Here is a 110058-nt window from a genome sequence, read left to right on the forward strand (position 1 = left end):
AAAGCTGCGCTCCGCCTTTACCATATCCGTCCTGTTCGCCTGGGGGATTGCGCTGCTCGCTTTGGCAAGTGCCTGGCCCATCGCGGCGTTCTATGGTGATCCGCAGCTTCTGCCCCTGACGCTGGTCATTGCCGGGTCCTATCTGCTGGTGCCGTTGGCGATCGTCCCTCAGGCAACATGCCAGCGTCGCATGGACTACCGCTCCAACACGCTGATTGAGGTCGGCTCGGCGACAGCGAATGCGCTGACCGCGATAACTTTGGCCATTCTCGGCCATGGCGCCCTCGCGCTGGCCTGGGGTGCCTTTGCGCAGCAGGCGGCACGACTGTTGATCAGCCAGTGGCGCTCTGGCGGAATGCTGCCTTGGCCGCCCAAGGTTTCGCGCGCCGCCGACATAATGGCGCTCGGCGGGACCAATACCGTGCAGGTCGTGTGCAACTCGCTCTCCGCCCGCGCGCCCGAGCTGGTCATCGGGCGCATGATCGACAGCGCGGCGGTGGGCCTGTTCGCGCGGGCATCCGGTCTTGCCCTGCAATTGCGGCTGCTGATCGCCGGTGCGGTGACAGGCGTGTTCTATCCGGCCTTCCGCCGCATTCGCGATAGCGGAGCCCCATTGGGGCCACCGTACTTGCGCGTGCTCGCCGCCTACACCGGCGTGACCTGGCCGGCGATGGCAGGCATTGCCGTGCTGGGAGAGCCACTGATACGCCTGCTCTATGGAGAGCGCTGGATTGCGGCCGCGCCTCTGCTGACTTGGGTTGCCCTGTCGCAGATCGGTTACGTCGCCTTGCCCCTCTATGCCGACTTGCCGGTTCTGATGGGACGGCTGAAGCCGCTGATCCGCTGCATGGTGGCCGAGACGGTTCTGTCAGTCGGACTGATCGCGGTCACCGCACCGATGGGACTGGAGTGGGTGGCCGCCTCTCGCGTTGCGCACGCCTTGCTCTGGGTGGTGATCTATCTGCCGTTGATGCGGTCGACGCTTGACCTGCGCTATCGTGACGTCGCGCTGGCCTGGTTGCGCAGTGGCGCAGTCTCGCTGGCGGCGGTCCTGCCGGTGCTGATCGGCTTTGCGATCGGTGAGGGTCCGGGTGAGCTTGGTCTGCCGCAGGCTGCAGCCACCGTGTTCCTCGGCATCGTTCTGTGGTTCGGTGCGCTGCGCCTTCTGGGGCATCCGCTGTTTGGCGAGATCGTCGAGATTGTCGGTGGCCTTGCGCCCCTGATCCGCCGCGTCCCTCGCCTCGCGGGACGCTAGGGACTGGCCAAGCCGCTGGCCGGAGCGTAAATTGCGCATGGGAGACCACACCATGCTGCCGGTCCAAGCCTCGTCCGTATGCCTGAGAATGCTGCCACTGCTTGCGCTGGCAAATTCCGCCTTACCCGCAGGCGCTGCTGAGCCAGTTCCGTTAACGCCCGCGCCCGCCGACGAGCTGGTCCAGATCCAGCGCGACCAACATGACCGCATGACAGTGCCGGTGCTGATCGGCGCCAAGGGCCCATACGATTTCCTGATCGACACCGGCTCCGAACGCACCGTTCTTTCGCGCCAGCTAGCCCAGAGCATAGGGCTTGCCGCAAGCGGAAACGGCGTGGTCGTCGGCGTGGCCGGATCGCAGACGGTCGAACTGGTCGACGTCGATGAGATCAGCTTGGGCAAGCGCACGTACTACACCCTCACCGCGCCGCTTCTCGAGGCCAACCACATCGGCGCAGACGGCATCGTCGGGCTGGATAGTCTGCAGGACCAACGCGTGCTGATAGACTTCCACGCCAACCGCATCGCCATAGGCGACGCGACCTCGCTAGGCGGCACCAAAGGCTTCGAGATCGTGGTCAAGGCACGGCGGCGCTCCGGCCAGCTGATCATGACCAACGCGATCATCGACGGGGTCCACACCGATGTCGTGCTCGATACCGGGTCCGACAGTTCGATCGGCAACCTCGCCCTGCGCAAGGCCATGACCCGCCGCGCGAAGGCCGAGCAGACCACCCTGTACTCGGTCACCGGCCAGGCACTCAACGCCGACATCATCATCGCTTCGACCATCGAGGTCGAAGGCATGCAGATCCACAACACGCCGCTCGCCTTTGCCGATTCCCCGGCATTCCACCGGCTCGATCTGGTCAAGCGTCCGGCCATCCTGCTCGGCATGGCGCAGATGCGCATGTTCCGGCGCGTTGCCATCGACTTTGCCACCCGGCGGGTGCTGTTCGACCTGCCACCGGGGACGGCGATGCAGGATGCTGCCCGCAGCGTCCGGTTCTGAACCAAAGCAGGCCTTTGCCGCCCTAAATCATCAAGGCTCTGGCATAGCGCCGATCGTTCCCTATGTGGGAACCCATGCCACCTGACACCCCCGCGAGTCCCAAGGATGCCCGCCACGATGGCTGGGCAACGCTCAAGCGCTTCCTTCCCTATCTCTGGCCCGCAGACAACGCCGTCCTGCGCCGCCGGGTCATGGGCGCGGTGGTCATGGTCCTGCTCGGCAAGGCAACGACGCTCGCCCTGCCCTTCGCCTACAAAAAGGCCGTCGATGCAATGACGCTTCCAGCAGGCGCTGAGCCTGCGCTGACGGTGGCGATGGCTTTCGTGCTGGCCTACGCGCTCGGCCGCTTTGCGGGGGTCCTGTTCGATAACCTGCGCAACATCGTGTTCGAGCGGGTCGGGCAGGATGCGACGCGGCACCTGGCGGAGAACGTCTTCGCCCGGCTGCACAAGCTTTCCCTGCGCTTCCACCTCGCCCGCCGCACCGGCGAGGTGACCAAGGTGATCGAGCGCGGGACCAAGAGCATCGATACGATGCTCTATTTCCTGCTGTTCAACATCGCGCCGACGGTGATCGAACTGACTGCGGTCATCGTGATCTTCTGGCTCAACTTCGGCCTCGGTCTGGTCACTGCCACCATCCTGGCCGTGATCGCCTACGTCTATGCCACGCGCACGATTACCGAATGGCGCACGCACCTGCGCGAGAAGATGAACCGGCTCGACGGGCAAGCGCTCGCCCGCGCAGTGGATTCGCTGCTGAACTACGAGACGGTGAAGTACTTCGGCGCCGAAGCGCGCGAGGAAGCGCGCTATGCTTCAGCCGCACGCGCCTATGCCGATGCGGCGGTGAAGAGCGAGAACAGCCTGGGCCTGCTCAACATTGCGCAGGCGCTGATCGTCAACCTGCTGATGGCGGGCGCCATGGCGTGGACGGTCTATGGCTGGTCGCAGGGCAAGCTGACGGTGGGCGACCTCGTCTTCGTCAACACCTACCTGACGCAGCTTTTCCGCCCGCTCGACATGCTGGGCATGGTCTATCGCACGATCCGCCAGGGCCTGATCGACATGGCCGAGATGTTCCGCCTGATCGACACGCACATCGAAGTGGCGGATGTGCCCAAGGCCCCGGCGCTGATCGTCAATCGTCCGTCGGTGACGTTCGACAATGTCGTGTTCGGCTATGACCGCGATCGCGAAATCCTGCACGGCCTGTCCTTCGAAGTGCCCGCCGGCAGCCGCGTCGCCATCGTCGGCCCATCGGGCGCGGGCAAGTCGACCATCGCCCGCCTGCTGTTCCGCTTCTACGATCCCTGGTCGGGACGCATCCTGATCGACGGGCAGGACATCAGGGGCGTTACGCAAGCTTCCCTGCGCGCCGCGCTGGGCATCGTCCCGCAGGACTCGGTCCTGTTCAACGACACCATCGGCTACAACATTGCCTATGGCCGGGACGGCGCGAGCCAGGCCGTAGTCGATGCCGCCGCCAGGGGCGCGGCCATTGCCGACTTCATCGCCCGCCTGCCCCAAGGCTACGACACCGAAGTCGGCGAACGCGGCCTCAAGCTGTCGGGCGGCGAAAAGCAGCGCGTCGCCATCGCCCGCACCTTGGTGAAGAACCCGCCGATCCTGCTGTTCGACGAAGCCACCAGCGCCCTCGACACCCGCACCGAACAGGACATCCTCTCGACCATGCGCGCCGTCGCCAGCCACCGCACCACGATCTCGATCGCGCACCGCCTTTCGACGATTGCGGACTCGGACACGATCCTCGTGCTCGATCAGGGGCGGCTTGCCGAACAGGGCAGCCACCTCGAACTGCTGCGCCGCGAAGGGCTCTACGCCGAGATGTGGGCACGGCAGGCTGCCGAGAGCGCGGAAGTCAGCGAGGCAGCGGAGTAGCGCTGTGCAACTCTGGATTGCTTCGCTTCGCTCGCAATGACGAACTCTCTTTTCGTCATTGCGAGGAGCGCAGCGACGAAGCAATCCAGAGTCAGTCAGGCCGGCCCGGCAATGTCAGAAAACAGGTCGCGCCACTGCGGGTTCACCGCTTCGATCAACGCCAACTTGCGTTTGCGAGACCCGCCTTTCAGCTGTTTCTCGCGCGCAATCGCGTGTTCCATAGTTGCGTGAAGCTCAAACCACACAAGCACCTTGCAACCGTGCTTGGCTGTGAACCCATCGACCACAGCCTCGCGATGCTGCCATGTCCGCTGGACAAGGTTGCTAGTAACGCCAACATATATCGTGCCATTGCGCGCTGAAGCCATGATGTAGACAGCTGGCTGGAATTCGCGGTTCACCGCTCTGGATTGCTTCGTCGCTGCGCTCCTCGCAATGACGAGTGGTTCGGGAATGGCGAAAACCTACTTCACCACATCCGCCTCTTGCCAGACCACGGCCTGCGCGACCTTGATGCAGTCCATGCCGCCGTCATAGGTCATCGAAGGCGAGCCATAGAGCCGCCAGCCCTGCGCCAGTGCCTCGGACACGCGCTCGCAGAAGGCGCGGTCGTCCTTGCCGGTCAGCAGGCGGTAAACGGGGCGGTCTTCGGGTGTCTGGTAGCTGCTCATTGCACCTTGTCCTGTGTGTGCTCATCGTGGCTTAGGCGATAGTATAAGCGTCTGTCACGAAGGAACGACCTATGCGCGCGCTTGCCGGAGTTGCTCTAATTGCCACGGCACTCGCCGTCAGTCCCTCTGCCTTGGCCGCAGGAAAACTCGACAAGAGCATCGCTGCGCTGAAGGAAAAAGGCTTCACAGGAGAAGTGCTGACCGATGGCGGCGAGCGCCACGTTATCGGGATCGAGCCGCCCCAACGCTGGGTCATGGGTTCGGTCACCAAGCAGATCGTGGCGATCACGGCTGCCAAGCTGGTCGAAGAAGGCAAGGCGCGGTGGGACGATACCATTGCATCCCGTCTGCCAGCTTTTGCAGGCCATCCGTCTGGCGCTGTAACCCTGAAGGAGCTTTTCCAGCACACCTCCGGCCTTGCCTCCCCTGAAGAAGGCGTGCCTGAGGGCGTGATACCGCCGTACCGGGCGCGCGGTCGCGGCGGGGACGTCCTGACACCCTGCATCGTGCCGCCCACGGGCGAGCGTGGCCGCTATCGCTACAACAACTGCGATACCATCGTCGCAGGTGCGATGCTCGAGGCGGCGAGTGGCGAGCCGCTGGCCAGGCTGGTGGCACGCGCCGTCCTGCGTCCTGCCGGCATGACGCACACGCGGTTTGCGCGCAGGGGTGAAAAGACCGCCTTTTCGGCGTCGAACGGCAGGGTCGAAGTTGCAGGCTACGGCGCCTCTGCAGGACTGCTCGGGACGGCAGACGATCTGGTGCGTCTGGACAAGGCCCTGATGAGCGGAAAGCTGGTCGGCGAGGCGCAGCGACGGATTCTCTGGCAGGGCGAACCCTCGCTCGGTTACGTCGCGCTCGGCACCTGGAGCTTCTCCGCCAATCTTGCCGGCTGCAAGGACGAGGTCGCGCTGGTGGAACGGAGAGGGGACGTTGACGGCACGCAGACCCGCAACCTGATCGCCCCCGCCCTGAACCGCGCGCTGGTGATCTTCACGCCGCAACCGGACTTCGATTTCGGCGAAATCTGGCAGGGCAGCGGGGCTACATATGACCTTGCCTCCGCTGCCTTCTGCCAGTGATTGTCAGAGGATGTACTTCGAAAGATCGGCATTCCCGGCGAGGTTCGCCAGCTTTTCGCTGACATAAGCCTCGTCGACCGTCACCGTCTCGCCGGTGCGGTCCTCGGCATCGAAGCTCACTTCCTCAAGCAGCTTCTCCATCACCGTCTGCAGGCGGCGGGCGCCGATGTTCTCGACGCTTTCGTTCACCTGCGCCGCCGTGCGGGCAATGGCGCGGATGGATTCGGGGGTGAAATCGAGCGTCACGTTCTCGGTCGCGATCAGCGCGCGGTACTGTTCGACCAGATTGGCGCGCGTTTCCGAAAGAATGCGCACAAAATCGTCCTCGCTCAGCGCCTTCAGTTCCACCCGGATCGGCAGGCGGCCCTGCAGTTCAGGCAGCATGTCGCTGGGCTTGGCGACGTGGAACGCGCCCGAGGCGATGAACAGGACGTGGTCGGTCTTCATCGGGCCGTACTTGGTGGCCACCGTCGTGCCCTCGATCAGCGGGAGCAGGTCGCGCTGCACGCCTTCACGGCTGACCGAACCGCCGCGCACGTCGGACACGGCGATCTTGTCGATCTCGTCGAGGAATACGATGCCGTTGGTCTCGGCATTGCGGATCGCTTCGCGCGCGACATCGTCCTGGTCCATGCGCTTTTCGGCTTCTTCGTCGACCAGCTTGTCCCAGGCATCGGCGACGCGCATCTTGCGGCGCTTGAGCGCCTGCTTGCCGAACGCCTTGCCCATCATGTCCGACAGATTGATCATGCCGATGCCGCCGGGCATGCCGGGGATCTCCATCGGAGCTGACGGCGCGTCCTCCACCTCGATCTCGACTTCGACGTCGTTCATCGAACCGTCTGCAAGCCGTGCCTTGAAGCTCTCGCGCGTGGCTTCGCTCGCGCCATCGCCCACCAGCGCCTTGAGCAGCCGGTCCATCGCCGCCTTGCTGGCCGCATCGCGCACCGCCTCGCGGCGGCGCTCCTTCTCGAGCCGGATCGCCTCTTCGACCAGATCGCGCGCAATCTGCTCGACGTCGCGGCCGACATAGCCAACCTCGGTGAACTTGGTCGCCTCGACCTTCACGAACGGCGCATCGGCGAGCTTGGCCAGGCGGCGGCTGATCTCGGTCTTGCCGCAGCCCGTCGGCCCGATCATCAGAATGTTCTTCGGTGAAACTTCATCGCGCAGGTCAGCGGACAGACGCTGGCGCCGCCAGCGATTGCGCAGTGCGACCGCGACGGCCTTCTTGGCCTCGGTTTGGCCGACGATGTGCTCGTCCAGAGCGCGGACGATGGCTTTGGGGGTAAGGGAATCGAGCATCAGATTTCCTCGACCGTCACGCGGTCGTTGGTGAAGACGCAGACTTCGGCGGCCACCTGCATGGCGCGGCGGGCGATCTTTTCGGCGTCGTCTTCGTAGTCGGTCAGGGCGCGGGCGGCGGCGAGAGCGTAATTTCCGCCCGAGCCGATGGCGGCAATCCCGCCTTCCGGCTCGAGCACGTCGCCATTGCCGGTGAGGATCAGCATCGTCTCGGCATCGGCCACGATCATCAGCGCTTCGAGATTGCGCAGGTACTTGTCGGTGCGCCAGTCCTTGGCGAGTTCGACAGCGGCGCGCATCAACTGGCCGCGGTGCTGCTCCAGCTTGCGCTCAAGGCGTTCGAACAAGGTAAAGGCGTCGGCCGTCGCACCTGCGAATCCGGCAATCACCTTGCCATCTCCGATGCGGCGGACCTTGCGGGCGTTCGGCTTCATCACCGTGTTGCCCATGGAAACCTGCCCGTCACCGGCGATGACGGTGCGGCCGTTCTTCTTCACCCCGATGATGGTGGTGCCGTGCCACTGGATAAGGCCGTGGCTCGCCCTGCTGTCGTCCATCGCCGCGATATGAGGAGCGCGGCGACGAATTCAAGCTTACGCGCTTCAGCTGCCGTTGGGACCGGTGCCGGTCGGCGCGCCGCCGCCCTGCCCGCCCGGAATCGCACCGACGGCGCCGATGTTGCCGAAAAGGTCCTGGAAGAAGCTGCGATCGCGGCCCAGGGTCGGCGTCTTGTCGCTCTCGGGCGAAAGACGGACAACCTTCTCCATCCCCTCGCGCGACAACGTGGCAACATTGCCCCGCGCGTCGAAATCGACGACCAGAATGTTCTGGTCAGCCGTGCGTGGGCGGGTGAACGGGCGCTGCTTGGTGTTCTGCGCCACGTAGTACCAGGTCTGGCGGCCGAACTGGCTGGTAAAGGTTGGACGGCCGAGCGTGCGCTCCACCGACAGCTTGTTGTCCACCCCCGGCTGCACCGAGGCGACCAGCGCTTCGTCGATGATGTAGCCGCGGTGGTCCTTGATGCTGGCGCAGCCGGACGCGGCCAAGCCGAGGGCGAGCATCGCCGCACCCTGCACCATCAGCCGACTGTTCCGCATTCGCAAACTCCGCTCTTCACTTGTCACTGTCTTGCCCGTTTGCATCGGGCTTGGACAGCCTATATCGCCGAGACCAATTGGGCGACCCTTAGGGTCCAATCGGAATAACCGCAATGCCGCCCTGACGGACCGCGTGCAAAGGTCTGCTGGACGGCCCAGATTTAATCGCCCCTGAACGGGCGGAATGCCAAGGATTGCCGCGATGTCCATTCTTACCAAGCTGTTCGGACGCAAGCAGGATGATCGCGCCGTGGCGCGCCCGCTGTGGCACCGCACCGTGGAGATCGCGCGCGAGAAGGAGTGGTATCGCGACTGTGGCGTGGCCGACACCGTGGCCGGGCGATTCGACATGATCACGCTGATCCTGTCGGTCGTTCTGATCCGCATGGAACGCGATGCCGAGCTGATAGAACCCTCTGTAAGACTTACCGAATTGTTCGTCGAGGACATGGACGGCCAGCTGCGCGAGAGTGGTGTTGGCGACGTTATCGTGGGCAAGCGCGTCGGCCAGCTGATGAGCGTGCTGGGCGGGCGACTTGGTGCCTATCGCGATGCGCTGGCCGCGCGCGATGAGGCGATGATGGCCGAGGCGATCGGTCGCAACGTCACAATGCACGATGGCACCGATCCGCTCCTGCTTACCCGCCGCGTGCGCGCTTTCGCCGCGGGACTGGACCTTGTCCCGGCCTTCCGCGTTCTCGACGCGGAGATCGGAAAATGACCATCAATTCAGAGTTTTCGCGCATCATCGACCTGCGACAGATTGGCGACGAACCTGTCGTCCTGGAGCCGACCGAGGCCGAGCGCAAACGCCTCGCGGCACGTTTCCAACTCTCCGAGGTGAAAGCCATGCAGGCGACCATCTCTCTGAGGCAGGAGGGGGACTCTGTGGAGGCAAAGGGCCATCTCGACGCGTCGATCGTGCAGGCCTGCGCCATCTCGGGCGAGGACTTCCCGGTGACGATTAGCGAACCTGTCGCGCTGCGCTTCGTCCCCCCCGGCAAGGTCCACGATCCCGACGAGGAGATCGAGATCACCGCGGACGATTGCGACGAGATCGAATTCGAAGGCACCAGCTTCGATCTGGGCGAGGCCGTGGCGCAGAGCCTCGCGCTGGCCATCGATCCCTTTGCCGAAGGTCCTGACGCCGACCGGGCGCGGGCCGAGCATAATCTCGGCGGCGACGTCGCCTCCGGCCCGTTTGCGGCGCTCGCAGCGCTGAAGAAGAAGGACTGATCGGTTGGCTGGACCTCCGGGGCGCGGTCGGGACCTGACGAGCGGGCCGATCCTCAAGACACTGGTGCTGTTCTCCGCGCCGACGCTGGCATCGAATATCCTGCAGTCGCTGAACGGGTCGATAAACTCGATCTGGGTGGGGCGGATGCTGGGCGAGGGAGCATTGGCGGCTACCGCCAATGCCAACGTGGTGATGTTCCTCGTCTTTGCCGCCGCATTCGGCTTCGGCATGGCGGCGACCGTCAAGATCGGACAGGCGTTCGGCGCGCGTGACGTGCTGGCGGCGCGGCGGACGTTCGGGTCGGCAGTGGGCTTCTGCGTGTTGCTCTCGCTGGTGGTGGGAACGCTGGGCTGGGTCTTTGCGCCCGAACTGCTGACGGCGATGGCCGCGCCGGGCGAGACTTACACTTATGCCCTCACCTACCTGCGGGTGATCTTCGTGGCGATGCCGGCCTCGATGATCACCGTCATGCTGGGCATGGGGCTGCGCGGTGGCGGCGATGCGGCGACGCCGTTGAAATTCATGATCCTGTCGTCGGTGCTCGACGTGATCCTCAACCCGCTGCTGATCGGCGGCATTGGCCCCGTTCCGGCGATGGGCATTGCTGGAGCTGCGCTGGCCACGGCCATCGCTTCGTTCGTCTCGATGGCGGGCATCGTCGCCTATGTCTATGCCAAGGACCTGCCGTTGCGGCTCAAGGGTGCCGAACTGAAGTGGCTCTGGCCCCGCCGCGACGAGCTTGGCTACATCCTGACCAAGGGCCTGCCGATGGGCGCGCAGATGCTGGTGATTTCGGCCGCCGGGATCATCGTGATCGGCCTGGTCAACCGCGAGGGCCTGCTGGTCAGCGCGGCCTACGGCGCGGCGCTGCAGCTGTGGACCTACCTGCAGATGCCGGCGATGGCGATTTCCGCTGCGGTCAGCGCCATGGCCGCACAGGCCATTGGCGCCGGGCTGGACGAGCGGCTCGGCAAGATCTCGCGCTCGGGCGTGTTGCTCAACTTCTCGGTCACCGGCGCGCTGTGCGCCCTGATCCTGCTGTTCGACCGCCCCGCGCTCGAACTGTTCCTCGGCTCGGCCAGCCCGGCGGTGGACGAGGCACGGCACATCCAGTTCCTCGCCAGCTGGAGCTATATCCTGTTCGGGATCACCATGGTCCTGTTCGGCACGATGCGCGCGGGCGGCGTGGTGTGGACGCCGCTGATCATCCTGTCGATCGCGATGTATCCGGTGCGACTGGGCTTCTACTATGCGTTCTATCCGCGGCTTGGCGCCGATGCGCTGTGGCTGGCCTTCCCGGTCAGCTCAGCCGTCGCCGTGGCGCTGGCGGTCTACGCCTATCGCCAACCGCAGTGGCGCCAGCGGGCCAGGGCTGTGCCCGACGAGGAATGCGAGGAGGAAACCCACGTCGACGCCGATACCGCTGGCCGGATGGCTCCCAGCCTCTGACAGGGAACCGCAATCAGCGGCTTTGGGCGCGCCAGCGCTGGACCGTGCGTTCGACCGCGCGTTCCTCGCCGCCGCTCTTGCTCCACAGCTCGTAGAACGAGGGATCGTTCGAGGCCGGGCGTTTGATCGCCTCCAGTTCGTCGAACGATACGCGCATCGGGATCGAGACGCCCTCGCCCGAGATGATGCATTCGCGGTTGCGCAGCGCCGGGATCGTGTCGACGAAACCGCGCGCCCCTTCGGGCATGGCCGCCTTGACGAAGGCCTGGTCGCGTTCGTTGTTGAGGCGCATGGCGATGATCGTGCCGCACTGCGACAGCACGCCTTCGGCAAGGTCCGACGGGCGCTGGGTGATCAGGCCGAGCGAGACGCCGTACTTGCGGCCTTCCTTGGCGATGCGCGAAAGGATGCGGCCCACCGAGGAGCCGTCGGAGTTCTTCTCGTTCGGCACATAGCGGTGCGCTTCTTCGCAGACCAGCAGCACCGGGCGCGTCTCTTCGTCGCGTGCCCAGATGGCATAGTCGAAGACGAGGCGACTGAGCACCGCCACCACCGTGGAAGTGATTTCCGAAGGAACGCCCGAGACGTCGATGATCGAGATCGGCTTGCCGTTGGCCGGCATGCGGAAGATCTTCGAGATGAACTCGGCCATCGTATCGCCAACCAGCATCCCTGAGAACATGAACTGGTAGCGCGGGTCGCTGCGGATTTCCTCGATCTTGGTCTTGAGCCGCATGTAGGGGATCGAGTTGGTCCCCTTGTCGAGGCGGCCCATCTCGTTCTGCAGGATGATCATCAGATCGGACAGCAGATAGGGGATCGGCGAATCGACCGTGATCTTGCCGATCTGCTCGGCCAGGCGGTTCTTCATCCGCGCGGCCAGCAGGCACTTGGCAAGGATGTCCTCGTCGATCTGGCGATCGGTGCCGGCCGAGGTGATGAGGATTTCGCAGTGCTCCTCGAAATTCATCAGCCAATAGGGCATCTGCAGGTTCGAGACGTCGAGCAACTGCCCGGTGACGCGGAACGCGCTGGAGTATTCCCCATGCGGATCGATCATCACGATGTGGCCCGCCGGTGCCATTTCGCAGATGCGATGGAGCATGAGCGCCGCAGCCGTGGACTTGCCGGTGCCGGTGGAGCCGAGCAGCGCAAAGTGCTTGCCCAGCAGCGCATCGACATAGAGTCCGGCGCGGATGTCACGCGTGGGAAACACCGTGCCGATCGAGATATTGGTGCGGCCATCGCTGGCATAGATCTGGCGCAGGTCGTTGCTGGTGGCGGGATAGACCAGAGCGCCGGGAACCGGATAGCGGGTGACACCGCGCCGGAAGCCATAGATCTTGCCGGTCAGGCGCTCTTCCTCGCCTTCGCCGAGGAAGTCGATCTGCGCGACAACGCCGCCATCGATCGAGGTGTCCTGACGCTGCGTGCGCACGCTGGCGAGCAGCCATGAATTGCCGACGCGGATCTTGATCTGGCTGCCAACCTTGCCCGACAGGGCGACGGAAGGATCGAGATCGGCCGAGCACTGCTCGAGACGGCCAAGATCGAGCGCAATGGCGGAGCTGGACCCGGCGACATCGCGCACGAAGCCGATCGGATGACGGGCGTTTTCCGAGCCGAGTGCGTTCTGAGTGGCGGCAAGGACTTCTGCAGCCGATCCTTCGTCCAGATCGGTCGGGACCGACACGAAACCTTGCATCCCCATATCGGACATTGCGAAAAACCTCTCGGCCATGACGGCGATTGGCCACGGGGTATCGGTTTCAGGTTAAAATCGGCTAAACCTAACTAAAGACATGCCGAAAATGCCGCGCACTCAGCCGCGGGCAAACAGGCGTCCGGCGATCCAGCCCATGCCGACCGACACGACCACGGCAAACAGGCCATAGAGCCAGCCATTGCGCTCTGCCGCGACGGCCACGAAGCGCTCAAAGCCTTCCTTCTTCACATCGACCCGGGTGATTGCCGAGGCGACGACCTTCCCGCCGCGGATGGCGAAAGTCTCGGCGGTGTAGGTTCCGGTCTGGACGCTGGAAGGCAGGCTGATTCGAGCCTGATAGAGCACCTGTCCGCTGATCCTGACGCTGCCCTCGTCCTCGCGGTACAGGCCTTGCCGCCGCATCAGATCGACAAGCCCTTCCGAAAACCGCTTCTGTTCGCGAGGTTCGATCACTCCGATCGGCGAAAGCTGCAGCCACTTGAGGCCCAGTTCGTAGATCGCGGCGGTCTTGTCGTCGACGATCTTCCCGATCGGACGCGAGGATGCCACGGCGAAATAGCTCGGTGCAGAGCGGAACTCGAGGGAATCGGCGTTGATCCACATTCCCGCAACCTTCTGCTTTTCACGCAGGACGATGGACTGGACCGGTCCTTCGAGAACGACGACGATATCGTAGTCCTGCGCGGCGCGAGAACCCTCCGGGCTGAGCACCGCGCCGAACAGCAGCAGATCGGCCCCGGTGAAGCCCTGCCGCACCTGAATTTCGTGCTGCGAGATTTCCGGCACGAGAATCGGATCGCGCGCACCAAGCAGGAGCAGACACGCGGCAAGGGAAGCGAGGCGCAGCGGCTTGCGCCCGGTCACAGCGGCACCACGGTGTAGATCTCGTCCGGGCGGTAGCCGAGGCCGAGCGCCATGCGCAGGGCGACGGCGAGCACGATCACGGCGAGGACCAGGCGCAACTGTTCGGGCTTGGCCTTTTGCGCAAAGAAGGTGCCGAGCTGGGCGCCGGTGACCGAGCCGACCAGCAGCAGCCCCGCCAGCACGATATCGACGGCGCGCGTGGTCAGCGCGTGCATCATCGTGGTGACCATGGTGACGAAGAGGATCTGGAACAGCGATGTCCCGACCACCACGTTCACGCCCATGCCGAGGATGTAGAGCATGGCGGGCACGAGGATGAAGCCGCCGCCGATGCCCATGAGCATGGTGAGGATACCCGTCGCCATGCCCAGCAGCAGCGGCGCCAGTGGCGAGATGTAGAGACCCGAGCGATAGAACCGCCAGCGCAGCGGCAGGCTCGCCACCAGCGGATGGTGGCGGCGCTTGCGGGCCGGGAGCGGCTGGCCGGATTTCTGGGCGCGCAGGGCAGCGATGCTTTCCTGCGCCATCAGCCCGCCGATGCCGCCGAGCAGCAGGACGTAGAGGATGTTGATCACGGTATCGATCTGGCCGAGCGACTGCAGCAGCCGGAACAGCAGCGAGCCAAGCCCCGTACCGATCACCCCCCCTGCCACCAGCACGGCACCGATGTGATAGTCTATGCCGCCGCGCCGCGCCTGCGCGAACGCGCCGGAAACGCTGGCGCCGGTTACCTGGCTTGCGGCTGATGCTGCCGCGACGGTCGGCGGAACACCGTAGAAGATCAGCAGCGGAGTCGTCAGGAAGCCCCCGCCGACGCCGAACATGCCCGAGAGCAGCCCGGTCAACGCACCAAGACCGATGATCACCAGCCCGTTGACCGACAGGTTCGCGATGGGGAGATAGACGTCCATTGCCTTCGCGACGCTAGGCCTGCAGGTCCGTGCCAGCAACCCCGAGGGAGCCATTTGCCGCCAAAAAATGTGGCTCAGAAGGCCGAGCTGACGGTTATCGTCGGGCCGCTGCCCGGTCGTGCGTTGCCGGTCACCCGGAAGCGCCAGTCGAGCGCGACGCGGGTGGGACCGATCAGCTTGCCTCCCTCCAGCCGGAACGCGACGCGAGGGCCGAGATCAAGCCGCACAGCCCCTTTCTGGCCGCCCGACCACATACCTACGCCGGCGCGCAGATCGCCATTGCGCGAGACGATCCCGCGCACGGGGTGATCCAGCAGGGCCTGTGCATCGAAGAACGGGGTCGCGCCTCGCCCGCCGGCGTAGCCTGCCTGCCCATAGGTCTCCAGACGGAAACCTCGCGGCAGTCGCTTCCACGGAATTTCGGTGACGATCGTGGCCACGGGACGGACCTGCATGGACGAGCGGCTGGTATCCTGCAGACGCGCCTCCACCAACGCGCGCACCGGCAGGCGACGGATCGGGCGCAGGCCCAGGCCCAGCGCGACTTCTTTGTCCTTGCCCGGCGCGTTGATCGCGAGCGAGGTGCGCAAGTAGGCGTATGAGTCCGGCGCCTCGCCCTTGCCGAAGCGATAGCGGACGATCGCTCCGGCCTGGCTCGCGCCATAGGAGGCGGCGCCCGGCGCTTGCGCGGCAGAGCCGCTGCCTGCCCGCATCAGCAGCCAGTTCTCCCCGCTCCACCGCGGATCGTCCTTCTCGACAAGAGGTTCGTAGAATTCCTGAGGTTCGGGTGGCCTCGCCTTTGCCGGTGGAGGCCTTGCGGGCGACCCTGACAGCGAAAATGCTGCCGATCCCGGCGATCCACCGGTTAGCAGTAACGGAATGGTCGGTGGAGACGCGTAAGGCGATAGCTCCGGAGGGCTTCGTGGCCCTTGCGCCAAGATGGCAAAGGCAGGTCGATGGGCGCTGCGGCCGCGGCGGCTCGCGGGCGAGCTTGCCAGTGGAGCAGCCGCATCGTGCGCCATCGGTGCAGGCAGTGGGAAAGTGGTCGGCGCTGCCCGCAGCAAGGAGGCCGGGATGCGATAGGCCTGCCCCTCCCACGTCCAGGATCGAACGCCGATCCAGGCAACGAGCATGAGTGCCAGCGCCATGAGCGGCTGCCCCCGCCGGGTTGCGACATTCCCTGGCATCACGCTGCAGCCGGAAGGGGCTGGTGACGCTCGTTGGCGGCCTCGCTCCGGGCCGGGCTGGCGGCCTGGCAGACGTGGACGTGATGGACAGTGTGCTCCCAGCGCAACCGCCCGCCTGCCAGGACGCGGATGTAGGCAGCAATCGCTCGCCGCGCCGCAAGCACGGCAATGACGTTGCCAACAGGAAAGCGCAGGATCGCGCGCACGGCCTCGATCGCACCGTATTCGCGGCCGGTGAACCACGCGCGCATGATCAGCCGCCAGACAAGGCTTGCCAGATTGAACGCGAGGACCGCCCTCAGCAGCGGCCCATCGTCCACCGGCTGTGCAAAACCAGTTGCCTTTGCCAGCAGGACCAGCGGCCAGAGCAAGACAAGCAGGTAGGCAGCGGCAAGGACCAGCGCCACCAGCGGCCCGCGGCGATCGCGCAGGCGCATCCACACATCGCCGGGCGCGCACTTCCAGCCGAGCCGGTCCCAGCCCTGAAAGGCGATACCGTGGACCCAGCGCGTCTTCTGGCGGACCGAGGCGACCAGGTTGGACGGGAAGAATTCACGAGTGGCAACCAGAGCGCCGGCGCTGTCCCGCACCCGCAGGAAGACCGAGCGACCGCCGGTCTGATGAACCAGCAGACCGCACTCGTAATCCTCGGTGAGGCATTCTGCCGCGAAAGGTTCGGCGCTGGATCGGGCGGCGAGGATGCGATCGATCGCGCCGCGCGAGAACGCGCAGCCGACGCCGGCCGAGGGCAAAGCCGCGCCGATGTGATGGCGCACGACCATGTCGCGCGCATGCGCCTCGGCAAACTCGTCGCAGTAATGGCCGGCGATCCAGCGCGACGACGCCTGCGGTTCCGGGCGGACCGGCAGTTGCACGAAGTCCGCCGTGTCGAGCGCGCGATCCATCAGGGTCAACGCGGCGGGGTGGACCATGTCCTCGGCATCGTGAAGGATGAGCGCACGCACCCGGACCGCGCTGCGCCGTTCGTCCTCGCAGATCGCGCGGTAGATGCGGTTGAGGCAATCGGCCTTGGTCGTCGGCCCGTCACGGTCGTGGACGACCACGCGCAGGCGAGGGTCGGGCGCCAGAGAAGACAGGACTGCAATGGTCGCCAGATCGTTGCGATAGCAGCCGACATAGATGCGCAAGTTCCGCTGCGGCCAGCTTTGCAGAGCGTGGCGCACCATGGGGCCGATAACCCGCGATTCCAGCCAGGCCGGCACGAGCACCACCGCGAGCCCTTCGAGTTCCGCGGTGCAGGGATGCGAAAGGCGCGGCGTCCAGGCCCGACCTGACAGGCGAAGGCGCAACCAGGCAAGGTCCACCGCCAGCTCATCGAGCGCAAAGATTGCGAACCAGATCGCGGCGAACAGCAGCAATTCGTGTTCGGCGACCGCCAGCCACTGCAGCGCGGGATAGGTCGGCCATGACGACAAGGCAGTGCCCCTGTTTGACGTGCCAGACCCCCGTCGGCACAAGGGGATGCTATGCCCAAGGGCCAAGCTTCGTGAACAATGGATGATTCGAGAATGGCAGGAAATTCAGGCTTCAAGCGGATCCTGCATCACTTGACGCGCAACGAGGCGGCACCGGGAATCGTCCTGATGATCTGCGCGGCGATTGCGCTGGTCCTCGCAAACTCCCCCCTCGCCGAGACGTGGCATGGGCTGATTCACGATCCGCTGACGTGGACTCCAATCGCCAAGCTCAACAGCCTGCACATGTGGATCAACGACGCGCTGATGGCGGTCTTTTTCTTCGTCGTCGGACTCGAGATCAAGCGCGAGGTCCTGGATGGCGCTCTCTCCAGCCCGAGCCGCCGACGCCTGCCGGTGATCGCGGCTTTTGCCGGGATGGCCGTGCCAGCACTGATTTACATCGCGGTTGCTGGCGGAGAACCTGCACTGCATCGCGGCTGGGCCATCCCCTCGGCTACCGACATTGCCTTTGCCATCGGCGTGCTGGCGCTGGCTGGGAAGGGCCTGCCATCGTCGCTGCGCCTGTTCCTGCTGACCGTGGCGATCGTCGACGATCTCGGCGCGGTGCTGGTCATCGCGTTTTTCTACACCAGTGGCCTCGACCTTGCGTGGCTGGGGATTGCAGCGGCGATACTGGTCGCGTTGGTCGTGCTCAATCGCGCGAAGGTGAGCGCACTGCTGCCCTACATTGTCGGAGCGGTGGCACTATGGTTCGCGGTGCTGCATTCGGGCATTCATGCCACCATCGCCGGCGTTCTGGCAGCGCTGACCGTGCCGCTGGCGCTCAACAAGCAGCATGACAGCCCGCTGCTACGGCTTGAGCACGCGCTGGTCGCGCCCAACGGTTTCCTGATCGTGCCACTGTTCGGCCTTGCCAATGCCGGCGTGCATCTCGGCTTGCCGGAGGGCGGATCGATCACCCTGCCGCTGGCGATCGGCCTTGGCCTCGTGCTGGGCAAGCAGGTCGGCATCCTCGGCAGCATTCTCGGGGCCGAGAAGCTCGGAATTGCCCGCCGTCCCGAAGGTGCCAGCCTGCGCCAGCTCTGGGGCTTGGCACTGCTTTGCGGGATCGGCTTCACGATGAGCCTGTTCATTGCAGGACTGGCGTTCCCGCAGAGCCCGCTGCTCGTCGAGGAAGCGAAGCTGGGTATTCTCGGAGGGTCACTGGTATCCGCGCTGGCCGGGCTGCTGCTCTTGCGGGGCCGCAGAACGCCAGCATTATGATCGTATAAATCGATCAAACTCGCCGCATTATTGCATGAAACCTTTCAAACGATCTGGCGTATAAGGGCCTCAACAACCCGGACACGAAAGGGAATGTCATGCCCGGCGACAATGCGAAGAAGGCCCTGATCGACAGCCTGAACGGCCTGCTGGCCGACTATTTCACGCTCTACCTCAAGACCAAGAACTATCACTGGCACGTGGCCGGGCCGCAGTTCCGCGACCTGCACCTGATGTTCGACGAGCAGGCCGCCGAGCTGTTCGCCCTGACTGACATCATCGCCGAACGCGTGCGCAAGAACGGCGGCGACACTCTGACCGGGATCGGCGCGATCGCCGGCAAGGCTTCGATCAAGGATGACGACCGTGCGAAGGTCGACGCCATGGAAATGGTCAAGGCGCTGCGCGACGACAACGTGGCGCTGGTCAAGGCGATCCGTGCGGTCAAGGCAGCCGCCACCGAAGCAGGCGACAACGCCACCGAAGGCATGGCGGACGACTGGACCGACCAGGCGGAACAGCGCGCATGGTTCCTCACCCAGACGCTTGCCTGAACCTCAGAAGGTTCCGCCCGTCCCGATGCCGACGCCGCCGGGACGGGCGTCGAACCCTGACGACTTCAGCGCATCTGCCGTTTCCTGTGGCAGCCCGGTCAAGGTCAGGTCCGCCTGCCAGCGACCGTCGCCACCAAGCTTGAGGATGAGCCGCTCCATGCCTTGCGGCCCGCGCATCGGCACGACCAGCGCGCCCTTCTCGCAACGTGCCTGTCCGGACAAGGTGATCGCATCGGGCAGTAGCGGACCGAGCGAGGCGAGCGTCAGGTTGAGCGTCCCTTGCGCCTTGATGCACTGACCGCCATCCATCACGACGGAAAGGTCGCCGAAGCCGATCGAGGTGACGGGCAAGCCCCCAAGACCATCAGGAAGGACCACCGAGCCGTTGGCCTCGGCAATGCGCGATGGCGCGACCTTTGCCGAAAAGCCCTCTCGCGAAAGGGCGAATTGCGGGCGTCCGATCAGCAGGGGCAAGGGTTCCAGTCCGGCCTCGACCGTCCCGAGTGGCAAAGGTCCAGCGTTGAGATCGGCGATGCGCCCGCTCCAGACGCTGCCTTCGACACTGCGCGCAGTGACCGTCCCGGGCATCGCCAGCGCGAGAACGAGCCGCAGCGGCAGCAACGCGATCAGTCCCAGCGCAAACAGCGCGGCGAGCGCGAGCCAGCCACGGCGGCCCATCGCAGCCCCGCGAACGAAGATCCAGCGGCCGATCACGCTCCGCCCCTGCGCAGGGTGACGTTGACCGAAACGGTGCCGTCGGGCGCAGGCGTCAGCGTCACCTGTTCCACCGCAAGGCCTTGTTCGCCAAGGCCATCGAGCCAGGCAAGCACAGCTGAGGGCCGCGCCGTGGGGATGACCAGCACCGCCATGTCGGACCCGCGCCGCTGGTTGGACTGGACGACGAAACCGGCTTCCTGCGCACTGGCTCCGGCCACTTGCTCGACGGGTCCGGCGAGGCTGGCGGAGCGTGGCGCAGGCGCGCGCTTGAGCGCTTCCAATCCGGCGACGATGCGCCCCGCCCGTTCGGTTGCTTCGCGATGGCGCGTGGCCGCGGCGTCGAGCGCCTGGCCCAGCGGCAGCACCACGCCATAGACCAGGAGCACAACTGCGCCGAGCGCGCCGGCGATGCTCACCAGCACGCGCTCGCGTTGCGTCAGGCCGTTGTACCATGTGCTGAGCCGCTGCATCATGGAGTCCTCACGGTGATGGCGGCGACCGTGGCGCCGGTAGGGTCAGGCGCCAGCGCAGGGGGGACGGTGACCTTCCAGCCATTGTCCTGTAGCGCGATCAACACGGCATTGATGTCCTCGGCGCGGGGCGCGGCGGCGGTGAAGCGCAAGGTGCCATCAGCGCCATAGCCCAGATCGCGCAGCTTGACTGCGGGGACCGGGCGCATGGCATCGAGCAGTGCGGCGGTGGGTGCGGCAAAGCTCGCCCCGCCTTCGCCGCGCCTGGCGAGTTCAGCGGTGAGGAGGCGTTCGGCGGTGTCGAGATCGGTTGCAGCGGGGAAGCGCTTCTGTGCCAGTTCGAGCACGCGGGCCTCCTGCGCGTTGCTGTCGAGGTCAAGCTTCACGATCCACACCAGCATCAGCAGCAGGCCGAGCAGTGCGGCGACAGCAGCCATGCGGGCAAGGCCGAGCCAGTTGGCGGTGCGGAACACCGAAACGCGGCGCGGTGCGTAGATGCCCTGGCGCAGGTTGAGCGGCGGCGCGGCGTGGACCTGCGCCAGCCGTTCGGCAAGGGCATCGTCATCAAGCGCGGTCTGGTCCAATCCTTCGCCCAAGGCATCGACCAGTGCTTCCTCTGCGGCGAAGGCAGCGTCCGGGGTGCGGGCGAGCAACTGTCCGCCAAGCGCACCCAGAACCAGCGCGCTCTCCTGCCGGGGCAGGACGAGGGCAGCCGGAACCATCGCCTGAGGATCGGCTCCCGCTTGTGCCAGCGCGGCCAGCCAGCGGTCCATGTCTGCGGCGGCAACCCGGCTGGACAGCAGCCGCCCATTGGCGGCGCCGACGGCGATGTGGCGCTCTGCCGCAAGACCGCCCTGCGCGAGGGCGAGCCGTTCCGCCGCCAGCGCCTGCGCAACGGGCATCGCGGGCAGGGGCTTGTCGGCAACAGGAGCGTGCGCTGCGGGCACGAGGACTGTGAGCGAGCCGTGCTCGGGCAGTTCTGCTGCAAACTCCTCTGCCCCCACGCCCTGATCGCCGACGCGGCGGAAACGCCAGGGATCGCCCGGCGCAGGCGGCAGGATCACGATCAGTCCGTCAGCAGGGGCAGGCGCGCTTGCCATTGCGTCGTTTCAGTTCTTTCCGGCGTAGATGTCGGCGTTGAGATCGCTGCCGCCGGGTTGCCCATCGGCGCCCAGCGAGAATATCTCGAACGGGCGGCCATCGCGGCCCGGCACCTGATACTGGTAGGGGTGACCCCAGGGATCGGTGGGAATGTCCTTCACATAGCCGCCGGAACGGTAGTTCTGGGGTTGGCCGAGATTGGCGGGCGGGTTCTTCAGCACACCCAGCCCTTCGGCGAGGCCGGGGTAGCTTGCCATGTCGAGGCGGTACATCTCCATGCCCTGTTCGAGAGTGGCAATATCGCTGCGCGCCTTGACCACCATCGCCTTGTCCTGGCTCGGCAGCACGTTGATCAGCACCACGGTGGCGAGCAGGCCGATGATGAAGATCACGACCATCAGTTCGACAAGGCTGAAGCCGTTGCGGCGGCGTTCCTCTTCGGTTTCGGAGGTCTGGTTCGGCATGGCTTCGGTCATGGTCATCACAGTCCGGTGAGGTTCTGGAGCTGCAGGATCGGCAGCAGGATGGCGAGGATGATCAGCGCGACCATGGTACCCATCACCACGATGATCGCGGGTTCGAGCAGGGCCATGGCAGCGGCGGTGAAGGCCTCGAACTCGCGCTCGAGATAGTCGGCGGCGCGTTCGAGCATGGTCCCGAGCTGGCCCGCCGCCTCGCCGCTGGCGGCAAGATAGACCAGCAATGGCGGGAAAGTGCCCGCTTCACGCAAGGCCGTGGAGAGCGAACCGCCGGCGCGGACCTTCTCGCTGATCTGCGCGAGCGATTGCGCTTGGACAGCGTTCGAGACCGTGCGGGTGGCCAGGCGCAGGCCGTCGACCAGCGGCAGCCTCGCCTCGATCATCGTGGAGAGCGTGCGGGCAAGGCTGGCGGCATGGACATCGCGGATAAGCTTGCCGACGAAGGGCAGCCGCAGCAGCGCGGCATCGAAGCGCAGCTTGAAGGCGGGATTGCGCAAGGAGCGGACGAAGCCGACCACTGCCAGCGCGAACAGCGCCAGCAGCGCCCACCACCATGTGCTGAGAAACTGCGAGATGCCGATGACCACGCGCGTCAGCATAGGCAACTGGCGGCTGGCATTGTCGAACTGTTCGACCACGCGCGGGACGACCGAGATCATCAGGCCGGTCACCACCGCAATCGCGACGACCGACAGCACGATCGGATAGGCCAGCGCGGCGACGATCTTGCCCCGCACTTGCGCCTGCCGCTCGAGCATGTCGGCAAGGCGGTCGGCAATGGCGGGGAGGCTGCCAGAGTTCTCGCCCGCAGCGATCATCGCGCGGTAGATCGGCGGGAAGCTCGGCTCCTCGCGGCGCATCGCCTCGGCCAGGGGCAGGCCCTCGACGATGCCGGCGTGGACGTTCGAGAGAATGGCCTGCGCCTTGGGCTTCTCGGTCTGCCGCGCGATAGTGCGCAGCGTTTCCTCGAGCGGGCTGACGACCATCAGCGAAGAAAGCTGGCGGGTGAACAGGGCGAGTTGCTTGGCGGACAGCTTGGTGGCGAAGAGCGCAAGGCCGGTTGTGCCACTTGCCGCGCGCCGCGCCGAAGCGGCGGCATCGGCATTGAGCGCGACCACGAACCATTCACGCGCCGCGAGCTTGTCGCGCGCCGCCGCCTCCGTGGCAGCCTCGATCGCGCCGCGGCGCTCGGCCCCCTTCGGGTCGATCACGTGATAGGCAAAGCGCGCCATCAGCCGTCCCGCCGCATGATGCGCGCCGCTTCCTCAGGGCTGGTGATGCCGTCCTTGACCATGCGGCGGACGGCCTTGGCCAGCGTCGGCGAGTCCGCGAAGGCGTGGCGGGTGATCGCCGCTTCATCCGCGTTGTCGTGGATCATCTGGCGGATGGCATCGTCCACCCGCAATGCCTCGAACACGCCGACGCGGCCCTGATAGCCGGTCTGCCCGCATTCGCCGCAGCCCTTCGCGGAATGGACCGTGCGCCCGGCCTTCATACCCAGCACGTCGGCCATGCCCGGATCAAGCGCGCGCTCCTCGCGGCAATGCGGGCAGAGCCGGCGGACGAGGCGCTGGGCGATGACCGCGCGCAAGGTGGAGGCGAGCAGGAACGGCTCCACGCCCATGTCGCGCATGCGGGTGACGGCGCCCGCAGCATCGTTGGTGTGGACCGTGGAGAGCACGAGGTGGCCGGTGAGCGAGGCTTGCACGGCAATGTCGGCGGTCTCGCGGTCGCGGATTTCGCCGACCATCACGACATCGGGGTCCTGCCGGAGGATCGCGCGCAGGCCCGCGGCAAAGGTCAGGCCGACCTTGGAATTGACCTGAGTCTGGCCAACGCCATCCACAGCATATTCCACAGGGTCTTCCACAGTCAGGATGTTGCGCTGGCCATCGTTCAGCCCACGCAGGGCGGCGTAGAGCGTGGTGGTCTTGCCCGAACCGGTCGGGCCGGTGACGAGCACGATGCCGTTCGGTTCGGCCAGCGCACGGCGCAGCGTGTCCTCGGCCTTGGCATCGAGGCCGAGGTGGGCGAGATCAAGCCCCGCGTTGTTCTTGTCGAGCAGGCGCATCACCACGCGTTCCCCTGCGCGGTTGGGCAAGGTGGAGACGCGCACGTCGACCAGCTTGCCGCCAAGGCTCAGGGAAATACGCCCGTCCTGCGGTACGCGGCGTTCGGCGATGTCGAGCCGCGCCATGACCTTGATGCGGCTGACCAGCACCGGGGCGACATGCGGCGGCATGCGCAACTTCTCGGTCAGCACGCCATCGACGCGCATGCGCACGACCAGCGCGGTCTCGTACGGTTCGATGTGGATGTCCGAGACGCCCTGCCGCAGGCTTTCGGCGATCAGGCCATTGATCAGGCGGATGGCAGGCGCATCGTCGGCACTGTCGAGCAGGTCCTCGGCGGTGGGCAGGCCGAGCGCGAGAGGATCGAGACTGTCGCCCGCGATGCCCATGTCGCCCGCCACGGCGGCAGCGGCCCCGTCCATCGCATAGGCATCAGCGAGCAGCTTCTCGAAGTCTGCCGAGGACACCCGGCGCAGGCTGAGCGGCAGGCCGAATGTGCTGCGGATCTCCAGCAGCGACAGCGCATTGCCCCCTTCGCGCAGGGCAACCGCGACGTGATCATCACGCAAACCCTCGACCAGCGCGCCATTGTCGCGGGCAAAGGAATAGGGCACCGATGGCACGAGCCCAGGCGCCACGACCGTCACCGCATCGACCAGCGGCTCTTCGATCCCGTCGATGGCCTCCACGCCGTCCATGCCTCAGTTCTGCACGCTGCTCGGCGGCAGTTCGGTCTGCTCGATCGGCGCGGGAGCAGCACGCGGGCGGATCAGCGTATCGCCCGGAGCCACGACTGCCACTTGCGCAGAGGGCGCGGCCGGGAGCGTCGCGCCCATGTAGTCGACGATCAGTTCGTCGATGGTCGGCTCCTGCTTGGCATTGAACTGCACCTGCGCTTCGCGAATCACGCCATAGCGGCGCGCGGCCAGCGCCTGCCGGTCCGCCGCATTGCGCATGATCGTCGGGCGGATGAAGACCATCAGATTGGTCTTGACCCGGCTGCGCGCGCGCGACCTGAACGCCTCTCCCAGCAGCGGGATGTCCCCAAGGATCGGAACCTTTTGCAGCGTGCGCTGCTCGTTGTCGTCAAGCAGCCCGCCCAGCGCGACGATCTCGCGGTCCCCCACGGTCACCGTCGTCCTGATCTCGCGCTTGTTGATGATCAGTTCAGGCGAGCTGCGCGACACCGTCCCTGCAACAGAACTGACCTCCTGCCGCAGGTCCAGCCGCACCGTGTTCCCGGCATTGATCTGCGGCGTAACGTCCAGCTCGATGCCGACGTTCTGGCGCTGGATCGTGCGGAAGCGGTCGTTGAAATTGCCCTGCGACAGCGCCTCGCCGGTCGAGACAGGCACTTCCTGACCGAACAGGATCGAGGCGGGCACGTTGTTGTTGGTGGTGATATGCGGAGTCGAAAGGATGTTCGAGTTCTTGTCGGTCTGCACCGCGTTGATCAGCGCGCCGAGGTAGGTATCCTTCGACAGTTCGGTGAGGAACCCGGTGTAGGCGCCGCTGGCCGAGAGCACCTTGTTCGCCGCGTTCTCGCGCAGCAGGTCGCCTGCCGTGCTGTTGGTCGTGGTGGTGACCGTCGCGCCGTTCACCACGGTCGTCGTCTGATTCAGGTTGTCGGCCAGCAGACCGCCCGCAATGTCGATGATATTGGGCGAGGAATTGGAGAAGTTGGTCACGGCAAAGGGCTTGTCCTTGCCGCCGAACAGCAGCTGGACGCCCAGCTCCTTGGCCACGTTGTTCGAAATCTCGACGATGATCGCCTCAACCAGCACCTGCTCCTGCGGCACGTCGAGCTGGCGGATCACCTCGCCGATGCGGCGCTGGTCGTCGGCTGGTGCGGCAATGATGATCGCGTTGGCGCCGGGATAGCGGGTGATCGTGGCCGTCCCGCGCCCGTTGGCGAGCTTGATCGGCCCGGTGCCTAGCCCGCCCGAGGTAGCGCCGATCGGGCTAGTCGCGGTGCCGCCGGTTGCAGCGGCAGGCCCGGTCGACCCTTGCGTTCCTGCAGTCGAGGTCTGGTTGGCACCCACGCCGCCCAGCGAAACCGGCGCGGCACTGGCCGAAGCCACCTCGCCCCCGCCTTGCCCGCCAAGCAGCCGTTCGAGCACCGGTACGAGCGCCGCCGAATCCGCATAGTCCAGCCACACGACCTTGATCTCGCCCCCGGTCGCCGCCTTGGCATCGAGTTGCCGCGCCATCGCCGCAAGCTTGGCCAGCGTCGCCGGTTCGCCGCGCATCAGCACGGCGTTGGAGCTGTCCACCGCCACCACCGTCGCCAGCGAACGTGCGCCCTCGCCGCCTGCCGGAACCAACTGGCTCAGCGCCGTTGCAATCTCGCGCGCACCGGCATGCTCGAGGATCACCGTCTGCGTCGCGGCATTGTCGCGGTCGATGTCCGACAGCAGCGCACGGATGCGGCGCATGTTGTCGGCATAGTCGACCACCACCAGCGAATTGCCGGCCTTGTTGGCAGTAATCGCGCCTTCCTTGCTGATCAGCGGGCGTAGAGTCTCGACAGCTTGAGCGGCATCGATCGCGCGCAGGCGGATGACCTCGGTGACCATCTGGCTCTGCGCCGCGCCCCGGCTGCCGATGCGCGACGGGTTAGACGCGGCGCCATCGGCGGGCTGGATGCGGAACGCGCCGTTGCCGGTCGGCACCGCGACAAGCCCGTTCGCGCGCAGGGTGGAGAGGAATACCTCGAAGTATTCCGAACGGCTGAGGGGGCGGTCGGAGACGACGCTGATCTTCGCCTGCACGCGGCTGTCGACGATGAAAGTCCGCCCTGTCACCTCGGCGGCATCGGCCACGAAGGCGCGGATGTCGGCCTCGCGCACGTTGAGCGTGTATTGCGCCAGCGCGGCCTGCGGCACGGCGAGAGCCAGCGCTGCCGCGCCGAGGAGCATCTTGGGAGACAGGAGCTTGCGCAGGGTCATGGAGCCATTGTTATTGCAAGAGGAAGCTGGCGGTCGCCGCGACGGACGGTAACCGCTACTGAAGTGCCGGCACGGATCGTGCCGGAAAGCGCCGCGGCATCCGCAGCGCTGGTGATCGGCTTGCCGTCAACAGCGGTGATCACGTCCCCCGGCTGGAAGCCCGCTGCACGGAAGGCCGAGCCATCGCCCGAGGACAGGACTTCGACGCCGACAATCTTGCCTCCCTCGGCGCGCGGGCCGAAGTTCACTCCGCTGCGCATCGCCGCAATGCTGACGCCACTGCCGGGCGCGGCAGGGACGGCAACGGGATTTGCCGCCACGACGCCCTGCGCACTGGGCGCGGCACCCGACTGGTCGAGATAGAGCAATTCCTTCGCGCCGTTGCGGGACAGGGCGACATGGTCGAACGCAACCTCGGCCAGGGTAATCCCCGGCTGCACTTCGGCACCTACGCGATAGACCTGCTGCAGGCCGTCGGCCCCGGCGATGATGGCCGTGCCCCCGCCCCCGGCTGTCGCGCGCGTGGCAAAGAGCGTGAGGGCAAGCGAGGTCACCGCGCCGGAATCGGTGGCCTGAACCGATGCAGGCGGCGTGCGGCTGAAGGGATCCACCGACGCAAACAGCGCGGCCCGTGCCGTGGGTGACATCATGCGCACCCCGCGTGGCGTCCAGTTGCCGAGCGGCGAAACCGGGGTGACAAGCGCCCAGAGAAGCGCAGCGCCAAGCCCGGCAATCAGCGCGGCCAGCATCCACCAAAGAACATCATGCAACGAGGGGCTGCCCGGACGAAATCCGGCAATCACCAGCCTCCTCTGCCCGAATCCCACCGATCGTTCCCCTTCCGCATCAGCAGGAATAACGGCAAGCTCGCGATTCACAAACGCTTCCCGTCACTTGGGCGTTCGCGCGGCATTGCTGGCTCGGGGCAATCGGCTATTCGGAGTCGCGCTCGCGCGCGTTGAGCTTGTTCCACAAGCTTTCCGTCCCCGCCTCGATCGCGCCGTTCACATATTGCGAGGCGACCAGCCAGCCCTTGAACGGGCGCAGCGTGGCAAGGCAGCCGATGCCCAGGATCGGCACCGAGGTCAGCACGTGAACCCACCAGGGCGGCGCATAGGCGACTTCGAGCCAGACCGCGAAGAAGGTCAGCGGAAAAGCGGTAATGCACAGCGCGAAGAAGGCGGGGCCATCATCGGCATTGGCGAACTGGTAATCGAGGCCGCACTCCGGACAGGTCTTCTGCAGCTTGAGCCACCCCCGGAACATCGGCCCTTTGCCGCATTTGGGACACAGCCCCTTCCAGCCGCAGCGCAGGATCCAGTCGAACTTGGGGTTCTTTGTGAATATGGCCATGATTGCCCTCTAGGCTTTGGGGGCTGGAACGCAAGCGTCTGACAGGCGTATGGTGCTCTCGTGGCAGATCCTTACACCCGCTTCCGTGCGCGCTTCCTCGATGTGCTGGGGTCGATCTACCTCTACAACGAGCATCGCGGCTACACCTCGCTCGACCGCGTGCTCGATGCGGTGCGGGTGCGGTGTCCGGACAATCCCGGCTTCATCGCCGCGATCGAGAAGCACCGGGCCGACGAGCGCAAGCATTACGTGATGTTCAAGCGCTGGTTCGAACTGCGCGGGACGATGCCGCTCGCGGTTGATTCCACCTGTGGCCACATCGACCGCTTCATTCAGAAGGTGTTCGGCTGCACGATCGACGATCTCGATACGCAAGGCGTGATCGCCAGCCCGGAAGCATTCGAGAAACTGTGCCGGGTAATCATGCTGACCGAGCAGCGCGGGATGCGGCAGGTGGAAATCCTGCTCGAAAACAGCCACGTCCGCTCCGACAAGGCAATGAAGCGCATCTTCGAGGTGGTCGAGAAGGACGAGCCGGACCACTGGATGCCCTATGCCGCATGGCTCGATGCGCAGGGTCGCGAGAAGGCCAGGTGGCGCGAGCGCTGGGCCGATTACTGGATTCACAAGTCGCTGATGCTGGTGAAGTTGCCCAGTCTGTTCCTGCGCCGCTCGACCCCGCGCATGGCCGCGTGGCCCGATGCAGGCGAGCGTTAGACAGCTTCCGGTTCCCACGCTAATCTCCTGAGGGGGAGAAGAGGATGGACGGGGCAATCGAGGATCGCAGGCCCAGCCTGCTATCGCGGATCGTGCGCAAGGCGCTGGTGTGGTTTTACCGCAGCCGGGGGTGGAAAGCCGTGGGCACGCCGCCGGAGAACGGTCGCTGCGTGATCATTGCCGCGCCGCACACTTCGAACTGGGACTTCCTCTACTTCATCGGGCTGACCGAGGACCTTGGCCTCAAGCCGCACTTCATGGCCAAGGACAGCCTGTTCCGCTGGCCGCTGGGCGGCTTCATGCGCGACATGGGCGGCGTGTCGATCGACCGCTCGGCGCGCAAGAACGTGGTCGATGCCATGGTTGCCGAATTCGCCCGGCGCGACCGTTTCATGCTGACCATCGCGCCCGAAGGCACGCGCAGCGCGGTCGGCCAGTGGCGCAGCGGGTTCTATCACATCGCGCTGAAAGCCAAGGTGCCGATGATTGTCGGCATGATGGACTATGGCACCAAGACCGGCGGTCTCGGCCCGGCCATCTGGCCATCTGGCGATTATGAAGCCGACATGCGCAAGATCTTCGAAGTCTACCGCAAGGTCACGCCGAAGCACCCCGGCCGCGGGCTGACCGAACCGCCGGAGAATCTCGATGCCTGAAACACTGCCGCTGGCCCTGCTGATCAACGTAGCGATCCTCGTGGTCGGCATGGGCCTGCTGTGGCGCGCGGCAGTGAAGATCGGGGATGTCAGCTTCATCGACGCGGTGTGGGGCGGCGGCATGGGCGTGCTGGCGCTGGCCTCGTGGCTGCATGTGCAGGGAGGCCCCGGCGCGCGGGCGAGCCTGATCGCAGGCATGGCGGTGATCTGGGCGACGCGGCTGGCGTGGCACCTCTACACCCGCTGGCAGGGCCACGGCGAAGACCCGCGTTATGCGAAGATGCTGGGCAAGGCCAAGGCGCAGGGCAAGTTTGCGTCGGCCGCGCTGAAGTTCGTGTTCGCTCCACAGGCGCTGCTGCTGTTCATCACCTGCCTGCCCGCGCAACTCGGCGTGCTCGCCAGCGGAGCGCCGGCGCCGATCGGCCCGCTGGCCATGGCCGGAGCCGCGCTGTGGCTGCTCGGCATCACGTTCGAGGCGGTGGGCGATGCCCAACTGAAGGCCTTCCGCGCCGATCCCGCGAACAAGGGCAAGGTCCTGCAGACCGGCCTGTGGCGCTACACCCGCCACCCCAACTACTTCGGCGACGCTTGCGTCTGGTGGGGCATCTGGCTCGCCGCCGCCGAAGCGGGTCTGTGGGTGGCGTTGGCGAGTCTGATCGGGCCGGTGTTTCTGACGTTCACGCTGACCAAGTGGTCGGGCAAGCCGCTGCTCGAGAAGGGAATTGCAGATCGCCGCCCAGGCTATAAGCAATACGTCGAGCGGACGTCGGGCTTCATCCCGTGGCCGCCGAAGCGGGGGTAAATCTTGGCGACAGCATCGATTGCCGGTCCGGACCGGTTTGAAAGATTCCTCGGCGCAGGAGCGCTGGTCATGCTTGCGGCTATGAGTGCTGCGATTTTGCGCGGCATGCCTGACTGGGGGCGCATCCCGCTGGTGGTCTGGGTGCATCTTGCCACGATCGCCACCGCGCTCGGTCTCACACCCGTCATCCTCTGGCAGCGGCGCGGCACACCGGGTCATCGCAAGCTCGGCTATGTCTGGGTCGCTGCCATGACGCTTACTGCCGTAGACAGCCTGTTCATCCGCCTGACCAATCGCGGCAGCTTCAGCCTGATTCACATCCTCTCGGTCTGGACCTTGATACAGGTGCCGATCATCGTTCTTGCGGCAAGACGGCACGATGTGAATCGCCACCGCAGCGCTGTGCGCGGCATGGTTTTCGGAGCCCTTCTGATCGCCGGATTCTTCACATTTCCGTTCGATCGGTTGCTTGGGCACTGGCTGTTCGGCTGAGAGCCCTCAGCCGACCACCCCAGCCCGCACCTCCTGCGGCACAGTCCGCACCGGCACTGCCTTGATCCAGCTTTCCAGCGCATCGATGTCAGTCGGGCCCGTCACCGTGTCCGGCTTGCCGACAAAGCCTGAGAACCCATCGCCGCCAAGGCCGAGGAAGCCGTTCACCGTCACGCGGTAGGTCCTCGCCATGTCCAGCGGCTTGCCATCCAGCGTGATCGAAACGATGCGATCCCCCGCAGGCCGCGCCGGGTCATAACGGAACTCGAAGCCGGTTGAAGGAGCCAGCGCCTGCTTCGGCCCGGTATCGTCCAGCCCCTCTTCCAGCACCGCCTTGATCTGCGCGCCGGTCATGCTTTCGGTGACCACGTTGTTGCCGAAGGGCTGGCACAGGTAGATGTCGCCGAAGGTCAGCGTGCCGTCGTCGCCCGGGACCAGCGGGGCGCGGATGCCGAAGGGGTTCATGAAGGCGATCTGCGCGCCCTTGTCCCGCGTCGCGCCAAGCTGCGCATCGGCGATGAGATTGCCGAGAGGCCCACCCGCCCCGCCTTCCGCGCCCTCGTTCTTGGGCGCTGCACGGTCGATCTTGCCGATCGGGCGCTGAGTGTATTCCTTCGATGCCTCGACGTACTTGGCGACATATGCGGCAATGTCTGCGCGAGGCTGGAACACCGGGAAAAGCGGCGTAGTGCCGATATCCCCACGCGTGCCCTTGTACGGCACCGACTGCACGATCACGTTCTCGGCCTTCTTCGAGACCACACGCCCCGCCACCGGATCGATGGTCAGCGTGATGTCGGTAACCAGCTCGCCATAGACGCCCGCGCTGGTCAGCAGGAACGGCTTTGCGGGATTGAGCTTGCTGTAATCGCAGACATAGGACCAGTGCGTGTGGCCCGAAACGACGACGTCCACGCGCGTGTCCAGCCGGTCGAGGATCGGGCGGATGTCACCGGCAAAATCGCTGCACCCTTGCGGATCGGGATCGCCCTTGGTGCGCCCGCCTTCGTGGATCAGCACGACGATGGCGTCCGCCCCCTGCTCTTTCAGCTTCGGCACAGCGGCGTTGATCGTGTCGGCCTCGTCCTCAAAGGTCAGGCCTTGGATGCCGGTGGGATTGACCAGATTGGGCGTGCCTTTCAGCGTCAGCCCGATCACTCCCACCGTCACGGCGCGCCTGCCGCTACCGAAGGTCTTCAGCCCCGCCGCCGGAAACAGCGTCGAGCCGTCGGCGCGCCTGGTGCTGGCGGCGAGGTACTTGAATGTGGCCCCGGTAAACTTCTCCAGCGCGCAAGGCTCCTTCGCCGTGAACTTCTCACAGCCGCCGTTCTGCTTGCGCAGCAGTTCCTGCTGGCCATTGTCGAATTCGTGGTTGCCCACCGCGTTGAAGTCCACGCCGATGCGGTTCATTACGCCGATCGCCGGTTCGTCGAGATAGAGCGAGGACGCCAGCTGCGAGGCCGAGATCATGTCTCCGGCCGAAACCGTCATCGACAGCGGATGCTTCGCCCGGATCGCATCGATTGCCGATGCCAGCCACGCCGCGCCACCGGCCGGAACCGGCGTAATGCCTCCCTTGCCATCGCTGACGTTCACCGCCTGACGCGGCGGTTCGAGGCTGCCGTGGAAATCGTTGATCCCGACGATCCCGATTTCCACCGGACCGCTCCCCTGGCTCCCCGCCATCGGCGCTGCACAAGCACCGAGAACTCCGGACAGGGCGAGAGGCAGGAGAAAGCGAGCGCGCAAAAGCATCGGGAGAGCGACCTTATCGTAACGGGTGCAACCGGTTGCCCGTGCCCTAGCCGATCGGTGTTGCGCTTTGAAGGCCGTTTGGTCGCGACCTCCAAAATGAGTCTTCGTATGCGCGGCCATTGTCTGCCCGCCCTGCCCTCCCTACAATGCGATGGAGAGGCAGGACTCAGGACGCGCGGGAACCATGGCTCAATCCGGAACAGAGCGGGAAGTTATGCGGGCCCGGCTTGTCGAACTTGCGCAAGGCATGGTCGAGGAGCGCGGCGGTGCCGGGCTCAACCTTGCCGAACTCGCCGCCCGCGCCGGGATCAGCCAGCCGCACCTCTCCCGCTATTTCGAAACGCGCGAGGACCTGATGGAGGCGATTGCCGACCACTGGTTCAAGCCGATGGTCGACATCATGGAAGATGTGCTGGCGAGCGACCTGCCGCCGCGCCGCAAGATGTACGAGTTCTTCGCCCGGCGCTTCCTCGTCATGAAGAAGAAGTGGGAAGCCGATCCGGCCAAGCTCGAGACCTATATCGAAGTCGGCAGCGACTATTTCGAGCAGGTGCGCAGCTATATCGACCTTGCCGACCACTACCTTGGCGAGATCATTGGCGAGGGCATGAGCGACGGACATTTCGCCGGGCTCGAAGTCGATGAAACGATCAGTCTCGTCAACCAGATGTGCGCGCCCTACTGCGCGTTGCAGACCATGACGATGTTCATGCCCCGCCTGACCGAGGACAAGCTGGCGCGCATCGTCGATGCCCTGTTCGATGGCCTGTCTGCACAGGATCGCGGCGCAAGGGCCGTAACCGGGCTGCGCGCGGCCTGAGGTTCAGGCGACGTTGCACCAGTTGCCGCGTCGGCCTTTCCAGCGCTCGGCCAGGCCTTCTGCTTCCAGAATGGCGCCAAGGCTCTGCCCCTTGCGCGTGACCACCCGCAACGCACGGCCGTAGCGGTCCGTCTCCCGTCCCTGCACTTCAAGCACAAAGGGCCCCGCATTCAGCAGTTCGACCAGACGCCGGGTCGCACGCCAGCCTAGCGCTTCCTCTGCGGCGCACGAAGGTTTCGAGATTTCCGGCGTATTGATGTCGGCGATGCGGATCTTGGTGCCCTCCAGCCAGAAGGTGTCGCCGTCCACCACGCAGGTAACCCGCGGACCGGTGGCGCAAATCCCGAACTGCGGCACACGGGGCACGGGGTCCGCAACATTGCCGGACGCGGCGGAAGCCGCCAGCGCCACAGAGGCGAAGGCAGCGGCGATAATGATCCTGATGCTGGGCATGATCGCCATCTGGCCCCGCCGCCCGGCTCACGCGCCTCCGTATCTCCCCGCTCCGCAATCGGACTCAGCGTTCGCGCTCAGGATGCAAACGCAGGAGAATCGCTCAGTGGTAACCACTTGAAAACCGTGTCGTGCGATGGTCACCTCATGTTCGGACCACGCCTCACGAGTGTCTTTGCCAGCCGCTGGAAAGCGTTGTGGTGGGCAGGTTCGATCCTGCTGCTGACGTGGTCGCTGGTGCCCGCAGCCGAGGACCGGGACCCGCACCAGCCGGAAAAGCCCGCGCACGTCGATCCTTGGGCCAAGGACGCGAAGTAGCGGCTGCTACTTTCCGGAGAACAGGAACGCCACCGCCGCCATTATGCAGGCAAAGGCGGCGAAGTGCCGCCAGTGCAGCGGCTCCTTCAGGAACACCACCATGAACACGCCGAAAACGATCAGCGCGATTGCTTCCTGCGTGATCTTGAGCTGACCGGCGCTCCATCCGTTGAGCGCGCCGATGCGGTTTGCGGGCACGGCCAGGCAGTATTCGAGCAGGGCAATGCCCCAGCTGATGAATATGACCAGCAGCAGCGGCCGTTGCGCCACGGCAGCAGGCCCGCCCTGAATATGCCAGTACCACGCAATCGTCATGAACAGGTTGGACAGGACAAGCAGGACGATTGTGGTCATCGCAAAGTGATCCGAATGGCAGGCAAACTGGGAAAGTTGGGCGAATCTTAACGCTTCTTACGCAGTAATGCGCAGGCTTTCGCCGGAGATAATCGATGTCCGATGCCAGATCGACCAGTCGCTATGCCGCGCTTCTGCTGGGCGGAAGCGTGCTTGTCGTCGGCACGCTAGTCGCATCGGGCATGCATGCTGCGAAGTCATCCGCAGCTGCTCAGGCGACCGATGCCCCAGCCGCTGCCTCTGCCGATCAGGCAGAATTTCAAGCGTGGGCAAGCGCCAACGACGAAGCCGACGGGAAACTGATCGGCGAAATCCAGCGCAACGGGAAGACCATCGAACTACGCCAGCTTCCCGAAGGCGCGCAGGTCGATCAGGACAACCCCGACCTCGCACCCGACGAGGCCATGACCGACCAGAACGAACCTTCGCGCTGAGATCATTCCGCGCCGCGGGGGGTATCGTCGTCCTCGGGCACGCCGTCGCCATAGATGCCGGCTTCGTCGTCATCGTTGCGTTCGCCGCGATAGGCGCGCATGTCGACCCGGCCCGAGCTGACCATCTGCTTCATGTGATCGACAAGATCCGGCATGTCGGCATCGTCCAGGCCGGAACCACCGACCTTGTCGCCAAGGTCCTGCTCGCCCAGAACGCTGGTCGCGCGCGCCAGGGCTTCGTCCGCAACGGTCTGCGCCTGCGCGTCGCCGTCTTCCTGCTCGGTGTTGACGGCTTCGGGGGCCCCTTGGCTCTCTGGGGTCTTGTCTTCGATCATGGCGTAGCTCCTTTGCCGGAGACTACGCCCTGATCGTGCAGCCGTTCCTCAGCGCGTCGGAACCGGCACGTCGCCCGAGTAGTCGTAGAAGCCGCGCCCGCTCTTGCGACCCAGCCAACCGGCCTCGACGTACTTCTGCAGCAGCGGCGCGGGGCGGTACTTCGGGTCGCCGGTCGAGGCGAGGTAGATCTTCATGATCTCGAGCAGGGTGTCGAGGCCGATGAAGTCCGCCAGTTCCAGCGGCCCCATCGGATGGTTGAGCCCGAGCTTCACACCCTTGTCGATATCGACGATCGAACCCGTACCGCTGCCCAGAACGAACGCGGCTTCGTTGATGAACGGCACGAAGATGCGGTTGACGATGAAGCCCGGCTCGTCCTGCGACAGCACGATTTCCTTGCCGATATTGGCCACGTAATCGCGCACCGCCTCGATCGTCGAGACCGAGGTGGCCAGGCCGGGAATGACCTCGACCAGCTTCATCAGCGGGACGGGGTTGAAGAAGTGGATGCCGATGAAGCGCTCGGGGTCCGGCGAGGACACGGCCATGCGGGTGATCGGGATCGACGACGTGTTTGAGGCCATGATGGCGTGGGGGGCGAGGTGCTTGCCCGCGGATTCGAAGATCTTGTGCTTGATGTCCTCGCGCTCGGTCGCCGCCTCGATCACCAGATCGGCCTCGGCCAGCGCGGCATGATCGGAGAAGGTGTGCAGGTTGGCAACCGTCGATGCGGCAAGCGCGGCATCGACCTTGCCCTTCTCGACCAGCTTGGAAAGACCCTTGGCGATCTTGTCCTTCGCCTTTTCGGCCAGTTCGACCGAGACGTCGCCGAGCAGGACCTTCAGGCCCGCCTGCGCCGATACCTGGGCAATGCCCGAGCCCATCTGGCCCGCGCCGATCACTGCAACCGTCTTGATCATGTGGATGTCCCGCTCCGATTAATGTGCGGGAATGGCGGTTAGCGAGCGGGCGCTCCCAAGTCCACCTGCTCCTAGCGCGAGGCGCCGGGAACCCAGAGCGGATCGCTTCCCGCATTCGTCGCCCGGGCGAGCACGAACAGATAGTCCGAAAGCCGGTTAAGATAGGCCAGCGCCTGCGGGTTCACCGGCTCGGCATCGGCCAGCGCCACCGCGCTGCGCTCGGCCCGGCGCACCGTGGCGCGGGCGACGTGGATGCGCGCTGCAGCTTCCGAGCCGCCCGGCAGGATGAAGCTGGTAAGCGGCGGCAGGTCTTCGTTCAGCGCATCGATCGCCGTTTCGAGCCACTCGACCTGTCTGGCCACAACGCGCAGGACCATCTCGGAAGGCGTGAAGTCCTCGCCCGGCGTGGCAAGATCCGCGCCCAGATCGAACAGGTCGTTCTGGATGCGCTGCAGGTTGCGCGCCGTGGTTTCCGACGCGGCAACGGCGGCAAGCCCGATCAGGCTGTTGGCCTCGTCCACCTCGCCGATTGCCTGCATGCGGGCATCGTGCTTGGCGCGGCGCGAGCCGTCGACAAGGCCGGTCGTGCCGTCATCGCCGGTGCGCGTGTAGATCTTGTTGAGCTTGACCATGCCGGAAGGGGCAGCGCCTCAGCGCGAGAAGGCGAGGAGGATCGCCACGGTCAGCACGGCAAGGCCCTGGAACTTGATGCGGTTGAACATCATCTTGTTCTGCAGCAGCTGGTTCGCGGTCGCCCCCGCAGCCGGATCGCGGTTGAGGTCTTCCTTGGTGCTGTTGAGGAACGCGATGATCCCGCGCACGAGCGAGACGACCGTCAGCGCGGTAAAGATGATGATCAGCGGGATCAGGACGTAGTTCATGACGCCTGATCTATGGCGTCGGACAGCGAAATACCAGTGTCAAATAGGGTAGCACGCACCTCCGCCGCGACCGCGCGTCCGTCCTCCCCCGCCCGCCGCCGGTCCGCCAGCGCGGGAGCGTCACGGCGCTTGGCGAGCTTGCGCCCGTCCGCCTCGACCAGCACCGGATGATGATGCCACACCGGCACCGGCAACCCGAGCAGGTGCTGGAGCAAGCGGTGGATGTGGGTAGCGCGGAACAGGTCCACGCCCCGCGTCACGTGGGTCACGCCATCGGTCGCATCGTCGAGCGTGGCGGCAAGGTGGTAGCTGGCCGGCGCGTCCTTGCGCCACAGGATCACGTCGCCGAACATCTCCGGCTGCGCAATCTGCACGCCATGGCGCTCGTCGGTCCATTCGAGCTCGCCCGCCAGCAAGGTCGCCTGCTCCATATCGAGCCGCCACGCGACTTGCGGCCCCGGCGCCGGGCCACGGCGCAGGCAGGTGCCGGGGTAGAGCGGACCATCTGGACCATGGGCCACGGCAGCAGCCGCAATCTCGGCGCGCGTGCAGGTGCAGGGATAGAGCAGGCCCATCGCCCGCAGCTCGTTGGCAGCGGTGCGGTAATCTCCAACTCTCGAGGACTGCGGGGCAACTTCCCGGTAACTCAACCGCAACCAGTCGAGGTCATCGCGGAACTCTGCGGCAAGTTCGGGGCGCGAGCGGGCACCGTCGATGTCCTCGATGCGCAAAAGGAACTCGCCACCGTCTCGCCCAACGCCATTATGGGCCCGGTCATGGGCGACGATTGCGGAAAACGCATGCCCGAGATGGAGCGGTCCGTTGGGACTGGGGGCAAAGCGGGTGACTATCATGCCATGAGCCTAGCGCGGCAGGGAATGGCCCGGAAGACTGTCAAAAGGTTCGCCAGCGAACAAAGCTGACAAACAAAACGGCTGCCCCGCCGGGGCAGCCGCTTTTGTCGTTTAACGCGATTCCCTGCCTGCTCAGACGAGCGTGGCGGTCCACATCAGGCTGCTGAGGCCAGCAGCGAGGATGATCGGAAGCGCGATAGCCGTGATGGCGCGCATGGTGTTCCTCCTGTTGAGATCACCTTGCAGGACATCCTCCCAGGTTCGTGTTCATCCGGCAGGGTGGGCTGGAAGCATCGGAACCGGGGCCGCAAATACGCCGATATGCGTATGCTGCAAGTGCGAACAGGGCACACGCAGTTGCATGTAACGCAACTGTCACATTTCGCCGCGCATCTGGACAGAAAAGCCCGCTGCCACTATCGGCCAGCCATGAGCATCCAGCCTTCAGAATCGATCCTGATCGTCGACTTCGGCAGCCAGGTCACGCAGCTTATCGCCCGCCGCGTGCGCGAAGCCGGGGTCTATTCCGAGATCGCGCCCTTCACGCAGGCCGAGGCCGCGTTCCATCGGATGAAGCCCAAGGGCATCATCCTGTCGGGATCGCCCGCCAGCGTGCCCGCAGACGGCAGCCCCCGCGCACCGCAAGTGCTGTTCGACAGCGGCTTGCCGATCCTCGGCATCTGCTACGGCCAGCAGGTCATGAGCCACCAGCTCGGCGGCAAGGTGGAACCCGGCGATTCGGGCGAGTTCGGCCGCGCGTTCCTTACCGTGACCGAGCCCTGCGTGCTGTTCGACGGGTTGTGGAAGGAAGGCGAACGCCACCAGGTGTGGATGAGCCATGGCGACAAGGTGACGCAATTCGCCCCCGGCTTCCGCATCGTCGCCGTATCCGACGGCGCCCCCTTCGCCGTCATCGCGAACGACGAGAAGAAGTACTACGGCACCCAGTTCCACCCCGAAGTGGTCCACACGCCCGACGGCGGCAAGCTGATCGCCAACTTCGTGCGCCACGTCTGCGGCTGCACCGGCGAATGGACGATGGCCGAATTCCGCAAGACCAAGATCGCCGAAATCCGCGAGCAGGTCGGCTCCAGCCGCGTGATCTGCGGCCTTTCCGGCGGTGTCGATTCGGCGGTGGCGGCGGTGCTGATCCACGAAGCCATCGGCGACCAGCTGACCTGCGTCTTCGTCGATCACGGCCTGATGCGCATGGGCGAGGCCGAACAGGTCGTGTCGCTGTTCCGCAACCACTACAACATCCCGCTGGTCCACAAGGACGTCTCGGCCCTGTTCCTCGGCGGCCTCGCCGGAGTGACCGACCCGGAAGCCAAGCGCAAGTTCATCGGCAAGACCTTCATCGACGTGTTCGAGGCCGAGGCCAAGCAGGTTGGCGGCGCGGACTTCCTGGCGCAGGGCACGCTCTATCCGGACGTGATCGAATCGGTCAGCTTCACCGGCGGGCCGTCGGTGACGATCAAGAGCCACCACAACGTCGGCGGCCTGCCCGAGCGCATGAACATGAAGCTGGTCGAACCGCTTCGCGAACTGTTCAAGGACGAAGTCCGCGCGCTGGGCCGTGAACTCGGCCTGCCCGAGATTTTCGTCGGCCGTCACCCCTTCCCCGGCCCGGGCCTTGCCATCCGCATCCCCGGCGAGGTCACGCGCGAACGCTGCGACATCCTGCGCAAGGCCGACGCGATCTACCTCGAGGAAATCCGCAACGCCGGTCTCTACGACGCGATCTGGCAGGCCTTCGCCGTGCTGCTCCCGGTCAAGACCGTGGGCGTGATGGGCGATTTCCGCACCTACGACAGCGTCTGCGCCCTGCGCGCCGTGACCAGCACCGACGGCATGACCGCCGACATCTACCCGTTCGATGCCGGTTTCCTGTCCCGCGTGGCCACCCGCATCGTCAACGAGGTCAAGGGCATCAACCGCGTGGTCTACGACTACACATCGAAGCCGCCGGGCACGATCGAGTGGGAGTAAGCATCCGCGCAGCCACTGCGGCCGAACGTGAAGCCACGGTCACGCTGTGGGAGGCTGCCGGACTGACGAGGCCTTGGAACGATCCGCGCAGCGATTTCGACCTCGCACTGGCAACGCCAACATCGACAATCCTGCTGGCCGAAGCCCAAAATCAGCCAATCGGCAGCGTCATGGTCGGCTTCGACGGCCATCGCGGCTGGGTCTATTACCTCGCGACCTCGCCCGACCGTCGTGGGCAAGGCATTGGCCGGGCGTTGATGGCCGCAGCCGAGGACTGGCTCAAGGCTCTTGGCAGTCCCAAGATCCAGTTGATGGTACGCGGTGACAACGCGTCGGCACGCGGGTTCTACAATGCGCTCGGCTATGAATTGCAGGACGTCGTGACCATAGGAAAGCGGTTCTAAGCGACCTTGACCAAGGTGTTTGGCCAAGGCATCCTGAGCCCATGACCATCCACGTCAACATCGGCAAGGCAAAGTCCAACCTCTCCAAGCTCATCGCGGCTTCGTTACGCGGCGAAGAGGTTGTGATCGACCATGACGGCGTGCCGCAGGTCAGGCTGACGCCAGTGGCGAAGCCCGAAGAAATTGACCGGGCAGAGCGCCGCCGCAGGATCGACGAAATATTGGCCAGAATCGACGCGCTGCCGATGAACCGGGATGCGCCTGCCGATCTGGAATGGGACGAGAACGGCCTGCCGGTGTGATCGTCGTAGACACATCCGCGCTTCTCGCCATCGTTCTGCGCGAGCCGGAACGTGTGACGTTCCTGGAATGCATTACTGCGAGCGATGCCGTCATGAGCGCTGGCACCCTGATCGAAGCACTTATGGTCTGCCATGGACGTGGCGGTGCAATCGCTACCAAGGAGGTGCAGACGCTGATCTCGGAACTGGGCATCGAGATCGTTCCGGTAGAGGCCGAGCAGGCAGCCATCGCTCACAAAGCCTTCCTCACATACGGCAAGGGCAACGGCCACCTGGCCCAGCTGAACTTCGGGGACCTGTTCAGCTACGCTCTGGCCAAGGCCCGCAACGTGCCGCTGCTGTTCAAGGGCCGGGATTTCGCCGCAACGGACGTGCTCGTCGCCAGCTGACGAAGCGCGGCGCCCGCCACCCTTCCCCGAAACGCAGCATTACCGGCTTACGCATCCTGCGCACCCGCGATAAGGATGGAGCCATGATGCTTCCCCGGATTGCCAACCAGCGCGCCATCATCGACCGTCGCCAGCTTGCCGATGCCATCGCCGCGGCCTTTGCCGAGAGGGGCGAGAAGTCGCGGCAGGCGGTGGTGGAACTGCTGCGCACGGCGCTGGAGGACGGCCGTGCCGAAATCGCTCGCAGGCTGGAAGCCAAGCCTTCGTCAGGCACCGAGAGCGCGCAGGCGCAGGCTTTCCTCGTCGATCAGCTGGTCCGCATCATCTACGATCACGTCGTCGGGCGCATCTACCGCGCCAGCAACCGCTCGATGGGTGAGCGCATCGCGGTGATCGCAGTGGGCGGCTACGGGCGCGGCGAAATGGCGCCGCATTCCGATGTCGACATCGCCTTCGTCACCCCGATCAAGCCGACATCGTGGTGCGAGCAGGTCATCGAGGCGCTGCTCTATTTCCTGTGGGACCTCGGCCTCAAGGTCGGCCATTCCAGCCGCTCGCTCGACGAGGTCGTGCGCATGGCCAAGAGCGACCTGACCATCCGCACCGCGCTGCTCGAAGGACGCTATGTCTGGGGTGATCGCGACCTGTTCGACAGCGCCTCTGCGCGGTTCTGGGCGGAAGTCGTCAACGGCACCGAGAAGCAGTTCGTCGCCGAGAAGCTGCAGGAGCGCAACGACCGCCACAAGCGGCTGGGCGACAGCCGCTATGTCGTTGAGCCCAATGTGAAAGAGGGCAAGGGCGGCCTGCGCGACCTGCACACGCTCTACTGGATCGGCAAGTACATCCACAAGGTGCGCGATGCCTCGGAACTGGTCGACGTCGGCCTGCTCACGGCAGAGGAGTACCGCGCCTTCCGCCGCGCCGAAAACTTCTTCTGGGCCGTGCGCTGCCACCTCCACACCATAACGAAGCGCGCCGAAGACCGCCTGACCTTCGACCTCCAGCGCGAAGTCGCCATGCGGATGAACTTCGCCGACCGCCCGGGCAAGAGCGCGGTCGAGCGGTTCATGCAGTACTTCTTCCTCCAGGCAAAACAGGTCGGCTCGCTGACCGGCGTGTTCCTCGCGCAACTTGATGGCCAGTTCGCCAAGGAGAAGCGCGGCTTCCTCGCCGCCTTGCGCAGCCGCCGCCGCAAGAAGGTGGGCCCCTTCGTGATTGAGGCGGGCAAGCTGGCCGCGCCATCGGACACCACGTTTCAGGAAGACCCGGTTCGCCTGCTCGAACTGTTCTCCTGCGCCGCGGCTGAACAGGTCGAGATCCATCCCGAAACGATGCGTATTGCCCGGCGCGATTCCGGCCTGATCGACGCGGCCCTGCGCAAGGACCCGCGCGCCAATGCGCTGTTCATGGAGACGCTGACCAGCCGCAACGATCCCGAGACGGTGCTGCGCTGGATGAACGAGGCGGGCGTATTTGGCAGGTTCGTGCCCGATTTCGGTCGCGTCGTCGCGCAGATGCAGTTCGACATGTACCATCATTACACGGTGGACGAGCACACGATCCGCGCGATCGGCCTGCTTGCCCGGATCGAGAAGGGCGAGGTCAAGGACGATCACCCGCTGGCCAGCGAAGTGGTGAGCAAGGTCGCCTCGCGCCGCGCGCTCTATGTCGCGACGCTGCTTCACGATATCGCCAAGGGCCGCAAGGGGGACCATTCGGTGCTCGGCGCGGAAGTGGCGATGAAGCTGTGCCCGCGGCTTGGCCTGTCGGCTGCCGAGACCGAGGCCGTTGCCTGGCTCGTACGCTGGCACCTGCTGATGAGCGCGACCGCCTTCAAGCGCGATCTGGCCGACTACAAGACCATCGCCGATTTCGTGAACACCGTGCAGAGCCAGGAACGCCTGCGCCTGCTGCTGATCCTGACCGTGGTCGACATTCGCGCGGTGGGGCCGGGCGTGTGGAACTCGTGGAAGCGCCAGTTGCTGGGTGACCTGTTCGTCTCGGCCGAGGAAATGCTGCGTCTTGGCCACAAGACCCACGGCCGCGCCGAACGCATTGCCGCCAAGAAGAAGGCCGTCGCCACGATCCTGCGCGAGCGCGATGCCCTTATCGGCACGGTCGGCAAGCAGCTGGGCGATGCCTACTGGATCGCCGAGCCCGAGGACATCATCGCCCTCAACCTCCAGCAGATGGACACCGCGCTGGGCGAGCCGCTCTCGGTCGAAGCGCACTGGTATCCTGCGCGCGGGGCGACGCTGGTCACCGTGCTGGCGGCGGACCATCCCGGCCTGTTCTATCGCATCGCCGGGGGCATCCACCTTGCCGGCGGCAACATCATCGACGCGCGCATCCACACCACGCGCAACGGCACGGCGGTCGACAACTTCCTCGTGCAGGACCCGCTGGGGCGCCCGCTCAACGAAGCGAGCCAGATCGCACGGCTCAAGAACGCGATTGCCGATGCCTTGGCCAACCGCGTCAAGCTGGTGCCGCAGCTGGCCGCACGCCCGCTCGCACGCCCGCGCGCCGATGCCTTCGACGTGCGCCCGATCGTGATCTTCGACAACAAGGCCTCTAATCGCTTCACCGTGATCGAGGTCGGCGCGCGCGATCGCCCTGCGCTGCTCAACCAGCTCGCCCGCGCGCTGTTCGAGGCGCGGCTCGTCGTCCACTCCGCGCACATCGCCACCTATGGCGAGCGCGCTGTCGATACGTTCTACGTCACCGACGTGCTGGGCGAGAAGATCGACAGCGAGAGCCGGATGAACGCGGTGGAGAAGAAGTTGCTCGAAGCGGCGGAGGATCGGAAGGTAAAGGCTGCGGCCTGAGCTGCTGGTGCGGCAAGGTCCCCTCGCAATCCGCCCGCGCCGTGCCTATCTCTGTTGCGATGAGTGAAGCCGAATATCTCTCCGGTCGCCTGCTGCTCGCCATGCCGGGCATGGGTGATGCGCGATTCGATCACGCCGTCGTGGCGATGTGCGTACATGATGAACACGGCGCGCTCGGCATCGGCATCGGCCATGTCCGCGATGGCATCACGCTGCATGGGCTGCTCGAGGACATCGGCATCGATCCCGGCGTCGCCCCGGACGTGCCCATTCTGAACGGCGGCCCGGTGGAAACCGCGCGCGGTTTCGTGCTCCATTCCAACGATTGGGCGGGCGAAGGCAGCGTCACGGTCAACCCGCTGTGCGAACTGTCCGCCTCGATGGACGTGCTGCGCGCCATTGCCGAAGGACGCGGCCCGAGCCGCTATCTCGTCGCCTTGGGCTATGCAGGATGGGGCGCAGGCCAGCTCGAGGGCGAGATGCGCCGCCATGGCTGGTATGCCGCGCAAGGGCGGCCCGAGATCCTGTTCGAGACGCCGACCGGGCGGCGCTGGCAGCAGGCGTGGAAGCGCGAGGGCATCGACCCCTCGCACCTCGTGGCGCAGACAGGCAGCGCCTGAAGCTCATGCACGGCCCCTTGGGCATGCTTGCAAGCTTCAGGTTTTCGCCCTATCTCACGCCTCACATCGAGAGTTGGAGTGACGCTCCAACGCCAACCTGCCGATCCGGGCAAGGTGGTACCTGATCTGCCAAGGCGGAAAGGGGATGTGGCCGATCCGGCAACCAAACGGACACGGACACCGTGAAAGCGTCTTCTCCCTCAGATATTGAGGAAGACACGACCAGTGCCGATCAGGATTGCCGACAATCTCCCCGCCCGCCGCACGCTCGAGGCCGAGGGCGTGATCGTGATGAGCGAGACCGAGGCCGCGCGCCAGGACATCCGGCCAATGCGGATCGCCCTGCTCAACCTGATGCCCGACAAGATCACCACCGAAACCCAGATCGCCCGCCTCCTCGGCGCCACGCCGCTGCAGGTCGAGCTCGAACTGGTGCGCATCTCGGACCACGTCAGCAAGAACACCTCGGCGGGCCACATCTCGTCGTTCTACCGCCCGTGGGAGGAAGTCCGTGCCGAGAAATACGACGGCCTCATCGTCACCGGCGCGCCGGTCGAGACGATCCCATATGAAGAGGTGAGCTACTGGGACGAGCTCGCCCGCATCTTCGACTGGTCGCAGAGCAACGTCCACCGCACGCTGTCGGTATGCTGGGGCGCGATGGCCGCGCTGCATCACTTCCACGGTATCGACAAGCACCCCCTGCCCACCAAGGCCTCGGGTGTGTTCCGCCACGTCAACCACGCGCCCGCCAGCCCGTTCATGCGCGGGCTGCCTGACGTGTTCGACGTGCCGGTATCGCGCTGGAGCGAAGTCCGCCGCGAGGATCTCCCCGAAGGACGCGGCCTTTCCGTGCTGGCCGACAGCGCCGAGACCGGCCTGTGCCTGATCGACGATCCGGCCCACAACACGCTGCACATGTTCAACCATCTCGAATACGACACGCTGACGCTGGCGGGCGAATATGCGCGTGACGAGGGCAAGTACCTGCCCCGCCACTACTTCCCCGGCGACGACCCGCAGGCCATGCCCGCCAACACCTGGCGCGGCCACGGCCACCTGCTGTTCGGCAACTGGGTCAACGAGACGTATCAGACCACGCCGTATGAGCTGGCCGACATCGGCAAGTAGGAGTCTTCGTTGAGTGCGCCCCCGACATCCGTCGGGGGCTTGCGGCACCGGCCCGCTCCCCCGCCCGGCCACCCGAAGCCTACTCGGAGAGGTAGCCGGGCGGGGGAACGGACCGGTGCCGCATCAAACTCCCACCTCTCCACGCTTGCCTTTCCGCGCCGCATCCCCTAACGGCCCCACCTTCAACCGACACGGATTCGATGATCGGCCTGGCCACAAGGGCTGCCAAGGCAGATCGGACGCGTCGAACTCAGGAGACGAAAATGCCCAAGATGAAGACGAAGAGCGGCGTCAAGAAGCGCTTCAAGCTCACCGCCACCGGCAAGGTGAAGCACGGCGTGGCCGGCAAGCGCCACCGCCTGATCAGCCACAACGCCAAGTACATCCGCCAGAACCGCGGCACTGACGTGATCTCCGATGCAGACGCAAAGGTGATCAAGAAGTGGGCGCCCTACGGGCTGAACTGAGGAGCGCTGAACAATGAGCCGTATCAAGCGTGGTGTAACCACCCGTGCCAAGCACAAGCGGATTCTGGATCAGGCGAAGGGCTATCGCGGCCGTCGCAAGAACACCATCCGCGTCGCCCGTCAGGCCGTCGAGAAGGCCGGCCAGTACGCCTATCGTGACCGCAAGGTCAAGAAGCGGTCCTTCCGCGCCCTGTGGATCCAGCGCATCAACGCTGCTGTCCGCGCCGAAGGCCTGACCTACTCGCAGTTCATCCACGGCACCAAGCTTGCCGGGATCGAACTCGACCGCAAGACCATGGCCGATCTGGCGATGAACGAAGGTGCGATCTTCACCGCCGTCATCGCTCAGGCGAAGGCTGCTCTGCCCGCCGCCTGATCGGCAGCGTACGCAGACTGAACAAAAGGGGCGGTTCCTTCGGGAGCCGCCCTTTTTCGTTGCGATTCGCGCAAGTGCGGTGCAGGGTGCGGATTACAAATTCATAACTAAAGTAAACAGGGGCGCACCAAGCTTGACCGGGGACTGCACAGTCCGGGTTCGATTCCATCGGCCACCAGCGCCGATGCAGCGCTATTTCACCACGTTCTACCTGACCGAGATCGACGTGCCCCGCGGCCGCGTCAACGATCACCTCCACCCCGAATGGGCGAACATCCGCATCTACCAGGGGGACTTTCCGGATTCGCAACTGCGCGGCCAGCCGCCGTTCAGGGGCGTGCAGGCCAACGCCACCGGACCGACCAGCACCACGCTGGAATTCACCACCGGCACCACGCGCATCTGGGGTATCGGCCTGCTGCCGCTGGGTTGGGCGCGCTTCGTGCGCCAACCGGCAAGCGCCCATGCCGACCACATCTATGATGTCGCCACCGAACCTTTCCTTGCCCCGTTCCGCCGCCTTGCCAGAGGCGTGTTCGGGCCAATCCCGGACGAGCAGGGAGAATTGCAGCGCGTAACCCGCTTCTTCGAGGAATCGCTGGCGAACGACATCGAGGACGATCCTCGCATCGAGGCCTGCCACGCCGCCCTGATCGACCCTGACATCGGCACTGTCAGCGAAATGGCCGAGGCCACGCACCTGCCGACCCACACCATCGAGCGGCTGTGCCGCCGCCACTTCGGCTTCCCGCCGCGCCTTCTCCTGCGGCGCCAGCGCTTCATGCGCAGCCTCGTGCAGTACATGATGGACCCGTCGCTCAAGTGGATCGGCGCGATCGACAGCCACTATCACGACCAGGCCCAGTTCGTGCGCGACTTCCACCGCTTCATGGGCATGAGTCCGCGCGAATATGCCCACTGCCCCAAGCCGATCCTGCAGGAAGTCATGCGGGCGCGGCAGGAGTTCATCGGCAGTGCGGTTCAGGCCCTCCACGCGCCCACGTCGTCGTAACTCGACACTTTGATTCCGCCGCGTTTGCGGCTAGCGGCTTCGCCCATGGAAAACCTCGATCAACAGCAGGCCGAAACGCTCGCGGCCATTGCGCAAGCTGCCACGCCCGAAGCCGTGGAGGCGATCCGCGTCTCCGCGCTCGGCAAGCAGGGCTGGGTCAGCGCCCTGCTCAAGTCGCTGGGCGGGATGACCCCGGACCAGCGCCAGAGCGAAGGCCCCAAGATCCACGCCGCGCGCGAAGCTGTCACCGCAGCCCTCGCCGACCGCAAGGGCGCGCTGGAAAGCGCCGCACTCGAGGCGCGCCTCGCTGCCGAAACGGTCGACCTGTCGCTGCCCGCGCCGCATGCGCCCAAGGGCTCGGTCCACCCGGTTTCGCAGGTCATGGACGAACTGGCGGAGATCTTCGCCGACATGGGCTTTGCCGTCGCGAGCGGTCCCGAGATCGAGGACGATTGGCACAACTTCACCGCGCTCAACATGCCGGAAACCCACCCGGCCCGCGCGATGCACGATACCTTCTACTTCCCCGACAAGGATGCCGAAGGCCGTGACATGCTGCTGCGCACGCACACTTCGCCGGTGCAGATCCGCTCGATGATTGCGCAGGGCGCGCCGATCCGCATCATCGCACCGGGCCGCGTCTATCGTTCGGACTCGGACGCGACGCACACGCCGATGTTCCACCAGATCGAAGGCCTCGTCATCGACAAGGGCATCCACCTCGGCCACCTCAAGTGGACGCTGGAGACCTTCCTCAAGGCCTTCTTCGAACGAGACGACATCGTCCTGCGCCTGCGCCCGAGCTACTTCCCGTTCACCGAACCCTCGGTCGAGGTCGACGTCGGCTACACGCTGATCAACGGCAAGCGCGTGGTCGGCGGCAGCGGCGATGCCGAGAACGGTGGCTGGATGGAAGTGCTGGGCTCCGGCATGGTCAACCGCAAGGTCATCGAGTTCGGCGGGCTCAATCCCGATGAATGGCAGGGCTTCGCCTTCGGCACCGGGGTCGATCGCCTCGCCATGCTCAAGTACGGCATGGACGACCTGCGCGCCTTCTTCGATGGCGATGTGCGGTGGCTTGGCCACTACGGCTTCGGCGCGCTCGACGTGCCGACCCTTTCCGGCGGTGTTGGAGTACGTTCGTGAAGTTCTCGCTCTCGTGGTTGAAGTCGGTCCTCGATACCAAGGCCGACGCCCGCACCATCGCCGAAAAGCTGACCTCGCTGGGTCTCGAAATCGAAGGCGTCGAGGATGCCTCGGCCGCGCTCAAGAGCTTCCGCGTTGCGCGCGTGCTGACGGCAGAGAAGCACCCGCAGGCTGACAAGCTGCAGGTCCTCTCGGTCGATCTCGGTGACGGCACTCCGCTGCAGGTCGTCTGCGGTGCGCCCAATGCCCGCGCTGGCCTCGTCGGCGTGCTCGGCCTGCCCGGCGCGGTGGTTCCGGCCAATGGCATGGAACTGCGCAAGTCGGCGATCCGTGGCGTCGAATCCAACGGCATGATGTGCTCGACGCGCGAGCTTGGCCTTGGCGAAGAGCATGATGGCATCATCGAACTGCCCGAGGATGCGCCGCTCGGCACGACCTTTGCCGATTACCTTGGCTCCGACCCGGTGTTCGACGTGGCGATAACGCCTAACCGCCCGGACTGCATGGGCGTCCACGGCATCGCCCGCGATCTCGCGGCGGCGGGCCTTGGCGTGCTGCAGCCGATCGAAGCAGCGCACGTTGCGGGCAGCTTCCCTTGCCCCATCGAAGTGCGCACCGACGATCCCGAAGGTTGCCCGGCATTCTTCGGTCGCGTCATTCGCGGGGTGAAGAACGGCCCGAGCCCCAAGTGGCTGCAGGACTGCCTCAAGAGCGCGGGCCAGCGTCCGATCTCGGCGCTGGTGGACATCACCAACTATGTCATGCTCGGCTACGGTCGTCCGGCTCACGCCTACGACATGGCCAAGCTTTCGGGCGCGGTCGTGGCCCGCAAGGCGCGTGAGGGCGAGACCTGCCTGGCGCTCAACGGCAAGGAATACGCGCTGCAGCCGTGGATGACGGTGATCGCCGACGATGCCGGCGTGCATGACATCGCCGGGATCATGGGCGGCGAACATTCGGGCTGCTCGGACGAGACGACCGACGTCCTGCTCGAAGTCGCCTACTTCGATCCCGCCTCCATCGCCCGCACCGGGCAGGCGCTTGCGCTGACTTCCGACGCGCGCGGGCGGTTCGAACGTGGCGTCGATCCGGCGTTCCTCGATACCGGCCTCGACCTGCTGACCAAGCTGATCCTCGAGATCTGCGGTGGCGAGGCGAGCGAAGTGGTCCGCGCAGGCCAGCCGCCATTGGCGCGCAAGACCGTGGCCTATGATCCTGCACTGGCAGGGAATCTCGGCGGGATTGACGTCGCCAATGGCGAACAGAAGCGCATCCTCGGCGCACTTGGCTTCGACGTGACCGACGACTGGACCGTGACCGTGCCGACCTGGCGCCCCGACGTCGACGGCGCGCCCGACATCGTCGAGGAAGTGATCCGAGTCCACGGCCTCGACGCCGTGCCCTCGACGCCGCTGCCCCGTGCGGATGGCGTCGCCAAGCCGACGGCGACTGCCGTGCAGACGCTGGAGCGCCGGGTGCGCCGGGCGGCTGCCTCGCGGGGCCTTCATGAGGCGATCACGTGGTCGTTCCTGCCAGAGAAGGAGGCCGCGCATTTTGCCGATGGCGAGGAAACCTGGGCGCTGGCCAATCCGATCTCCGAAGACCTCAAGGTCATGCGGCCCTCGCTTTTGCCGGGCCTGCTCTCGGCCGCGCAGCGCAACCTGCATCGCGGCGCGACCGCGGTGCGCCTGTTCGAGATCGGCCGCCGCTACTTGCGCGGGAGCAACGGTGCGAGCGACGAGAAGCTGAGCCTTGCCGTTGTTCTCGCAGGCGAATCCGTCTCGCGCGGCTGGGCGACCGGCAAGGCCAAGCCGTTCGACGCGTTTGACGCCAAGGCCGAAGCACTGGCGCTGCTGGCCGAAGCCGGCGCTCCGGTCGACAACCTGCTGGTGATGGGCGAGGCCGGGGCGCAGTTCCACCCCGGCCAGTCGGCGACGCTGCGGCTCGGGCCGAAGCAGGTGCTTGCCCGCTTCGGGATGCTGCATCCCTCGACTGCCAAGGCATTCGACCTTGATGGTCCGGTGGCGGTCGTCGAACTGTTCCTCGACCGCATTCCGCCGCGCAAGGGGCCGGGCCAGTTCGCCCGCCCGCACTTCGCCCCGCCCGCGCTGCAGGCGGTGACGCGCGACTTTGCGTTCCTTGTCGATGCCTCGGTTCCGGCGGGCGATCTGCTGCGCGCGGTCAAGGGCGCGGACAAGCAGGCGATTGTTTCGGCTCGCATTTTTGACGATTTCCGGGGCGCTGGCGTGCCCGAGGGCCAGAAGAGCCTGGCCATCGAGGTAACGCTCCAGCCCACCGAAAAGTCGTTCGACGAGGCGACGCTGAAGGCGATTTCGGACAAGATCGTGGCTGCTGCCACCAAGCTCGGCGGCGTCTTGCGCGGATGAGCGACGATCTCGTCACCATCAGCGGTGGGGACCTGACGGCGCGGATAAATCCTTTGGGCGCAGAGCTTTGGTCACTGACCGATGCGGCGGGCGCGGAGTACATGACGGATGCGGACCCGGCCTTCTGGTCGGGTCATGCGCCGTTCCTGTTCCCCATCGTCGGCGCCCTTTCGGGTGACACCCTGCGCCTTGATGGCCGCGAGTTTTCCATGCCGAAACATGGCTTTGCGCGACGAAGCAAGTTTGCGCCGGTCCATGCTGAAGGGGCCGAGGCGCGCTTCCGCCTGACCGATTCGCCGAGCACCCGCGCGGTCTATCCGTTCGGCTTCGTGCTGGAGGTCGCCTACCGCATCGATGGGATGACGCTGCACACCGAGGTCAGCGTGTTCAATCCCAACGCGACAGCGCTGCCGTTCAGCTTCGGCTTCCATCCGGCCTTCGCATGGCCGCTTCCGGGCGGGTTTTCCAAGCAGGATCATAAGCTTGTCTTCGAGAAGGCCGAAAGTCCAACTCTGCGGCAACTCACCCCCAACTCTGGCGAACTCTCCCCCAACTCCGTGCCAACTCCCGCGAACTCTCGCGAACTGCGGCTGAGCGAAGACCTGTTCAGGAATGACGCACTGATCTGGGACGTGTTCGAGAGCAAGTCGCTCACCTACGGCACCGATGGCGGCACCTCCCTCGACCTCCATTTTCCCGACACGACATCGATGGGCGTGTGGCAGGTTCCGGGCGCGCGCTACATCTGCATCGAGCCGTGGCAGGGCCATGCCGACCCTGAAGGCTTCCGTGGCGACTTCCGCGAAAAGCCCGGCGTCGTCCTGCTCGAACCCGGCGCAACGCGCAGCTTCCGCATGGACGTGACCGTAAACCCGCGCTAACCGCGCAACCCATGTCCAATCGCCGTACCTTCGCCATCATTTCGCACCCTGACGCGGGCAAGACCACGCTGACCGAGAAGCTGCTGCTTCAGGGCGGCGCGATCCATCTGGCCGGTGAGGTCAAGGCGCGCGGGGCGGCGCGGCGGGCGCGGTCGGACTGGATGAAGATCGAGCAGCAGCGCGGGATTTCGGTGACGTCGTCGGTGATGACGTTCCAGAAGGACGGCGTGGTATTCAACCTGCTCGACACGCCGGGCCACGAAGACTTCTCCGAAGACACCTATCGCACGCTGACCGCGGTCGATTCGGCGATCATGGTGATCGACGCGGCCAAGGGCATCGAGCCGCAGACGCGCAAGCTGTTCGAGGTCTGCCGGATGCGCTCGGTCCCGATCATCACCTTCGTCAACAAGGTCGACCGCGAAGGCCGCTCGGTGTTCGAGACGCTGGACGAAGTGGCCGATGCGCTGGCGCTGGACGTGGTGCCGATGTCCTGGCCGATCGGCATGGGCGGCATCTTCCAGGGCGTGATGAGCTTTGCCGACGAGACGATTGCGCGGCCCGAGGGCGACAGCCGCGAGTTCCTCGGCAAGCGTGAACCTGCCGTCGATATTCCAGAGGACATCGCCGAAGAGATCGAGCTGGCCCGCGCCGGCTATCCCGAGTTCGATCTCGAGGCCTATCGCCATGGCGACCTGACCCCGGTCTATTTCGGATCGGCGCTCAAGAATTTCGGCGTGGCCGAGCTGATCGATGCCATCGCCCGCTATGCTCCGCCGCCGCGCCCGCAATCCTCGAGCGAGGGCACGGTCGATCCGGAGCGCCCCGATGTGACCGGCTTCATCTTCAAGGTGCAGGCCAACATGGACCCGCAGCACCGCGACCGCATCGCGTTCATGCGCATGGTCTCGGGCACGTTCAAGCGCGGCATGAAGCTGACGCCTTCGGGCCTGGGCAAGCCGATTGCGGTGCATTCGCCGATCCTGTTCTTCGCGCAGGACCGCGAGATTGCCGACACCGCCGAGGCGGGCGACATCATCGGCATTCCCAACCACGGCACCCTGCGGGTGGGCGATACGCTTTCGGAGCGGAACGACCTGCGCTTTACCGGACTGCCCAACTTCGCGCCGGAAATCCTGCGCCGCGTGGTGCTGAAGGACCCGACCAAGACCAAGCAACTGCGCAAGGCACTGGACGACCTCTCCGAAGAAGGCGTGATCCAGGTGTTCTACCCGGAGATCGGCAGCCAATGGATCGTCGGCGTGGTCGGCCAGCTCCAGCTCGACGTGCTGGTTTCGCGACTCGAGGCGGAATACAAGGTCGAGGCAGTGCTTGAACCCTCGCCATTCGATACGGCGCGGTGGATCAAGGGCAGCGATGCGGCGCTCAAGTCCTTCGCTGACTTCAATTCCTCGAATCTGGCGAAGGATCGCGACGGCGACCCGGTGTTCATGGCGCGCTCTGCCTGGGACGTCGGCTATCAGCAGGAGCGCAATCCGGAGCTGACCTTCTCCGCCACCAAGGAAAGGTAAGCCGCAGCGGAGGCATCCGGGGGTTGAAACCGCGCCCCATCCGGCGCAGTTACCCTGTCATGCAACTACTCGGCCCCACTTCGAACACCTTCATCTCGCAGCGCCTGCGCCTCCACTATGTGGACTGGGGCAATGCGGACAAGCCGCCGCTGCTGCTCGTCCACGGCGGGCGCGACCACTGCCGTTCGTGGGACTGGACCGCCGAAGCGCTGCGCGAGGACTGGCACATCATTGCGATGGACCATCGCGGCCATGGCGACAGCCAGTGGACCGAGGATGGCAACTACCGCACGATGGACCTCGTCTATGACGTGGCGCAGCTGATCCACCAGCTCGATCTGGCGCCGGTGACGATCGTCTCGCATTCGTGGGGCGCCAACACCAGCCTGCGTTATGCCGGACTGTTTCCGGAGAACGTGCGCAAGATCGTGGCGATCGAGGGACTGTTCCCCACGCCCGAGCGCGAGGCGATGATGAAGAACGTGCCGTTCGCGCGGCGCGTGCGCGATTTCATCGGCGAGAAGCGCAAGGCTGCCGGACGCCTGCCGCGCCGCTATCCCTCGCTCGAGGACGCCTATGCGCGCATGAAGGGGGAGAACCCCTACCTGACCGATGCCCAGGCCCGCCACCTCACGCTGCACGGCATCAACCGCAACGAGGACGGCACGTTCAGCTGGAAGTTCGACCCGCACCTCAATGTCGATGGCGCGCCCTATGACATCACGGTCGAGCAGCGCAACGAGCTGTGGAAGGCGATCACCTGCCCGACCCTGCTGCTGAACGGCGCGGATTCCTGGGCGGGCAACCCCGACAAGAACGGCATGGCGCAGCACTTCCGCAATGCCGAGGTGATCGAGTTCGAGAACGCCGGACACTGGCTGCACCACGACCAGTTCGACAAGTTCATCGCGACGCTGAAGGACTTCCTCTGAACAAGGGAAGCGCGGTCGCGTGAAACTGAAGGTCGCCAGCTACAACATCCACAAGGGCGTCGGGCTTGACCGGCGACGCGATCCCGATCGCATCATGACGATCCTGCGCGAGATCGATGCGGACGTGATCGCGCTTCAGGAAGCGGATCGGCGCTTTGGCCTGCGCGAGGCGGTGATCCCGCGCGCGACTCTCGATGATCACAGCCCTTGGCGGGCGGTGGAGCCGGGGCATTATGACCGTGCGCGGACCGGGGCGAGCATGGGCTGGCACGGCAATGCCCTGCTGGTGCGGCGCGAGATCGAGGTGGTGGAGGCCTGCGCAGTGCCGCTGCCGACGATCGAGCCGCGCGGTGCGGTCTGTGCGACCTTGCGGGTTGGCGGGGCGCTGGTACGCGTGGTCGGCATGCATCTCGATCTGTCCGGCCTGCGCCGCCGCCAGCAGGTGGAAACGGTGTGCGGGCATGTCGCGGACCATGAAGAGCCCGGCCATGTCGTGATGATGGGCGACCTCAACGAATGGTCGCCATCGGGCGGGGCGCTCTCCGCGTTCACCGCGCCGCTCAAGGTGCTGGCGCCGGGGCGGAGCTTTCCGTCGCGCCGGCCGGTAGCGCAGCTCGACCGGATCGTGGTGAGCGACGGGCTTTCGGTCGAGGCTCAGGGCGTCCATCACAGTCCGCTCGCTGCCATCGGGTCAGACCATCTGCCGGTCTGGGCAAACCTGCTGCTGCCCTGAATCTGTGCACGACAGCCTGCCTAAAAATTGGGCAGTGCAGCATCAATGCCCAAGATTCGAGCGCGAACAACCGCCCTGCGGCCATTTCTGTTCCCGTAAACAGCTGAATCCGTAAAAATCCGGATTTGGCATGCCCCTTGCTTAACTCCTCCTGCCGGCAGGTCGCCCGGTGTGTGAGGGCAAGAAAAGGGGGCATGAATGAAATTCATCATCGCCATCATCAAGCCGTTCAAGCTCGACGAAGTGCGTGAAGCGCTGTCCGGGCTGGGTGTGGCTGGGATGACGGTGTCGGAGGTGAAGGGCTTTGGTCGGCAGAAGGGCCAGACCGAAATCTACCGTGGCGCCGAATATTCGACCAACATGCTGCCGAAGGTGAAGATCGAGGTTGCCGCGAGCGACGACCTTGCGCCGCAGATCGTCGAGACGATCCAGCAGGCTGCCAGCACCGAGGCAATCGGCGACGGCAAGATCTTCGTCCTCGACCTCGCTTCGGCGACCCGCATTCGCACCGGCGAAACCGGGGATACCGCGCTGTGAGCGCGCCCTCCATTTCCGACCTTAGGGGAACCAACATGATCCGCAAGATGATCGGTGGCTTGGCGGGAACGGGCGCTTCGCTCTTCGCTGCCACTGCCGCTTTCGCACAGGACGGGCCGATCAAGGCCCCCACCGCCGAACAGATGGCCACGATGGTCAACAAGGGTGACACCACCTGGATGTTGCTTTCGGCCACGCTCGTGCTGCTGATGAGCATTCCTGCTCTCGCTCTTTTCTACGGCGGCCTCGTTCGCACCAAGAACATGCTCTCGGTGCTGATGCAGGTCTTCATGATCGTTTCGGTCGCAGCGCTCGTCTGGGTCAGCTGGGGCTATTCGATGGCCTTCACCAGCGGCAGCGAATTCGTCGGCGGCTTCTCGAAGGTCTTCCTGATCGGCGTCAGCGCCTCGACCTACGCCGCGACGTTCTCGAACAACGTCTATATCCCTGAATTCGCGTTCGTCATCTTCCAGATGACCTTCGCCTGCATCACCCCGGCGCTGATCGTCGGCGCCTTTGCGGAACGCGTGAAGTTCACGCCGCTGATGGTCTTCACCGTCCTGTGGCTGACCTGCATCTACTTCCCGATGGCGCACATGGTCTGGTACTGGGCTGGCCCGGACTTCCTGGCCGATGCTCCGAACGACTACGGCATGCTGTGGGGCTGGGGCGCTCTGGACTTCGCTGGCGGCACCGTGGTGCACATCAACGCCGGTATCGCGGGCCTCGTCGGCTGCCTCATGATCGGCAAGCGCGTCGGCTTCGGCAAGGAAGCCACCCCGCCGCACTCGCTGACCATGACCATGATCGGCGCCTCGCTGCTGTGGGTGGGCTGGTTCGGCTTCAACGCCGGTTCCAACCTTGAAGCCAACGGCGTTGCCGCAGTTGCCTTCATCAACACCTTCGTCGCCACTGCTGCCGCCGCCGTCTCCTGGTCGCTGGTCGAGCAGTTCCACCACGGCAAGCCCTCGATGCTGGGCGCCGCCACGGGTGCTGTCGCCGGTCTCGTCGCTGTCACCCCGGCTTCGGGCTACGGCGCGCCGATGACCTCGATCGTCCTCGGCCTCGTCGTCTCGCCGATCTGCTACCTCTTCGTCAGCACGATCAAGAACAAGCTCAAGTACGACGACACCCTCGACGTGTTCGGCGTGCACTGCATCGGCGGCATCGTCGGCGCGATTGCCACCGGCATCATGGCGGCTCCGTCGCTCGGCGGCCAGGGCGTGTTCGACTACACCGTGTTCCCGGCCGGCTTCGACGCTGCCAGCTACGACATCGCCAAGCAGGTCTGGATCCAGACCAAGGCCGTGCTCTTCACGCTGGTCTTCTCGGGTGTCGGTTCCGCGATCCTCTTCTTCATCGTCGACAAGATCTTCGGTCTGCGTCCGACGGAAGAAGCCGAGCGCGAAGGCCTCGACATCTCCGAACACGGCGAACGGGCCTACAACTACTGATCGGCATACGCCGATGGGCAACTACTAAGTTTCTACCGAATTGGCGGGGCCGGGGGAAACAGATCCTCTCCCTCTCATCCCCCTACCCCGCCAAACCTTGTTCCTCCTGCGAACAGACTAAGGCCGGAAGCGCTAGCCCGCTTCCGGCCCTTTTTTTATGCGCGGGGGGCGGCTCGCTTGCCCGGAAGGCCCGCAAACACTAAGGGGCGCGAATGGACAACGCACCGCAACCGAAGGACTGGATCCTCGGCATTCACGCCTATGTCCCCGGCAAGTCGACCGGCAAGGACGGGCAGAAGCTGACCAAGCTTTCCGCCAACGAGAACCCGCTCGGCACCAGCGCGGCGGCCCTCGAGGCGCGCGGGATGGCGGCGCATCCGGCGACCTATCCGGACCCTGACAGCCAAGAGCTGCGCAGCGCCATCGGCGAGGTGCATGGCATCGATCCGGCGCGCATCGTCATGGGCACGGGGTCTGACGAACTGCTCAATCTTGCGGCGCAAGCCTATGCCGGGCCGGGCGACGAAGTGCTCTACGTGCGCTACGGCTTTTCGGTCTACGACATCGCGGCGCGGCGCTGTGGCGCGGTGCCGGTGGTGGCGCCGGATGCCGACTACGGCACGGATGTCGATGCGCTGCTGGCTTGCGTGACCGAGCGGACGCGGGTGGTGTTCCTTGCCAATCCCAACAACCCGACCGGTAGCTGGCTGCCGCGCGCCGAGATCGAGCGGCTGCATGCGGGGCTTCGCCCTGACATCCTGCTGGTGCTCGATGGCGCCTATGCCGAATATCTCGATCCGGCGGATGACGATGGTGCGCTGGACCTCGCCGCGCGGGCATCGAACGTGCTGGTGACGCGGACGTTCTCGAAGATCTATGGCCTTGCCGGGGAGCGGATCGGCTGGGGCACCGGACATGCCGATATCGTCGACATGCTCAACCGCATTCGTGGGCCGTTCAACATCTCGAACACCGCGCAGGCGGCGGGGCTGGCGGCAGTGCGGGATCAGTCGTTCGTCGTCGCCTCGCGCGAACACAACACGGCGGAACTCGCGCGCTTTGTCGAGAAGCTCGAAGCCTTGGGCAACCATGGCGTGCGGCCGCTGCCGAGCAAGGCGAACTTCGTGCTGATCCTGTTCGAGGGCAAGCTGAGCGCCGAGACGGTCTATCTCGGCCTGATGGACCACGGCTACATCACCCGCTGGCTGCCGGGGCAGGGCCTGCCGCAGGCATTGCGCATCACCATCGGTACGCGCGCGCAGATGGACGAGATTGCCGGAGCCATCCGCGCCATGTGCGAGGCTGCGAAGTGAGCGACGTACCGTTCCGGCAAGTCACGATCGTCGGGCTGGGCTTGCTCGGCGGGTCGATCGGCCATGCGGTGCAGGCGTACCTGCCCGATACGGCAGTGGTCGGCTGGGATGCTGACAGCGAGGTGCGGGCGCAGGCGGCAGAGCTTGGGCTGGCGCAGCGCATCGCCGATAGCGCTGAAACAGCCGCCGAGGGTTCCGAGCTGGTGATCTTCTGCGTGCCGGTGGGTGCGATGGGCGCGGCGGCGCGCGCGATTGCGCCGGGGCTGGCCAAGGACGCGCTGGTCAGTGACGTCGGTTCTTCGAAGGAAACCGTCGCGGCAGCCCTTGCCGAGGCGCTGCCGGGGCATCACGTGATCCCGGCGCACCCGGTGGCGGGGACCGAGCGCAGCGGGCCTGACGCCGGCTTTGCCACGCTGTTCCGCAACCGCTGGTGCATCGTCACCCCGCCTGCCGATGCCGACCCTGAACTGTCGGCGCGGCTGGTGGCGTTCTGGGAAGCGCTGGGCGCGCGGGTCGAGACCATGGACGCCGCGCACCACGACAAGGTGCTGGCGGTGACCAGCCACCTCCCCCACCTTATCGCCTACACCATCGTCGGCACGGCATCGGACCTCGAGCAGGTGACGCAGAGCGAGGTGATCAAGTATTCGGCGGGTGGCTTCCGCGACTTCACCCGCATCGCCGCCTCGGACCCGACGATGTGGCGCGACGTGTTCCTTTCGAACAAGGACGCGGTGCTGGAAATGCTCCAGCGCTTCACCGAGGACCTGACCGAGTTGCAGAAGGCGATCCGCAAGGGCGATGGCGACGTGCTGTTCGACCACTTCACCCGCACCCGCGCGATCCGCCGCGGCATCATCGAGATGGGCCAGGACGATGCGCGGCCCGACTTCGGGCGCAGCGATCACAACGGCGCGAAGGCTTCAGCCGAACAGGAATAGCAGCGCGACTACCCACATCGCGGCGGTGGAGAGCCACCCGCCCACGGCCAGCCTGCGTGAGATGGCGAGGCGGCCCATGATGCGGGGATTGCGGGCGATCATCATCGTCACGATCATCAGCGGCGGGGCCAGCAACCCGTTGACGACGGCGGCCCAATAGAGCGCGCGCATCGGATCGATGTCGATCATGTTCAGCGCGACGCCGCCAAGCGTGGCCAGAGCAATAGCGGCGTAGAAGGCCTTGGCCTCGCGCGGGCGGCGGTCGAGACCCTCGGTCCAGCGGAAGGTCTCGCTGACCGCATAGGCGGCGGCCCCTGCGAGGACAGGCACGGCAAGCAGGCCGGTGCCGATGATGCCCAGCGCGAACAAGGCGAAGGCGAACTCACCGGCAATGGGGCGCAGCGCCGTCGCGGCCTGCTGTGCGGACTGGATGCCGGTCATGCCGCTGGCGTGGAGCGTGGCGGCGGTGGCCATCACGATCGACAGGGCGGTGATGTTCGAGAAGCCCATCCCGGTCAGCGTATCGGTGCGGATGCGGCGCAGTTCGGGGCCGGCCTCGCGCGGGGTGATGCACAGCGGCTTGGCGTGACGGCGGTGGCGTTCCTCGACTTCCTGACCGGCCTGCCAGAAGAACAGGTAGGGGCTGATCGTGGTCCCGAAGATGGCGACGAGCGCCATGGTGTGATCGCGGTCGAGCGTGAAGCTCGGCACGGTAAGGCCGCGCAAGGCGGCGCTCCAGTCGACGTCGGCGACGAGCACCACGGCGATGTAGGAGAACAGCGAGAGCGTGGTCCACTTGAGGATGCGGGCGTAGCGTTCGTAGCTGACGAAGACTTCCGCCACGATGCTGAGCAGGCCGAAGCCGAGGATGAACAGATGCTCCGGCCCCGGCACCAGCAGCGCCAGAACTGCGCCCATCGCGCCAAGGTCTGCACCGAGGTTGATGACATTGGCGACCAGCAGGAGGAGCACCATCGTGCGCAGCAGCGCGGGGTGATAGTGGCGGCGCAGGTTGTGGGCGATGCCGCGCCCGGTCGTCGCGCCGATGCGGGCGCAGATCGCCTGGATCGAAACGAGTAGCGGCAGGGCGAGGATCATCGACCAGGCCAGCGAATAGCCGAACTGCGCGCCGACCTGGCTGTAGGTGCCGATGCCGGACGGATCGTCGTCGGCCGCGCCGGTGACCAGCCCGGGGCCGAGCACTTCGAGAAGCGAGCGCTTCCCGTCCTCGCTCTGCACAGGTTCGCTCATGCGTTCAGCGCGTTGATCGCGGCTTCGACACGGGCTTCGATTTCCTCGCGCTTGAGGCCGGGGGGAATCTCCTCGGCAAAGCGATAGCGGATCGTGCCGGGGCGCTTCCATGTGCGGTGATAGAGCGGGCCGCTGTCGACCGCGACGGGGATGACCGGCAGGCCCAGCAGCTTGTAGATGCCGGCAAAGCCTGCCTGCAGATCGCGGCGCTCACCGTGCGGCACGCGGGTGCCTTCGGGGAAGATGATCAGCGGGCGCCCCTCGGCAATCAGGCGGCGGGAATCGGTGAGCATGGTGCGCAGGGCGCGTGCGCCAGCCTCGCGCTCTACCGAGATCAGGCCGTAGCGCGCGCCGGCCTTGCCCCAGCCCGGAATGCTCATCAGTTCGGCCTTGGCGAAGACCACCGGCAGGTTGAACAGCCATGGCATGTCGATGGCTTCGAAGAAGGCTTCGTGGCGGATGGCATAGAGCACGCCGGGCTTGAACACCGGGTTTTCCAGTTCGACCCGGATGCCGAGCAGGACGTGTGCGCAGAGCCGGTGCCAGCCCGCCCAGCCGCGCACCACGGCGCGAAAACCATCGCGCCAGATCGACATCAGGGCGAGCGAGCCGAGCACGAAGAACACCGACCCGCCGTAAAAGGCGACGTAGAACAGCAGGCTGCGGGGGATGGAAAGTAGTTCGCGCAAGATTACCAGCCGATCGCTTTCGCTCCGAGCCAGACGACGAGGCGCGCAACGTATTTGTTGTATTCGATGAAGAGGATGCGGAAGCTGGGCTTCGAGGCCACGGCATCCTCGACGATGATGAGATTGGTCGGGGCTTCGACCGAAAGGTCGAAGGCGGCGCGGCGCATGTGCCAGTCGGTGGTGACGAGGCGGACCGAGCGCAGTTTGTTTTCCTTGACCCAACGCGTTGTCTCGACCGCGTTGGAGCGCGTGTCGACCGCGTCATAGCCGAGCACGATGCAGCAGGTCATCAGGCGTTCGGGCACCTTGTATTCGGCGGCGAATTCGCGCGGGCGCACTTCACGATCAACGCCGGAAATCAGCAGCTTTCCGGCCCGGCCACGCTCCAGCACGTCGAGCGCATGGGGAATGCGCCCGCCTCCGCCGGTCAGGGCAACGATGCCATCGGTGCGCACGGGCTCGACTATGGGGCGCGGCAGGAACACGGCGAACCAGATGAAGCCGAGCGCCCACGCGATCAGCAGCAGCGACAGCAGTCGGCGGAAGATGCCCCGGCTGGTCACAGCATCCGCCGCAAGGCGCTGAGCACGGTGAACCGCGCAGTGAGGACGGCGAGCAGGACTCCGCCCAGCGGGATGCAGCAGATCGCGATCCAGTCGCTCCAGCCGAGACCCCCTGCCGCCATCATGCCCGAGCCGAGCGCGGCGAACTGGCGTCCGAGCAGGCCGGTGACGATGACGCCGAGCAGCAGCCCGCCGATGCCGCCCGCGGCTGCGTCCACCGCCATCGAGCGCTGGAAGATGCGGGCAATCTGCGTGTCGGTGCCGCCGAGCATGTGGACGATCTCTATCGTGCTGCGGTGGTTGCCAAGGGCATTGCGGGACGCGAGCAGCACGGTGGCGACGGTGGCAAAGGCCAGCAGTGCGATCAACCCGCCCGCCAGCCATTGCAGGGCATGGACGGCTTCGAATACCGGGGCGAGCCAGCTGGCCTGGGCATCGATGCGGGCAGCGGGGGCCTTGCGGCGCACGGCATCGCCCAGCGCCTTGACCCGCGCGGCATCGGCATTGCCGGAGAGCCGCACATCGATCAGCGCCGGCACCGGCAGGGCGTTGACATCATCGCCCGCACTGGTGCCGAGCCAGGGTTCGACGAGCGCGTCGAGCTCCTTCTGCGGGACGAGGCGGACTTCGGCAACGCCGGGTGCAGCTTTGAGGATTGCCAGCGCAGCCTGCGCCTGCCGGTCCCGTTCGCGCGGGGCGCCGTGGACGATCTGAACGGTGACGCCGCCCGCCACGTCGGCGCGGGCGGCGCGCGCGGTGTTGCGCAAGGCAAGGCCGCTGGCCGTGGCGACGACGGTCAGGCCGATCATGATCGCGATGACCCACGGCATCGGCCCGGACAGCTTGCCTTGGGGTAGCAGGCGGCTTTCGGCGCTGGTCCGCTCGCGCCAGTCGGCGCGCAGGGCATTGGCAAGGGCGGGAAGGATGCTCATGCGCCGAGGACGTCCGGTTTCGGCGGAACGGCAGCGCGGCGCGGCGGATAGCGCAGCGCGCCGGTAGGATCGGACAGGCGGCCCTTGTCGAGCCGCATGATCATCGACTCCGGAACCTTCTGGATCAGGTGGACGTCGTGCGTGGCCACGACCACGGTGGTGCCGAGCCGGTTCAGCGCTTCGAACAGGCGCAGCAGCTTGACCGCCATTTCGGGATCGACGTTGCCGGTCGGCTCGTCGGCCACGAGCATGTCGGGGCGGCCGATCACCGCGCGGGCGATGGCGACGCGCTGCTGCTCCCCGCCCGAGAGCGTGGCCGGACGGGCGTTGCTGCGATCGCCGAGGCCGACCCATTCGAGCATGTCCGAAACCGGCTTGATGATGTCCCGCTCGGGCACGCCAGCCACGCGCAGGGGCAGCGCCACGTTGTCGAAGGCGGAGAGGTGCGGGACGAGGCGGAAGTCCTGGAACACGACGCCGAGGCGGCGGCGGAAGCCGGGCAGGCGTTCACGCGGCAGGGTGATCGCATCGGTGCCGAACATGCGGATCAGCCCGCGCGAGGGCCGCTGGGCGAGGTAAAGCAGCTTGAGCATGCTCGTCTTGCCGGCGCCCGAAGCCCCGGTGAGGAAGTAGAAGCGCCCGGAATAGAGGGTGAAGCTGACATCGGTCAGCACTTCCTTGCCCGTGCCATAGCGCAGGCCGACGTTGTCGAAATGGACAATCTCCGCGTCGTCTGGCTGGCTCATGAGGTGGAGACTGTACCCGTTTGTTCTGCGCCGTCGTTACGCCTGAAGGGCTATACGCGGCAATCCATGTGGAAAAAAGGCCGTGGACGCGTTTCTTGGGGGTCGCGCCTATTGTTTCCCGAGGCGTGGCCATGCTTAACCCGATGAATGATCATTGCGTGCCCAGCCTGCTCGACGCGCTATGTCGTTCCCGACACCGCGATCGGCGTGGACGGCAGGACCGTGCGTTGTGCGCGGTGCCGCCATTCGTGGTTCCAGAACGGGCCGGAACTGCCCCCGCGCGAGGAAACGCCCGTCGAGGCCGCGCCCGAGCCGGTTGCGCCTCCTCCCGCACCGGCGCCAGCTCCAACCCCTGCCCCGCAGGCAGAGCCTGAGCCGGTTGCCGCAGAACCGGAACGGAGCGAGGCCGAGCCGCCGACTCCGCCACCCCTGCCCCATCAGGCGCGGCGCAGCTTCGCGCCGGTCGAGGATCCGGTCGACAATTCGCCCTTCGATCATCAGCCGCCGTTCCGTCCGCGCCGCAATCCGGCGAAGATGTGGACGATTGCCGCTGTCGCCTTCGCGGTTTCGGTCGCAGCGCTGGGCGGTGCCGCATGGTACTTCGGCGTGCCGCAGTGGATCCCGGGCGTGAACCAGACCTTCGGCGAAGGGCCGGCAGATCTCGTGCGCTCGTTCCCGCCGGAAAAGCAGGACCGCCGCCAGTTGCCCAATGGCACCAAGTACTGGGGCCTGAGCGGGACGGTGACCAATACCGGCAAGGCCGTGCGCGCTCTGCCGGAAATCCTGATCGTGATGCGCGATTCGCAGGACAAGGTGGTCAAGACCTGGTCGGTGCCGCCGCAGCAGGCCGAACTGGCACCGGGCGAAAGCGTGACGATCAACGCCGCCGTCACCGACGTTCCGGAATCGGCAAAGACCGCCGAAATCGGCTGGAAGCCCGACTGATCCGCACGCTTTGCGCCGCAAGCGCGAAAAATTGCGCGAAGCTTGTTGCGCGCCTCACACTCCTTTGCTAGGGGCGCGCTCCTACCCCACCACGGGGCGCCGATCACAGGTCGGGCACCCCGTATGATTTTGCGGTCGTGGCGGAATTGGTAGACGCGCAACGTTGAGGTCGTTGTGGGCGAAAGCCCGTGGAAGTTCGAGTCTTCTCGACCGCACCATCACTCCCGGACAGTGTGATCCTCGCCTTCGGGCGCCACCTTGTTCGTTGCGGGACCGCTACATTGCGGCGAACCGCACTCCTCATTGCGACCGCGGTAGACCCAGTCCTTTCCATCGACCGAAATCGTGGCAAAGATTCTCACCCACAGTGCCCGCATGCGGTGCACGTGCAGATCGTCGAGCATTACCATTGCGCCGTGCTGGATTTCAGCCTTGCCGAAGGTGGAGGCAGGATTGGCGTCACCCGCTCCTGATGCGCCGAAGATGATCCGGCCTACTGCCGCGACAAAGCTATCCGGAGCATCATCGCCAAGGACTGCCCGTTCCAGATCGAGCGACGTGCGTATATTGAGGGCGCGCAAGCGTTCGTAGGTCTTGATGCCTGTCGAAACACACAACTGCGCCTGCAGGATCCAGTCGAAGCACTGATAAAGCGAGTAGGGCGTTTCCACAAAGAGCAGCAACGGGTTCGCCACTGCCAGATTCTGGACGTCATAGAGGCCCGATTGATTGAGCCGGTTACGAATCTCCGTATCGATCCCGTCGAGCGCCTCGAGCGGAGTGACCTTCGCGTTTTTCAGTACCTCTTCGTCAGCCGTCTTGATCACGTGGACCTTGAGCAGGCGGAACAGGCTGGTGATCCCGAGATCCGGCGCATATCCACCCGCAAAGGCCAATACGAGCACAGTCGCCCCCGGCGTCAATCCCGCACTCCAGTCCATCCCGAAGTTCTGCCCGCCGATGACAAAGACTTGCGAGGCAAACACGCCGGATACCAGGCCGAAGCCCATGTGGGCCGCATTCTGGAGGAAGGTCAGCTGGGTCAGCTCGTAGTTCTGGACAGCCCGCAACAGGGTGCGGGCCGTCATCAGGTATGATCCGAGAAACGCAGCCCCGAACGAGGCTGCGCTACTTGTCAGAATCGCATCCTGACCTTGCCCCATCGTCCAGTAAATATTCTTGAGCACCAGAAAATTGCGGACCCCGGGCGTAGTCGAGACAAGATCCTGAATCGGCGTGAACAGGATCATGAAACCCAGAGCGCACAGTACCATGTATGGGACGGCGGCGCCGATCAATGCCCACGTCCCGACAGGTTTGGGCAGATCCTTTCCGGTTTGCTGTTCAGCCGCCGTCTGCATTTCGTACTTCGCACGTGCGTAGTCAAATGCGGCTACAGCCCTGTCTTGGCTTTTGAAAAATATCAGACCCAACTCGTCTATGACGCGTTGACGATTGGTGCGGACGCGACTTCTGACAAAAAGAAGTGCGAATGTGAACAACATGCTGCACCCGCCGGACAGCAATGGAAAAACGAAAAACTCTACGGTCATCTTTGCCTCCCCACAGGCAAATCCGATTACATCGCAAACGGAAGACTCCGGATAGAACCGGAAATCGCCGCTCCAACTGTCGAATATTAAATCTTTCCCGAATATTTTTTCAAAAGAATTCTTCAGACGACCTTGAATTCTTTGCGACTACACCACATGACGAAGCCGCTCTCTGCGTATCTCTATGACGGAAAAAGATAAATTTACAAAGGGACGACTTTGGACCAGACCGGAACCGGGCGGCTCCGGCGGCGTTACGCACACAGGATGAGACGCATGACCCTTGGCGGGGCGCTGGTCGGAAGGCTGGGGCCCCGCTTTTCTGTGTCTGCTGTTCGGGGGTCAGGTGAGGTCCGAAAGCGCGATCTGCTGGCCTTCTGCGGCCGCCTTGTTGGCGGCGCGGCGCAGGCGTTCGATGTGGAGGCGGCCTTCGGGGATGTTTTCCTTGGGGAGCGCGTCGAGCGAGGTGCGGTAGATCTCCTCGAAGTCTTCGGCGAATTCTCCGTGGGTGAGGATCAGCCCGCGGTTCTCGATCATGCCCTGCAGCGTCTTCTGGCCAACTTCGAGCGGGTCCATGCCGAGTTCGAAGGCGGTGCCGAACTGTTCGAGTTCAGCAGCGTCGGCGGGCGCGAAGCCGGAATCGGCAAAGCCTTCGGGCCGCTTGAGCGCGCTGGTCCAGGCGTTGGTCCGCGTCAGGCCGGGGCACATCAGCGAGACGCCGATGCCATGCGGGGCGAGGTTGTAGCGCAAGCTTTCGGTGAGGCCGCGCACGGCGAACTTGCTGGCGGTGTAGATGCCCGCCTGCGGGCCTGACAGGTAGGCGGCCATCGAGGCGACGTTGACCACGTGCCCGCCCTCGCCATGGGCCTTCATGCCCGGCAGGAACGAGACCAGACCATTGACCACGCCGCCGAAATTGACGCCCATGATCCAGTCGTAATCGGCGTAGCTTGCCTCGTCGGTCGGCCCGAACACGCTGACGCCGGCGTTGTTGACGAGGACATGGACCTTGCCGACCTCGGCAGCGACTGCGGCGAAGCGGGCGCGGTCGGTAACGTCGAGCCGGACGAAGCGGGCCGGTGGCAGGTTATTGTCGGCCAGCCAGCGGGCGGCGTCCTCGCGGTCCTGCTCCTTGCGGTAGGTCAGGATGAGATCCATCCCCGCAAGCGCGAAAGCGCGGGCGATGCCGAAGCCGATGCCGTTGACACCCCCGGTAATGAAGGCGGTCTTTCCCTGAAAATCGCGTGTCTTGCCAGTCATGTGTCGTTCCTCTTCCGTTTGTGAGGCTAACAATTGGGAGGAACGTGGGCAAGCGTGCGGAGTGAAACCGTGGGCGGTTCAGGCAGGCTTGCCCAAGCCGTGGAGGAAGATGCGGACGCAGGTGCAGGCATGGTCGGCAAGCGTCACTTCATCGAAGCTGGCCTCGACGCGGTAGAGCTTGCGGCTGACCATGCCGGCAAGGGTAAGGTCGAAGAAGGCCAGCGCATCGCGCTCCGGGTCCGCGCAGGCAAGCAATCCGCGCGCGGTCCATGCGGCTAATTGCGCGCCGAGCAGATCGTTGAGCGGGGTGACGGCGTGCTGACGGTAGGTTTCGCCTACCTCTGGAAAGAGATGCCCCTCGGCGATGGCCATGCGGCCGACGAAGATGCTTTCGTCGGTGAGGATCCATCGCAAGGCGCGCTCGGCGAAGCGCTCCAGCCACGCGCGCGGATCGGCATCGCTGACATCGGCCATGTCGACCGCATCGCGCCAGCGCTCGGCAATGCGGGCGACAACGGCTTCGAACAGGGCGCGCTTGGTCTCGAAGTGGCGGAACATGGTCGGCTTGGAGCCGCCGAAGCGTTCGAGGATGCGGTTGGTACTGGCCCCGGCAAAGCCCTCGGCCATGAACTCGGCCTGCGCGGCATCGAGAATGCGAGCGCGCACGACTTCCGGGTTGCGGCTGACGGGGCTTCTCATCGCGCCGATCCGTGATATAACGAAACCAACTGGTTTATTTGATTCGACATCCGGGGAGAATGGCTGTGAGCGCGTTCATTCGCAATGGCTGGTACATGGCCTGCTGGTCGCACGAGGTGCCTGAGGGCGGATTTCTTGCCCGGCGGCTGCTCGACAGGCCGTGGGTGATCTGGCGCAAGGCGGACGGCGAAATGGTGATAATGGCGGACCGCTGCCCACACCGCTTCGTGCCGCTGAGCCGGGGCACGCGCGATGGCGACATGATGCGCTGCGGGTATCACGGCCTTGCCTTCGACGGGGCGGGCAACTGCGCCCACAACCCGTTCAGCGGCCAGCCGCTCGACATCGCAAAGGTCGAAGTGCTGCCGGTGGTGGAGAAGCATACCGGCGTGTGGTTCTGGCCGGGCGATGCCGACCTGGCCGATCCGGCGCTGATTCCCGACTACAGCTTCCTCGACCACGACAAGCCGCTGCATCGCGGCACGATCAGGATGGAGGCGAGTTATGAACTCGTTACCGACAATCTGATGGACCTGAGCCACGCCGAATTCATTCACCGCGACAGCTTCGGCGTCAACGGGTCGCTGCTGACCTGCGGACAGCACGAAGTGGTGCAGGAGGAGAACGGCGCGATCTGGAACAACTGGACGATGCCCGATTCCGACCCGCCGGTCTGGGCAGTGCCGATGCTGCCGGAAGGCGCGAAGACCGACCAGTGGCTGCACATGCGCTGGAACGCGCCGTCGAACCTCGCACTGTTCATCGGGCTGGCGCGATCGGGCACGGACCGCAAGGACATGGTGGTGCCGCCGATGGGCGATCCGCATATCCTGACGCCGGAGACGGCAACCTCGACGCACTACTTCTACACGCACGAGCCCACTCCCGAGGCCCACGCGCTGCTCGAGAAGGCGTTCCTCGAGGAAGATCACCCGATGCTGCACGCACAGCAGGAAGCGATGGGGGATGGCGATTTCTGGGAGCTGCGCCCGGTCATCCTGCCGTCGGACGCCGGGGCAATCCGGGTGCGGCGGCGGATGATGCAGTTGCGGCGGGCCGAAGCCGGGGAGCCGGTGGCCGCCGAGTAGGGCGACTGCGTCCGGGGCGCGCTCAGAACATCGGGTGCGCGTTGGCCGACTTTTCCGGGATCGGCTGGATCACGTCCCAATGCTCGACGATCTTGCCGTCCTTGAGACGGTAGAAGTCGGCCACGGCCGCCCCGCGCGCGGCGGGGTCGGGCTTGGCGAAGATGTGGATCGCGGCAAGATCGCCATCGACGATGATCTTGCGCACCTCGAAGCTGTGCTTCGGGTCGGAGAACATCGGCTGAAGCAGCGTGATCGCCGCATCGCGCCCGTCCGGCACGCCGGGGTTGTGCTGTACGTAGTCGGGCGCGACGTAAGTCTCGAACGCCTGTTTCACATCGCGCTCGACATAGAACAGGCGCGCGAAATCTTCGATGATGCGGCGATTGTCGGGCGCTGCAGGACCGTTGCCGAGCAGCACGAGCGCGAGCAGGGCAACGGCCTTGCGCATCAGGCGACTTTCACCGTCTTCTCGTCGTTGTTGAACGCCGGGAACGGCAGGTAGGACACGCGCAGGCGCTGCTGGAAGGCAAGCTTGTGCTCGCCTGCCGGGAAGCCTCCGGCCAGGGCGACCGTGATGGTCGCCACCGCGCCGAACAGCCAGCGGCGGTCATAGGCGGTTTCCATCTCGTCGAGGGTCAGCGAACCGTTGCCATCGTCGAAACGGATGGCTTCGCGGGGCAGCGCCTCGCCGTCGATGCTGACGACCAAGTCCTCGACCATCGAAAGCCCGATGCCGCGATAGTAGCCAAGCTTGGTCTCGAAGGAGAAGCCGGTCGGCGCGTCGGCCGGGCCGGTGTTGCGCAGCGTTGCCGCGTCAATGATATACTTGTCGAACATCAGGCGGCTCCCTTCGCGGCGTGGCGGGCCTCGGCCTGGGCAATCAGGCGCTCGAACATGACGTGCTGGCGGCGGACCTGCTCGCGGCTGTCGACTTCCTGCACGTCCTGGACCCAGCGGTTGCCTTCGTATTCGCTCGACAGCGTACCTTCCCAGCCGCAGCCGACAAGGACATCGATCACTTCGTCGTAGGCGATCGAGGGATCGGTGCAGTCCTCGTTCATTTCATAGAACTTGGCCTGGATGTGGTGGAAGTAGGGCGCGTAGTCAGCCAGGCGCTTCGGATTGGCATAGGGTGCATGGCGCAGGGTTTCGGCCATGGCGACCTCGGCCTTGTTGCCCTGCAGCTTCACCGCCACTTCGTAGATCGTGTACTCGGCCATGATCTTCTGTTCATGCTGGTCGACGATGAACTGCGTGATCTCGGGCCGGGCACCCTGCCGTTCGAAGCGGGCGCGGAAGGCGGGCGGGTAGTGCTTCATGAAGATGCCCATGTCGGGCAGGATGCCGAGGTGCTTGGTGCCGAGGCGGTCGGCCTCCTCGAGCGTGCGCAGGATCCAGGCATGTTCTAGATGCCACGGAGCGTGAACCTCGACGCCCATGTGCACGTCCAGTTCTTCGGCATAGGGCACGCAGCGACCGAGGATGTCCGGGCGCACGAAGACCAGCACGCGCATGTTGCGGATGCCGAGGCGGTTGCACAGCTTCAGGTCCCGCACGATGCTTTCGACCTGCTCGTCGTCCGACATCAGGCGATCCTTGCGGAGCTTGGTGTCGAGGAACATGTCGTAAGCGGTGAAGTGGCAACCGTGGCGCGCGACCATGGCCTTCCATGCCTCGACATCGGCATCCGAAAGGTTCGGGAAGGTCGGCATGTTCTGCTCGGGCAGGACTTCGATGCCGGTGGCTCCGATGGAGGCGGCGAAGGACACGCAGTCCTCCACGCTCATCTGGCCGAGGAACATCTCTTCCTGGAAGGAATAAAGGCTTACGCCCCGTTTGATCTTGGACATGGGATCCTGCTTCTGGAGGTTCAGGCTGCGACAGCTTGCGGTTGACGGGGGGCGACGATGAACCACGTGACCACGGCGATCACGATGCCCAGCGCGCCGGCAATCAGGAATGCGCCCTGCATCGTGCCGCTCGATGCGCGAGCAAGGCTGACCAGCAGCGGCGAGACGAACTGGCCGAGGAAGAAGGTCGAGGTCCACACGCCCATGCCACGGCCGCGGTGCTCGAACGGCAGGTAGCCCTGCGCCCAGGCGATGAGGGTCGGCACGGCCATGCCGGCGCCGGTCTGCTGCAGGGCCATGCCCGCGACCATGCCCTTCCAGTCGCTGGCCGAGCCGATGACGGCAAGGCCCGAACCGAGCAGCAGCAGGAAGATCGTCAGCTGCGTGCGGGCGCCAAGACGGCCTGTGGCCCAGAAGATCAGGGCGCCGACGATCACGAACATGCTGGGAATGGTGGTCAGGCGGCCGATTTCCTTCGGATCGGAGACGCCCAGTTCCTGCCAGACGATGCCCCCGTTGATGATGAAGACATAGTAGAGCGCGCCGCCGAACAGGGTGACGAGACCGAACAGGGCAACGCCCGCCCACGGGAACGGCGTGCTCGCCTCGGCACCGATGCCGAGCATCTTGCGCGCGGTATCATCGTTGTCCGGCTCATAGATGAAGGCGAGCATGGCGATGAAGCAGACGAAGCCGACCGCGTAGATTGCGAAAACCGCGTTCCAGCTCATCGAAGCGAGATAGCCCGAGGTGAAGATCACCGCGCTGCCGAAGAAGGGCCCGACGATGCCCTGGATCGAAAGCCAGCGGTACCGCCCCTTCTCGTCCCAGTAGTCACCGATCAGGGTGTTCACGGTGGTGAGGATCGCAGCTTCGGCAACGCCTAGCAGCAGGCGCGACGCATAGATGTGATCGAGGTTGTCGAGGAACATCGGGGCCATGCCGACAAAGCCATAGAGGCCAGTCGACCACAGCAGCAGGCGACGGCGGCCGAACTTGTCGACCATCAGGCCCGCGAACAGCGCGAGGATCGCGACGGTCAGGCCCGGGGCCGAGACCATCGCGGGCACCTTGGTCGGCGCCGATGGATCGGCAGCGAAATGCGCGATCATCCGCGGGACTGCCGGGAACATCGAGACGATCGCGATGATCGGCAGGAAGCCGGTAAGGACGATGGTGAGGCCTTGGGGAATTCCCGGCTGGCGCGCTGCTGGACTGGTCATCGAATCTCCCGTGCGGCATTATCGCATGCCGCATTCTAGAACCGTTATTCTCAAACGGTATCCGCTGCAGTCCGGGGAAGTCAAGCTAATGGGCTGGATATGATTTGATAGATTTCAGGCATGCATGGGCATAAAAATTACTTGCTTGGTGTATTGTTGGTCGCATTCTAAATCGACGACTGATCCTGATTACCAAAACGAGAGAGGCCGGTGATGCGGGGACGCAGAGCTGGAACAACGCAATGAAGAATCTTGAAATCCTGATTATCGGGGCCGGGATCGGCGGGCTTTCGGCCGCCATTGCCTTGGCGCGCAAGGGCCACTCCGTCACCGCGATCGAGCGCGATCCAAACTGGTCGGTCTATGGCGTCGGCATCATCCAGCAGTCGAACGTGATCCGGGCCATGGACCAGCTCGGCTTGCTTGACAGCTTCATGGACGCGGCCTGCGGTTTCGATGCGGTGGAAATCTTCCTGCCCGATGGCACCAAGGTTGCCCGCGTCCCCTCGCCCCGTCTCGTCGAAGGCCGTCCGGCCAATGTCGGCATCGGCCGCCGCGCGCTGCAGAAGGTTCTGGGCGACAGTGCCAAGGAACTGGGGACCAACCTGCGCCTCGGCCTGACCGCCGAGAAGATCGAGGACGATGGCGCGAAAGTCCACGTCACGTTCTCCGACGGATCGACCGGCAGCTATGATGCGGTGATCGGCGCGGACGGCGTCTACTCGCAGACCCGGTCCATGGTCCTGCCGGAAGCCGAAAAGCCGGTGTTCACCGGGCAGGCGGTGTGGCGCTACAACTTCCCGCGCACCGAAGGTCTTGACGCGCTGCAGGTCTACAACGGGCCGACTGGCGTTGGCCTCGTGCCGATGAGCGCGGACGTGATGTACATGTATGTCACCACGCCCGAGCCCGGCAATCCGCGCTACCCGACCGAGGGCATTGCCGCCGCGATGCGCGCCAAGCTCGCCAATTGCTCGCCCGCCATCCGCAAACTGGGCGAACAGATCACCGATGACGAAGGCGTGGTCTATCGCCCGCTCGAAGGCATGCTGGTGCGCGGGGACTGGAGCAAGGGCCGCGTCGGCCTGCTGGGCGATGCCGTCCACGCCACCACGCCGCACTTGGGCCAGGGCGCCGGGATGGCAATCGAGGATGCCATCGTCATCGCCGAGGAGCTGGAGCGCCACGACGACGTCGAAGCCGCCCTCAAGGCCTATCGCGACCGCCGCTTCGAGCGCTGCCGCTACATCGTCGAGAGCAGCCTGGCCATCTGCCACGGCCAGCTCGGCGTGGGGCCGGCAGTCGACAATCACAAGGCGACTGCCGAAATGTTCGCAGTCGTCGCGCAACCTATCTGACCATTACCCGAGGAAGATCCCATGAGCCGCGTTACCGAAATCCGCTATGTCGGATATGGCGTGAAGGAATTCGACGCCGAGAAGACCTATTACGCCGACGTCTGGGGCCTCGAGCCCGTGGGCGAGGACGAGAACCACGCGTGGTTCAAGGCGCAGGGGCATGACGAACACCACGTGGTGCAGCTGCGCCGCGCCGGCGAGAACCGTGTCGACGTGATCGCACTTGCCGCCGACAGCCGCGCCGACGTTGACGCGCTGCGCGCCAAGGTTGCCGAGGCCGGTTGCCAGATCGCCAGCGAACCTGCCGACCTGACCTCGCCCGGCGGCGGCTACGGCTTCCGTTTCTTCTCGCCCGACGGCCTGCTGTTCGAAGTTTCGAGCGACGTGGCCCGTGGCGCCAAGCGCGAACTCGACCGCTGGGAAGGCGTTCCGGTCAAGATCAGCCACATCGTGCTGCATTCGCCCAACCACCAGGAAGCGGTGAAGTTCTTCACCGACGTGCTCGGCTTCAAGGTTTCCGACTGGCTGGGCGATTTCATGTGCTTCCTGCGCTGCAATTCGGCGCACCACCGCATCGCCATCCTGCCGGGACCGGCCTGCCTCAACCACGTCGCCTACGACATGCTTTCGGTGGACGACATGATGCGCGGTGCGCACCGCCTCAAGGTCAAGGGCGTGGACATCGGCTGGGGTCCGGGCCGCCACACCGCAGGCAACAACACCTTCAGCTATTTCGTGACGCCCGGCGGCTTCGTCACCGAGTACACCTCGGAACTCGAAGAGGTCGATTTCGACGCGCACCAGTACAAGGTCCACGTGCCCGCTCCGATGGTCATGGACCAGTGGGGCATCGGCGTCGGCGGGCCGCAGACCCTGCCGCATCCGCACGTCAATCCGGGCCTGTTCAAGACCCCCGAACTCGTCGGCGAGGCCTGATCGATGGCGCTTTACGAACCGTTCCCGAACTACATCTGGAACCTCTCCGTCTCGATCGCGATGGAGAGCGGCGGGCAGATCGGCGAGATCGTCGACATGTGCCAGCCGATCATCGACGCCGCGGCCAATGGCGGCGATGCCGGCACGCCGATGTTCATGAAGCAGTGGGCCGCCTATGGCGACAAGCTGATCGAGCTTGCCGCCGAGGACGAGGCCAAGGGCCGCGCCTTCTCCGCCTCGAACAAGCTGGAGCGCGCCTCGCTCTACCTGCTGGTGGCGGAGCGCATGCAGGGCCACGGCGCGCCGGGCCGCAAGGAGACTTACGCGAAGGCACTCGACGCCTTTGAACGGTCGGCCAAGCTTGGCAAGATCAACCGCGAACGCGTGGAAATCCCGCTGGCAACCGGCACGATGCCCGCGCTCTACACCCGCGCCGAAGGGCCGGGGCCGCATCCGGTGGTTGTCTATTGCAACGGCCTCGATAGCTGCAAGGAGCTGCTCTACTGGAGCCGCCTGCCTGAAGCGCTGGCCCGTCGCGGCGTTTCAACCTTGTGCGTCGATCAGCCGGGTTCGGGGGAGGCGCTGCGCCTGCAGGGCCTGCCTGTCGATCCTCATTCGGAGAACTGGGCGAGCAAGGCGGTGGACTGGCTTGAGCAACAGGCAGACGTCGATCCCAAGCGCATCGGCATGACCGGCATTTCGCTTGGCGGCCACTTCGCCCCGCGTGCCGTCGCCTACGAGCCGCGCTTTGCCAGCGGCGCGGTGTGGGGTGCCAACCACAACTGGCGCGAGGTGCAGGACAAGCGCATGAAGCGCGAGGGCGAGAACCCGGTGCCGCACTACTGGGCGCACGTGATGTGGGCCTTCGGCGCCGAGACGATGGAGGAGTTCCTCGAGAAGTCGACCGACATGAACCTCAACGGGCACATGGGATCGATCAAGGTGCCGTTCCTCGTCACCCACGGCGCGCAGGATCGCCAGATCAGCGTGTCCTATGCCGACGACCTCTATGACCAGTTGATCAATTCACCCCGCCGCGAGAAGGTGATCTTCACCGCCCGCGAAGGCGGCGTCGAACACGTTGGCGCAGACAACATGGCCTATGGCCGTGACCTGATCGCCGACTGGTTCGCCGAAACGCTCGGGGGACACACCGCATGACACGCCGTTTCGTCGATCTTTCGATCTTTCTCGAGAACGACGTGATCACCGATCCGCCGTTCCTGCGTCCGAAGATCGAATACCAGAAGCATGGCGAGACGATGGGCGAGCTGGGCTTCTTCTTCCCCGGCGTGAAGGCGGAGGACACGCCCGATGCGGCTGGCTTCGCTGCGGTCGAGAACGTGACACTGACCACGCACAACGGCACGCACCTCGATGCGCCGTGGCACTTCCACCCGACGATGAACGGTGGCGAGCCTTCGATGACGATCGACGAAGTGCCGCTGGAGTGGTGCTTCCAGCCGGGCGTGAAGCTCGACTTCCGCCACTTTCCCGATGGCTACGTCGTCACCGCGCAGGACGTCGAGGACGAACTCAAGCGTATCGGGCATGAGCTGAAGCCGCTGGAGATTGTCATGGTCAACACCGCCGCCGGCAAGGCGGTGGGCGATCCGAACTATGTCAGCATCGGCTGCGGCATGGGCTACGAGGCGACGATGTACCTCACCTCGCGCGGCATCCGCGTGACCGGGACCGACGCCTGGAGCTGGGACGCGCCGTTCGTCCACACGGCCGAGAAGGTCAAGGAAACCGGCGATACCTCGCTGATCTGGGAAGGCCACAAGGCCGGGCGCGACATCGGCTATTGCCACCTCGAAAAGCTGCACAACCTTGAAGTGCTGCCGCCCGACGGCTTCATGGTCAGCTGCTTCCCGCACAAGATCCGGGGCGCTTCGGCGGGCTGGACCCGCGCCGTGGCGATCTTCGAGGATTGACCGATCTTCGCCCTCATCACTGCTGCTTGGACGGGGGAGTGGTGAGGGCGGAACCCTAGTTGAAGTCCTCGATCCGGAAGCCTTGCGCGAAGGCAATCGCGAGGCTCTGCGCGTCCAGCCGGTCCAGCATCGGCAGTCGCCCGAGCCGCCTGACCTCGCCCATCGCGCAGATCGTGGCTTCGCTGTCCTCGTTGGCATCGCCGACAAAAGCCACGCCGTGGATCGGCACGCCGCGCGAACGCAGCGCCTCGAACGTCAGCAGCGAATGGTTGATCGTGCCGAGCGCAGTGCGCGCCACCACGACGACCGGCAGGTTCCACCACGCAAAGACATCGGCATAGGTGGTGTTGCGGGTGACCGGGACAAGCGCCCCGCCCGCCCCTTCGACCACCAGTGGCCGCACTTCCGGCAAGGTCAGCCTGGCAAGGTCGATCACCACGCCATCAAGTTCTGCCGCCCGATGTGGCGAGCACGGCGTGTTCAGGCGATAGGCTTCGGACAGGACATTGGTGGCAGGAACACCGGCCAGCCGCGCGACGTGATCGCGGTCCGCGCCATCGTCCAGCCCCGCCTGCACCGGCTTCCAGTAATGTGCGCCCAGTGCGCCGGTCAGCGCAGCCGAGAAGACTGTCTTGCCGATGCCGGTATCCGTGCCGGTGACTACGAAGGCACTCATTTCAGCGCCTCTGCCAATGCAAGGCCGAGCGCATCGACATCCTCGGTCGTGGCGTTGAGAGTCAACGAGATGCGCAAGCGGCTCGTGCCTTGGGGGACGGTCGGCGGGCGGATGCCGCGCACGTCGAAGCCCTTGGCCTGGAGCGCCGAGGCGACCGCCATGGTCCGCGCATCTTCGTGCAGGATCAGCGGCAGGATCTGCGATCCCGATGGCAGCGCGCCCTGCGGTGCCAGCACGCGCTCGGCATGCGCGACAAGGCTGCGCAAGGCCTGGCGGCGCTGTGGCTCGTCGGCGATAATGCGGATCGCTTCGCGAACCGCCGCGCAGACCAGCGGTGATGGCGCGGTGGAGAAGATGAAGGGGCGCCCTCGGTTGACGAGGAAATCGCGCACGACCTTGGGGCCGAGCACGAGCGCGCCTTCGCAGCCCAGCGCCTTGCCGCAGGTGCGCAGGACGATCGTGTCCGCCCGGCCATCGAGAGGCGCCGCGATCCCGCGTCCGTCGGGTCCGAAAACGCCGGTCGCGTGGGCCTCGTCGATAAGCATGATCGCATCATGCCGTTCGGCGACCTGCGCCATCGCGGCAACGTCGGCCATGTCGCCGTCCATCGAATAGAGCGTCTCGAAGGCAAGCCAGATGCGGCCAGTGTTGCCCTTGGCGCGCCATTCGCACGCGGCATCGTCGAAGGTTTGCGGATCGTTGTGCGCGGCGCTGACCGCCGTGGCGCGGGTCAGGCGCAGGCCTTCGTGCATCGAGGCGTGGACGAGTTCGTCAAATACGATCAGGTCACCGCGCTGCGGCAGGGTGGAGAGCAGCGCGACGTTGGCGGCATAGCCAGCCGAGAAGAACAGCGCGGATTCGCTGCCGAAGAAACGCGCCGCTTCCTCTTCCAGCAGTTCATGCTCGGGATCGTTGCCGCGCAGCAGGCGGGATCCGCCCGAGCCGAGCGGTACACCGCGCGCGATGGCCTCTTGCACCGCCGCCGCGAGCCGGGACGAGGAGGACATGGCAAGGTAGTCGTTCGAAGCGAAGTCGATCCCGCGCCGGGGAGCAAGGCTGCGCAGGCGTGCCTTTTCGCCAAGGGCTGCAAGATCGGCGGTGTGCGCCGACCACAGCGATCCGGTGCGGGTCACGCTGCCAGCCATCAGGCCGCGCAGCCTCCCGAGCAGCCTCCGACCGCCTTCATCGCTCTCATGGGTTCTTCGCCCTCCATCGGCTTGAGACCGAGGCGGGCGAACATCGCAGCATCGGCATCGTCGCCGGCATTGGCAGCAGTGAGCAGCTTGTCGCCGGTGAAGATCGAGTTGGCGCCCGCCATGAAGCACAGCGCCTGCGTTGCTTCAGACATCGATTCGCGGCCCGCCGAGAGGCGCACCATCGACAGCGGCATGGTGATGCGGGCGACCGCGACGGTGCGGACGAATTCGATATCGTCGATCTTGGCCAGCGGGGTATCGGCCAGCATGTCGCCGAGCACTGTGCCCTTGATCGGCACGAGGGCGTTCACCGGCACGCTTTCCGGATGCTGTTCGAGCGTGGCGAGCGCGTGGACGAAGCCGACGCGATCGGCCCGCGTTTCGCCCATGCCGACGATGCCGCCCGAGCAGACGTTGATCCCGGCATTGCGCACGTTGTCGAGCGTCTGGAGACGGTCGGCGAACGTGCGGGTGGTGATGACTTCCTCGTAGCGTTCGGGCGAAGTGTCGATGTTGTGGTTGTAGTAATCAAGGCCCGCTTCGGCGAGCTGCGCGGCCTGGCCTGGCGTCAGCATGCCCAGCGTCATGCAGGTTTCCATGCCCATCTCGCGTACGCCCTTGATCATGGCGATGATCGCCGGCATGTCGCGCTCCTTGGGGTTGCGCCACGCGGCACCCATGCAGAAGCGCTTCGAGCCGTTGTCCTTGGCCTGCGCGGCGCTTTGCAGCACCTTCTGCACTTCCATCAGCTTCGTCGCCTCGACGCCGCTGTCGGCCTTGACCGACTGCGAGCAGTAGCCGCAGTCCTCGGGGCAACCGCCGGTCTTGATCGAAAGCAGGGTGCACAGCTGCACTTCACCGGCGCGGTGGTGGGCGCGATGGACCTCAGCCGCGCGGAACACCAGTTCGGTGAACGGCAGGTCGAACAGCGCGGCGATTTCCTCGCGCGTCCAGTCGGTCCGGACGGCGCTGGCAGGAGCAGTCGTTTCGCGCTGGCGGAGCAGGGTGTCTTGCACGGCGGGAGTCCTTCGGAATCTTCTGGGCTGGGCGGCCCTTAGCGCAAATCACAGCAACATGCTCAAGTGAATTAGCAAAGCTGCAAACCCGCATTTTGCATTTCACGCTGCGAAACCACCTTTTGCCCGGCCATCAGGCCATGGCGCGATGGGCGGGTTCAAACCCGGTGACCTTCTCCCGCATCGTCCGGTTGCGTCCCAGTCGCTTGGCTTCGTAGAGCAACTGGTCACAGCGGGCGTAGAGCGCGGCGAAGTCGATCTGGAGATTCCCCCGCGTGTCGTGCTCCACCAGCCCCATGCTGGCGGTGACGATGCGATCGAGCCCCGGCACCTCGGCGGCAATGCGCGTGGCGATGGCCTGACGGCACCGCTCGGCGCGGGCCGCCGCATCATGACCGCGCAGCAGCAGGAGAAACTCCTCGCCACCCATGCGGATGGCCTTGGTGTCGCGGTCGTCCAGCAGCGCTGCTGCAGCGGCGCGCAGGACCACGTCGCCGGTGGCGTGGCCATGCGTATCGTTCACGTCCTTGAAGTGGTCGAGATCGGTCACCGCCATCGTGCGGAAGCCGCGTTCGAACAGGCGGTCGAAGCGCTGCTCGATGGTGCGGCGGTTCCTGAGCCCGGTCAGCGGATCGCGGTCGGCCACGCCCTCGAGTTCGATCGCGCGGGCAGTGGCGCGGTCGCGTTCCTGGCGGACATCCACGAACCGGCTGACGATGCCCAGCGCCGTGACCAGGACTTCCAGTGCCAGCGCCAGCTGATAGAGCTCGATCGCCTCGGTCGGGTGAAGCGAGGGAACAAGATAGGCGGTGATGCGCCAGCTGCCGATGGCCATGATCGGCAGCCACGCGATGATCTGGAGCTTGACCGACTTGCTGCCGCGCTGGCGGGCATCCCACAGGATTGCGGCCAGCAGCGCAATCGCCAGAGCAATAGCGATATGCATGGCAGGCGAGGAATAGGGCCGGACCCGCTCGAACGGCAGGCATGCCAGCAGTCCGACGAGCCACGTGATCGGCCCGAGTTGCTGCGCCATGCGGCGCAGACGCGGTGACAGGGATCCGGCTTCGATGAAGCTGGCGGCAAACAGCAGGGCAGCTCCGGCCATGGCGGCAAAGGCAAGGTTCGAGGCCTGCCACTCCCACAAGGCACTGACGTCGACGAAGATATGAACAAAGCCGGTGGCGAAGGCCGCCTGCACGAGCATCGCCGCAACCATGACCAGATGCCAGATGACATAGCGCTCCGGCAGCACCGAGTAGAACGCCGTGTTGATGAGCAGGGGGACCAGCAGCATCCCGCAGATCGCAGCCATCGCCACGATGCGCTGCAGCGGCCACCCGCTTCCCTCGGGATAGGCATCGAGCCGCATCTCGCTCATGATCGTCTTGCCCCATGGCCTGACGACAGCAACGGCGATGGTCCGGGTTTCGGACGTAACCCCCGGCACCGGCACGACCATATAGGGTCCGGCGGCGAGATGATGCGTATCGGCGGGGCCTATGGAGGACCACCGGGCGCTGCCGTCGGCACCGATGATGCCGACATCGATTCGCTCGAAATTCCCGGTGTGGGTGACCAGGCTTTGCGGCAGGGTGCGCCCGGGCGCGTCACCGAGATCGAAACGGATGAGCGTCACGTCGTCGGACAGGCTCCAGCCGCCATCGTCACAGCGCCACCGCGATGGCTGCGCCGCAACCTCTGCCCAACCCTCTTCCGCCGAGGCACTGGCGTGGCATACGGCGCTTGGGCGCACGGCCTGCGCATGTCCCATCGCCGGCCAGAAACCAGCGAGGAACACCAGCAAGCAAAACCAGCGTCCGAGCCCCTTGAACATTCGCCAAGAAATAGAGCAGCAAACTTAGGAGCCAGTTAATCCAGCCTGCAAAATGTGCTGAAAACTGGCGGACGTTGGGCTGCCCAGCGGCATTGCCAGGTACGGCAAGCCGATCACAGCACGTTGCCATCCTTGTCGCGATAGATCTCGCGGCGGCCAACGTGGTTGGCCGGGCCGACAAGGCCATCGGCCTCCATCCGCTCGATCCACTTCGATGCCGTGTTGTAGCCCACGCCCATCTGGCGCTGGATCCAGCTGGCCGAGGCCTTCTGGCTTTCGAACACGAGCTGGCAGACCTGGCGATACTTGCGGTCTTCCGGATTGTCCGAGCCACTGTCGATATCGTCGAAGCCGAAGCCGCCGTCTTCCGGCTCTTCCGTAACCGAATCAACGTATTCGGGGCTGCCCTGCCCACGCCAGTGATCGGCGACCTTCTCGACTTCCTCGTCCGAGACGAAAGGTCCGTGGACGCGCTTTATCGGGTCGGTGTTGGGCTTGTAGAGCATGTCGCCCTTGCCCAGCAGCTGTTCGGCGCCCTGTTCGCCAAGGATCGTGCGGCTATCGATGCGGCTGGTCACGGCAAAGCTGATGCGGGTCGGCAGGTTGGCCTTGATCACGCCGGTGATGACGTCGACCGAGGGGCGCTGCGTGGCCATGATCAGGTGGATGCCGGCGGCGCGGCTCTTCTGCGAGAGGCGCTGGATCAGGACTTCGATTTCCTTGCCGACGGTGACCATGAGGTCGGCCAGCTCGTCGACGATGACCACGATCTGCGGCAGCACTTCGTAATCGAGCTGCTGCTCCTCGAACAGTTCCTCGCCCGTGTCGGGATCAAAGCCGACCTGGATGCGGCGGCCCAATGGCTTGCCCTTGGCCAGCGCGGCGCGGACCTTGTCGTTGAAGCCGGAGATGTTGCGCACGCCGATCGAGGACATCTGGCGGTAGCGCCGCTCCATCTCCTCGACCGCCCACTTGAGTGCGCGAACCGCCTTGGCCGGTTCGGTCACCACCGGCGAGAGCAGGTGCGGGATGTCGTCGTAGGACTTGAGCTCCAGCACCTTGGGATCGACGAGGATCAGGCGGCACTGCGCGGGCGTCAGCCGGTAGAGCAGCGAGAGCAGGATGCAGTTGAGGCCGACCGACTTGCCCGAACCGGTCGTGCCGGCAACGAGCAGGTGGGGCATCGTCGCAAGGTCGGCCACGATCGGTTCGCCGGCGATGTCCTTGCCGAGGATGATCGGCAGCAAGGCCTTGGAACTGGCGAACTTCTCGCAGGCAATCAGCTCGCGGAACGATACCATGTCGCGGATCGCGTTGGGCAGTTCGATGCCCATGACGGTGCGCCCGGGAATGGCCGAGACGCGCGCCGAGATCGCGCTCATGTTGCGGGCGATATCGTCGGCGAGGCCGATCACCCGGCTGGCCTTGATGCCCGGCGCCGGTTCCAGTTCGTACATCGTCACGACCGGGCCGGTGCGCACCGCCGTGATCTCGCCCTTGACGTTGAAATCGTCGAGCACGTTCTCGAGCAGGCGGGCGTTGCGCTCGAGCGCCAGCTTGTCGATCTTCTGGGTCGAGCCTGCGGGCGCTTCGACCAGCAACTCGATCGAGGGCAGTTCGTACTTGTCGAACAGGTCGCCCTGCCGCGCCTTGGGCTGGACGGCGGCGGGCGCAGGCGTGCGGGTGGGGTCGGTGATCTCGGTCGGCTTGCGCTGGGCCAGCGCTTCCTCGACGTCGATCGCGTCCGCTGCTGCCCGTGCTTCCTTCTCGCGCTTTTCCTTCTTGGGTGGGCGGATCGTCGCTTCATCGTCGTCATCGCCAAGATCCACGTCGCGGGGCGCACGGCGCAGAAACGGCGGCAGGGTGAGCATCCCGGCCCAGTCGAACGCGAAGATGCGGCTGGCGATGGCGAGCCCTCCGGCAAGCGACGCGAGACCGATGGGCACGGAGAACCACAACGACGACACTTGCGGCACAAGACCTGCCAGAGCATTCACGGCCGCAGCGCCAAGCAGCCCGGACAGGCCTCCCGGCCCGGCCGGCAAGCGGCTTGCCGTGCTGCTGCCCCAGAGGGAAAGCGCCGTGCCGATCAGCGCCATGGCCACGAACAGCAGCAATGTGGGCCGCCACCAGCTTGGCGCGGGCGCGAGTTCCTCATCCTCGTCGATATCGACGAGATCGCTTTCCGATTCCCACATCCGCCGCGCAAAGACCCACAGCAGCGGCAGCAGCAGGGCGCCCGGCAAGCCGAAGAACAGCAGCACACGCTCCGATGCCCAGGCCCCGGCCAAGCCCATCCAGTTCTCGACCGGGCTGCCCGAGGCAGTGCTGCCCGAAGGATCGGTCTGGGTATAGCTCAGCAGCGACAGCGCAAGGAACACCAGCAGCGCAGCCAGTACGCCACCGCCGAGCAGTTCTAGGCTGCGGCGCAGCGAGCGGCGCAGGACGGCGCGCCAGTCGGCTCCGCGCAAGGTCCCCCGCGCGTTCGAGCCGCGTGCCTGCGCGGTGGTTGCTGCCCGACTTGCCATGAACCTGTGCCTATCCCTGCCCTTGCGCGCGCATCATGCGCCCGAAGGGGACTCACCGTCAAGAATCCCGACAGGAATTGCGACGAGTGAACGACTTAGGCGAGCCCGTCGATCGCGGCCCAACCGTGTACCGGCAATCGGCGCGCGCGCGACCGCGTCATCCCGCCGAGCGCAATGACCGGCAATGGCGATTGCCGCGCCAGCAGCAGAAAGCGCACCGGCCCCAGCACCTTGCCACCGGGATGAGAACGCGTGGGAAACACCGGCGAGAGCAGGATGGCATCGGCACGGGCACGCACTGCGGCGCCGATCTCCTGCAAGGAATGCACTGTGGCCAGCCGGATGCCACCTTGCTCGCTGACTTCGCGAGCCGAACCATAGCTCCCGTCGACGCGCCAACCGCTCGGCACACGCGCGCCGATCACGGCCACGCCGCGCAACCGCGCCAGCCGCGCCAGTCGAGCGAACCGCTGGCGACGTTCCCCGCCCGACAGGTGATAGTGCCGGAACACCAGTGCATCGCCCGGCCCCAGCCTAGCGAGCGCGCGCTCCAGCCCGGCATCGTTGCGCGCATCGCTCAGCAGCACGCGCCTCGGCACTTGTTTCGCGTTTGTCTGGCGCTTTCGCATGGCGGCGCTATAGCACCGCGCCATGGAACAGGCAGTCCCTTCATCACCGCTCGAACAGGTCCGCGCCAGCATCGCCAAGGCCGCCCGCATTGCCGGTCGCAAGTCGGGCGACGTGACGCTGGTGGCGGTGTCAAAGACCAAGCCCGCCGCAGCGATCCTCGACCTGATCGCGCAAGGGCAGCGCGTGTTCGGCGAGAACAGGGTGCAGGAAGTGCAGGACAAATGGCCCGCTATCCGCGCCGCGCATCCCGAGGTCGAGCTGCACCTCGTCGGCCAGTTGCAATCGAACAAGGCCGAAGACGCCGTCACCCTGTTCGACTGCATTCACTCGGTCGACCGCCCGAGCCTCGTCGCCGCGCTCGGCAAGGCGCAGGACAAGCTGGGCCGCAAGGTCCCCTGCTTCGTGCAGGTCAATATCGGCAATGAAGAACAGAAGGGCGGCTGTGCCGTGGCGGACCTTCCCGCACTGCTGGCGCAGGCGCGAGAAGCCGGACTCGAAGTGATCGGCCTGATGTGCGTGCCCCCTGCCGGGATCGAGGCAGCCCCCTTCTTCGCGCTGCTCGACAAGCTGGCCGACGACAACGGCCTCGCCGCCCTGTCGATGGGCATGAGCGACGACTTCGAAACCGCCGTGCAACTGGGCGCGACCCACGTGCGCGTCGGCTCGGCGCTGTTCGGCGCGCGCTGACCCATTGTCTCCAATCCAAGGGAGTCATGGTTAGCGACGGGTCAAGCAGACCTTCCGCAATCAACCCGGCAATCGCTTAATCGGGCGAAAGCCTGCCCGCGCTAATCGTCTGCGCCATGGGTGCAGAAACGGCAGATCCGGAACGATCGACCAGGGACGCCGGCTTTCCGGGCAAAGTCCTCATGCGCCGCGGCGATGTATTCCTTGCGTCGCTGGTGATCCAGTCCGTCGGCATTGCCATGGCGGCAGCGCACAATGTGATCGACAACGGCTTCCGCGATCCCCTGCTCAACGGACTGCTTGCGGTGCTGAGCGCGGGCGCCATCGTGCAGGTGCTCCTGCGGCGCCAGGCGGTGCGGGACATCGCCGAAAAGCGGGCCGAATACCAGTCAACGCGCGAGGCGCGGTGGCGGACGGACGAGCTCTTCGGCATGACCGATATGCTGCAGGCAGCCGAAACCTACGACGACGCCGGGTCGGTCCTGATGGCCACCGCCAAACGGTTGCTGCCCGACCACGGCGTCGCGCTCTATGTGTTCAACAATTCGCGCGACCGGCTCGATCTGGCCCGCGCCTGGGACCTGCCCTCGGGCTACGATCCGCTGCCTGCGCTCTCCCCGACGAACTGCTGGGCGCTCAAGCGCGGCAAGACCCACGTCAACGCCCCCTCGCTCAACGGGCTGTGCTGCGCGCACCATGGCGGGACGGTTGCAGCCGTGGAGATTCCGATGATGGCCTGAGGACAGCTCCACGGCCTGCTGATCCTCGCCAGGGACGAGGCAGAAAAGGCAGCGGACGCCGCCGACAAGGTCCATGACGTCAGCCGCCTCGGCCGCGCCTTGGCGGATTCGATGTCGCTGGCCCTTTCGAACATCGCGCTGCGCGAGAAACTGCGCACCCAATCGCTGCGCGATCCGCTGACCGGGCTCTACAACCGTCGCTACATGGAGGACGCGCTCGAGCGCTTCGTCTCGCTCGGTTCGCGCACCGGGGCGAGCACGGCCGTGATCATGCTCGATCTCGACAACTTCAAGAAGCTGAACGACGAGCATGGCCATGCCAAGGGCGATGCCGTCCTGCGCGATGTCGCCGCCCAGATCGTCGGCTGCCTGCGGCCGACCGACGTCGTATGCCGCTACGGCGGGGAGGAGCTCGTCGCGATCCTGCCCGACTGCTCGCTGGAAGACGTGTTGGAGAAGGCCGAAATCCTGCGCCAGCGGATCGAATCGCTCAGCGCCAGCCACGAATGTGCGATCTCGGCCTCACTTGGCGTTGCCACAATTCCGGAAACGGCAACATCGGCAACGGACATCCTGCCGATTGCCGATGCCGCGCTCTATGCAGCCAAGAAGGCTGGCAAGAACCGCGTTGTCGCCGCCGAAAAGCGCGCCGGACGCGAAGCCCCGAGGCTTGCCGCGATCAAGACCAAGCAGAACTGAGCGCTGCGCGAGGATCTTTCCCCGCGCAGCGCCCGCCACATCAGAAGTTTGCGCTCAGTTCCACGCCAAGCACGCGACCGCGCGCCAGTGGCGAGAACGTGCCGACAGCCGGGTTTTCCGCGAACGGCCGGTTGACGCCGGTCGAGAGCGGACCACCGAACACCGGAATCTGCGCCGCGCCACTGCCGATCTGGGTATCGCCGCCATGCTGCACCTGATCGAGCAGGTTGCGGCCATAGACCGTGAAGGTCAGCCCGCCGGTGTTGTAGCTGATCGAGGCATCGAGGTTGTTGGCCGACGCGATCCAGCCGAAGTTGTTGTCGGTATAGGCAAAGCGGTCACGGAACTGCCAGTTGGCGCGCGCCAGGATGCTCGAGCTCTCGCCTGTCGGGAAATCGAGCACGGCGCCCGCGCCGTAGGTCCACTTCGGCAGGCGCGGCAGGGCGAGCGCGCGGTCGGCGGCATTGACGACACCGTCGCTCGAAAGATCGAACAGCACCTTGGTGTAGCGTCCGTCGATGTAGCCGAAGTTGGCCGTGAGCAGCAGGTGCTTGTTCACGGCAAAGCGGCCCTCGCCTTCGATACCGTCGATCCGGGCATCGGCAGTGTTGAAGATCGACTGCGCGACGCCGGCTGCCGAACCCTCGTTCACTTCGCGCTGCATGTTGCCCACTTCGGTACGGAAGGCAGCAAGGTTGAGCGTCAGCTTGCGGTCGGGCGTGCGATACTTCACGCCGACCTCGTAGCTGTCGACCTGCTCCTCGTCGAAGGCATAGTTCGGGTTGGGACCGCCCACGCCGGCCAGCAGTTCGAAGGCCCGCGCATTGGTGATGCGGAAGTTGTAACCACCCGAACGGAACGCCCGCGACCAGCTGCCATAGACCTGCGCATCGCCGTTGAACTTGTACTGGAAGCCCAGCTTCGGCCCCCAGTTCTCCCAGGTCCGCTTGTCGGTGAAGCCGTTGTTCTCGGCCGGCAGCGCGCCGGGGATCGTGGTGTTGCGGCCCGAGGTGGCGCAAGTGGCCGCAATGACCGAACACGTCGCGCGCGGGCGGATGTAGGTGACGGCAACGTCCTTGGTCTCGCGCGACCAGCGCAGGCCGGCGGTGAGCGTGAGCTTGTCGGTCACGTCATAGTCGCCGGCCGCGAACAGGCCGAGCACGTCGTGATCCTGCCGGCCGCCACCGATCTGCGCGCCGAGCGGGCTGATGAACGAGGGGAAACGGCGGATTTCGTCATAGCCCAGCTTCTGCTGGAACCAGAAGCCGCCAGTGGTCAGGTCGAGATCGCCGACGCGCACGTTGTAGCGCAGTTCGTTCGAATACTGGCGCTGGTTGAACTCGGTTTCCGAATGGAAGCGGAAGACTGGCAGCGCGTCGATGTCGCCGCTGGTGGCGGACTTGAAGTCGCGGAAGCCGAAGATGTTGGTGATCTTGCCTTCGCCGATGTCGATCTCGGTCTTGTGCGTGGCGAACCATGCCTCGTTGCGATAGAACCCGCCGTTGTCGATCGAGAAATCGAAGGTATCGCGCTTGAACCGGGCACGGTTCTGGCCGGCAGGGCCGTCACCGTTGCTGGTGAAGAATTCCACTTTCGCCACCATCCGGACCGCATCGCTCGGCAGGAACTCCAGCGCACCGCGGACGATCTCGGTATTGGCCTTGCCGAAGTTTCGGCCGTTGAACAGGTTGCGGAAGTAGCCTTCGTCGTTGTTGACGTAACCGCCGATCTTGAAGTTCAGCTTGTCCTTGATCAGCGGGCCCGAGACCACGGCCTGCGCGGCAAAGTTGCCGGAACCGCGCCCGGAATCGATCGGCCCTTCATAGAACATGCGGAAGTTGCCGCGGAAATCCGAGGTCGGATCGCCGGTGTTGACGAGGACCGCGCCACCCGTCGTGTTGCGGCCATAGAGAATGCCCTGAGGACCGCGCGCCACTTCGACCGAGCCGAGATCGAACACGTCGAACACCAGGCCGCTGTTCACGCCGATGTACACGCCATCGACGAAGACGCCGACGGTCGGGTCGATCGAAGGGATCGAGCTGTTCACGCCGAGGCCGCGGATCGAGAAGTTGGCCGTGCCGCGCGAGGTGCCGATCTGGTCGAGCGAGACGTTCGGCGCGCTGAAGGTCAGGGTCTGCAGGTCGCGGACCTGCAGCGTCTGCAGGGTCTGGGCGTTGAAGGCAGTGATTGCCATCGGCACTGCCTGGACGTTTTCGACGTCCTTCTTCTTGGTTGCGGTAACGATGATGTCGGCGTTGAGCAGGTCGATCGACGACTGCTCTTGGTCCTCAGCCGCGTCCTGCGCATGGGCGACGCCCGCCCCGGCGGCGGCGAGCGCAAGCGCGCTCAACCCGCCGGAAATTGCACGGACCACGCGGTTTCCTGAAATCGGCATTCACAGCTCCCGTATTATGTTGTGGGACCGTAAATGCCCGCTGCGTGGCAGCGTTCAACCCGTTTTCAATCGAGCAATTAAATCTTACACGCGGTGTGACATATTTACACAAATGTCAGCTGTGTTGATCCAGTTCGTTGCCGGTCAGCGTGACGACGTGGAGCAGGTTGGTTGCGCCTGGCGTACCGAACGGAACACCCGCCAGCGCCACAAGCCGCGAACCGGCGGCACCGAAGCCGTGGCGCAGCGCCATGCGCTTGCCCTTGGCGATCATCTCCTCGAAGCTGCCGATGTCCTTGGTGCTGACGGCATGGGCGCCCCACAGCAGGCCGACCTTACGGGCGGTCTTCTGCGAGGGGGTCAGCACCAGCATCGGCACGCCGGGACGTTCACGCGCGACGCGGCGCGCGGTCGAGCCCGAGCCGGTGAACACGATGATCCCGGCGATCGGCAGGGTGTTGGCAATGCTTGCCGCCGCCTGCGCCAATGCGTCGGCGGTGGTCGGATCGGGCAGGGTCTCGATGAAGTGGACGCGCGCGCCATAGCCGGGATCGGCTTCGACCTGCGCGGCGATGCGGTGCATGATCGTCACCGCCTCTTCCGGCCAGGCACCGGCGGCGGTCTCGGCCGAAAGCATCACAGCGTCCGCACCGTCATAAACGGCGTTGGCGACGTCCGAAACTTCGGCGCGGGTCGGCGTCGGCGCTTCGATCATCGATTCGAGCATCTGCGTGGCGACGACCACCGGCTTGCCCTGGCGACGCGCGCTTTCGACGATACGCTTCTGCAGCGGCGGCACTTCCTCGGGGTTGAGTTCGACGCCGAGGTCACCACGCGCCACCATGATGCCGTCCGAAAGCTCGACGATCTCCTCCAGCCGCGAGATGGCAGCAGGCTTCTCGATCTTGGCCATCAGCGAGCCGTAACCGCCCATCAGGCGGCGTGCCTCGGCCACGTCCTCGGGCCGCTGCACGAACGACAGCGCGATCCAGTCCGCGCCATGCTCCACCGCAAACGACAGGTCCCGACGGTCCTTCTCGGTCAGCGCCGGCACCGGCACCACCGCGTCGGGCACGTTGACGCCCTTGCGGTCCGAAATGACCCCGCCGACCTCGGCCGAGCACAGGATCTCGTTCTGGTCGGCCCGGATCACGCGCAGGCGCAGCTTGCCGTCGTCGATCAGCAGGCGCTGGCCCTTTTGCAGAATGCCGAACAGTTCGGGGTGCGGCAGGCAGACACGGGTTTCATCGCCCGGCTCGGGATTGCGGTCGAGCGTGAAGTGCCCGGAATGGCGAATCACCGCCCGGCCTTCCTTGAACTTGCCGACGCGCAGCTTCGGTCCCTGCAGGTCGCACAGGATCGTGATCGGCCGGTTCACCTTCTTTTCAAGCGCGCGGATGTTGGCGATCGTCTCGGCGTGGATCGCGTGTTCGCCGTGGCTCATGTTCACGCGGAAGGCGTCGGCCCCGGCGCGATAGAGCTTCTCGAGCATCTCCGGCTCGCGGCTGGCGGGACCTACCGTGGCGAGGATCTTTACCTTGCGCCCTCTTGGATCGAGCTTGGCCACGGCTTTGGTACTCCTTATGAATCTTCCGCGATGCGCTATGGCCCATGCCATTTCAAAACCCAAGGATGTTTACAGTGGATACGAATGCAATCGATGCGCTGCCCGATTCCGTAGCGGCCGCCGCCTTCCGCCGCCTGGTGAAGCACCTCCAGCACCGCCACGATGCCCAGAACATCGACCTGATGGGTCTGTCCGGCTTTTGCCGCAATTGTCTGGCCGACTGGATCATCGAAGGCGGGTTCGAGGGCGACAAGGCCGCCGCGCGCGAAGTGATCCACGGCCTCCCCGCCGCCGAATGGAAGGCCCGTTACCAGACCGAAGCGACGCCCGAGCAGCTCGAGAGAATGAACGAGAGCCTCAAGAAGAACGCCGGATCTCACTAATCCCCGGACTATCCACAGCCCCGGCTTTGCCCGAATCCGGTCACGCCGCTATCAGCCGCGCGAACCGATTCACCCGCATACCCGGAGACTTTCCCGATGGCCGAATCCGCCGACGACCGCCTGCGCCTTCTGATCGAGCGCATCGAACGCCTCGAAGAGGAAAAGAAGGGCATCGGCGACGACATCAAGGACGTCTACAACGAAGCCAAGGCCACCGGTTATGATGCCAAGATCATGCGCCAGATCGTCCGCCTGCGGAAGATGAAGCCCGACGACCGCCGCGAGATGGAAGCCGTACTCGAAACCTATAAGAACGCCCTCGGCATCGATTGATCGCGTTTCCCGGGCAGGGTCGGAACCACCACCCTGCCCGGCCATTGGCATCCTGTGATTTCAGCAGGATAGCCCGATGACCCACAACGCCACCGTCCGCCCGCCGATCCACGAGGACGGCCTTCCCGGCAGCGAGGCGAGCCTCGATCCCAGGCCCGAATGGCAGCCGCGCTATCCGGGCTCGGCGCGCCTCAAAGGTAAGGTGGCGATCGTCACCGGCGGTGACAGCGGCATCGGCCGCGCCGTGGCGGTCCTTTTCGCGCGCGAAGGCGCAAAGGTCGCCATCGCCTATCTCAGCGAGAACGAAGACGCCGCCCGCACCCGCGAACTGTGCGAGGCCGAAGGCAGCGAGGCGCTGACTTTCGCAGGCGACCTCGGCGATCCCGAAGTCGCCCATGCCCTCGTCGATCTCGTCATCGGCGACTGGGGCCGGCTCGACGTCCTCGTCAACAACGCGGGCGAACAGCACCCCGACAAGGACATCCGCGACATCACCGCCGACCAGTTGCAGCGTACCTTCCAGACCAACATCTTCTCGATGTTCTACCTGGTGCAGGCCGCACGCGAGCACCTCAAGCCCGGGGCCGCGATCGTCAACTGCACCTCGATCACCAGCTATCAGGGCGAGCCGGAACTGCTCGACTATTCCAGCACCAAGGGCGCCATCACCGCCTTCACCCGCGCTCTTTCGGAACAGCTCGTTGGTCAGGGCATCCGCGTCAACGCCGTCGCGCCCGGCCCGATCTGGACCCCGCTCAACCCCTGCGGCGGCGCCACGCCGGATAAGCTCGAACACTTCGGCGAGAACACCCCGATGGGCCGCCCCGGCCAGCCCAACGAAGTCGCCCCGAGCTTCCTGTTCCTCGCCTGCGAGGATTCATCCTATATGTCGGGCCAGGTCCTGCACCCCAATGGCGGGACGGTGGTAAACGGCTAACCCCAGCTCAGCGCCACCGCCAGCACGATGGCGTTCGAGGCGATGTGGTTGAGGATCGAGGCGAGCAGGCCCAGCCTCACCCGGATGTGCGCGAACATCAGGCCCGACCAGAACTGCGGCAGCACCATCGGCACGGCGACCAGCGTTATTGTCGGATAATTGAACAGGTGCATCGCCGCGAAGATCGCCGTTGTGCCGTAAATCAGCAGGGCGAAGTGCCGCGAAAACCAATCCGGCACCGCCTTGTCGCGCCGCATCCGCCACCACAGCCCCGCCGCCACGGCAACCGTCGCCAGCAGTATTCCGCCACCGACCAGCGGCTTGCCCCGACCGAATGCGATGAACAGCAGCAGCCCCGCCACCACCACGCCCATTAACGCCAGCACGCGCCGCGTCCCGCTCATCCAGCCGCGAAAGAACAGTTCTTCCAGCACCGGCGCGAGCAGCACCGCACCGCCCCACAGCGCCAACGGCCCCAGCCCTTCGAACGCATCGGGCGGCGACAGCGCAAAGGCCTTCTGCCACAGCGCGACCAGCGGCATCACCACCAGTCCCAGCACACCAAGCTGGAACGCCGCCAGCACCAGCCACCTCCCAATCGCCCCATCGGCGTTCAATCCCGAAGCGGCCATCGGCACAGGGCGGCGCAGGAAGGCAAAAAGTTCGGCAAGCGTGGCTCGGATCATGCGGCTTTCATGCCCGCAATTGCGCCGATGTGCCACACCGATTGCCCGAAGCCGCTGCGTCGGCTAGGGGCGGTGCAGATTCCAAAACCTCGCAAGAAGCACGGACCATGGCAGGCCATTCCAAATTCAAGAACATCATGCACCGCAAGGGCGCGCAGGACAAAAAGCGCTCGGCGATGTTTTCCAAGCTCAGCCGCGAAATCACCGTGGCCGCCAAGATGGGCATGCCCGATCCGGACATGAACCCGCGCCTGCGCGCCGCCGTCAACGCGGCCAAGGCCCAGTCCATGCCCAAGGACAATATCGCCCGCGCCATCGACAAGGCATCGAAGGGCGAAGGCGATAACTACGAGGAAGTGCGCTACGAAGGCTACGGCCCCGGCGGCGTCGCCATCATCGTCGAAGCGCTGACCGACAACCGCAACCGCACCGCAACCAACATTCGCACCGCCTTCTCCAAGAACGGCGGCAACCTCGGCGCGAGCGGCGCCGTGAGCCACGGCTTCGAACGCCTCGGGCTGATCGAATACCCCGGCAAGGTCGGTGACGAGGAAAAGGTCCTCGAAGCCGCCATCGAAGCCGGCGCCGAAGACGTCGAATCCGACATGGGCGATGGCGACGAGAATCCCGGCAGCCACCAGATCTGGGTCGCCGTCGAATCGCTGCACGAAGTGGCGCGCGAACTCGAAAAGACCCTGGGCGAGGCCGAAGGCGTCAAGCTCGCATGGAAGCCGAGCATGAAGACCTCGGTCGATGCCGACAACGCCGCCACCCTGCTCAAGCTGATCGACGTCCTCGAAGACGACGATGACGTCCAGACCGTCTGGGGGAACTACGACATCCCCGACGACGTGATGGAAACGCTGGGCTGATGCCAAGGGCAACGGCAGCACTTCCGGTTGCCGTTGCACTCGCGGCGCTGCTCTTCACGGGCGGGTCGGTGGCGCAGCCCTCCGGCCAACGCGCACCGGCACCCGCCAGCCTCTGCGAGAGCGGCGAACGCGTGGTCTACACCTGCCGCTTCGGCGCGAAGCTTGGCAGTGTGTGCCTGGGGCGCGATTCCCTGCATTATCGCTTTGGGCCGCAGGGCAAGCCTGAGCTGCACATTGCCAGCACACCGGACTGGAGCAACATCCACACCGGCGGCAACCGCAGCCAGGGCGGCCTCAACCAGGACTACCTCCGCTTCACCAACGGACAGACGCATTACGTCGTCCATGTCGACGAGACCGGCAGCCTCAACGAGACGCCCGGCCGCCGCTCATCGGGGATCGAGGTGCTGCAGGGAACCTCTGGCGAACGCACCCTCGCCAGCCTCGCCTGCAAGTCTGCATCATCCTTCAATTGGGCTGCCTACGACGACCTTGCGACGGCGGCGCCCGAAAGCTGGGATGGTGCCGAAACACCCGGCGGGCCCTTCGAGATGATCTACTGAACCATGATGCCGCTCGCCATCAAGGCCGTGCTGTCCGGCTTGCTCATCGCGCTGATCTCGGAGATCGGGCGCAAGCTTCCCGCCGTCGGCGCATTGGTCGCCTCCCTCCCGCTTGTCTCGGTGCTCGGCATGGTGTTCCTGTGGAACGCCCGGCCCGATGCGGAGAACATGGCGATCCATGCCGAGGCGACGTTCTGGTATGTTCTGCCCTCGCTCCCGATGTTCCTCGTGATCCCGGCGCTGCTGCGCCACGGCGTGCCGTTCTGGATCGCGCTGGTCGGCGGCTGTGTGCTGACCGTGCTGCTCTATCTGGCGATGATGCAGGTAGGCCCGCGCTTCGGACTCAAGTTGTAAGATGATCATTTTGGGTATCGACCCCGGCCTCACCGTCACCGGATGGGGCGTAGTCGCCAAGTCGGGCAGCCGCTTGAGCCACATCGCCAACGGCCAGATCCGCACCGACAACAAGGCAACCATGGCCTCGCGTCTGGTCGAACTCGATTCCGCCCTCGCTGCGGTGATCGACATCTACAAGCCAGATACCGGCGCGGTCGAAGAGGTCTTCGTAAACGTCAACCCGCAGTCCACGCTCAAGCTCGGGCAGGCGCGCGGCGTTGCCATGGTCGCTGTCGCACGCGCGGGCATTCCGGTTGCGGAGTATCCGACCAAGGTCATCAAGAAGGCGCTGGTTGGCACCGGCGGCGCGGAAAAGCAGCAGATCCAGCACATGCTCAAGATCCTCCTGCCCGGAGTCCAGTTGGCGGGCGAGGACGCATCCGACGCGCTTGCCGTGGCCATCACCCACGCCAACATGCTCGGCAGCCACCGCTAAACGCCAAAGCTTCGTCATTGCGAGGAGCGCAGCGACGAAGCAATCCAGAGTCGGCGCAGAACCGCTCTGGATTGCTTCGCTCCGCTCGCAATGACGACGACCTGGGTGCAAGGGTTCAGCCAGCCCCATCGCCTCCGGAACGCCCGCGTGCATCTGGCGTATGCTCCGGATGGAAGCACTGAACGACAGACCGAGCGATGAAGAGTGGATGGCGCGCGCAAGGGACCTTGCAATCGCCCGCAAGGGCACCGATCCCGCCAACACCCCGATCGCCGCGATCATCGTGCGCGACGGCCAGTTGCTCTCGCACGGCGTCAACCGTACCGCCGAACACTGCGACGCCACCGCCCACGCCGAAGTCATGGCGATCCGCGCTGCGGGCAAATCTTGCGGAGAGATGCGCTTTCCCGGTGCCACGCTCTATTCCACGCTCCAGCCCTGCGGCATGTGCACCATGGCCTCGATCTGGGCCGGCATCTCGCGCATCGTCTATGGCGCAGGCCGGGAAGACGTCCACGAAATGTACTTCGAAGACCGCCACCTCTCGACGCTCGACTTCGTGGCGGATGCCTGGAAGGACGACCTCACGCTGACCGGCGGCATCCTCGCGCACGACTGCGCCACGCTCTACTACCGCCCATGGGACGACGTGCCGGAAGACCAGCAAGCCAACGATTGACGTATACGACACTGCAGACGGGAGGCTCCTCCTTCTTCCCCCCTCCCGCAGGCGGGAGGGGCTGGGGGTGGGCATCCGGCACTTTCGCGCGCGCAACGCATCGTCCGCAAGCGCCCTCTCTCCTCGCATTTGGCGCGGTTAGCCTCTGGCCACGGCAAAAAGTTCCTGCCATAGGAACAAACCATGATCGCCAAGCTCACCGGCATTCTTGACGACACCGGGCCCGACTGGGCCGTGATCGACGTGAACGGCGTCGGCTATCTCGTCCATTGCTCGGCCAAGACGCTCACCCATCTCGGCATCCGGGGTGACAAGGTCGTCATTCACACCGAGATGCAGGTGAGCGAGACCGACCAGCGCCTGATCGGCTTCACCAGCGCAGGGGAACGCGCATGGTTCCGCCTGCTGACAGCGGTGCAAGGCGTTGGCAGCAAGGTCGCCCTCGCGATTCTATCGGCACTCGCAGTCGAAGAACTCCAGCGCGCCTGCGCCCACGGCGACGCCGCCATGGTCGCCCGCGCCAACGGCGTCGGCCCCAAACTCGCCAGCCGCATCGTCAACGAGCTGAAGGACAAGGCAGGCGGCCTCGCAGGCTACACCTCCCCCGTCGGCATGGGCAGCGGCGAAGCCTTCACCCCGCCCCCGGGCAACGCCGGCGCCGACGCCGTCTCGGCCTTGCAAAACCTCGGCTTCAAACCCGCCGTGGCGAGCAGCGCCGTGGCTGCGGCGGTCAAGGAACTGGGCGAGGATGCCGGGCTGAACGATCTTGTGCGCGTGGCGCTGAAGAGGGCTGCCAGCTAATCAATGACCGATACCCCCCTCCTCTCCGCCGCCTCGCAGATCGAGGATCAGGACGCCGCGTTGCGGCCCAAGACGCTGGCCGAGTTCGTCGGGCAGGCGGGTGCCAAGGACAACCTGCAGGTGTTCATCGAAAGTGCCAAGCAGCGGCGCGAGGCGATGGATCATGTGCTGTTCTTCGGCCCTCCGGGCTTGGGCAAGACCACGCTCGCCCAGATCATCGCGCGCGAATTGGGCGTCAACTTCCGCGCCACCTCCGGCCCGGTCATCGCCAAGGCGGGAGACCTCGCCGCGCTGCTGACCAACCTCGAACACGGCGACGTCCTGTTCATCGACGAGATTCACCGCCTCAATCCCGTTGTCGAGGAAGTGCTCTACCCGGCAATGGAAGACCGCGCGCTCGATCTGATGATCGGCGAGGGTCCCTCGGCCCGCTCGGTGCGGATCGACCTGCCGCCCTTCACCCTGATCGGCGCGACGACGCGGCAGGGCCTGCTGCAGACGCCGCTGCGGGATCGCTTCGGCATCCCGGTGCGGCTGCAGTTCTATTCGGTCGAGGAACTCGAACGCGTCGTCGCGCGCGGGGCATCGCTGATGGGCATCGGCATCGACAAGGGCGGCGCCACCGAAATCGCCCGCCGGTCACGCGGCACCCCCCGCGTCGCCGGCCGCCTGCTGCGCCGGGTGCGAGACTTCGCGCAAGTGGCGGGCGCCGAGAAGATCACGCAGGCCATCGCCGACAATGCGCTGACCCGACTCGAGGTCGACAAGATCGGGCTCGACCTGCAGGACCGCCGCTACCTGACGATGATCGCCGACATCTACAAGGGCGGCCCGGTCGGCGTGGAGACGCTCGCCGCCGGTCTGTCCGAACCGCGCGATACGATCGAGGAAGTGATCGAGCCCTACCTGATCCAGCTCGGCATGATTGCCCGCACCGCGCGCGGTCGCTGCCTCAACGATCGCGGCTGGCAGCACCTCGGGCTGACGCCCCCGACCGGGTCCACGCCCTCGCTGTTCGACCAGCCCGAGTAGCGCCCGAGTCTGCCCCCCGTCCGCGAGAGTTGCGGGAGAGTCAGGGGGGAGTTGCGGGGGAGTTGCCGTAGAGTTGGATTCAAGGCTTCACCCTCGCGCGCAGTTCGGTCCCATTCTGGCACAGAGTTAACCCCGCGTCCGCTCCGGTCCCGTTTTCGGTCAGATTCACAAGCTGAAACACGGTTAACGGCATTGCCCCCGCGCGCGCCATCTGCGTTCTTCGATCGGTAAGGAAGGGTCAGCAGAGCATTAACCCGCTTCTGGTAGCCCGTCCGCCAAGAGACGTAACGGAAGCAACGATCATGTCGGTTCGGATGGCATTGGCAAAACTGGCAGCGGCGGCGGCGGGAGGGGCTATGCTCGGCGGCGGCGCGGTGCACGTGTCGGAAGCGCCTTCGAAGGGCGAGATCCACCACGTCAAGCCGGTCAAGGTCAAGACGACCAAACCCGCCAAGCGCATCGCCAAGCGCCCGGCCAAGCGCGAGATCCACCGCGCTCGCCGGATCGTCACCACCACGACCACGAAGACCTGCGAACCCGCGCCGCAGATGGCGATGGTGCCGGTGCCCTACATGCCGCCCATGCCCCCGCAACCGACCGGTTCGACCGGCGGCGGCGTGCCGGTGGTGATCGGCGGCGGCGGCATCGGCGGGTTCGGTGGCGGCTTCTTCGGCGGGTTCTTCGGCGGCAGCAGCGGGGGCGGCGGCAGCGTGGTGGTCTCCTCGACCAGCACCGGCTCCTCCTCCACCTCGGGCGGCTCGACCTCGTCTTCGACGTCGGGCGGGTCGACCTCGACCAGTTCGGGCGGCATCACCAGCTCGACCACCACCGGCGGCGTTTCCACATCGACCGGCGGCGTCTCGACTTCGACCTCCACCTCGTCGGGCAATGTCAGCACGTCTAGCGGCTCGGTCAGCACGTCTTCGGGCAACGTCAGCACGAGCAGCGGCAACGTCTCCTCGTCGAGTGGCAATGTCTCGACCTCGAGCGGGAACGTCAGCACGTCGAGCGGGAACGTCAGCACAAGCTCCTCGACCTCGTCGTCCACCTCCTCGGGCAACGTTACCTCGAGTTCGTCGACCTCGTCGTCAACGTCCAGCTCCACCTCAAGCTCGACCTCTTCGTCGACATCGTCTTCGACCTCCTCGTCGACCTCTTCCTCCACCTCGTCGAGCTCGAACGGCGGCAGCACCACGACGACTTCGTCGACCAGCAGCGGCACCGAAGTGCCGGAGCCTTCGATGGTGATCCTGTTCGGCGCGGCAGCGGCAGCGCTGGTCGCGCGGCGGCGGTACGGCAAGCAGGCGACGGCCTGACCTTCAAGACTTTTCGACCTGCTGCGGCGGGTTACGGGAAGGGCGGCGTCCGGGGGGAAGCCGCCCTTTTTGCTTGCCTGCTATGCCGGAAGATCAGTCGCAGCCGCCGTCACCGCAATCGCCGCTGCCGGCGTCGGTAGCCCACCACATGCCGCCGGAACCGTGGCCCTTGTCCTTGGGCCGGTCCGACGCCGGAAGCTGCGGCCGCAGCGCAATCAGCGCCAGCCCGATCACGACAATCACGATCGCCAGGAAACCCCAGAACAGCGCCGGCATAGGCACACCCCTCCATCCGGACGGGAGAGTGCGCGCAGTCGGCTGCGTCGTCAAACGGCGATTGCGTCAGGCCTGCAACATGCCGCCGATGTGCCAGCCCACCGCGCCGCCGAGCGCCACGAATTGCAGGAAGGCAATCGCCTTCAACTGGCCGACGAAGGGCTGCTTGCGCGTCTTGTGACGGAACACGCGCCGCGCGAGGAAGGCGCCGGGCGTGCCGCCGAGGAACGCGCCCATAAGCAGGCTCGATTCGGGGGTGCGCCAGGTCCCACGCAAGGCGGCGCGCTTGTCAGACCAGAAAGCAGTGAAGGTGTGCAGGTTGACCAGCAGCAGCCAGCCGCCCGCGATCTTCAGCAGCGGCAGCTCAGCCAGCGCTTGCGGCACGGTCTATCATATCCATGAAATCGCGCGCCGCCTCACGATCCTCGGCATCCTTGAACGCCACGTCGAGATCGGGCGCAGACCCAAGCATGTGCAGCAGCGACCACAGCCCGAACCGGCGGGCGCGGTCCTTCTCCAGCCCGAAATCAACCAGCATCTTCTCGATCCCCGCCGCAAAGGCATCGGGGGTGACGGCGGGCAGATCATCGGTGCCGAAATAGCGGCGGAGCTGGTCGTCGAGTTGCATGGGACAGCGCTATGTCAGAGAAGCACCACGCCGTCACGATCGATGATCGCGGCGAATTCCGGCGAGACGCTGCGGCAATCGACCAGATCGACCTTCCACGGAAGCGCCGATTCATCGAAGGCGTCGCGCAAGGCCGCCATCAGCGAGAGCGGAAGTGCGTCAGCTGCCAGCAGCGCGAGATCGAGATCGGACCATGGCTTGGGCTGGCCCCCGGCCCTGCTGCCAAAGACTCGGACCGTTGCACCCTCAGGCAGCCACTGCCGCAGGATTGCGCGGACTTCTGCCAGTTCCTCGTCGGAGAGATGCAAAGCCGCGTTCACGCCCGCGCCTGCAAGCGGTCCAGCAAACCGCGCGCCTCTGCCAGAAACGCCGGGATCGCGGCGACGACCTGCACTGCCTTGGCCTCGTCATAAGTGTGCGAGGTGATGTTGCGCATCTCGCGGAACGTGCGCCATTCGGCCCACTGCCCGGCGACGAGACCCTGCTCCACCCCGGTGCGGATAAGGTCAGGAAAAGTCAGCCGATCAATCGCCTCTGGATTGGCGGCCCCCTCCTCCAGCGCACGGCGGAGCATCTTGTGGGCAAGGTCATACGTGAATTCGAACCGCTGGATCAGCCCGTCACGAATCTGCGTGTCGCTTTCGTCGGTACGGAATCGCGCGAGGCCCTCGTCGAGTCGGGCGACGGCATTTGCGAGGGGAGAGAAGTCCAGCGGCATGGTAGAGCCATGTGCCATCATTAGCAGGTTGGGGGCAAGAGCGCCCCTTTCTTCCCCCCTCCCGCAAGCGGGAAGGCGCTCCCGTTTCTTCCCCCCTCCCGCAGGCGGGAGGGGTTGGGGGTGGGCATTCGCCGAACAGGCGAACCGAAACCAGAACCCACCATTTCCGCACCATCCAACCTTGCCCCCGCGCCAACCGGAGGCAACCTTGCGCCCATGCGCGAGTTCAAACCCCGCAACACCGTCCGCGCGCGCACTCTCCGCCGCGAGGCAACGCCGATGGAGCGCAAGCTGTGGCGCTGTCTTTCCGGCAGTGCACTGGGCGCAAAGTTCAGCCGCCAGATGCCCGTCGGCCCCTACTTCGCCGATTTCCTCTGCCGGGACCTGATGATCGTGGTGGAGCTTGACGGTTACAGCCACGACCTGCGGCCTGAGCACGACGCCGCGCGCGATCGCTGGATGGCGCAGGCGGGCTATCAGGTGCTGCGCTTCACCAACGCCGATGTGCACGGGAACGTCGAAGGCGTGGCGACCGCCATTCGCCTGGCCGTCGATGCCCGGCGCTTAGGGTTTGTCCGGCTAACGCCGGATGCCCACCCCTAACCCCTCCCGCCTGCGGGAGGGGGACAAGAACACCGCCGCGCCACAGGAAACCCTTCCTTCTCCCCTCCCGCAAGCGGGAGGGGCCGGGGGTGGGCATTTGAATAGCGTCAAATGATACTGCGCCAAAAGATGTAGAATATGGAAACTACCCCAACGAGCATCAGAAAGACTGCTGAGGCATTAAACCATGCAGGAAATTGCCTCTGATGCACGACTGGAACGTACTTTGCCACACAATCGGCACTTCTGACCGAATCAATATTCGGTCCGTTCAATATCTGAACTGTTATGACTTCTTTTGGAGCGATAAAATTTATCTTTAAGACCCAATTCCCGTGTGAGTTCATCTCTGCTGAGTGGGAAACTGGAGGAACGAGAGTGTATCCCGCAGGTGGTCCGGCCGATGCTATGACTTCAACATCTGTTGCGGCCAATCGGCCAAGATTCTGAATCATGACTTGACCTGAGCGCAGCTGCACTGGGATCGGATCACCGTCATTTTTTAAGGTAAAGAATGTCGATGGAGGACTGAAAAAAACTAGCCTCACTCGGCCTTGCAAAACCTTCGCAGCCCAAACTGAAAAAATTGTACTTAGCGCCGAAAGCAGCGCTGAAATTCCTTCAGTTGAATTGAGAAATGTCTGCAGCAAATGTGTACCTCTAGCTGGGAGCGCGAGGGGCCTAGCCCCTCGCATCAATCCCTTCTTACCTCTTCACCCCCCAAACCTCACTCCGCCGCAATCCCCGCAGCGCCGAACATGTCAACATCCACCTCAACCGGCGCTTCCACGTTCGCCGCCGACTTGGCGCTGCGGCGCTTGTCGAAGCTGCTCCACACCGTGTTCCAGTCGCCCTTCGTTGCCGCCTTCGAGTATTCCGTGGCGCGGGTTTCGAAGAAGTTGGCGTGTTCGACGCCGTTGAGCAGCGGGGCGAGCCAGGGGAGCGGGTGGTCTTCGATCATGTAGATCGCGGGCAGGCCGAGCTGGCTCAGGCGCCAGTCGGCGATGTAGCGGATGTAGCGCTTGATTTCCTTGGCGCTCATGCCCGGGACAGGGCCCTGTTCAAAGGCAAGGTCGATGAAGGCGTCTTCGAGGCGCACCGTCTTCTGGCAGCAGTCGATGATGTCTTCCTTCACCGCCTTGGTCAGGCAGCCGCGCTCCTTGACGAAGGCGTGGAACAGGCGGGTGATGCCTTCGCAGTGGAGCGATTCATCGCGGACCGACCACGAGACGATCTGGCCCATGCCCTTCATCTTGTTGAAGCGCGGGAAGTTCATCAGCATCGCGAACGAGGCGAAGAGCTGCAGCCCTTCGGTGAAGCCGCCGAACATGGCGAGCGTGCGGGCGATGTCCTCGTCGTTGTCGACGCCGAAGGTCTGCAGGTAATCGTGCTTGGCCTTCAGCTCCTCGTATTCGAGGAACATGCCGTATTCGCTCTCGGGCATGCCGATGGTGTCTAACAGGTGCGAATAGGCGGCGATGTGCACCGTCTCCATGTTGGAGAAGGCGGCGAGCATCATCTTGACCTCGGTCGGCTTGAACACGCGGCCGTACTGTTCGTGGTAGCAGTTCTGCACTTCCACGTCGGCCTGGGTGAAGAAGCGGAAGATCTGCGTCAGCAGGTTGCGCTCATGATCCGAGATCTTCTGCGCCCAGTCGCGGCAATCCTCGCCCAGCGGCACTTCCTCGGGCATCCAGTGGATCTGCTGCTGGCGCTTCCAGAACTCGTAGGCCCAGGGATATTCGAAGGGCTTGTAGGTGGGGCGGGCTTCAAGAAGGGGCATGGGGCTGGTCCTGTGCTGATTCTGTCAATGTAAGGTCTGATGCGGCCGGGCAAAAGCGCGCGTGGGGCCTTTGCGGGGGATAGTGGCGGGGTTTTCCACGCCCATGAATCGTGTCCTTTGGGGCAGGAACCCTCGGCCCGGCGACAGGGGCCATCGGACTGGCGCGGCGCCGGGTTTCCGGGCGGAACGGCGGGTGCGGCGGGCGGTTGTGAGAGCAAGGGCGCGCGGATCGCTGCGCCCACGCGACACCACTGAAATCGCAGGAGAATTGCCATGGGCGAGTATGAGCCGAACGATTCCCGCAACGTCACCGGCGCCAATGCCGGAGAGCGGCAGCAGCAACAGCAGGGCGGCACCGGACAGGCGGACCGGCAGGAAGGCATCCGCAGCCCCGGCGGCGCAGACCAGCAGACCGGCGGCGACCGCTGGAGCGGCGACTACACCGGTGGCCAGATGGGCCAGCAGTCGGAACGGCAGAACCAGGGCCCGATGAGCTCGCGCTCCGACAATTCCGGCACCGAGGGGCAACAGGTGCAATTCGATGCCGGGCAGGGTCAGATGGGTGGGGGTCAGATGGGAAGCGGCCAGATGGCCGGCATCCGCGAGCACATGGAAGTGATCGGCGCGGACGGCGTCCACATCGGCACCGTCGACGGCGTCGAGGGTGGCCGGATCAAGCTGACGCGCAAGGATTCGGACGCAGGCTTTGAAGGCGGAACCCATTCGGGCCACCATCATTACCTCTCCACCGGGCTCGTTGCCGAAATCGAGGGCGACAAGGTGCGCCTCTCCGCCAATGGCGATGTCGCCTGGGGCATGCTGGAAGAAGAATAAGTCCGGCCAGTTTACGTCCGGAAAGGCTGCGAGGCATTTTCGCCGTCCGTCTCCGGACCGCAAGAACGTCCCGCCCCCTTCGGGACCAGGTCGTGCCACGCGACCGGAGAGCGCTCCGCCGAAAGGCGGGGCGTTTTTCTTGTTCGTTGGGTGCGCCTTCCGCATCCGCAGAAGGCTTGCGGTGCCGACCCGCTCCCCCGGCCCGGCCACCCAGAGCATACCTGCGAGGTAGCCGGGCCGGGGCAGCGACCCGACACCGCGTCCAAAGCTTGTGCTTCTAATTACTTCCAGAACCAGCCGGGCTTGAGGCTGCGGACCTTGCGGTTCTTCCACATCGAGAAGTACATCCACAGGCCCGAAATGCTGAAGAACAGCAGCGCGAAGCCGGTCATCAGCGAGATCGCCGTGCCGAGCGGCCCGAATTCCTCGCCCGAATGCAGGTGGTGAAACCAGCCGACCAGCGACTTCATGCCGCCCGGAGGCGCCTTGGGACGGCACATCATGGTTTCGGGGCAGACGAAGCCCTGCGGAACCGGCGGTGGCCCGGCCTGCTCGCCCGACGGCCAGAGCGCCGTCACGTGACTGGCGACGCCGGTAAACGCCATCCAGATCATGAAGACCCCGAAGAACACCGTGATCCAGCGGTGCCACTTGCGCATGAAACGAACCCCTTTGATAATGCGAATTGATCGCAAGAATAGACAAAGCCGCCTTAGCGGGCCTGACTGGGATCGTGCAAGCACAAGTCTTGTCGCGGATTGTCGCAGGGGTGCGCCAGCCGCAAAGTGTCGCGGGGTGTAACGGGGATGTGCTGTCCGGCAGTCGGTCTGACGTCTTGTGACGCACGGAGACTGCCGGACGGAGCATGGTTCGCCTAAGCGAGGGGCAGGACTGGCACCACCATCACTGGCAGGCCAGGCATTCCTCGTAGTCGGTCTGGCCGGCCGACAGTTCGATCTTCGGGGCCTCGGCGGTGTTGTCCGCTTCGACGCCGCCGGCAAAGCCTGCGCGCTGGACCGACTTGGAGCGGAGGTAATAGAGGCTCTTGATGCCCTTCTCCCACGCCTGGAAGTGGAGCATCATCAGGTCCCACTTGTCGACGTCGGCCGGGATGTAGAGGTTCAGCGACTGGGCCTGGTCGATGTAGGGCGTGCGGTCCGCCGCGAATTCGAGCAGCCAGCGCTGATCGATCTCGAAGCTGGTCTTGAACACGGCCTTTTCCTCGGGGCTCAGGAAATCGAGGTGCTGGACCGAGCCGCCCTGTTCGAGGATCGAGTTCCACACGTTGGTGGAATCCTTGCTCTTCGCCGCGAGCAGCTTCTTGAGATAGGGGTTCTCGACCACGAACGAGCCCGACAGGGTCTTGTGCGTGTAGATGTTGGCCGGGATCGGCTCGATGCAGGCAGACGTGCCGCCGCAGATGATCGAGATCGACGCGGTCGGCGCGATTGCCATCTTGCAGCTGAAGCGCTGCATCACGCCCATTTCGGCAGCGTCCGGGCACGCGCCGCGTTCCTGCGCGAGCAGGATCGAAGCCTCGTCCGCCTTGGCGGCGATGTGCTTGAACATCTTGAGGTTCCACGCCTTGGCCATCGCGCTCTCGAAGGCGATGCCCTTGAGCTGGAGGAAGGAGTGGAAGCCCATCACGCCCATGCCGACCGAGCGTTCGCGCGCGGCGGAATACTTGGCGCGGGCCATCTCGTCGGGCGCGCGGTCGATATAATCCTGCAGCACGTTGTCGAGGAAGCGCAGCACGTCCTCGATGAAGCGCTTGTCGCCGTTCCACTCGTCCCAGGTCTCGAGGTTGAGCGAGGACAGGCAGCACACCGCGGTGCGATCGTTGCCGAGGTGGTCGCGGCCCGTCGGCAGGGTGATTTCCGAGCAGAGGTTCGAGGTCGAGACCTTGAGGCCCAGTTCGCGGTGATGCTTGGGCATCATGCGGTTCACCGTGTCGTTGAACACGATGTAGGGCTCGCCCGTGGCGAGGCGGGTTTCGACGAGCTTCTGGAACAGCGAGCGCGCGTCGACGGTGCTGCGCACCGAGCCGTCCTTCGGCGAGCGCAGGTGGAATTCGGCGCCATCGCGCACGGCTTCCATGAACTCGTCGGTCAGCAGCACGCCATGGTGCAGGTTCAGCGCCTTGCGGTTGAAGTCACCGCTAGGCTTGCGGATTTCGAGGAACTCCTCGATCTCGGGGTGCGAGACGTCAAGGTAGCAGGCGGCCGAGCCACGGCGCAGCGAGCCCTGGCTGATCGCCAGCGTCAGCGAATCCATCACGCGCACGAAGGGGATGATGCCGCTGGTCTTGCCGTTGAGGCCGACAGATTCGCCGATACCGCGGACCTTGCCCCAATAGGTGCCGATGCCGCCGCCGCGCGAGGCGAGCCAGACGTTCTCGTTCCAGGTGGCAACGATGCCTTCGAGGCTGTCATCGACCGAGTTGAGGTAGCACGAGATCGGCAATCCGCGCCCGGTGCCGCCGTTCGAAAGCACCGGCGTTGCCGGCATGAACCACAGCTTCGAGATGTAGTCGTAGAGGCGCTGGGCGTGCTCCTGATCGTCGGCATAGGCATCGGCCACGCGCGCGAACAGGTCCTGATACTTCTCGCCCGGAAGCAGGTAGCGGTCGTCGAGCGTGTCCTTGCCGAAATCGGTCAGGCGCGCATCGCGGCTGTCGTCAGTGACGATGGTGAAGCGGCGCGGATTGACCTTCTTGGAATCGCTGACCGGTGCCGCCGCGACTGCGGCCGCCGCAACCGTTGCCGCCATGCCCGCGACGAGCGCGTCGCTGCCTGCGTCCTTGCTGTTCATGTCGAGCGCCTTTGCTTCACCGCCAGCGGCTGCTGCAGCGTCTGCAAGTGCCAGTTCGTCCTGCGCAACCACGGAGCCGTCTCCAGTCCTGAAATCCACGTTCAACCCCCGTTCGCACGCCGGGCCAGAAGCCGCAGCGATCAGTCCAGCTTCGAATCGGGTGCGTTCCCGATCCTACAGGAGACGGAACGAAAGTGGAACAATGCTGTTCCGCACGCGCTCGGCTCCGAATTCATCGATCGCGGCCTTCGTGCTCCTCGCGCAGGCAAAGCACTGCCATTGCGCGCAAAACACGCCCAAGCGCTCTAAACTAGGTTTAGAGGTCCCCCTGAAGCCCGACCACAACCCATAGTGCCTCAACCGGATTCAGACACAAGAGGGTAAACGTCCGGACTAGGACTCGATTCGTCGCACGTGCGATTCGCTTCGTCGCCGCAAAGAGCATTGTGCAGTGCAGCGACGCGCGGGAAGACCTGCTGTTCAAGGGGGAAACGACGCTCGTCGAAATATTTTTCGCCCCGATCACCAAATTGTGGACAAGAATCCGTCAACCGCCACCATATGTGGTGTCCACAGGAACGGAGTGCAGGTGTGCTGAATCTGATCTCGATCGTCTTCACCGGCCTGGTGGTCGGCGTGCTGGCGCGGTTCTTCTATCCCGGCGACGTCGACATCGGCTTTCTGAAGACCGTCCTGCTCGGCATCGGCGGAGCGCTCGTGGCGGGAGTGTTCGCCAGTTGGAAATCGGGCGGGACATTCGGCGAAGGCGTAAACCGTGCGGGCTGCCTCGCCTCGGTGATCGGGGCGATGCTGCTGATCTTCCTCGGGCGGAATCTTTAAGAAGGTTTCACGCAGACGCGGGGAGAAGGGTTAAAGAGTTTTCTCACGCGAAGACGCAAAGACGCGAAGATGTTGTGAGCGCCGCAGGCCTGGCTTCTTGCAACAAACCTCGGACCGGGAATGAAGCAGCTTCGCCGGAAGCTCGCCCCCCCCTTTGCGTCTTCGCGTCTTTGCGTGATTCAAGTCTGAAAACACGGCGCCACTGCGTGAACAATCCTTCAAGCGCGCGGCGCGATTCTCCGATAGCTGAGCGCTTCGGCCACGTGAATGCGGCCCACGGTGTCCGCGCCCGCCAGATCGGCAATCGTCCGTGCCACGCGCAACATGCGGGTATAGCCGCGCGCGGACAGGCGCATGGCTTCGGCGGCCTGGGCGAGCAGCTTTCGTCCCGGCTCGTCAGGCGTGGCGTGCGTATCGAGCAGGTCTCCGTTCAATTCGGCATTGCTGCGCATGCCGCTGCCCTCAAGCCGGGCGACCTGCACCGCCCTTGCCCGCACGACCCGCGCCGCAACCTGGTCCGAGCCTTCGGCTGGCGGCGGCAGGGCAAGATCGGCGGCGGATACCGGATCGACCTCGACATGCAGATCGATGCGATCGAGCAACGGGCCTGACACCTTCGACTGATAGTCCCCGGCGCAGCGCGGCGCGCGGCTGCAGCCCAGCGCGGGATCGCCGAGATGGCCGCAGCGGCAAGGGTTCATCGCCGCGACAAGCTGCACGCGGGCCGGGAAGGTGACGTGGGCATTGGCCCGGGCGACGGTGACCTCGCCCGTCTCCAGCGGCTGACGCAAGGAATCGAGCACGGCGCGCTGGAATTCGGGCAGTTCATCGAGGAACAGCACGCCGAGGTGGGCAAGGCTGACCTCTCCCGGCCGCACTTTCAGCCCGCCCCCGGTCAACGCCGCCATCGAAGCGGAATGATGTGGCGCGCGAAAGGGCCGGGCGCGGCTGATGCGGCCATCCTCAAGCGTGCCTGCGACCGATGCCACCATCGACACTTCCAGCGCCTCGGACGGGGTCAGTTCCGGCAGGATGCCCGGCAGGCACGAGGCCATCAGCGACTTGCCCGCGCCCGGCGGCCCGATCATCAGCATGTGTAGACCATAGGGACCCCTTGAAGGAGCCCTAGCGATGCGCCACAGTTTCCCGATGGCCAAGGTCTACAGCTACAGCCGCTTTTCGACGCCCGAGCAATCCAAGGGCGACAGCTACCGCCGACAGACGGAGGCCGCGCGCGCCTTCGCTGATAGGCACGGTTTGGAACTGGACGAGGCCCTAACGTTCCATGACGAGGGCGTTTCGGCTTTCAAGGGCGGGAACCTTGCGCCGGGGGCCGCTCTTGCTCAATTCCGGGAGCGGGTCCGGGAGGGTCTCATCGAACCGGGTTCGATCCTCTTGATCGAAAGCCTAGACCGCCTCTCCCGCATGGAACCGCTAGACGCCATGGCGGAGCTTACCGACCTCCTAAGGTCCGGGGTGAACGTCGCAACGCTGACAGACGGGCGGGTCTACTCCCGCGAAACGCTCCGGCAGGACAACGGACTAGGCCTCATGGTCGCGCTCATGGTCGCCGTGCGGGCGCATGAAGAGAGCGCCATCAAAGGCCGTCGGGTCGCCGCTGCGTGGAACGAGAAGCGCCGCAAGGTTCGCGCCGGGGAAGCGGAAAGGCTGACCCGCAAGGCTCCCGCGTGGCTGGTTGCGGACGGCTCCGGGTGGCAGGTAGACGAGGACAGAGCCGCGATTGTCCGGCGGGTCTACTCCCTCACTCTCTCCGGTGAAGGGGAGCACAAGATTGCCGAGCGGTTCAACCGGGAGGGAGTGCCGCCCCTTGGTCGCGGTCGCATCTGGCACCGTTCGTCGGTCGCCAAGTTGCTACGCAATCGGGCCGTGATCGGGGAACTCACGCCGGGGCATATCGAGCACCGGGAGGGCCGCAAGGTCCGTGTGGAGGAGGAGCCCATTGCCGGGGCCTTCCCGGCGATTATCGAGCAGGAAACATGGCTTGCCGTGCGGGCCTTGAAGGACGGCGAGACGGGAGCCGCTAGGGGCCTTGCCGGTTCCCGCCCGATTGCCAACATCCTTGCCGGTCTGGCGCGCTGTCCGCTTTGCGGTGGGGCCATGACGAGGGTTTACAAGGGGAGCGTTGCCAAGGCTGGCGTTGCGCGGCTGGTCTGCACCCGCGCCAAGGCCGGGGCGGGTTGCTCTTACCAATCGGTCCGCTTGCCGGACGTAGAGGGCGCTATCCTCTCTCACCCGGAATTGGCCTTGAAGGACATTCCAGCCGGGAAAGCCGGACAGGACCTAGACCGGGAAGCCCTCTCCCTCGAAAGCAACATAGCGGGGACCGTGGCGCACATGACGGACCTTGCCGAGGCCTTGGAGGCTCACCCGTCGAAAGCCGGCGCCGCGCGGCTGGCGAAGCTAGAGGCCGAGTTAGGAACTCTCCAAGCGGCGCTAGAGGCGGTTGAGGAGCGGCGGACCATGACGGACCAAGGGTTGATCCGTGCGCGGGCCGAGCGGCTATTCGACGCCCTCGAAGCGGCCAGCGGGGAGGCTTCGCCAGACAAGGGGCTGGTCAATGCTGCCATGCGTGTTTTGTTCTCCGGGGTGACGGTCGATTACCGGACAGGCGAACTCCGGTTCCACTGGAAGCAGGGAGGCGAAACCGCCTTGGCTTATGGTCGAGCCTTTCCATAAAGATCATTTATGGATGGCCTGCTGGCCATATCGAAAGAAAAATAGGTTCCCCTCTTCGGGAAGACGAGCCCTGAAGTGCCGTAGCGATCCATTATGATCCGCTACGGTTGGGACATGACGATAGACCAAGAGGGATAGTCATAACGACAGCCTTAACGCTGTCTTGGCCCT

General features: G+C 65.3%; 118 protein-coding genes, 1 tRNA gene, 1 pseudogene and 1 riboswitch (1 of these 121 cut by a window edge). Of the genes and pseudogenes, 61 read left to right on the forward strand and 59 right to left on the reverse strand.

The window, feature by feature from the left end:
- The 3 genes from I2488_RS08995 to atm1 all read left to right on the forward strand — a co-directional run.
- Positions 1-1255, forward strand: the 3' portion of a protein-coding gene (locus I2488_RS08995; protein ID WP_196275470.1) for an oligosaccharide flippase family protein. The gene continues 257 nt to the left of window position 1, outside the view; the window shows 1255 of its 1512 coding nt (coding positions 258-1512); its start codon lies beyond the left edge, outside the window; it ends in the stop codon at positions 1253-1255.
- 88 nt (positions 1256-1343) lie between these two features.
- Positions 1344-2267: a retropepsin-like aspartic protease gene (locus I2488_RS09000; protein ID WP_196275471.1), complete on the forward strand. Its 924-nt coding sequence runs from the start codon at positions 1344-1346 to the stop codon at positions 2265-2267.
- Positions 2268-2341: 74 nt separating this feature from the next.
- Positions 2342-4168 carry a heavy metal ABC transporter ATP-binding protein/permease Atm1 gene (gene atm1, locus I2488_RS09005; RefSeq protein WP_196275472.1) on the forward strand — a complete coding sequence of 609 codons (1827 nt, stop codon included), beginning with the start codon at positions 2342-2344 and terminating at the stop codon, positions 4166-4168.
- A gap of 95 nt (positions 4169-4263) precedes the next feature.
- On the opposite strand, the gene I2488_RS09010 is transcribed toward atm1, so the two are convergent.
- Complete coding sequence (locus I2488_RS09010; RefSeq protein WP_196275665.1) at positions 4264-4536, reverse strand: GIY-YIG nuclease family protein; 273 nt, start codon at positions 4534-4536, stop codon at positions 4264-4266.
- Positions 4537-4632: 96 nt separating this feature from the next.
- Positions 4633-4839, reverse strand: a complete 207-nt coding sequence (locus I2488_RS09015) for a DUF1737 domain-containing protein (RefSeq protein ID WP_196275473.1) — start codon at positions 4837-4839, stop codon at positions 4633-4635.
- A 71-nt stretch (positions 4840-4910) separates the two neighbouring features.
- Between I2488_RS09015 and I2488_RS09020 the strand changes: the two genes are divergently transcribed.
- Entirely contained in the window at positions 4911-5921 is a 1011-nt protein-coding gene (locus tag I2488_RS09020; protein ID WP_084278474.1) for a serine hydrolase domain-containing protein, read from the forward strand.
- A 3-nt stretch (positions 5922-5924) separates the two neighbouring features.
- On the opposite strand, the gene hslU is transcribed toward I2488_RS09020, so the two are convergent.
- Genes hslU through I2488_RS09035 form a run of 3 tightly spaced genes read right to left on the reverse strand, consistent with a single transcriptional unit; the run spans position 5925 to position 8323 of the window.
- A complete protein-coding gene (gene hslU / locus I2488_RS09025; RefSeq protein ID WP_196275474.1) occupies positions 5925-7226 on the reverse strand; it encodes an ATP-dependent protease ATPase subunit HslU in 1302 nt (433 codons plus the stop codon).
- Complete coding sequence (hslV, locus tag I2488_RS09030) at positions 7226-7783, reverse strand: ATP-dependent protease subunit HslV (protein WP_039333452.1); 558 nt, start codon at positions 7781-7783, stop codon at positions 7226-7228. Before hslV ends, hslU begins: the two co-directional genes overlap by 1 nt.
- Before the next feature lie 45 nt (positions 7784-7828).
- Positions 7829-8323 (reverse strand): outer membrane protein assembly factor BamE, encoded by a 495-nt coding sequence (locus I2488_RS09035; protein ID WP_196275475.1) that lies wholly within the window; start codon positions 8321-8323, stop codon positions 7829-7831.
- 202 nt (positions 8324-8525) lie between these two features.
- Between I2488_RS09035 and I2488_RS09040 the strand changes: the two genes are divergently transcribed.
- From I2488_RS09040 to I2488_RS09050, 3 genes are read left to right on the forward strand one after another with little or no spacing between them, the layout of a single operon-like run.
- Positions 8526-9044, forward strand: a complete 519-nt coding sequence (locus I2488_RS09040) for a ubiquinol-cytochrome C chaperone family protein (RefSeq protein ID WP_196275476.1) — start codon at positions 8526-8528, stop codon at positions 9042-9044.
- On the forward strand, positions 9041-9559 hold the full coding sequence (locus I2488_RS09045; RefSeq protein WP_196275477.1) for a YceD family protein: 519 nt from the start codon (positions 9041-9043) through the stop codon (positions 9557-9559). The genes I2488_RS09040 and I2488_RS09045 overlap by 4 nt, the downstream gene beginning before the upstream one ends.
- Before the next feature lie 4 nt (positions 9560-9563).
- A complete protein-coding gene (locus I2488_RS09050) occupies positions 9564-11009 on the forward strand; it encodes an MATE family efflux transporter (RefSeq protein WP_196275478.1) in 1446 nt (481 codons plus the stop codon).
- 13 nt (positions 11010-11022) lie between these two features.
- Here I2488_RS09050 and I2488_RS09055 read toward each other — a convergent pair whose 3' ends face one another.
- The 5 genes from I2488_RS09055 to I2488_RS09075 all read right to left on the reverse strand — a co-directional run bounded on the left by I2488_RS09055 (position 11023) and on the right by I2488_RS09075 (position 17133).
- Complete coding sequence (locus I2488_RS09055) at positions 11023-12729, reverse strand: ATP-binding protein (protein WP_425492388.1); 1707 nt, start codon at positions 12727-12729, stop codon at positions 11023-11025.
- 102 nt (positions 12730-12831) lie between these two features.
- Positions 12832-13599 (reverse strand): TIGR02186 family protein, encoded by a 768-nt coding sequence (locus I2488_RS09060; protein WP_343071019.1) that lies wholly within the window; start codon positions 13597-13599, stop codon positions 12832-12834.
- Complete coding sequence (locus tag I2488_RS09065; protein WP_196275480.1) at positions 13596-14510, reverse strand: sulfite exporter TauE/SafE family protein; 915 nt, start codon at positions 14508-14510, stop codon at positions 13596-13598. The genes I2488_RS09060 and I2488_RS09065 overlap by 4 nt, the downstream gene beginning before the upstream one ends.
- 74 nt (positions 14511-14584) lie before the next feature.
- Positions 14585-15223: a hypothetical protein gene (locus I2488_RS09070; RefSeq protein WP_196275481.1), complete on the reverse strand. Its 639-nt coding sequence runs from the start codon at positions 15221-15223 to the stop codon at positions 14585-14587.
- A 473-nt stretch (positions 15224-15696) separates the two neighbouring features.
- Positions 15697-17133, reverse strand: a complete 1437-nt coding sequence (locus tag I2488_RS09075; RefSeq protein WP_196275482.1) for a glycosyl transferase family protein — start codon at positions 17131-17133, stop codon at positions 15697-15699.
- 93 nt (positions 17134-17226) lie between these two features.
- Between I2488_RS09075 and nhaA the strand changes: the two genes are divergently transcribed.
- Positions 17227-18399 carry a Na+/H+ antiporter NhaA gene (gene nhaA, locus I2488_RS09080; RefSeq protein ID WP_196275483.1) on the forward strand — a complete coding sequence of 391 codons (1173 nt, stop codon included), beginning with the start codon at positions 17227-17229 and terminating at the stop codon, positions 18397-18399.
- A gap of 98 nt (positions 18400-18497) precedes the next feature.
- The gene (locus I2488_RS09085) at positions 18498-18953 is read left to right on the forward strand and encodes a Dps family protein (RefSeq protein ID WP_196275484.1); all 456 of its coding nucleotides are present in this window, start codon (positions 18498-18500) and stop codon (positions 18951-18953) included.
- 3 nt (positions 18954-18956) lie between these two features.
- On the opposite strand, the gene gspN is transcribed toward I2488_RS09085, so the two are convergent.
- The 9 genes from gspN to I2488_RS09130 form a co-directional block, all read right to left on the reverse strand.
- Complete coding sequence (gspN, locus tag I2488_RS09090; RefSeq protein WP_196275485.1) at positions 18957-19667, reverse strand: type II secretion system protein N; 711 nt, start codon at positions 19665-19667, stop codon at positions 18957-18959.
- Positions 19664-20140 (reverse strand): type II secretion system protein GspM, encoded by a 477-nt coding sequence (gene gspM, locus I2488_RS09095; RefSeq protein ID WP_196275486.1) that lies wholly within the window; start codon positions 20138-20140, stop codon positions 19664-19666. Before gspM ends, gspN begins: the two co-directional genes overlap by 4 nt.
- Complete coding sequence (gene gspL, locus I2488_RS09100) at positions 20140-21240, reverse strand: type II secretion system protein GspL (RefSeq protein ID WP_196275487.1); 1101 nt, start codon at positions 21238-21240, stop codon at positions 20140-20142. Before gspL ends, gspM begins: the two co-directional genes overlap by 1 nt.
- Positions 21241-21249: 9 nt before the next feature.
- Positions 21250-21717: a type II secretion system major pseudopilin GspG gene (gspG, locus tag I2488_RS09105; protein WP_196275667.1), complete on the reverse strand. Its 468-nt coding sequence runs from the start codon at positions 21715-21717 to the stop codon at positions 21250-21252.
- A 5-nt stretch (positions 21718-21722) separates the two neighbouring features.
- A complete protein-coding gene (gspF, locus tag I2488_RS09110; RefSeq protein WP_196275488.1) occupies positions 21723-22952 on the reverse strand; it encodes a type II secretion system inner membrane protein GspF in 1230 nt (409 codons plus the stop codon).
- The gene (gene gspE, locus I2488_RS09115; protein WP_196275489.1) at positions 22952-24490 is read right to left on the reverse strand and encodes a type II secretion system ATPase GspE; all 1539 of its coding nucleotides are present in this window, start codon (positions 24488-24490) and stop codon (positions 22952-22954) included. The genes gspF and gspE overlap by 1 nt, the downstream gene beginning before the upstream one ends.
- A gap of 3 nt (positions 24491-24493) precedes the next feature.
- A complete protein-coding gene (gspD, locus tag I2488_RS09120; RefSeq protein ID WP_196275490.1) occupies positions 24494-26740 on the reverse strand; it encodes a type II secretion system secretin GspD in 2247 nt (748 codons plus the stop codon).
- Positions 26737-27510: a type II secretion system protein N gene (locus I2488_RS09125; RefSeq protein WP_196275491.1), complete on the reverse strand. Its 774-nt coding sequence runs from the start codon at positions 27508-27510 to the stop codon at positions 26737-26739. The genes gspD and I2488_RS09125 overlap by 4 nt, the downstream gene beginning before the upstream one ends.
- Before the next feature lie 163 nt (positions 27511-27673).
- The gene (locus I2488_RS09130; protein WP_196275492.1) at positions 27674-28093 is read right to left on the reverse strand and encodes a DUF983 domain-containing protein; all 420 of its coding nucleotides are present in this window, start codon (positions 28091-28093) and stop codon (positions 27674-27676) included.
- 60 nt (positions 28094-28153) lie between these two features.
- Here I2488_RS09130 and I2488_RS09135 point away from each other — a divergent pair, with 60 nt between their 5' ends.
- The 4 genes from I2488_RS09135 to I2488_RS09150 all read left to right on the forward strand — a co-directional run bounded on the left by I2488_RS09135 (position 28154) and on the right by I2488_RS09150 (position 30760).
- Positions 28154-28810 carry a ferritin-like domain-containing protein gene (locus I2488_RS09135; RefSeq protein ID WP_196275493.1) on the forward strand — a complete coding sequence of 219 codons (657 nt, stop codon included), beginning with the start codon at positions 28154-28156 and terminating at the stop codon, positions 28808-28810.
- Between the two features lie 44 nt (positions 28811-28854).
- Positions 28855-29466 (forward strand): lysophospholipid acyltransferase family protein, encoded by a 612-nt coding sequence (locus I2488_RS09140; protein WP_196275494.1) that lies wholly within the window; start codon positions 28855-28857, stop codon positions 29464-29466.
- Positions 29459-30268 carry a DUF1295 domain-containing protein gene (locus I2488_RS09145; RefSeq protein ID WP_196275495.1) on the forward strand — a complete coding sequence of 270 codons (810 nt, stop codon included), beginning with the start codon at positions 29459-29461 and terminating at the stop codon, positions 30266-30268. The genes I2488_RS09140 and I2488_RS09145 overlap by 8 nt, the downstream gene beginning before the upstream one ends.
- Positions 30269-30349: 81 nt before the next feature.
- A complete protein-coding gene (locus tag I2488_RS09150) occupies positions 30350-30760 on the forward strand; it encodes a DUF2306 domain-containing protein (protein WP_246465581.1) in 411 nt (136 codons plus the stop codon).
- A 6-nt stretch (positions 30761-30766) separates the two neighbouring features.
- On the opposite strand, the gene I2488_RS09155 is transcribed toward I2488_RS09150, so the two are convergent.
- On the reverse strand, positions 30767-32515 hold the full coding sequence (locus I2488_RS09155; protein WP_196275497.1) for a bifunctional metallophosphatase/5'-nucleotidase: 1749 nt from the start codon (positions 32513-32515) through the stop codon (positions 30767-30769).
- Positions 32516-32729: 214 nt separating this feature from the next.
- Between I2488_RS09155 and I2488_RS09160 the strand changes: the two genes are divergently transcribed.
- Positions 32730-33335: a TetR/AcrR family transcriptional regulator gene (locus tag I2488_RS09160; RefSeq protein WP_196275498.1), complete on the forward strand. Its 606-nt coding sequence runs from the start codon at positions 32730-32732 to the stop codon at positions 33333-33335.
- A gap of 3 nt (positions 33336-33338) precedes the next feature.
- Here the strand turns inward: I2488_RS09160 and I2488_RS09165 are convergent, their stop codons facing one another.
- Positions 33339-33797 (reverse strand): thermonuclease family protein, encoded by a 459-nt coding sequence (locus tag I2488_RS09165; protein WP_214652302.1) that lies wholly within the window; start codon positions 33795-33797, stop codon positions 33339-33341.
- A gap of 138 nt (positions 33798-33935) precedes the next feature.
- Between I2488_RS09165 and I2488_RS09170 the strand changes: the two genes are divergently transcribed.
- A complete protein-coding gene (locus I2488_RS09170; RefSeq protein ID WP_196275499.1) occupies positions 33936-34106 on the forward strand; it encodes a hypothetical protein in 171 nt (56 codons plus the stop codon).
- 6 nt (positions 34107-34112) lie between these two features.
- On the opposite strand, the gene I2488_RS09175 is transcribed toward I2488_RS09170, so the two are convergent.
- Positions 34113-34460 carry a DMT family protein gene (locus I2488_RS09175; RefSeq protein WP_196275500.1) on the reverse strand — a complete coding sequence of 116 codons (348 nt, stop codon included), beginning with the start codon at positions 34458-34460 and terminating at the stop codon, positions 34113-34115.
- Positions 34461-34555: 95 nt separating this feature from the next.
- Here I2488_RS09175 and I2488_RS09180 point away from each other — a divergent pair, with 95 nt between their 5' ends.
- Entirely contained in the window at positions 34556-34894 is a 339-nt protein-coding gene (locus tag I2488_RS09180) for a hypothetical protein (protein ID WP_196275501.1), read from the forward strand.
- A gap of 2 nt (positions 34895-34896) precedes the next feature.
- On the opposite strand, the gene I2488_RS09185 is transcribed toward I2488_RS09180, so the two are convergent.
- The 5 genes from I2488_RS09185 to gluQRS form a co-directional block, all read right to left on the reverse strand.
- Entirely contained in the window at positions 34897-35229 is a 333-nt protein-coding gene (locus I2488_RS09185) for a hypothetical protein (RefSeq protein WP_196275502.1), read from the reverse strand.
- Positions 35230-35277: 48 nt separating this feature from the next.
- On the reverse strand, positions 35278-36150 hold the full coding sequence (locus I2488_RS09190; RefSeq protein WP_196275503.1) for a 3-hydroxyacyl-CoA dehydrogenase NAD-binding domain-containing protein: 873 nt from the start codon (positions 36148-36150) through the stop codon (positions 35278-35280).
- Between the two features lie 71 nt (positions 36151-36221).
- Positions 36222-36782 carry a cob(I)yrinic acid a,c-diamide adenosyltransferase gene (locus tag I2488_RS09195; protein ID WP_196275504.1) on the reverse strand — a complete coding sequence of 187 codons (561 nt, stop codon included), beginning with the start codon at positions 36780-36782 and terminating at the stop codon, positions 36222-36224.
- Between the two features lie 18 nt (positions 36783-36800).
- Positions 36801-37031 carry an HIG1 domain-containing protein gene (locus I2488_RS09200; RefSeq protein ID WP_196275505.1) on the reverse strand — a complete coding sequence of 77 codons (231 nt, stop codon included), beginning with the start codon at positions 37029-37031 and terminating at the stop codon, positions 36801-36803.
- Complete coding sequence (gene gluQRS, locus I2488_RS09205) at positions 37028-37885, reverse strand: tRNA glutamyl-Q(34) synthetase GluQRS (protein ID WP_196275506.1); 858 nt, start codon at positions 37883-37885, stop codon at positions 37028-37030. The genes I2488_RS09200 and gluQRS overlap by 4 nt, the downstream gene beginning before the upstream one ends.
- A 429-nt stretch (positions 37886-38314) precedes the next feature.
- Between gluQRS and guaA the strand changes: the two genes are divergently transcribed.
- The 20 genes from guaA to I2488_RS09305 all read left to right on the forward strand — a co-directional run bounded on the left by guaA (position 38315) and on the right by I2488_RS09305 (position 59259).
- Positions 38315-39874, forward strand: a complete 1560-nt coding sequence (guaA, locus tag I2488_RS19555; protein ID WP_196275507.1) for a glutamine-hydrolyzing GMP synthase — start codon at positions 38315-38317, stop codon at positions 39872-39874.
- The gene (locus tag I2488_RS19560; protein ID WP_196275508.1) at positions 39865-40278 is read left to right on the forward strand and encodes a GNAT family acetyltransferase; all 414 of its coding nucleotides are present in this window, start codon (positions 39865-39867) and stop codon (positions 40276-40278) included. Before guaA ends, I2488_RS19560 begins: the two co-directional genes overlap by 10 nt.
- 41 nt (positions 40279-40319) lie before the next feature.
- On the forward strand, positions 40320-40580 hold the full coding sequence (locus I2488_RS09220) for a type II toxin-antitoxin system Phd/YefM family antitoxin (protein WP_196275509.1): 261 nt from the start codon (positions 40320-40322) through the stop codon (positions 40578-40580).
- Positions 40577-40969, forward strand: coding sequence for a PIN domain-containing protein (locus tag I2488_RS09225; RefSeq protein ID WP_196275510.1), 393 nt, complete (start codon positions 40577-40579; stop codon positions 40967-40969). Before I2488_RS09220 ends, I2488_RS09225 begins: the two co-directional genes overlap by 4 nt.
- 83 nt (positions 40970-41052) lie before the next feature.
- Positions 41053-43797 (forward strand): [protein-PII] uridylyltransferase, encoded by a 2745-nt coding sequence (locus I2488_RS09230; protein WP_196275511.1) that lies wholly within the window; start codon positions 41053-41055, stop codon positions 43795-43797.
- A 59-nt stretch (positions 43798-43856) separates the two neighbouring features.
- On the forward strand, positions 43857-44417 hold the full coding sequence (locus I2488_RS09235) for a YqgE/AlgH family protein (RefSeq protein WP_196275512.1): 561 nt from the start codon (positions 43857-43859) through the stop codon (positions 44415-44417).
- A 58-nt stretch (positions 44418-44475) separates the two neighbouring features.
- Positions 44476-44594, forward strand: a riboswitch (SAM-I-IV-variant riboswitch).
- Positions 44595-44642: 48 nt separating this feature from the next.
- Positions 44643-45548 (forward strand): homoserine O-acetyltransferase/O-succinyltransferase family protein, encoded by a 906-nt coding sequence (locus I2488_RS09240; protein WP_196275513.1) that lies wholly within the window; start codon positions 44643-44645, stop codon positions 45546-45548.
- A 263-nt stretch (positions 45549-45811) separates the two neighbouring features.
- A complete protein-coding gene (gene rpmI / locus I2488_RS09245; RefSeq protein WP_039333769.1) occupies positions 45812-46015 on the forward strand; it encodes a 50S ribosomal protein L35 in 204 nt (67 codons plus the stop codon).
- 13 nt (positions 46016-46028) lie between these two features.
- A complete protein-coding gene (rplT, locus tag I2488_RS09250) occupies positions 46029-46391 on the forward strand; it encodes a 50S ribosomal protein L20 (protein WP_196275514.1) in 363 nt (120 codons plus the stop codon).
- 184 nt (positions 46392-46575) lie between these two features.
- On the forward strand, positions 46576-47403 hold the full coding sequence (locus I2488_RS09255) for a helix-turn-helix domain-containing protein (protein ID WP_196275515.1): 828 nt from the start codon (positions 46576-46578) through the stop codon (positions 47401-47403).
- Between the two features lie 45 nt (positions 47404-47448).
- Positions 47449-48549: a phenylalanine--tRNA ligase subunit alpha gene (gene pheS, locus I2488_RS09260; protein ID WP_196275516.1), complete on the forward strand. Its 1101-nt coding sequence runs from the start codon at positions 47449-47451 to the stop codon at positions 48547-48549.
- A complete protein-coding gene (gene pheT / locus I2488_RS09265) occupies positions 48546-50936 on the forward strand; it encodes a phenylalanine--tRNA ligase subunit beta (protein ID WP_196275517.1) in 2391 nt (796 codons plus the stop codon). Before pheS ends, pheT begins: the two co-directional genes overlap by 4 nt.
- Complete coding sequence (locus I2488_RS09270; RefSeq protein ID WP_196275518.1) at positions 50933-51817, forward strand: aldose 1-epimerase family protein; 885 nt, start codon at positions 50933-50935, stop codon at positions 51815-51817. Before pheT ends, I2488_RS09270 begins: the two co-directional genes overlap by 4 nt.
- A gap of 11 nt (positions 51818-51828) precedes the next feature.
- Positions 51829-53349 carry a peptide chain release factor 3 gene (locus I2488_RS09275; protein WP_196275519.1) on the forward strand — a complete coding sequence of 507 codons (1521 nt, stop codon included), beginning with the start codon at positions 51829-51831 and terminating at the stop codon, positions 53347-53349.
- 59 nt (positions 53350-53408) lie between these two features.
- Positions 53409-54281 carry an alpha/beta fold hydrolase gene (locus I2488_RS09280; protein WP_196275520.1) on the forward strand — a complete coding sequence of 291 codons (873 nt, stop codon included), beginning with the start codon at positions 53409-53411 and terminating at the stop codon, positions 54279-54281.
- A 19-nt stretch (positions 54282-54300) separates the two neighbouring features.
- On the forward strand, positions 54301-55014 hold the full coding sequence (locus I2488_RS09285) for an endonuclease/exonuclease/phosphatase family protein (RefSeq protein WP_196275521.1): 714 nt from the start codon (positions 54301-54303) through the stop codon (positions 55012-55014).
- A 198-nt stretch (positions 55015-55212) separates the two neighbouring features.
- Positions 55213-55551 (forward strand): P-II family nitrogen regulator, encoded by a 339-nt coding sequence (locus I2488_RS09290; protein WP_039333663.1) that lies wholly within the window; start codon positions 55213-55215, stop codon positions 55549-55551.
- 35 nt (positions 55552-55586) lie between these two features.
- On the forward strand, positions 55587-57005 hold the full coding sequence (locus tag I2488_RS09295) for an ammonium transporter (protein ID WP_196275522.1): 1419 nt from the start codon (positions 55587-55589) through the stop codon (positions 57003-57005).
- Positions 57006-57217: 212 nt separating this feature from the next.
- Entirely contained in the window at positions 57218-58318 is a 1101-nt protein-coding gene (locus tag I2488_RS09300) for a pyridoxal phosphate-dependent aminotransferase (protein ID WP_196275523.1), read from the forward strand.
- Positions 58315-59259, forward strand: a complete 945-nt coding sequence (locus I2488_RS09305) for a prephenate/arogenate dehydrogenase family protein (protein ID WP_343071020.1) — start codon at positions 58315-58317, stop codon at positions 59257-59259. Before I2488_RS09300 ends, I2488_RS09305 begins: the two co-directional genes overlap by 4 nt.
- On the opposite strand, the gene I2488_RS09310 is transcribed toward I2488_RS09305, so the two are convergent.
- Genes I2488_RS09310 through ftsE form a run of 5 tightly spaced genes read right to left on the reverse strand, consistent with a single transcriptional unit; the run spans position 59242 to position 63440 of the window.
- Positions 59242-60510, reverse strand: a complete 1269-nt coding sequence (locus I2488_RS09310) for an NRAMP family divalent metal transporter (RefSeq protein ID WP_196275525.1) — start codon at positions 60508-60510, stop codon at positions 59242-59244. The two genes, I2488_RS09305 and I2488_RS09310, sit on opposite strands and share 18 nt — an antisense overlap.
- The gene (locus tag I2488_RS09315) at positions 60507-61199 is read right to left on the reverse strand and encodes a lysophospholipid acyltransferase family protein (protein WP_246465582.1); all 693 of its coding nucleotides are present in this window, start codon (positions 61197-61199) and stop codon (positions 60507-60509) included. The genes I2488_RS09310 and I2488_RS09315 overlap by 4 nt, the downstream gene beginning before the upstream one ends.
- Positions 61200-61201: 2 nt before the next feature.
- Complete coding sequence (locus I2488_RS09320) at positions 61202-61747, reverse strand: ElyC/SanA/YdcF family protein (RefSeq protein WP_196275670.1); 546 nt, start codon at positions 61745-61747, stop codon at positions 61202-61204.
- A gap of 11 nt (positions 61748-61758) precedes the next feature.
- Positions 61759-62694, reverse strand: a complete 936-nt coding sequence (locus I2488_RS09325) for a cell division protein FtsX (RefSeq protein WP_196275526.1) — start codon at positions 62692-62694, stop codon at positions 61759-61761.
- Entirely contained in the window at positions 62691-63440 is a 750-nt protein-coding gene (gene ftsE / locus I2488_RS09330; protein WP_196275527.1) for a cell division ATP-binding protein FtsE, read from the reverse strand. The genes I2488_RS09325 and ftsE overlap by 4 nt, the downstream gene beginning before the upstream one ends.
- A gap of 147 nt (positions 63441-63587) precedes the next feature.
- Between ftsE and I2488_RS09335 the strand changes: the two genes are divergently transcribed.
- Positions 63588-64385, forward strand: coding sequence for an MJ0042-type zinc finger domain-containing protein (locus I2488_RS09335; RefSeq protein WP_196275528.1), 798 nt, complete (start codon positions 63588-63590; stop codon positions 64383-64385).
- Positions 64386-64516: 131 nt separating this feature from the next.
- Positions 64517-64603, forward strand: a tRNA-Leu gene (locus I2488_RS09340).
- On the opposite strand, the gene I2488_RS09345 is transcribed toward I2488_RS09340, so the two are convergent.
- The 3 genes from I2488_RS09345 to I2488_RS09355 form a co-directional block, all read right to left on the reverse strand.
- Positions 64604-65938 carry a hypothetical protein gene (locus I2488_RS09345; protein WP_196275529.1) on the reverse strand — a complete coding sequence of 445 codons (1335 nt, stop codon included), beginning with the start codon at positions 65936-65938 and terminating at the stop codon, positions 64604-64606.
- Between the two features lie 342 nt (positions 65939-66280).
- Positions 66281-67198: an SDR family NAD(P)-dependent oxidoreductase gene (locus I2488_RS09350; RefSeq protein ID WP_196275530.1), complete on the reverse strand. Its 918-nt coding sequence runs from the start codon at positions 67196-67198 to the stop codon at positions 66281-66283.
- 78 nt (positions 67199-67276) lie between these two features.
- Complete coding sequence (locus tag I2488_RS09355; protein ID WP_196275531.1) at positions 67277-67897, reverse strand: TetR/AcrR family transcriptional regulator; 621 nt, start codon at positions 67895-67897, stop codon at positions 67277-67279.
- 65 nt (positions 67898-67962) lie between these two features.
- On the opposite strand from I2488_RS09355, the gene I2488_RS09360 reads away from it, so the two are divergent.
- Positions 67963-68985: a Rieske 2Fe-2S domain-containing protein gene (locus I2488_RS09360; RefSeq protein WP_196275532.1), complete on the forward strand. Its 1023-nt coding sequence runs from the start codon at positions 67963-67965 to the stop codon at positions 68983-68985.
- A gap of 22 nt (positions 68986-69007) precedes the next feature.
- On the opposite strand, the gene I2488_RS09365 is transcribed toward I2488_RS09360, so the two are convergent.
- The 4 genes from I2488_RS09365 to I2488_RS09380 are packed head-to-tail and all read right to left on the reverse strand — an operon-like array spanning position 69008 to position 72058.
- Positions 69008-69433: a nuclear transport factor 2 family protein gene (locus I2488_RS09365; RefSeq protein WP_196275533.1), complete on the reverse strand. Its 426-nt coding sequence runs from the start codon at positions 69431-69433 to the stop codon at positions 69008-69010.
- On the reverse strand, positions 69433-69822 hold the full coding sequence (locus tag I2488_RS09370; RefSeq protein ID WP_196275534.1) for a C-glycoside deglycosidase beta subunit domain-containing protein: 390 nt from the start codon (positions 69820-69822) through the stop codon (positions 69433-69435). The genes I2488_RS09365 and I2488_RS09370 overlap by 1 nt, the downstream gene beginning before the upstream one ends.
- Positions 69822-70835 carry a sugar phosphate isomerase/epimerase family protein gene (locus tag I2488_RS09375; RefSeq protein ID WP_196275535.1) on the reverse strand — a complete coding sequence of 338 codons (1014 nt, stop codon included), beginning with the start codon at positions 70833-70835 and terminating at the stop codon, positions 69822-69824. Before I2488_RS09375 ends, I2488_RS09370 begins: the two co-directional genes overlap by 1 nt.
- Positions 70836-70855: 20 nt before the next feature.
- Complete coding sequence (locus tag I2488_RS09380; RefSeq protein ID WP_196275536.1) at positions 70856-72058, reverse strand: MFS transporter; 1203 nt, start codon at positions 72056-72058, stop codon at positions 70856-70858.
- Between the two features lie 242 nt (positions 72059-72300).
- Between I2488_RS09380 and I2488_RS09385 the strand changes: the two genes are divergently transcribed.
- The 4 genes from I2488_RS09385 to I2488_RS09400 are packed head-to-tail and all read left to right on the forward strand — an operon-like array spanning position 72301 to position 76289.
- Positions 72301-73416 carry an FAD-dependent oxidoreductase gene (locus I2488_RS09385; protein WP_196275537.1) on the forward strand — a complete coding sequence of 372 codons (1116 nt, stop codon included), beginning with the start codon at positions 72301-72303 and terminating at the stop codon, positions 73414-73416.
- A gap of 21 nt (positions 73417-73437) precedes the next feature.
- Positions 73438-74352 (forward strand): VOC family protein, encoded by a 915-nt coding sequence (locus I2488_RS09390; RefSeq protein WP_196275538.1) that lies wholly within the window; start codon positions 73438-73440, stop codon positions 74350-74352.
- Positions 74353-74355: 3 nt separating this feature from the next.
- The gene (locus I2488_RS09395; protein ID WP_196275539.1) at positions 74356-75513 is read left to right on the forward strand and encodes an alpha/beta hydrolase family protein; all 1158 of its coding nucleotides are present in this window, start codon (positions 74356-74358) and stop codon (positions 75511-75513) included.
- Entirely contained in the window at positions 75510-76289 is a 780-nt protein-coding gene (locus tag I2488_RS09400) for a cyclase family protein (protein ID WP_196275540.1), read from the forward strand. The genes I2488_RS09395 and I2488_RS09400 overlap by 4 nt, the downstream gene beginning before the upstream one ends.
- Positions 76290-76344: 55 nt before the next feature.
- On the opposite strand, the gene bioD is transcribed toward I2488_RS09400, so the two are convergent.
- The 6 genes from bioD to I2488_RS09430 all read right to left on the reverse strand — a co-directional run bounded on the left by bioD (position 76345) and on the right by I2488_RS09430 (position 84171).
- Positions 76345-76965, reverse strand: coding sequence for a dethiobiotin synthase (gene bioD / locus I2488_RS09405; RefSeq protein WP_196275541.1), 621 nt, complete (start codon positions 76963-76965; stop codon positions 76345-76347).
- Positions 76962-78110, reverse strand: a complete 1149-nt coding sequence (locus I2488_RS09410) for an 8-amino-7-oxononanoate synthase (RefSeq protein WP_196275542.1) — start codon at positions 78108-78110, stop codon at positions 76962-76964. The genes bioD and I2488_RS09410 overlap by 4 nt, the downstream gene beginning before the upstream one ends.
- Positions 78110-79177, reverse strand: coding sequence for a biotin synthase BioB (bioB, locus tag I2488_RS09415; protein WP_196275543.1), 1068 nt, complete (start codon positions 79175-79177; stop codon positions 78110-78112). The genes I2488_RS09410 and bioB overlap by 1 nt, the downstream gene beginning before the upstream one ends.
- Positions 79178-79310: 133 nt before the next feature.
- Entirely contained in the window at positions 79311-80951 is a 1641-nt protein-coding gene (locus I2488_RS09420; RefSeq protein ID WP_196275544.1) for a sensor domain-containing diguanylate cyclase, read from the reverse strand.
- Between the two features lie 176 nt (positions 80952-81127).
- On the reverse strand, positions 81128-83542 hold the full coding sequence (locus I2488_RS09425) for a DNA translocase FtsK (RefSeq protein WP_196275545.1): 2415 nt from the start codon (positions 83540-83542) through the stop codon (positions 81128-81130).
- A 95-nt stretch (positions 83543-83637) separates the two neighbouring features.
- Positions 83638-84171 carry a thiamine phosphate synthase gene (locus I2488_RS09430; RefSeq protein WP_246465583.1) on the reverse strand — a complete coding sequence of 178 codons (534 nt, stop codon included), beginning with the start codon at positions 84169-84171 and terminating at the stop codon, positions 83638-83640.
- A 22-nt stretch (positions 84172-84193) separates the two neighbouring features.
- Here I2488_RS09430 and I2488_RS09435 point away from each other — a divergent pair, with 22 nt between their 5' ends.
- The 3 genes from I2488_RS09435 (at position 84194) to I2488_RS09445 (ending at position 86298) form a co-directional block, all read left to right on the forward strand.
- A complete protein-coding gene (locus tag I2488_RS09435) occupies positions 84194-84859 on the forward strand; it encodes a YggS family pyridoxal phosphate-dependent enzyme (protein WP_196275547.1) in 666 nt (221 codons plus the stop codon).
- Between the two features lie 182 nt (positions 84860-85041).
- Positions 85042-85599: a hypothetical protein gene (locus tag I2488_RS09440; RefSeq protein WP_196275548.1), complete on the forward strand. Its 558-nt coding sequence runs from the start codon at positions 85042-85044 to the stop codon at positions 85597-85599.
- 111 nt (positions 85600-85710) lie between these two features.
- A complete protein-coding gene (locus I2488_RS09445; RefSeq protein ID WP_196275549.1) occupies positions 85711-86298 on the forward strand; it encodes a GGDEF domain-containing protein in 588 nt (195 codons plus the stop codon).
- A 40-nt stretch (positions 86299-86338) separates the two neighbouring features.
- Here I2488_RS09445 and I2488_RS09450 read toward each other — a convergent pair whose 3' ends face one another.
- Entirely contained in the window at positions 86339-88696 is a 2358-nt protein-coding gene (locus tag I2488_RS09450; protein ID WP_196275550.1) for a TonB-dependent receptor, read from the reverse strand.
- 115 nt (positions 88697-88811) lie between these two features.
- Positions 88812-90263, reverse strand: a complete 1452-nt coding sequence (pyk, locus tag I2488_RS09455) for a pyruvate kinase (RefSeq protein ID WP_343071021.1) — start codon at positions 90261-90263, stop codon at positions 88812-88814.
- A gap of 65 nt (positions 90264-90328) precedes the next feature.
- Between pyk and I2488_RS09460 the strand changes: the two genes are divergently transcribed.
- From I2488_RS09460 to I2488_RS09470, 3 genes are all read left to right on the forward strand, one after another.
- Positions 90329-90646, forward strand: a complete 318-nt coding sequence (locus tag I2488_RS09460; protein WP_196275552.1) for a DUF1244 domain-containing protein — start codon at positions 90329-90331, stop codon at positions 90644-90646.
- Between the two features lie 96 nt (positions 90647-90742).
- The gene (locus I2488_RS09465) at positions 90743-90979 is read left to right on the forward strand and encodes a DUF2312 domain-containing protein (protein WP_169494743.1); all 237 of its coding nucleotides are present in this window, start codon (positions 90743-90745) and stop codon (positions 90977-90979) included.
- A gap of 76 nt (positions 90980-91055) precedes the next feature.
- The gene (locus I2488_RS09470; protein WP_196275553.1) at positions 91056-91916 is read left to right on the forward strand and encodes an SDR family oxidoreductase; all 861 of its coding nucleotides are present in this window, start codon (positions 91056-91058) and stop codon (positions 91914-91916) included.
- On the opposite strand, the gene I2488_RS09475 is transcribed toward I2488_RS09470, so the two are convergent.
- A complete protein-coding gene (locus I2488_RS09475) occupies positions 91913-92602 on the reverse strand; it encodes a CPBP family glutamic-type intramembrane protease (protein ID WP_196275554.1) in 690 nt (229 codons plus the stop codon). The genes I2488_RS09470 and I2488_RS09475 overlap by 4 nt on opposite strands.
- Positions 92603-92709: 107 nt before the next feature.
- Between I2488_RS09475 and I2488_RS09480 the strand changes: the two genes are divergently transcribed.
- From I2488_RS09480 to ruvB, 7 genes are all read left to right on the forward strand, one after another.
- Positions 92710-93474, forward strand: a complete 765-nt coding sequence (locus I2488_RS09480) for a YebC/PmpR family DNA-binding transcriptional regulator (protein ID WP_039333607.1) — start codon at positions 92710-92712, stop codon at positions 93472-93474.
- The gene (locus I2488_RS09485) at positions 93474-94037 is read left to right on the forward strand and encodes a hypothetical protein (protein ID WP_196275555.1); all 564 of its coding nucleotides are present in this window, start codon (positions 93474-93476) and stop codon (positions 94035-94037) included. Before I2488_RS09480 ends, I2488_RS09485 begins: the two co-directional genes overlap by 1 nt.
- A 3-nt stretch (positions 94038-94040) precedes the next feature.
- Complete coding sequence (locus I2488_RS09490) at positions 94041-94391, forward strand: DUF3147 family protein (RefSeq protein WP_196275556.1); 351 nt, start codon at positions 94041-94043, stop codon at positions 94389-94391.
- Position 94392: 1 nt separating this feature from the next.
- Positions 94393-94869, forward strand: coding sequence for a crossover junction endodeoxyribonuclease RuvC (ruvC, locus tag I2488_RS09495; RefSeq protein ID WP_196275557.1), 477 nt, complete (start codon positions 94393-94395; stop codon positions 94867-94869).
- A 169-nt stretch (positions 94870-95038) separates the two neighbouring features.
- Entirely contained in the window at positions 95039-95548 is a 510-nt protein-coding gene (locus I2488_RS09500) for a nucleoside deaminase (protein ID WP_343071022.1), read from the forward strand.
- 183 nt (positions 95549-95731) lie between these two features.
- The gene (gene ruvA / locus I2488_RS09505; RefSeq protein WP_196275559.1) at positions 95732-96349 is read left to right on the forward strand and encodes a Holliday junction branch migration protein RuvA; all 618 of its coding nucleotides are present in this window, start codon (positions 95732-95734) and stop codon (positions 96347-96349) included.
- Between the two features lie 3 nt (positions 96350-96352).
- Positions 96353-97381: a Holliday junction branch migration DNA helicase RuvB gene (gene ruvB, locus I2488_RS09510; RefSeq protein WP_196275560.1), complete on the forward strand. Its 1029-nt coding sequence runs from the start codon at positions 96353-96355 to the stop codon at positions 97379-97381.
- Positions 97382-97949: 568 nt separating this feature from the next.
- On the opposite strand, the gene I2488_RS19565 is transcribed toward ruvB, so the two are convergent.
- Positions 97950-98603, reverse strand: a complete 654-nt coding sequence (locus I2488_RS19565) for a hypothetical protein (protein ID WP_343071023.1) — start codon at positions 98601-98603, stop codon at positions 97950-97952.
- A 19-nt stretch (positions 98604-98622) separates the two neighbouring features.
- Here I2488_RS19565 and I2488_RS19570 point away from each other — a divergent pair, with 19 nt between their 5' ends.
- Positions 98623-98697, forward strand: a complete 75-nt coding sequence (locus tag I2488_RS19570) for a hypothetical protein (RefSeq protein WP_246465595.1) — start codon at positions 98623-98625, stop codon at positions 98695-98697.
- A 93-nt stretch (positions 98698-98790) separates the two neighbouring features.
- On the opposite strand, the gene I2488_RS09520 is transcribed toward I2488_RS19570, so the two are convergent.
- The 5 genes from I2488_RS09520 to I2488_RS09540 all read right to left on the reverse strand — a co-directional run bounded on the left by I2488_RS09520 (position 98791) and on the right by I2488_RS09540 (position 100337).
- Positions 98791-98973, reverse strand: coding sequence for a hypothetical protein (locus tag I2488_RS09520; RefSeq protein ID WP_196275562.1), 183 nt, complete (start codon positions 98971-98973; stop codon positions 98791-98793).
- A 66-nt stretch (positions 98974-99039) separates the two neighbouring features.
- The gene (locus I2488_RS09525; RefSeq protein ID WP_343071024.1) at positions 99040-99357 is read right to left on the reverse strand and encodes a DUF1294 domain-containing protein; all 318 of its coding nucleotides are present in this window, start codon (positions 99355-99357) and stop codon (positions 99040-99042) included.
- Positions 99338-99601 (reverse strand): hypothetical protein, encoded by a 264-nt coding sequence (locus tag I2488_RS09530; protein WP_196275563.1) that lies wholly within the window; start codon positions 99599-99601, stop codon positions 99338-99340. The genes I2488_RS09525 and I2488_RS09530 overlap by 20 nt, the downstream gene beginning before the upstream one ends.
- A 14-nt stretch (positions 99602-99615) precedes the next feature.
- Positions 99616-99921: a nucleotidyltransferase domain-containing protein gene (locus tag I2488_RS09535; RefSeq protein ID WP_196275564.1), complete on the reverse strand. Its 306-nt coding sequence runs from the start codon at positions 99919-99921 to the stop codon at positions 99616-99618.
- On the reverse strand, positions 99918-100337 hold the full coding sequence (locus I2488_RS09540; protein ID WP_246465584.1) for a nucleotidyltransferase substrate binding protein: 420 nt from the start codon (positions 100335-100337) through the stop codon (positions 99918-99920). Before I2488_RS09540 ends, I2488_RS09535 begins: the two co-directional genes overlap by 4 nt.
- 198 nt (positions 100338-100535) lie before the next feature.
- Between I2488_RS09540 and I2488_RS09545 the strand changes: the two genes are divergently transcribed.
- Positions 100536-100922, forward strand: coding sequence for an endonuclease domain-containing protein (locus tag I2488_RS09545; protein ID WP_196275565.1), 387 nt, complete (start codon positions 100536-100538; stop codon positions 100920-100922).
- 107 nt (positions 100923-101029) lie between these two features.
- Here I2488_RS09545 and I2488_RS09550 read toward each other — a convergent pair whose 3' ends face one another.
- Both I2488_RS09550 and I2488_RS09555 read right to left on the reverse strand, forming a co-directional pair.
- Positions 101030-101572, reverse strand: coding sequence for a hypothetical protein (locus tag I2488_RS09550; RefSeq protein ID WP_196275566.1), 543 nt, complete (start codon positions 101570-101572; stop codon positions 101030-101032).
- A 77-nt stretch (positions 101573-101649) separates the two neighbouring features.
- Positions 101650-102705, reverse strand: a complete 1056-nt coding sequence (locus I2488_RS09555) for a ribonucleotide-diphosphate reductase subunit beta (RefSeq protein WP_196275567.1) — start codon at positions 102703-102705, stop codon at positions 101650-101652.
- Between the two features lie 588 nt (positions 102706-103293).
- Between I2488_RS09555 and I2488_RS09560 the strand changes: the two genes are divergently transcribed.
- On the forward strand, positions 103294-103539 hold the full coding sequence (locus I2488_RS09560; protein ID WP_196275673.1) for a DUF2171 domain-containing protein: 246 nt from the start codon (positions 103294-103296) through the stop codon (positions 103537-103539).
- 281 nt (positions 103540-103820) lie between these two features.
- On the opposite strand, the gene I2488_RS09565 is transcribed toward I2488_RS09560, so the two are convergent.
- Both I2488_RS09565 and I2488_RS09570 read right to left on the reverse strand, forming a co-directional pair.
- Positions 103821-104282, reverse strand: a complete 462-nt coding sequence (locus I2488_RS09565) for a PepSY domain-containing protein (protein ID WP_343071025.1) — start codon at positions 104280-104282, stop codon at positions 103821-103823.
- A gap of 160 nt (positions 104283-104442) precedes the next feature.
- Complete coding sequence (locus tag I2488_RS09570; RefSeq protein WP_196275569.1) at positions 104443-106449, reverse strand: ribonucleoside-diphosphate reductase subunit alpha; 2007 nt, start codon at positions 106447-106449, stop codon at positions 104443-104445.
- Between the two features lie 492 nt (positions 106450-106941).
- Here I2488_RS09570 and I2488_RS09575 point away from each other — a divergent pair, with 492 nt between their 5' ends.
- Positions 106942-107190 (forward strand): GlsB/YeaQ/YmgE family stress response membrane protein, encoded by a 249-nt coding sequence (locus I2488_RS09575; RefSeq protein WP_196275570.1) that lies wholly within the window; start codon positions 106942-106944, stop codon positions 107188-107190.
- Positions 107191-107408: 218 nt separating this feature from the next.
- Here I2488_RS09575 and I2488_RS09580 read toward each other — a convergent pair.
- Positions 107409-108293, reverse strand: a pseudogene (locus I2488_RS09580) (YifB family Mg chelatase-like AAA ATPase); the annotation flags it as partial.
- 46 nt (positions 108294-108339) lie between these two features.
- On the opposite strand from I2488_RS09580, the gene I2488_RS09585 reads away from it, so the two are divergent.
- Positions 108340-109887, forward strand: coding sequence for a recombinase family protein (locus I2488_RS09585; RefSeq protein ID WP_196275571.1), 1548 nt, complete (start codon positions 108340-108342; stop codon positions 109885-109887).
- Positions 109888-110058: the final 171 nt, after the last annotated feature.

Origin of the sequence: Novosphingobium jiangmenense (assembly GCF_015694345.1) — a bacterium.
Classification (GTDB): domain Bacteria; phylum Pseudomonadota; class Alphaproteobacteria; order Sphingomonadales; family Sphingomonadaceae; genus Novosphingobium; species Novosphingobium jiangmenense.

What these genes read in the sequence shown, in the direction of transcription:
- I2488_RS09065 (WP_196275480.1), bottom strand. Translation starts at nt 14,510, where the DNA reads ATGGACGTCTATCTCCCCATCGCGAACCTGTCGGTCAACGGGCTGGTG.
- I2488_RS09270 (WP_196275518.1), top strand. Translation starts at nt 50,933, where the DNA reads ATGAGCGACGATCTCGTCACCATCAGCGGTGGGGACCTGACGGCGCGG.
- guaA (WP_196275507.1), top strand. Translation starts at nt 38,315, where the DNA reads ATGAGCATCCAGCCTTCAGAATCGATCCTGATCGTCGACTTCGGCAGC.
- I2488_RS09520 (WP_196275562.1), bottom strand. Translation starts at nt 98,973, where the DNA reads ATGCCGGCGCTGTTCTGGGGTTTCCTGGCGATCGTGATTGTCGTGATC.
- I2488_RS09045 (WP_196275477.1), top strand. Translation starts at nt 9,041, where the DNA reads ATGACCATCAATTCAGAGTTTTCGCGCATCATCGACCTGCGACAGATT.
- I2488_RS09500 (WP_343071022.1), top strand. Translation starts at nt 95,039, where the DNA reads ATGGAAGCACTGAACGACAGACCGAGCGATGAAGAGTGGATGGCGCGC.
- I2488_RS09290 (WP_039333663.1), top strand. Translation starts at nt 55,213, where the DNA reads ATGAAATTCATCATCGCCATCATCAAGCCGTTCAAGCTCGACGAAGTG.
- I2488_RS09230 (WP_196275511.1), top strand. Translation starts at nt 41,053, where the DNA reads ATGATGCTTCCCCGGATTGCCAACCAGCGCGCCATCATCGACCGTCGC.
- I2488_RS09345 (WP_196275529.1), bottom strand. Translation starts at nt 65,938, where the DNA reads ATGACCGTAGAGTTTTTCGTTTTTCCATTGCTGTCCGGCGGGTGCAGC.
- I2488_RS09530 (WP_196275563.1), bottom strand. Translation starts at nt 99,601, where the DNA reads ATGCAACTCGACGACCAGCTCCGCCGCTATTTCGGCACCGATGATCTG.
- I2488_RS09035 (WP_196275475.1), bottom strand. Translation starts at nt 8,323, where the DNA reads ATGCGGAACAGTCGGCTGATGGTGCAGGGTGCGGCGATGCTCGCCCTC.
- I2488_RS09010 (WP_196275665.1), bottom strand. Translation starts at nt 4,536, where the DNA reads ATGGCTTCAGCGCGCAATGGCACGATATATGTTGGCGTTACTAGCAAC.
- I2488_RS09070 (WP_196275481.1), bottom strand. Translation starts at nt 15,223, where the DNA reads ATGCGGGCAGGCAGCGGCTCTGCCGCGCAAGCGCCGGGCGCCGCCTCC.
- I2488_RS09300 (WP_196275523.1), top strand. Translation starts at nt 57,218, where the DNA reads ATGGACAACGCACCGCAACCGAAGGACTGGATCCTCGGCATTCACGCC.
- I2488_RS09325 (WP_196275526.1), bottom strand. Translation starts at nt 62,694, where the DNA reads ATGAGCATCCTTCCCGCCCTTGCCAATGCCCTGCGCGCCGACTGGCGC.
- I2488_RS09540 (WP_246465584.1), bottom strand. Translation starts at nt 100,337, where the DNA reads ATGGCACATGGCTCTACCATGCCGCTGGACTTCTCTCCCCTCGCAAAT.
- ftsE (WP_196275527.1), bottom strand. Translation starts at nt 63,440, where the DNA reads ATGAGCCAGCCAGACGACGCGGAGATTGTCCATTTCGACAACGTCGGC.
- I2488_RS09435 (WP_196275547.1), top strand. Translation starts at nt 84,194, where the DNA reads ATGGAACAGGCAGTCCCTTCATCACCGCTCGAACAGGTCCGCGCCAGC.
- ruvB (WP_196275560.1), top strand. Translation starts at nt 96,353, where the DNA reads ATGACCGATACCCCCCTCCTCTCCGCCGCCTCGCAGATCGAGGATCAG.
- I2488_RS09165 (WP_214652302.1), bottom strand. Translation starts at nt 33,797, where the DNA reads ATGGCGATCATGCCCAGCATCAGGATCATTATCGCCGCTGCCTTCGCC.
- I2488_RS09450 (WP_196275550.1), bottom strand. Translation starts at nt 88,696, where the DNA reads ATGCCGATTTCAGGAAACCGCGTGGTCCGTGCAATTTCCGGCGGGTTG.
- I2488_RS09440 (WP_196275548.1), top strand. Translation starts at nt 85,042, where the DNA reads ATGCGCCGCGGCGATGTATTCCTTGCGTCGCTGGTGATCCAGTCCGTC.
- nhaA (WP_196275483.1), top strand. Translation starts at nt 17,227, where the DNA reads ATGGCAGGAAATTCAGGCTTCAAGCGGATCCTGCATCACTTGACGCGC.
- hslV (WP_039333452.1), bottom strand. Translation starts at nt 7,783, where the DNA reads ATGGACGACAGCAGGGCGAGCCACGGCCTTATCCAGTGGCACGGCACC.
- I2488_RS09195 (WP_196275504.1), bottom strand. Translation starts at nt 36,782, where the DNA reads ATGGTCAAGCTCAACAAGATCTACACGCGCACCGGCGATGACGGCACG.
- rplT (WP_196275514.1), top strand. Translation starts at nt 46,029, where the DNA reads ATGAGCCGTATCAAGCGTGGTGTAACCACCCGTGCCAAGCACAAGCGG.
- I2488_RS09160 (WP_196275498.1), top strand. Translation starts at nt 32,730, where the DNA reads ATGCGGGCCCGGCTTGTCGAACTTGCGCAAGGCATGGTCGAGGAGCGC.
- I2488_RS09585 (WP_196275571.1), top strand. Translation starts at nt 108,340, where the DNA reads ATGGCCAAGGTCTACAGCTACAGCCGCTTTTCGACGCCCGAGCAATCC.
- I2488_RS09220 (WP_196275509.1), top strand. Translation starts at nt 40,320, where the DNA reads ATGACCATCCACGTCAACATCGGCAAGGCAAAGTCCAACCTCTCCAAG.
- pheS (WP_196275516.1), top strand. Translation starts at nt 47,449, where the DNA reads ATGGAAAACCTCGATCAACAGCAGGCCGAAACGCTCGCGGCCATTGCG.
- gspF (WP_196275488.1), bottom strand. Translation starts at nt 22,952, where the DNA reads ATGGCGCGCTTTGCCTATCACGTGATCGACCCGAAGGGGGCCGAGCGC.
- bioD (WP_196275541.1), bottom strand. Translation starts at nt 76,965, where the DNA reads ATGAGTGCCTTCGTAGTCACCGGCACGGATACCGGCATCGGCAAGACA.
- I2488_RS09355 (WP_196275531.1), bottom strand. Translation starts at nt 67,897, where the DNA reads ATGAGAAGCCCCGTCAGCCGCAACCCGGAAGTCGTGCGCGCTCGCATT.
- I2488_RS09180 (WP_196275501.1), top strand. Translation starts at nt 34,556, where the DNA reads ATGTCCGATGCCAGATCGACCAGTCGCTATGCCGCGCTTCTGCTGGGC.
- I2488_RS09420 (WP_196275544.1), bottom strand. Translation starts at nt 80,951, where the DNA reads ATGGGACATGCGCAGGCCGTGCGCCCAAGCGCCGTATGCCACGCCAGT.
- I2488_RS09390 (WP_196275538.1), top strand. Translation starts at nt 73,438, where the DNA reads ATGAGCCGCGTTACCGAAATCCGCTATGTCGGATATGGCGTGAAGGAA.
- I2488_RS09480 (WP_039333607.1), top strand. Translation starts at nt 92,710, where the DNA reads ATGGCAGGCCATTCCAAATTCAAGAACATCATGCACCGCAAGGGCGCG.
- I2488_RS09370 (WP_196275534.1), bottom strand. Translation starts at nt 69,822, where the DNA reads ATGTTCGACAAGTATATCATTGACGCGGCAACGCTGCGCAACACCGGC.
- I2488_RS09460 (WP_196275552.1), top strand. Translation starts at nt 90,329, where the DNA reads ATGTTTACAGTGGATACGAATGCAATCGATGCGCTGCCCGATTCCGTA.
- I2488_RS09145 (WP_196275495.1), top strand. Translation starts at nt 29,459, where the DNA reads ATGCCTGAAACACTGCCGCTGGCCCTGCTGATCAACGTAGCGATCCTC.
- I2488_RS09400 (WP_196275540.1), top strand. Translation starts at nt 75,510, where the DNA reads ATGACACGCCGTTTCGTCGATCTTTCGATCTTTCTCGAGAACGACGTG.
- I2488_RS09185 (WP_196275502.1), bottom strand. Translation starts at nt 35,229, where the DNA reads ATGATCGAAGACAAGACCCCAGAGAGCCAAGGGGCCCCCGAAGCCGTC.
- I2488_RS09555 (WP_196275567.1), bottom strand. Translation starts at nt 102,705, where the DNA reads ATGCCCCTTCTTGAAGCCCGCCCCACCTACAAGCCCTTCGAATATCCC.
- atm1 (WP_196275472.1), top strand. Translation starts at nt 2,342, where the DNA reads ATGCCACCTGACACCCCCGCGAGTCCCAAGGATGCCCGCCACGATGGC.
- gspE (WP_196275489.1), bottom strand. Translation starts at nt 24,490, where the DNA reads ATGGACGGCGTGGAGGCCATCGACGGGATCGAAGAGCCGCTGGTCGAT.
- gspD (WP_196275490.1), bottom strand. Translation starts at nt 26,740, where the DNA reads ATGACCCTGCGCAAGCTCCTGTCTCCCAAGATGCTCCTCGGCGCGGCA.
- I2488_RS09130 (WP_196275492.1), bottom strand. Translation starts at nt 28,093, where the DNA reads ATGGCCATATTCACAAAGAACCCCAAGTTCGACTGGATCCTGCGCTGC.
- I2488_RS09380 (WP_196275536.1), bottom strand. Translation starts at nt 72,058, where the DNA reads ATGACCAGTCCAGCAGCGCGCCAGCCGGGAATTCCCCAAGGCCTCACC.
- I2488_RS09350 (WP_196275530.1), bottom strand. Translation starts at nt 67,198, where the DNA reads ATGACTGGCAAGACACGCGATTTTCAGGGAAAGACCGCCTTCATTACC.
- I2488_RS09545 (WP_196275565.1), top strand. Translation starts at nt 100,536, where the DNA reads ATGCGCGAGTTCAAACCCCGCAACACCGTCCGCGCGCGCACTCTCCGC.
- I2488_RS09190 (WP_196275503.1), bottom strand. Translation starts at nt 36,150, where the DNA reads ATGATCAAGACGGTTGCAGTGATCGGCGCGGGCCAGATGGGCTCGGGC.
- I2488_RS09255 (WP_196275515.1), top strand. Translation starts at nt 46,576, where the DNA reads ATGCAGCGCTATTTCACCACGTTCTACCTGACCGAGATCGACGTGCCC.
- gluQRS (WP_196275506.1), bottom strand. Translation starts at nt 37,885, where the DNA reads ATGATAGTCACCCGCTTTGCCCCCAGTCCCAACGGACCGCTCCATCTC.
- I2488_RS09280 (WP_196275520.1), top strand. Translation starts at nt 53,409, where the DNA reads ATGCAACTACTCGGCCCCACTTCGAACACCTTCATCTCGCAGCGCCTG.
- I2488_RS09275 (WP_196275519.1), top strand. Translation starts at nt 51,829, where the DNA reads ATGTCCAATCGCCGTACCTTCGCCATCATTTCGCACCCTGACGCGGGC.
- I2488_RS09235 (WP_196275512.1), top strand. Translation starts at nt 43,857, where the DNA reads ATGAGTGAAGCCGAATATCTCTCCGGTCGCCTGCTGCTCGCCATGCCG.
- I2488_RS09040 (WP_196275476.1), top strand. Translation starts at nt 8,526, where the DNA reads ATGTCCATTCTTACCAAGCTGTTCGGACGCAAGCAGGATGATCGCGCC.
- I2488_RS09020 (WP_084278474.1), top strand. Translation starts at nt 4,911, where the DNA reads ATGCGCGCGCTTGCCGGAGTTGCTCTAATTGCCACGGCACTCGCCGTC.
- I2488_RS09410 (WP_196275542.1), bottom strand. Translation starts at nt 78,110, where the DNA reads ATGGCTGGCAGCGTGACCCGCACCGGATCGCTGTGGTCGGCGCACACC.
- gspL (WP_196275487.1), bottom strand. Translation starts at nt 21,240, where the DNA reads ATGGCAAGCGCGCCTGCCCCTGCTGACGGACTGATCGTGATCCTGCCG.
- I2488_RS09470 (WP_196275553.1), top strand. Translation starts at nt 91,056, where the DNA reads ATGACCCACAACGCCACCGTCCGCCCGCCGATCCACGAGGACGGCCTT.
- I2488_RS09055 (WP_425492388.1), bottom strand. Translation starts at nt 12,729, where the DNA reads ATGTCCGATATGGGGATGCAAGGTTTCGTGTCGGTCCCGACCGATCTG.
- I2488_RS09375 (WP_196275535.1), bottom strand. Translation starts at nt 70,835, where the DNA reads ATGTCCAAGATCAAACGGGGCGTAAGCCTTTATTCCTTCCAGGAAGAG.
- I2488_RS09560 (WP_196275673.1), top strand. Translation starts at nt 103,294, where the DNA reads ATGGCCGGCATCCGCGAGCACATGGAAGTGATCGGCGCGGACGGCGTC.
- gspG (WP_196275667.1), bottom strand. Translation starts at nt 21,717, where the DNA reads ATGACCGAAGCCATGCCGAACCAGACCTCCGAAACCGAAGAGGAACGC.
- I2488_RS09425 (WP_196275545.1), bottom strand. Translation starts at nt 83,542, where the DNA reads ATGGCAAGTCGGGCAGCAACCACCGCGCAGGCACGCGGCTCGAACGCG.
- I2488_RS09015 (WP_196275473.1), bottom strand. Translation starts at nt 4,839, where the DNA reads ATGAGCAGCTACCAGACACCCGAAGACCGCCCCGTTTACCGCCTGCTG.
- gspM (WP_196275486.1), bottom strand. Translation starts at nt 20,140, where the DNA reads ATGCAGCGGCTCAGCACATGGTACAACGGCCTGACGCAACGCGAGCGC.
- ruvA (WP_196275559.1), top strand. Translation starts at nt 95,732, where the DNA reads ATGATCGCCAAGCTCACCGGCATTCTTGACGACACCGGGCCCGACTGG.
- I2488_RS09365 (WP_196275533.1), bottom strand. Translation starts at nt 69,433, where the DNA reads ATGCGCAAGGCCGTTGCCCTGCTCGCGCTCGTGCTGCTCGGCAACGGT.
- hslU (WP_196275474.1), bottom strand. Translation starts at nt 7,226, where the DNA reads ATGCTCGATTCCCTTACCCCCAAAGCCATCGTCCGCGCTCTGGACGAG.
- I2488_RS09485 (WP_196275555.1), top strand. Translation starts at nt 93,474, where the DNA reads ATGCCAAGGGCAACGGCAGCACTTCCGGTTGCCGTTGCACTCGCGGCG.
- I2488_RS09085 (WP_196275484.1), top strand. Translation starts at nt 18,498, where the DNA reads ATGCCCGGCGACAATGCGAAGAAGGCCCTGATCGACAGCCTGAACGGC.
- I2488_RS09445 (WP_196275549.1), top strand. Translation starts at nt 85,711, where the DNA reads ATGTCGCTGGCCCTTTCGAACATCGCGCTGCGCGAGAAACTGCGCACC.
- I2488_RS09475 (WP_196275554.1), bottom strand. Translation starts at nt 92,602, where the DNA reads ATGATCCGAGCCACGCTTGCCGAACTTTTTGCCTTCCTGCGCCGCCCT.
- I2488_RS09465 (WP_169494743.1), top strand. Translation starts at nt 90,743, where the DNA reads ATGGCCGAATCCGCCGACGACCGCCTGCGCCTTCTGATCGAGCGCATC.
- ruvC (WP_196275557.1), top strand. Translation starts at nt 94,393, where the DNA reads ATGATCATTTTGGGTATCGACCCCGGCCTCACCGTCACCGGATGGGGC.
- I2488_RS09150 (WP_246465581.1), top strand. Translation starts at nt 30,350, where the DNA reads ATGAGTGCTGCGATTTTGCGCGGCATGCCTGACTGGGGGCGCATCCCG.
- I2488_RS09200 (WP_196275505.1), bottom strand. Translation starts at nt 37,031, where the DNA reads ATGAACTACGTCCTGATCCCGCTGATCATCATCTTTACCGCGCTGACG.
- I2488_RS09170 (WP_196275499.1), top strand. Translation starts at nt 33,936, where the DNA reads ATGTTCGGACCACGCCTCACGAGTGTCTTTGCCAGCCGCTGGAAAGCG.
- I2488_RS09430 (WP_246465583.1), bottom strand. Translation starts at nt 84,171, where the DNA reads ATGCGAAAGCGCCAGACAAACGCGAAACAAGTGCCGAGGCGCGTGCTG.
- I2488_RS09175 (WP_196275500.1), bottom strand. Translation starts at nt 34,460, where the DNA reads ATGACCACAATCGTCCTGCTTGTCCTGTCCAACCTGTTCATGACGATT.
- I2488_RS09310 (WP_196275525.1), bottom strand. Translation starts at nt 60,510, where the DNA reads ATGAGCGAACCTGTGCAGAGCGAGGACGGGAAGCGCTCGCTTCTCGAA.
- I2488_RS09000 (WP_196275471.1), top strand. Translation starts at nt 1,344, where the DNA reads ATGCTGCCACTGCTTGCGCTGGCAAATTCCGCCTTACCCGCAGGCGCT.
- I2488_RS09385 (WP_196275537.1), top strand. Translation starts at nt 72,301, where the DNA reads ATGAAGAATCTTGAAATCCTGATTATCGGGGCCGGGATCGGCGGGCTT.
- I2488_RS09155 (WP_196275497.1), bottom strand. Translation starts at nt 32,515, where the DNA reads ATGCTTTTGCGCGCTCGCTTTCTCCTGCCTCTCGCCCTGTCCGGAGTT.
- I2488_RS09140 (WP_196275494.1), top strand. Translation starts at nt 28,855, where the DNA reads ATGGACGGGGCAATCGAGGATCGCAGGCCCAGCCTGCTATCGCGGATC.
- I2488_RS09295 (WP_196275522.1), top strand. Translation starts at nt 55,587, where the DNA reads ATGATCCGCAAGATGATCGGTGGCTTGGCGGGAACGGGCGCTTCGCTC.
- I2488_RS09335 (WP_196275528.1), top strand. Translation starts at nt 63,588, where the DNA reads ATGATCATTGCGTGCCCAGCCTGCTCGACGCGCTATGTCGTTCCCGAC.
- I2488_RS09395 (WP_196275539.1), top strand. Translation starts at nt 74,356, where the DNA reads ATGGCGCTTTACGAACCGTTCCCGAACTACATCTGGAACCTCTCCGTC.
- rpmI (WP_039333769.1), top strand. Translation starts at nt 45,812, where the DNA reads ATGCCCAAGATGAAGACGAAGAGCGGCGTCAAGAAGCGCTTCAAGCTC.
- I2488_RS09490 (WP_196275556.1), top strand. Translation starts at nt 94,041, where the DNA reads ATGATGCCGCTCGCCATCAAGGCCGTGCTGTCCGGCTTGCTCATCGCG.